The organism is Stappia sp. (assembly GCF_048268045.1).
Classification (GTDB): Bacteria; Pseudomonadota; Alphaproteobacteria; order Rhizobiales; family Stappiaceae; genus Stappia.
Genome location: NZ_JBLWWG010000007.1, coordinates 114,863 through 227,967 on the forward strand (window position 1 = coordinate 114,863; position 113,105 = coordinate 227,967).

The 113,105-nt window shown below is 66.3% G+C and carries 100 protein-coding genes and 1 tRNA gene (2 of these 101 running past the window's edge); 67 read left to right on the forward strand and 34 right to left on the reverse strand.

Annotated features, from left to right (window positions below):
• Nucleotides 1–2,624: the 3' portion of a ComEC/Rec2 family competence protein gene (locus ACN0WF_RS12875; RefSeq protein ID WP_417773229.1), read on the forward strand. 22 nt of this gene lie to the left of the window's left edge; 2,624 of the gene's 2,646 nt are visible here — the last part of the coding sequence; its start codon lies beyond the left edge, outside the window; it ends in the stop codon at nt 2,622–2,624.
• Here ACN0WF_RS12875 and lexA read toward each other — a convergent pair.
• The 6 genes from lexA to ACN0WF_RS12905 all read right to left on the reverse strand — a co-directional run bounded on the left by lexA (nt 2,618) and on the right by ACN0WF_RS12905 (nt 8,985).
• A complete protein-coding gene (gene lexA / locus ACN0WF_RS12880) occupies nt 2,618–3,328 on the reverse strand; it encodes a transcriptional repressor LexA (protein WP_417773230.1) in 711 nt (236 codons plus the stop codon). The genes ACN0WF_RS12875 and lexA overlap by 7 nt on opposite strands.
• A 117-nt stretch (nt 3,329–3,445) precedes the next feature.
• Complete coding sequence (glp, locus tag ACN0WF_RS12885; RefSeq protein WP_417773231.1) at nt 3,446–4,663, reverse strand: gephyrin-like molybdotransferase Glp; 1,218 nt, start codon at nt 4,661–4,663, stop codon at nt 3,446–3,448.
• Nucleotides 4,660–5,175 carry a cyclic pyranopterin monophosphate synthase MoaC gene (gene moaC, locus ACN0WF_RS12890; protein WP_417773232.1) on the reverse strand — a complete coding sequence of 172 codons (516 nt, stop codon included), beginning with the start codon at nt 5,173–5,175 and terminating at the stop codon, nt 4,660–4,662. The genes glp and moaC overlap by 4 nt, the downstream gene beginning before the upstream one ends.
• 31 nt (nt 5,176–5,206) lie before the next feature.
• Nucleotides 5,207–6,019: an indole-3-glycerol phosphate synthase TrpC gene (trpC, locus tag ACN0WF_RS12895; protein WP_417773233.1), complete on the reverse strand. Its 813-nt coding sequence runs from the start codon at nt 6,017–6,019 to the stop codon at nt 5,207–5,209.
• Nucleotides 6,012–7,040, reverse strand: coding sequence for an anthranilate phosphoribosyltransferase (trpD, locus tag ACN0WF_RS12900; protein ID WP_417773234.1), 1,029 nt, complete (start codon nt 7,038–7,040; stop codon nt 6,012–6,014). Before trpD ends, trpC begins: the two co-directional genes overlap by 8 nt.
• 55 nt (nt 7,041–7,095) lie before the next feature.
• Entirely contained in the window at nt 7,096–8,985 is a 1,890-nt protein-coding gene (locus ACN0WF_RS12905) for a SurA N-terminal domain-containing protein (RefSeq protein ID WP_417773235.1), read from the reverse strand.
• A gap of 231 nt (nt 8,986–9,216) precedes the next feature.
• On the opposite strand from ACN0WF_RS12905, the gene tpiA reads away from it, so the two are divergent.
• From tpiA to ACN0WF_RS12945, 8 genes are all read left to right on the forward strand, one after another.
• Nucleotides 9,217–9,966 (forward strand): triose-phosphate isomerase, encoded by a 750-nt coding sequence (tpiA, locus tag ACN0WF_RS12910; protein WP_417773236.1) that lies wholly within the window; start codon nt 9,217–9,219, stop codon nt 9,964–9,966.
• 158 nt (nt 9,967–10,124) lie between these two features.
• Nucleotides 10,125–10,502 carry a preprotein translocase subunit SecG gene (gene secG, locus ACN0WF_RS12915; protein ID WP_417773237.1) on the forward strand — a complete coding sequence of 126 codons (378 nt, stop codon included), beginning with the start codon at nt 10,125–10,127 and terminating at the stop codon, nt 10,500–10,502.
• 134 nt (nt 10,503–10,636) lie between these two features.
• Nucleotides 10,637–12,265, forward strand: a complete 1,629-nt coding sequence (locus tag ACN0WF_RS12920; protein ID WP_417773238.1) for a CTP synthase — start codon at nt 10,637–10,639, stop codon at nt 12,263–12,265.
• 52 nt (nt 12,266–12,317) lie between these two features.
• On the forward strand, nt 12,318–13,181 hold the full coding sequence (locus tag ACN0WF_RS12925; protein WP_417773239.1) for a VOC family protein: 864 nt from the start codon (nt 12,318–12,320) through the stop codon (nt 13,179–13,181).
• 104 nt (nt 13,182–13,285) lie between these two features.
• Nucleotides 13,286–14,431, forward strand: coding sequence for an efflux RND transporter periplasmic adaptor subunit (locus tag ACN0WF_RS12930; RefSeq protein WP_417773240.1), 1,146 nt, complete (start codon nt 13,286–13,288; stop codon nt 14,429–14,431).
• A 6-nt stretch (nt 14,432–14,437) separates the two neighbouring features.
• On the forward strand, nt 14,438–17,608 hold the full coding sequence (locus tag ACN0WF_RS12935; protein WP_417773241.1) for an efflux RND transporter permease subunit: 3,171 nt from the start codon (nt 14,438–14,440) through the stop codon (nt 17,606–17,608).
• A 184-nt stretch (nt 17,609–17,792) separates the two neighbouring features.
• Nucleotides 17,793–17,868: transfer RNA gene (locus tag ACN0WF_RS12940), tRNA-Lys, on the forward strand.
• Between the two features lie 307 nt (nt 17,869–18,175).
• Nucleotides 18,176–18,472 carry a hypothetical protein gene (locus ACN0WF_RS12945; RefSeq protein WP_417773242.1) on the forward strand — a complete coding sequence of 99 codons (297 nt, stop codon included), beginning with the start codon at nt 18,176–18,178 and terminating at the stop codon, nt 18,470–18,472.
• Between the two features lie 68 nt (nt 18,473–18,540).
• Here ACN0WF_RS12945 and ACN0WF_RS12950 read toward each other — a convergent pair whose 3' ends face one another.
• The 3 genes from ACN0WF_RS12950 to ACN0WF_RS12960 form a co-directional block, all read right to left on the reverse strand.
• Nucleotides 18,541–19,635, reverse strand: a complete 1,095-nt coding sequence (locus ACN0WF_RS12950; RefSeq protein ID WP_417773243.1) for a YeeE/YedE family protein — start codon at nt 19,633–19,635, stop codon at nt 18,541–18,543.
• Between the two features lie 73 nt (nt 19,636–19,708).
• Nucleotides 19,709–20,041 carry an ArsR/SmtB family transcription factor gene (locus ACN0WF_RS12955; protein ID WP_417773244.1) on the reverse strand — a complete coding sequence of 111 codons (333 nt, stop codon included), beginning with the start codon at nt 20,039–20,041 and terminating at the stop codon, nt 19,709–19,711.
• A gap of 100 nt (nt 20,042–20,141) precedes the next feature.
• Entirely contained in the window at nt 20,142–20,537 is a 396-nt protein-coding gene (locus ACN0WF_RS12960; RefSeq protein WP_417773245.1) for a transcriptional regulator, read from the reverse strand.
• 220 nt (nt 20,538–20,757) lie between these two features.
• Between ACN0WF_RS12960 and ACN0WF_RS12965 the strand changes: the two genes are divergently transcribed.
• The 8 genes from ACN0WF_RS12965 to ACN0WF_RS13000 all read left to right on the forward strand — a co-directional run bounded on the left by ACN0WF_RS12965 (nt 20,758) and on the right by ACN0WF_RS13000 (nt 28,048).
• On the forward strand, nt 20,758–21,495 hold the full coding sequence (locus ACN0WF_RS12965) for a cytochrome c biogenesis CcdA family protein (RefSeq protein ID WP_417773246.1): 738 nt from the start codon (nt 20,758–20,760) through the stop codon (nt 21,493–21,495).
• A 197-nt stretch (nt 21,496–21,692) separates the two neighbouring features.
• Nucleotides 21,693–22,148 (forward strand): sulfur oxidation c-type cytochrome SoxX, encoded by a 456-nt coding sequence (soxX, locus tag ACN0WF_RS12970; protein ID WP_417773247.1) that lies wholly within the window; start codon nt 21,693–21,695, stop codon nt 22,146–22,148.
• A 55-nt stretch (nt 22,149–22,203) separates the two neighbouring features.
• Nucleotides 22,204–22,656: a thiosulfate oxidation carrier protein SoxY gene (gene soxY, locus ACN0WF_RS12975; protein WP_417773248.1), complete on the forward strand. Its 453-nt coding sequence runs from the start codon at nt 22,204–22,206 to the stop codon at nt 22,654–22,656.
• A gap of 46 nt (nt 22,657–22,702) precedes the next feature.
• Nucleotides 22,703–23,029, forward strand: a complete 327-nt coding sequence (gene soxZ, locus ACN0WF_RS12980; protein WP_417773249.1) for a thiosulfate oxidation carrier complex protein SoxZ — start codon at nt 22,703–22,705, stop codon at nt 23,027–23,029.
• 114 nt (nt 23,030–23,143) lie between these two features.
• Nucleotides 23,144–23,998, forward strand: a complete 855-nt coding sequence (gene soxA / locus ACN0WF_RS12985; RefSeq protein ID WP_417773250.1) for a sulfur oxidation c-type cytochrome SoxA — start codon at nt 23,144–23,146, stop codon at nt 23,996–23,998.
• A gap of 323 nt (nt 23,999–24,321) precedes the next feature.
• A complete protein-coding gene (soxB, locus tag ACN0WF_RS12990; RefSeq protein WP_417773251.1) occupies nt 24,322–26,016 on the forward strand; it encodes a thiosulfohydrolase SoxB in 1,695 nt (564 codons plus the stop codon).
• Nucleotides 26,017–26,103: 87 nt separating this feature from the next.
• Entirely contained in the window at nt 26,104–27,393 is a 1,290-nt protein-coding gene (soxC, locus tag ACN0WF_RS12995) for a sulfite dehydrogenase (RefSeq protein WP_417773252.1), read from the forward strand.
• The gene (locus ACN0WF_RS13000) at nt 27,377–28,048 is read left to right on the forward strand and encodes a c-type cytochrome (RefSeq protein WP_417773253.1); all 672 of its coding nucleotides are present in this window, start codon (nt 27,377–27,379) and stop codon (nt 28,046–28,048) included. Before soxC ends, ACN0WF_RS13000 begins: the two co-directional genes overlap by 17 nt.
• Before the next feature lie 113 nt (nt 28,049–28,161).
• Here ACN0WF_RS13000 and ACN0WF_RS13005 read toward each other — a convergent pair whose 3' ends face one another.
• Complete coding sequence (locus tag ACN0WF_RS13005) at nt 28,162–29,139, reverse strand: DMT family transporter (protein WP_417773254.1); 978 nt, start codon at nt 29,137–29,139, stop codon at nt 28,162–28,164.
• A gap of 116 nt (nt 29,140–29,255) precedes the next feature.
• On the reverse strand, nt 29,256–30,671 hold the full coding sequence (locus ACN0WF_RS13010; protein WP_417773255.1) for an SPOR domain-containing protein: 1,416 nt from the start codon (nt 30,669–30,671) through the stop codon (nt 29,256–29,258).
• 267 nt (nt 30,672–30,938) lie between these two features.
• Here ACN0WF_RS13010 and glmS point away from each other — a divergent pair, with 267 nt between their 5' ends.
• From glmS to ACN0WF_RS13060, 10 genes are all read left to right on the forward strand, one after another.
• Complete coding sequence (glmS, locus tag ACN0WF_RS13015; protein ID WP_417773256.1) at nt 30,939–32,765, forward strand: glutamine--fructose-6-phosphate transaminase (isomerizing); 1,827 nt, start codon at nt 30,939–30,941, stop codon at nt 32,763–32,765.
• 857 nt (nt 32,766–33,622) lie between these two features.
• Nucleotides 33,623–33,955 (forward strand): FtsB family cell division protein, encoded by a 333-nt coding sequence (locus ACN0WF_RS13020; protein ID WP_417773257.1) that lies wholly within the window; start codon nt 33,623–33,625, stop codon nt 33,953–33,955.
• Nucleotides 33,956–34,157: 202 nt separating this feature from the next.
• Entirely contained in the window at nt 34,158–35,210 is a 1,053-nt protein-coding gene (pdhA, locus tag ACN0WF_RS13025; protein ID WP_417773258.1) for a pyruvate dehydrogenase (acetyl-transferring) E1 component subunit alpha, read from the forward strand.
• Nucleotides 35,211–35,225: 15 nt separating this feature from the next.
• The gene (locus ACN0WF_RS13030) at nt 35,226–36,608 is read left to right on the forward strand and encodes a pyruvate dehydrogenase complex E1 component subunit beta (protein WP_417773259.1); all 1,383 of its coding nucleotides are present in this window, start codon (nt 35,226–35,228) and stop codon (nt 36,606–36,608) included.
• A gap of 13 nt (nt 36,609–36,621) precedes the next feature.
• Nucleotides 36,622–38,010, forward strand: a complete 1,389-nt coding sequence (locus ACN0WF_RS13035) for a pyruvate dehydrogenase complex dihydrolipoamide acetyltransferase (protein WP_417773260.1) — start codon at nt 36,622–36,624, stop codon at nt 38,008–38,010.
• A gap of 121 nt (nt 38,011–38,131) precedes the next feature.
• Nucleotides 38,132–39,580, forward strand: a complete 1,449-nt coding sequence (gene lpdA, locus ACN0WF_RS13040; RefSeq protein ID WP_417773261.1) for a dihydrolipoyl dehydrogenase — start codon at nt 38,132–38,134, stop codon at nt 39,578–39,580.
• Between the two features lie 124 nt (nt 39,581–39,704).
• Nucleotides 39,705–39,953 (forward strand): GlsB/YeaQ/YmgE family stress response membrane protein, encoded by a 249-nt coding sequence (locus ACN0WF_RS13045; RefSeq protein WP_417773262.1) that lies wholly within the window; start codon nt 39,705–39,707, stop codon nt 39,951–39,953.
• Nucleotides 39,954–39,993: 40 nt separating this feature from the next.
• The gene (locus ACN0WF_RS13050) at nt 39,994–40,236 is read left to right on the forward strand and encodes a GlsB/YeaQ/YmgE family stress response membrane protein (RefSeq protein ID WP_417773263.1); all 243 of its coding nucleotides are present in this window, start codon (nt 39,994–39,996) and stop codon (nt 40,234–40,236) included.
• Between the two features lie 105 nt (nt 40,237–40,341).
• Nucleotides 40,342–41,322, forward strand: a complete 981-nt coding sequence (gene lipA, locus ACN0WF_RS13055) for a lipoyl synthase (RefSeq protein ID WP_417773264.1) — start codon at nt 40,342–40,344, stop codon at nt 41,320–41,322.
• Between the two features lie 97 nt (nt 41,323–41,419).
• Nucleotides 41,420–41,875 carry a type II toxin-antitoxin system RatA family toxin gene (locus tag ACN0WF_RS13060; protein ID WP_417773265.1) on the forward strand — a complete coding sequence of 152 codons (456 nt, stop codon included), beginning with the start codon at nt 41,420–41,422 and terminating at the stop codon, nt 41,873–41,875.
• A gap of 76 nt (nt 41,876–41,951) precedes the next feature.
• Here ACN0WF_RS13060 and ACN0WF_RS13065 read toward each other — a convergent pair whose 3' ends face one another.
• The 3 genes from ACN0WF_RS13065 to ACN0WF_RS13075 form a co-directional block, all read right to left on the reverse strand.
• A complete protein-coding gene (locus ACN0WF_RS13065; protein ID WP_417773266.1) occupies nt 41,952–42,407 on the reverse strand; it encodes a hypothetical protein in 456 nt (151 codons plus the stop codon).
• 93 nt (nt 42,408–42,500) lie between these two features.
• Complete coding sequence (locus ACN0WF_RS13070) at nt 42,501–43,001, reverse strand: CinA family protein (RefSeq protein ID WP_417773267.1); 501 nt, start codon at nt 42,999–43,001, stop codon at nt 42,501–42,503.
• Entirely contained in the window at nt 42,998–44,284 is a 1,287-nt protein-coding gene (locus ACN0WF_RS13075) for a bifunctional 2-C-methyl-D-erythritol 4-phosphate cytidylyltransferase/2-C-methyl-D-erythritol 2,4-cyclodiphosphate synthase (RefSeq protein ID WP_417773268.1), read from the reverse strand. Before ACN0WF_RS13075 ends, ACN0WF_RS13070 begins: the two co-directional genes overlap by 4 nt.
• A gap of 169 nt (nt 44,285–44,453) precedes the next feature.
• Here ACN0WF_RS13075 and dusB point away from each other — a divergent pair, with 169 nt between their 5' ends.
• From dusB to hflX, 9 genes are all read left to right on the forward strand, one after another.
• Entirely contained in the window at nt 44,454–45,476 is a 1,023-nt protein-coding gene (gene dusB, locus ACN0WF_RS13080) for a tRNA dihydrouridine synthase DusB (protein ID WP_417773269.1), read from the forward strand.
• Nucleotides 45,473–46,591, forward strand: a complete 1,119-nt coding sequence (locus ACN0WF_RS13085; protein ID WP_417773270.1) for a two-component system sensor histidine kinase NtrB — start codon at nt 45,473–45,475, stop codon at nt 46,589–46,591. The genes dusB and ACN0WF_RS13085 overlap by 4 nt, the downstream gene beginning before the upstream one ends.
• 20 nt (nt 46,592–46,611) lie before the next feature.
• Nucleotides 46,612–48,048 carry a nitrogen regulation protein NR(I) gene (ntrC, locus tag ACN0WF_RS13090; protein WP_417773271.1) on the forward strand — a complete coding sequence of 479 codons (1,437 nt, stop codon included), beginning with the start codon at nt 46,612–46,614 and terminating at the stop codon, nt 48,046–48,048.
• 179 nt (nt 48,049–48,227) lie between these two features.
• Nucleotides 48,228–50,516 carry an ATP-binding protein gene (locus ACN0WF_RS13095; RefSeq protein ID WP_417773364.1) on the forward strand — a complete coding sequence of 763 codons (2,289 nt, stop codon included), beginning with the start codon at nt 48,228–48,230 and terminating at the stop codon, nt 50,514–50,516.
• Nucleotides 50,506–51,873: a sigma-54-dependent transcriptional regulator gene (locus ACN0WF_RS13100; RefSeq protein ID WP_417773272.1), complete on the forward strand. Its 1,368-nt coding sequence runs from the start codon at nt 50,506–50,508 to the stop codon at nt 51,871–51,873. The genes ACN0WF_RS13095 and ACN0WF_RS13100 overlap by 11 nt, the downstream gene beginning before the upstream one ends.
• 55 nt (nt 51,874–51,928) lie before the next feature.
• Nucleotides 51,929–53,305, forward strand: a complete 1,377-nt coding sequence (gene trkA, locus ACN0WF_RS13105; RefSeq protein ID WP_417773273.1) for a Trk system potassium transporter TrkA — start codon at nt 51,929–51,931, stop codon at nt 53,303–53,305.
• 88 nt (nt 53,306–53,393) lie between these two features.
• A complete protein-coding gene (locus ACN0WF_RS13110; RefSeq protein ID WP_417773274.1) occupies nt 53,394–54,257 on the forward strand; it encodes a D-amino-acid transaminase in 864 nt (287 codons plus the stop codon).
• Nucleotides 54,258–54,453: 196 nt separating this feature from the next.
• Nucleotides 54,454–54,711, forward strand: coding sequence for an RNA chaperone Hfq (gene hfq, locus ACN0WF_RS13115; protein WP_306027403.1), 258 nt, complete (start codon nt 54,454–54,456; stop codon nt 54,709–54,711).
• Between the two features lie 117 nt (nt 54,712–54,828).
• Nucleotides 54,829–56,109: a GTPase HflX gene (gene hflX, locus ACN0WF_RS13120; protein WP_417773275.1), complete on the forward strand. Its 1,281-nt coding sequence runs from the start codon at nt 54,829–54,831 to the stop codon at nt 56,107–56,109.
• A 36-nt stretch (nt 56,110–56,145) separates the two neighbouring features.
• On the opposite strand, the gene mazG is transcribed toward hflX, so the two are convergent.
• Nucleotides 56,146–56,985 carry a nucleoside triphosphate pyrophosphohydrolase gene (gene mazG / locus ACN0WF_RS13125; protein WP_417773276.1) on the reverse strand — a complete coding sequence of 280 codons (840 nt, stop codon included), beginning with the start codon at nt 56,983–56,985 and terminating at the stop codon, nt 56,146–56,148.
• Nucleotides 56,986–57,131: 146 nt separating this feature from the next.
• Between mazG and arfB the strand changes: the two genes are divergently transcribed.
• The 3 genes from arfB (at nt 57,132) to xylA (ending at nt 60,458) form a co-directional block, all read left to right on the forward strand.
• Entirely contained in the window at nt 57,132–57,569 is a 438-nt protein-coding gene (gene arfB / locus ACN0WF_RS13130) for an alternative ribosome rescue aminoacyl-tRNA hydrolase ArfB (protein ID WP_417773277.1), read from the forward strand.
• 121 nt (nt 57,570–57,690) lie between these two features.
• Nucleotides 57,691–59,154, forward strand: coding sequence for a xylulokinase (gene xylB, locus ACN0WF_RS13135; RefSeq protein WP_417773278.1), 1,464 nt, complete (start codon nt 57,691–57,693; stop codon nt 59,152–59,154).
• Nucleotides 59,151–60,458: a xylose isomerase gene (gene xylA, locus ACN0WF_RS13140; protein WP_417773279.1), complete on the forward strand. Its 1,308-nt coding sequence runs from the start codon at nt 59,151–59,153 to the stop codon at nt 60,456–60,458. Before xylB ends, xylA begins: the two co-directional genes overlap by 4 nt.
• A 105-nt stretch (nt 60,459–60,563) precedes the next feature.
• On the opposite strand, the gene ACN0WF_RS13145 is transcribed toward xylA, so the two are convergent.
• On the reverse strand, nt 60,564–60,767 hold the full coding sequence (locus ACN0WF_RS13145) for a hypothetical protein (protein ID WP_417773280.1): 204 nt from the start codon (nt 60,765–60,767) through the stop codon (nt 60,564–60,566).
• Nucleotides 60,768–60,927: 160 nt separating this feature from the next.
• Between ACN0WF_RS13145 and ACN0WF_RS13150 the strand changes: the two genes are divergently transcribed.
• On the forward strand, nt 60,928–61,830 hold the full coding sequence (locus ACN0WF_RS13150; protein ID WP_417773281.1) for a LysR family transcriptional regulator: 903 nt from the start codon (nt 60,928–60,930) through the stop codon (nt 61,828–61,830).
• A gap of 70 nt (nt 61,831–61,900) precedes the next feature.
• On the opposite strand, the gene ACN0WF_RS13155 is transcribed toward ACN0WF_RS13150, so the two are convergent.
• Nucleotides 61,901–64,336 (reverse strand): GcvT family protein, encoded by a 2,436-nt coding sequence (locus tag ACN0WF_RS13155; RefSeq protein ID WP_417773282.1) that lies wholly within the window; start codon nt 64,334–64,336, stop codon nt 61,901–61,903.
• Nucleotides 64,337–64,439: 103 nt separating this feature from the next.
• Nucleotides 64,440–66,011 carry a trimethylamine methyltransferase family protein gene (locus ACN0WF_RS13160; protein WP_417773283.1) on the reverse strand — a complete coding sequence of 524 codons (1,572 nt, stop codon included), beginning with the start codon at nt 66,009–66,011 and terminating at the stop codon, nt 64,440–64,442.
• A gap of 503 nt (nt 66,012–66,514) precedes the next feature.
• On the opposite strand from ACN0WF_RS13160, the gene ACN0WF_RS13165 reads away from it, so the two are divergent.
• The 5 genes from ACN0WF_RS13165 (at nt 66,515) to ACN0WF_RS13185 (ending at nt 73,150) form a co-directional block, all read left to right on the forward strand.
• Entirely contained in the window at nt 66,515–68,206 is a 1,692-nt protein-coding gene (locus ACN0WF_RS13165; RefSeq protein WP_417773284.1) for an ABC transporter substrate-binding protein, read from the forward strand.
• Nucleotides 68,207–68,353: 147 nt separating this feature from the next.
• Nucleotides 68,354–69,304, forward strand: coding sequence for an ABC transporter permease (locus tag ACN0WF_RS13170; RefSeq protein WP_417773285.1), 951 nt, complete (start codon nt 68,354–68,356; stop codon nt 69,302–69,304).
• A gap of 13 nt (nt 69,305–69,317) precedes the next feature.
• Nucleotides 69,318–70,340 (forward strand): ABC transporter permease, encoded by a 1,023-nt coding sequence (locus ACN0WF_RS13175; RefSeq protein ID WP_417773286.1) that lies wholly within the window; start codon nt 69,318–69,320, stop codon nt 70,338–70,340.
• 13 nt (nt 70,341–70,353) lie between these two features.
• Nucleotides 70,354–72,432: a dipeptide ABC transporter ATP-binding protein gene (locus ACN0WF_RS13180; protein WP_417773287.1), complete on the forward strand. Its 2,079-nt coding sequence runs from the start codon at nt 70,354–70,356 to the stop codon at nt 72,430–72,432.
• 106 nt (nt 72,433–72,538) lie between these two features.
• Entirely contained in the window at nt 72,539–73,150 is a 612-nt protein-coding gene (locus ACN0WF_RS13185) for a pyridoxamine 5'-phosphate oxidase family protein (RefSeq protein WP_417773288.1), read from the forward strand.
• Between the two features lie 28 nt (nt 73,151–73,178).
• Here the strand turns inward: ACN0WF_RS13185 and ACN0WF_RS13190 are convergent, their stop codons facing one another.
• The gene (locus ACN0WF_RS13190) at nt 73,179–74,174 is read right to left on the reverse strand and encodes an SLAC1 anion channel family protein (RefSeq protein ID WP_417773289.1); all 996 of its coding nucleotides are present in this window, start codon (nt 74,172–74,174) and stop codon (nt 73,179–73,181) included.
• Between the two features lie 175 nt (nt 74,175–74,349).
• Here ACN0WF_RS13190 and glmU point away from each other — a divergent pair, with 175 nt between their 5' ends.
• Nucleotides 74,350–75,720, forward strand: coding sequence for a bifunctional UDP-N-acetylglucosamine diphosphorylase/glucosamine-1-phosphate N-acetyltransferase GlmU (gene glmU, locus ACN0WF_RS13195; RefSeq protein WP_417773290.1), 1,371 nt, complete (start codon nt 74,350–74,352; stop codon nt 75,718–75,720).
• Between the two features lie 96 nt (nt 75,721–75,816).
• Here glmU and ACN0WF_RS13200 read toward each other — a convergent pair whose 3' ends face one another.
• Together ACN0WF_RS13200 and galU are read right to left on the reverse strand one after the other, a co-directional pair.
• Nucleotides 75,817–76,830: an NAD-dependent epimerase gene (locus ACN0WF_RS13200; RefSeq protein WP_417773291.1), complete on the reverse strand. Its 1,014-nt coding sequence runs from the start codon at nt 76,828–76,830 to the stop codon at nt 75,817–75,819.
• A 93-nt stretch (nt 76,831–76,923) separates the two neighbouring features.
• Complete coding sequence (galU, locus tag ACN0WF_RS13205) at nt 76,924–77,805, reverse strand: UTP--glucose-1-phosphate uridylyltransferase GalU (protein WP_417773292.1); 882 nt, start codon at nt 77,803–77,805, stop codon at nt 76,924–76,926.
• Between the two features lie 220 nt (nt 77,806–78,025).
• Between galU and kdsA the strand changes: the two genes are divergently transcribed.
• The gene (gene kdsA / locus ACN0WF_RS13210; RefSeq protein ID WP_417773293.1) at nt 78,026–78,874 is read left to right on the forward strand and encodes a 3-deoxy-8-phosphooctulonate synthase; all 849 of its coding nucleotides are present in this window, start codon (nt 78,026–78,028) and stop codon (nt 78,872–78,874) included.
• A gap of 143 nt (nt 78,875–79,017) precedes the next feature.
• Entirely contained in the window at nt 79,018–80,292 is a 1,275-nt protein-coding gene (gene eno / locus ACN0WF_RS13215; protein WP_417773294.1) for a phosphopyruvate hydratase, read from the forward strand.
• 228 nt (nt 80,293–80,520) lie between these two features.
• On the opposite strand, the gene ACN0WF_RS13220 is transcribed toward eno, so the two are convergent.
• From ACN0WF_RS13220 to ACN0WF_RS13235, 4 genes are read right to left on the reverse strand one after another with little or no spacing between them, the layout of a single operon-like run.
• On the reverse strand, nt 80,521–81,183 hold the full coding sequence (locus ACN0WF_RS13220; protein ID WP_417773295.1) for a DsbA family oxidoreductase: 663 nt from the start codon (nt 81,181–81,183) through the stop codon (nt 80,521–80,523).
• Nucleotides 81,184–81,225: 42 nt separating this feature from the next.
• Nucleotides 81,226–82,395, reverse strand: coding sequence for a hypothetical protein (locus tag ACN0WF_RS13225; RefSeq protein WP_417773296.1), 1,170 nt, complete (start codon nt 82,393–82,395; stop codon nt 81,226–81,228).
• 38 nt (nt 82,396–82,433) lie between these two features.
• Nucleotides 82,434–84,062 carry an AMP-binding protein gene (locus ACN0WF_RS13230; protein ID WP_417773297.1) on the reverse strand — a complete coding sequence of 543 codons (1,629 nt, stop codon included), beginning with the start codon at nt 84,060–84,062 and terminating at the stop codon, nt 82,434–82,436.
• A gap of 19 nt (nt 84,063–84,081) precedes the next feature.
• Nucleotides 84,082–85,953, reverse strand: coding sequence for an extracellular solute-binding protein (locus tag ACN0WF_RS13235; protein WP_417773298.1), 1,872 nt, complete (start codon nt 85,951–85,953; stop codon nt 84,082–84,084).
• Nucleotides 85,954–86,285: 332 nt separating this feature from the next.
• On the opposite strand from ACN0WF_RS13235, the gene ACN0WF_RS13240 reads away from it, so the two are divergent.
• Nucleotides 86,286–86,918 (forward strand): invasion associated locus B family protein, encoded by a 633-nt coding sequence (locus tag ACN0WF_RS13240; RefSeq protein WP_417773299.1) that lies wholly within the window; start codon nt 86,286–86,288, stop codon nt 86,916–86,918.
• A gap of 118 nt (nt 86,919–87,036) precedes the next feature.
• Here the strand turns inward: ACN0WF_RS13240 and hspQ are convergent, their stop codons facing one another.
• The 3 genes from hspQ to ACN0WF_RS13255 form a co-directional block, all read right to left on the reverse strand.
• Complete coding sequence (gene hspQ / locus ACN0WF_RS13245; protein WP_417773300.1) at nt 87,037–87,360, reverse strand: heat shock protein HspQ; 324 nt, start codon at nt 87,358–87,360, stop codon at nt 87,037–87,039.
• A 127-nt stretch (nt 87,361–87,487) separates the two neighbouring features.
• Complete coding sequence (locus tag ACN0WF_RS13250) at nt 87,488–88,531, reverse strand: HpcH/HpaI aldolase/citrate lyase family protein (protein WP_417773301.1); 1,044 nt, start codon at nt 88,529–88,531, stop codon at nt 87,488–87,490.
• Between the two features lie 152 nt (nt 88,532–88,683).
• Nucleotides 88,684–89,589: a lysophospholipid acyltransferase family protein gene (locus ACN0WF_RS13255; RefSeq protein ID WP_417773302.1), complete on the reverse strand. Its 906-nt coding sequence runs from the start codon at nt 89,587–89,589 to the stop codon at nt 88,684–88,686.
• A 198-nt stretch (nt 89,590–89,787) separates the two neighbouring features.
• Between ACN0WF_RS13255 and ACN0WF_RS13260 the strand changes: the two genes are divergently transcribed.
• A complete protein-coding gene (locus ACN0WF_RS13260; protein WP_417773303.1) occupies nt 89,788–90,741 on the forward strand; it encodes an AEC family transporter in 954 nt (317 codons plus the stop codon).
• Nucleotides 90,742–90,783: 42 nt separating this feature from the next.
• A complete protein-coding gene (locus tag ACN0WF_RS13265) occupies nt 90,784–91,869 on the forward strand; it encodes a CaiB/BaiF CoA transferase family protein (protein WP_417773304.1) in 1,086 nt (361 codons plus the stop codon).
• 6 nt (nt 91,870–91,875) lie between these two features.
• Here ACN0WF_RS13265 and ACN0WF_RS13270 read toward each other — a convergent pair whose 3' ends face one another.
• Nucleotides 91,876–93,105: a UbiH/UbiF family hydroxylase gene (locus ACN0WF_RS13270; protein WP_417773305.1), complete on the reverse strand. Its 1,230-nt coding sequence runs from the start codon at nt 93,103–93,105 to the stop codon at nt 91,876–91,878.
• Nucleotides 93,106–93,332: 227 nt separating this feature from the next.
• Here ACN0WF_RS13270 and ACN0WF_RS13275 point away from each other — a divergent pair, with 227 nt between their 5' ends.
• The 14 genes from ACN0WF_RS13275 (at nt 93,333) to ACN0WF_RS13340 (ending at nt 108,884) form a co-directional block, all read left to right on the forward strand.
• Nucleotides 93,333–94,265 carry a DUF2182 domain-containing protein gene (locus ACN0WF_RS13275; protein WP_417773306.1) on the forward strand — a complete coding sequence of 311 codons (933 nt, stop codon included), beginning with the start codon at nt 93,333–93,335 and terminating at the stop codon, nt 94,263–94,265.
• A gap of 134 nt (nt 94,266–94,399) precedes the next feature.
• Entirely contained in the window at nt 94,400–95,140 is a 741-nt protein-coding gene (locus tag ACN0WF_RS13280) for a CDP-alcohol phosphatidyltransferase family protein (protein WP_417773307.1), read from the forward strand.
• A 42-nt stretch (nt 95,141–95,182) separates the two neighbouring features.
• Nucleotides 95,183–95,905 carry a TerC family protein gene (locus ACN0WF_RS13285; RefSeq protein WP_417773308.1) on the forward strand — a complete coding sequence of 241 codons (723 nt, stop codon included), beginning with the start codon at nt 95,183–95,185 and terminating at the stop codon, nt 95,903–95,905.
• A gap of 91 nt (nt 95,906–95,996) precedes the next feature.
• Nucleotides 95,997–96,974, forward strand: coding sequence for a quinone oxidoreductase family protein (locus ACN0WF_RS13290; RefSeq protein WP_417773309.1), 978 nt, complete (start codon nt 95,997–95,999; stop codon nt 96,972–96,974).
• 60 nt (nt 96,975–97,034) lie between these two features.
• A complete protein-coding gene (locus tag ACN0WF_RS13295; RefSeq protein ID WP_417773310.1) occupies nt 97,035–97,976 on the forward strand; it encodes a LysR family transcriptional regulator in 942 nt (313 codons plus the stop codon).
• Between the two features lie 163 nt (nt 97,977–98,139).
• Nucleotides 98,140–98,502, forward strand: coding sequence for a hydroxyisourate hydrolase (gene uraH, locus ACN0WF_RS13300; protein ID WP_417773311.1), 363 nt, complete (start codon nt 98,140–98,142; stop codon nt 98,500–98,502).
• A 3-nt stretch (nt 98,503–98,505) separates the two neighbouring features.
• Nucleotides 98,506–100,017, forward strand: a complete 1,512-nt coding sequence (gene xdhA, locus ACN0WF_RS13305; protein ID WP_417773312.1) for a xanthine dehydrogenase small subunit — start codon at nt 98,506–98,508, stop codon at nt 100,015–100,017.
• The gene (xdhB, locus tag ACN0WF_RS13310; RefSeq protein ID WP_417773313.1) at nt 100,007–102,349 is read left to right on the forward strand and encodes a xanthine dehydrogenase molybdopterin binding subunit; all 2,343 of its coding nucleotides are present in this window, start codon (nt 100,007–100,009) and stop codon (nt 102,347–102,349) included. The genes xdhA and xdhB overlap by 11 nt, the downstream gene beginning before the upstream one ends.
• Nucleotides 102,346–103,386, forward strand: coding sequence for a xanthine dehydrogenase accessory protein XdhC (xdhC, locus tag ACN0WF_RS13315; protein ID WP_417773314.1), 1,041 nt, complete (start codon nt 102,346–102,348; stop codon nt 103,384–103,386). The genes xdhB and xdhC overlap by 4 nt, the downstream gene beginning before the upstream one ends.
• A 20-nt stretch (nt 103,387–103,406) precedes the next feature.
• Nucleotides 103,407–104,990, forward strand: a complete 1,584-nt coding sequence (locus tag ACN0WF_RS13320) for an ABC transporter ATP-binding protein (RefSeq protein WP_417773315.1) — start codon at nt 103,407–103,409, stop codon at nt 104,988–104,990.
• Nucleotides 104,980–106,059: an ABC transporter permease gene (locus tag ACN0WF_RS13325; protein ID WP_417773316.1), complete on the forward strand. Its 1,080-nt coding sequence runs from the start codon at nt 104,980–104,982 to the stop codon at nt 106,057–106,059. Before ACN0WF_RS13320 ends, ACN0WF_RS13325 begins: the two co-directional genes overlap by 11 nt.
• Nucleotide 106,060: 1 nt before the next feature.
• The gene (locus ACN0WF_RS13330; protein ID WP_417773317.1) at nt 106,061–106,981 is read left to right on the forward strand and encodes an ABC transporter permease; all 921 of its coding nucleotides are present in this window, start codon (nt 106,061–106,063) and stop codon (nt 106,979–106,981) included.
• Between the two features lie 108 nt (nt 106,982–107,089).
• Nucleotides 107,090–108,157, forward strand: coding sequence for a BMP family ABC transporter substrate-binding protein (locus ACN0WF_RS13335; protein WP_417773318.1), 1,068 nt, complete (start codon nt 107,090–107,092; stop codon nt 108,155–108,157).
• 274 nt (nt 108,158–108,431) lie between these two features.
• Nucleotides 108,432–108,884: a GNAT family N-acetyltransferase gene (locus ACN0WF_RS13340; protein WP_417773319.1), complete on the forward strand. Its 453-nt coding sequence runs from the start codon at nt 108,432–108,434 to the stop codon at nt 108,882–108,884.
• A gap of 6 nt (nt 108,885–108,890) precedes the next feature.
• Here the strand turns inward: ACN0WF_RS13340 and ACN0WF_RS13345 are convergent, their stop codons facing one another.
• Nucleotides 108,891–109,589 carry an alpha/beta fold hydrolase gene (locus ACN0WF_RS13345; protein WP_417773320.1) on the reverse strand — a complete coding sequence of 233 codons (699 nt, stop codon included), beginning with the start codon at nt 109,587–109,589 and terminating at the stop codon, nt 108,891–108,893.
• On the opposite strand from ACN0WF_RS13345, the gene ACN0WF_RS13350 reads away from it, so the two are divergent.
• Entirely contained in the window at nt 109,576–110,274 is a 699-nt protein-coding gene (locus ACN0WF_RS13350; protein ID WP_417773321.1) for a chloramphenicol phosphotransferase CPT family protein, read from the forward strand. The genes ACN0WF_RS13345 and ACN0WF_RS13350 overlap by 14 nt on opposite strands.
• Nucleotides 110,275–110,582: 308 nt before the next feature.
• On the opposite strand, the gene ACN0WF_RS13355 is transcribed toward ACN0WF_RS13350, so the two are convergent.
• Together ACN0WF_RS13355 and ACN0WF_RS13360 are read right to left on the reverse strand one after the other, a co-directional pair.
• Complete coding sequence (locus tag ACN0WF_RS13355; protein WP_417773322.1) at nt 110,583–110,843, reverse strand: hypothetical protein; 261 nt, start codon at nt 110,841–110,843, stop codon at nt 110,583–110,585.
• Nucleotides 110,844–110,847: 4 nt separating this feature from the next.
• Nucleotides 110,848–111,900 carry a hypothetical protein gene (locus ACN0WF_RS13360; RefSeq protein WP_417773323.1) on the reverse strand — a complete coding sequence of 351 codons (1,053 nt, stop codon included), beginning with the start codon at nt 111,898–111,900 and terminating at the stop codon, nt 110,848–110,850.
• Between the two features lie 54 nt (nt 111,901–111,954).
• Between ACN0WF_RS13360 and ACN0WF_RS13365 the strand changes: the two genes are divergently transcribed.
• Nucleotides 111,955–112,263: a Dabb family protein gene (locus tag ACN0WF_RS13365; RefSeq protein ID WP_417773324.1), complete on the forward strand. Its 309-nt coding sequence runs from the start codon at nt 111,955–111,957 to the stop codon at nt 112,261–112,263.
• Nucleotides 112,264–112,298: 35 nt separating this feature from the next.
• Here ACN0WF_RS13365 and ACN0WF_RS13370 read toward each other — a convergent pair whose 3' ends face one another.
• Entirely contained in the window at nt 112,299–112,853 is a 555-nt protein-coding gene (locus ACN0WF_RS13370) for a regulatory protein RecX (protein ID WP_417773325.1), read from the reverse strand.
• A 2-nt stretch (nt 112,854–112,855) separates the two neighbouring features.
• Nucleotides 112,856–113,105: the 3' end of an MBL fold metallo-hydrolase gene (locus ACN0WF_RS13375; protein ID WP_417773326.1), read on the reverse strand. It continues 572 nt past the right edge of the window; only the last 250 of its 822 coding nucleotides appear in the window; the start codon falls outside the window, past its right edge; it ends in the stop codon at nt 112,856–112,858.

A 113,105-nucleotide genomic window follows, 5' to 3' on the forward strand; every position in this document is an offset into this window, starting at 1 on the left:
TCTCGGGCGCTGGATACGGCGACGCGAGGTGGCAGGGGCTTGGCGACGCGGTTGTCGAGGCGCTGGCCGCCGGGCGCGGGCTCCCCTGGGCGAGCCTTGCCTTCATTCTCGGCATTGCCGGCTATTTCGCGCTTCCAGCCGAGCCGTCCGCCGGCTTTCTGATTGCCCTTTCGGGCGGGCTCGGCGTTCTCGTCTTGCGGGGGCGGCGCAGGGGCGAGGCCGCACTGCTGCTCTTGCTGGGCGCTCTGGTCGTCTCCGGGCTTGCAACCGGGGCGCTGCGCACGGTGCTGGTGGCCGCACCGGTGCTCGAGCGGGCGCGAACGGTGACGCTTGAGGGCTTTGTCGCCACGGTGGAGGAGACCGAAAGCGGTGTCCGTCTCGAGGTCGCGGTCGTCGCCGCCAAGGGACTTCGGGCGGATGTCATGCCGGAACGTGTGCGGGTCACGGTGCGCTCGCGTCTCGATGCGCCCTTGCGCGTCGCGGATGGCGTGCGGGTGCGTGCCCGGCTGATGCCGCCGCCCGGGGCGGTGATGCCGGGAAGCTATGACTATTCCTTCCGCGCCTTTTTCGACGGGATCGGGGCGACCGGCTTCGCATTCGGCGCTCCGCAGCGGGTTGATCTTGGAACCGCCCCGCTGCTCCTGCGCCTCAAGGCGGGGCTCGGGGCGTTGCGCATGACGATCGCCGGCCGCGTCCAGGCGGCACTCGGGGAGACGGTCGCAGGCGCGCTGGCCGTCGCGCTCATCGTCGGCGACCGAACGGCCATTCCGCCAGATGTCACCGAGGTACTGCGGACGGCGGGCCTGGCCCACATCCTGGCGATCTCCGGCCTTCACATGGCGCTCTTTTCGGGGGCGGTGTTTTTCGTCGCACGCGCTGGTCTGGCGCTTTCGCGCAAGCTGGCGGACGAACAGCCCATAGACATCTGGGCGTCGGGCGCGGCACTGGCGGCGGCGACCTTCTATCTGCTCGTCTCGGGAACCTCGGTCGCCACCCAACGCGCCTTCGCGATGACCGTTCTGGTGTTGCTGGGCAGGCTGGTCGGCCGGCGGGCGCTCACCTTGCGCAATGCCGCGCTTGCAGCGCTCGTGATCCTTGTGGCGACGCCGGAGGCGCTGCTCGATCCGGGGTTCCAGATGTCGTTTGCCGCGGTCGTCGCGTTGATCGCCGCCTATGAGGAACTGCTGGCCCGCAGGACCCCGGCGCGGCGCGAGCCCGACGGTGGCGGCGCGGGCGTTACGGCGGTGGCGGTGAGCGGCTTGCGCGTCTCCACCCGCTGGCTCGGTGCGATCCTGCTGACCTCGCTGATCGCCGGCACCGCGACAGGCGCCATCGGCGCCTATCATTTCCACCGGGTCGCGCCGCTCGGTCCTCTCGTCAATCTCCTGGCGATGCCGGTGGTGACGCTCATCGTCATGCCTTTCGCGGTGCTGTCTCTGGCACTGATGCCGCTGGGGCTCGAACTGTTGCCGCTGGCCGCGATGGGGGCCGGACTCGATCTCGTCGTCGCCATGTCGCGATGGGCGGCAGAGCGGACGCCGGGGGACGGCATCGTTGGCGCGCCGTCGCTCATCGCCACGCTGCTGGTGGTGACGACGGGCGCGCTCCTTTGCCTGGCCCCGCGTGGCACACGCAAGCTTGCCGGGATTCCATTGGCGCTGGCGATCTGGCTGCAGTCGGTCGATCGGCATCCGGACATGCTGATTGCGGAGAACGGTCGCCATGTCGCGCTGCGCGATCCGGCGGGGCGGCTGATGGTGACGGCAAGGCCGACAGGCTTTGCCGGCGAAATGTGGCTGCGCGCCGACGGGGTGGGGCCGAAGTCCTTTGCCGAACGCCACCTGACGCGCGGGCGCATGAATTGCGATGCTCTCGGGTGCGTGGCAACCGCCCATGCGGCAACGTCCGGCTCGCCGCTTGTCGTGGCGCTGACGCGCGCGCCGGAGGGGCTTGCCGAGGATTGCGAGCGCGCCGACATTCTCGTCACGCCGCTGCAGGCGCCGACCGATTGCGCGGCGCGCTGGATCTTCGACGGCCCGCGCCTTGCGCGTGACGGCGCCACGGCGCTCTATTTTGACGTCGACGAGACCGCAGCGGAACCTGGTCGCGAAGAGGCCGCCGCCCTGTCGGTCGGCACTGAGGAACCTGCGAGGCCGGCCCGGCAGGGCAGTGCGGCCGAACCGGGGCAGCGGAGAATCGGCCCGCCGGCCCGCGTCGGTGTTTCGCTCGGGAATGCCAGCGATGACGACCTGGACGAAAAACCTCCGGGTCTGGCCGGCAGCCTCGCTGCGATCTCCGTCGAGAAGAGGGCAGGTCGCCCTCGCGCGCGGCAAGGAGAAGGCGGACAGACAGAGGGAGAGCAGGCAGAGGCAGAGCAACTGGGGGGAAAGCAGACCGGGGGGATGCAGATAGAGGAGAGTGAGGCGCAAGATACGCGGCAGCGGCAGGTGCGGGCAGATGCAACTGCAACGCCGATGCGCGCGATGCAAGCGCCAGGCGTGCCCTCCGCCTCCTTGTCTGGATCGGGGGCAAAGGGGCAAGGCCACCCGGCGTTGCGGGTGACGGCAGTGCCTTCCTATCGCTGGCGACGTCCGTGGACGCCATCGGTTCCCGTCGCTCAGTAGCGACGGAAGAGCGAGACGAGCTTGCCCTGAACCTTCACCCGGCCGGGACCGAAGATGCGCGTTTCATAGGCAGGGTTCGCCGCCTCCAGCGCGATCGACGCGCCTTTCTTGCGCAACCGCTTCAGCGTCGCTTCCTCGTCGTCGACAAGGGCCACGACGATGTCACCGCTGTCGGCACTGTCGGAACGGCGGATCACCACCGTGTCGCCGTCGAGAATGCCGGCCTCGATCATCGAATCGCCGCGCACCTCGAGTGCGTAATGCTCGCCGTTTCCGAGAAGGTCGGCCGGCATGGAGATCGTGTGGCTGTGGGTCTGGATCGCCTCGATTGGCACGCCGGCGGCAATTCGCCCCATCACGGGAATGGAAATATTCTCCGATTCGGTGACAGGCGCGGGCGGGGCGGTCTCGCGCGGCCGGCCGAGCGAGCCTTCGATGACGGAAGGCGAAAACCCCTGACTGCGCGGCGCGGCCAGACCGGGGGAAACGGATTCGGGCAACTTGATGATTTCGAGCGCGCGCGCGCGATTCGGCAGCCGGCGAATGAAGCCGCGCTCCTCCAGCGCGGTGATCAGGCGATGAATGCCGGACTTCGAGCGAAGGTCGAGCGCATCCTTCATCTCGTCGAAGGAGGGCGGCACGCCGGCTTCCTTGAGCCTCTCATGGATGAAGAGAAGCAATTCGTGCTGCTTGCGCGTCAACATTCTGCGGCATCCCCCATCGGCGCTCCGCGCGCCGGCGACTCATGTTCCCGGACAAATCATGAACATAGTCTAGCCGTTCCCGGCTTGTTCCACAACCGCCGTTTCGCGGCGAGGTCGTCAGCGGCGGTCGAGGCGGAGGACGGGGACGCGGGTTTCAGCGGCGAGCGCGGCGCCGTGGGGCGGGCGGACCACCAGCGCCTCGGCCAGTGCGAACGTGGCGAGCATCGAGGAATCCTGTCGCGGGAAGGGGAGAACCCGCTCGATCCCATCCTCGCCGATGACAAGGCTGGCGCGCAGGTAGTCCTCGCGCCGGTCGTTTTCGCCGACCGCCGCCGCCAGCGGCAGCATTTCCGCGCCGCGCTTGCCGGCTTCCGGCAGCCCCGAGAGCGCGTCGATCAGCGGACGCAGGAAGAGCAGGGCGCAGACGAGGCTGGAGACCGGATTGCCAGGCAGCCCCAGCACGCGCATGTCACCGATGGCACCAGCCATCAGCGGCTTGCCGGGGCGCATGGCGATACGCCAGAAGGCGAGCTCCATTCCCGCAAACCCGAGGGCATCCTGCACGAGATCGTGGTCGCCGACCGACGCGCCGCCCAACGTCACGAGAATGTCGGCACGGGCCGACCGTGCCGCCTGGATGCGCTCGGCCAGCGCGTGCTGCGTGTCGCGGGCGATGCCGAGGCGGATGGCCTCGCCGCCGCAATCCTCGACGAAGGCGGCAAGGCCCGTGTCGTTGGAAGCGATGATCTGGTCGTCAGCCGGATTGCCGCCGGGCTCGACCAGTTCGTCGCCGGTCGCCAGGATCGCCACGCGCGGCCGGCGGCGCACCGCGAGATGAGCGTGGTTCATCGCCGCGGCGAGCGCCAGGTCGCGAAAGCCGAGCCTGGTTCCGGCGCAAAGCAGCACATCTCCCTCGGCAAAGTCGAGGCCGGCGGCGCGCACGTAACGCCCTTCGGGCTCGCTCTCCAACGCGGTCACAATGTCGCCGTCGCGCGTCGCATTCTCCTGGATGAGGATCGTATCGGAGCCCTCGGGCAGCGGCGCACCGGTGAAGATGCGCACGGTCTCTCCCGGACCCACCCGTCCGGCGAAGGCATGGCCGGCGGGGGCCTCGCCGATTAGCCGCAGGGTCGCCGGCGTCGCGGCGATGTCGGCGGCGCGCACGGCGTAGCCGTCCATGGCGGAGGCGGCGAATGGCGGCTGCGTGCGGCGGGCGGCGAGATCGGCGGCGAGGACGCGGCCATTCGCCTCGGCGAGCGCGACGGTTTCCACCGCCAGCGGCTCGACGCCGCCGACAAGCCGTGCAAGCGCCTCCTCGACGGAAATCAGGCTCATGGCGTGTCGGGCTCCAGGTCGTCGCCGTCGAGCACCCAGTCGCCGGACTTGCCGCCCGACTTGGCGGTGACGCGAATGTCGCCGATGACCATGCCCCGGTCGACGGCCTTGGCCATGTCGTAGATCGTCAGGCAGGCGATGCTGGCCGCCGTCAGCGCCTCCATCTCGACGCCCGTCTGACCGGCGAGACGCACCGTGGCGCTGACCCTGAGGCCTGGCAGCGCGTCGTCCGGCTCGATGTCGACGGAGACCCGGGACAGGGCGAGGGGATGGCAGAGCGGCACGAGTTCATGGGTGCGCTTGGCTGCCATGATGCCGGCGATGCGCGCGGTGCCCAGAACGTCGCCCTTCCTGGCGTTGCCCGAGCGGATCATCTCCAGCGTCTCGGGCTTCATGCGCACATGCCCCCTGGCCGTCGCCTCCCGCGTGGTCACGGCCTTGCCGGACACATCGACCATGTTGGCCGCGCCGCTGTCGTCGAGATGGGTGAGCTTCGGGGTGTCGGCGGTCATGTGCTCATGCGTCCCTTGCACGGGCGAAAGGTCACTCGGCCGCGGCGGCGTCGTCGCGCGCCAGCAGCCGGCGGGTGGCGCCGGTGACGTCGTCCTGGCGCATCAGGCTTTCGCCGATGAGGAAGGTGGAAATGCCGGAGTTGCCCATGCGGGCAAGATCGTGCGGCGTGAAGAGGCCGGATTCGCCCACCACCAGCCGGTCGGAGGGTACCATCGGCGCAAGCGCCTCGCTGGTCGCCAGATCGGTCTCGAAGGTGCGCAGATTGCGGTTGTTGATGCCGACGAGCGGAGAGGAGAGCAGCAGCGCCCGTTCCATCTCCACCGCGTCGTGCACCTCGATCAGCACGTCCATGCCGAGGTCGAGCGCGGTGTTCTCGAGCATCGCTGCGGTTTTGTCGTCGACGGCGGAGAGAATGATCAGGATGCAGTCGGCGCCCCAGGCACGCGCCTCGTAGACCTGATAGGTGTCGAAGAGAAAGTCCTTGCGCAGCGCCGGCAGGGAAGTCGCGCCGCGCGCGGCGGCGAGGAACTCCGGTGCGCCCTGGAACGAAGGTCCATCGGTCAGCACCGAAAGACAGGCCGCTCCGCCCTCTTCATAGGCGCGGGCAAGTGCGGGCGGGTCGAAATCGGGGCGGATCAGCCCCTTGGAAGGGCTTGCCTTCTTGATCTCCGCAATAAGACCGTATTCGCCGGCGCGGCGCCGCGTGACAAGCGCGTCGTAAAAGCCGCGCGGAGCGTCGGCGGCGGCCGCGCGCCGTTCGATCTCCGCCTGCGGCACACTGGCCTTCGCGGCGGCGATCTCCTCGCGCTTGTAGGCCTCGATCCGCTTGAGGATGTCAGTCATTGCCGCTCTCCCGGTTGGACACGGCGACAAGGCGCTTCAGCCGGTCGAGCGCGGCGCCATCGTCGATCGAGCGGGCGGCCATGGCCACGCCCTGGGCGAGCGTGCCCGCCTTGCCGGCGACCACCAGGGTCGCGCCGGCGTTCATCAGAACGGTGTCGCGATAGGCGCTCTTTTCGCCGTCGAGCACGCCCTTGAGCGCGACGGCGTTGTCCGCTGCCTCTCCGCCCTTCAGGTCCTCCGGCCGGCAGGTCGGCAGGCCGACGTCGGCTGGCGAGATCTCGAAACTGCGGATCTCTCCGCCCTTCAGCTCGGCGACGCTCGTGGTGCCGGTTCCGGTGATCTCGTCGAGGCCATCGGAGCCGTGCACCACCCAGGCGGCTTCGGAGCCGAGCGCATGCAGCACCTCGGCGATCGGCTCGACCCAGCGGCGCGCGAAGACACCGACCATCTGGCGCTTCACGCCGGCCGGATTGGAAAGAGGGCCGAGCAGGTTGAAGATCGTGCGCGTGCCGAGTTCGGCGCGGGCGGGGCCGACATGCTTCATCGCCGAATGGTGGTTCGGCGCGAACATGAAGCCGAGGCCCGTCTCGCGGATGCAGGTGGAGATCTGCGCCGGCGAGACCTCGATGTTGACGCCGAGCGCCATCAGGACGTCGGCAGCGCCCGATTTGGACGACAGCGAGCGGTTGCCGTGCTTGGCGACGGGCACGCCGCAGCCGGCGACGACGAAGGCCGAGCATGTGGAGATGTTGTAGCTGCCGGAGGCGTCGCCGCCGGTGCCCACCACGTCGACGGCATCTTCGGGAGCCGTGACCGGAAGCATCTTCGCCCGCATCGTCGCCACCGCGCCGGCGATCTCGTCGACGGTCTCGCCGCGAACCCGCAACGCCATCAGGAAACCGCCGATCTGGGACGGTGTGGCTGCGCCCGACATGATCACGTCGAATGCCTGGCGTGCTTCGGCGCGTGTCAGCGCGTTGCCGTCGGCCACCTTGGCGATCAGGGCCTTGAGGTTGCTCATCGTCTTTCCCCTCGCGCGTGCGCGCGCCCCGCGACTGGTGCGGGGCGCGGTCGCGTCAGCCCCCCTGGCCGATGACGCGGTTGATGTTGGCCTGGTTGAAGCTGACGCCGAGGCGCTTCTCGCGCTCCTGCACGTACTGGCCAATGACCGAGGTCTGGAGCGCCTGCGCGAGCCGCTGGTCGAGGGCGGCGATCTCGCCTGCCTCGCGGAAGAACGCAGGGACGCTCGTATCGGTCACGACGTAGACGTAGCGGGTGCCGTCAGGACCCGTGGCGGCGCCGGAGACGCCGACAGGGCCGGTGAAGGCACCGGAAACGGCAGCCTGGGGCAGCGGCGTGTCGGTCGAGGCGCGCTTGACGCCCTGCGCGGTCTTGACCTCCAGCCCCTTGCCGGCGGCGATCTGATCGAACGCACCGCCATCCTTGAGAGCGGTCTCGATCTCGGCGGCCATGGCGTCGAGCTTCTTGCCGCGCTCCTGCTCCTTCCAGGCGGCGACGACATCGGCGCGAACCTCGTCGAGCGTACGGTCGCGGGCCGGCGTCACCTTGGTGACCTCGAACCACATGAAGCCGTCGCGGCCGAGCTGCAGAACATCGGCCTCGACGCCGATGTCGCTCTCGAACACATCTCCCACCAGCTCGGGAACGTCCGGGAGCTCGACGGCCTGGCCGTTCTCGCCCTTGCCGTCGCTGTCGAAGGCGGCGGGCGTCTCGAGCTTCAGCTTGAAGCGCTCGGCGACCTCGGCGAGCGTGGCGCCACCGGCGCGGGCATCCTCGATCTCGTCGTGCAGGTCGAGAATCTCGCGCTCGGCCTTGCGCAGCGCGACTTGCGTGCGAAGCTCGTCGGAGACATCGGCAAGCGGCGTCTTGTGGGCCGGCGTCACCTCGACGATGCGCAGCAGGACAGGAGCGAAACGGCCCTCGACAAGGCCGGAAACCTCACCCTCGCCAAGCGCGAAGGCGGCCTCGGCGATGGCCGGGTCGACCAGTTCAGCGCGGGTCAGCGAACCAAGGTCGATCTGGTCCGCAGTGGTGCCGAACTCGGTCAGGATCTCGTCGAAGCTCTTGCCCTCGGCAAGCAGCGCCTCGGCCTTTTTCCTGGCATCGGGTCCGGACAGGGTGAGCTGCAGGATGTGGCGGCGCTCCGGCTCTCCAAAGCGGTCGCCCGAGGCTTCGTATTCCTGCTTGATCTCGTCTTCCGTCACCTCATCGGGACGGGAGATCTCCTGCGGCGTCAGCTTCAGCAGCGAGACCGCGCGGTATTCGGGAGCTGCGAAGCGGGCCTTGTTGGCGTCGAAATAGGCCGACAGCGCCGCCTCGTCCGGATCGGCGATCTCGCCGGCCGATGACTTCGGCAGCACGACATAGGCGATCTTGCGCTCCTCGTTGGCGTGCCGGTTGAAGGCCTCCAGCATCGGTGAGGGCGTGGTGATGCCGCCGCTGATCGAATCGGCGATCTGCCTGCGTTCCTCGAAGCGGCGGCGCTCGGCGATGAACTCGTCCTCGCTCATGCCGTTAGCCTGAAGCACGCGGGCCAGCAGGGCGCGGTCGAAGCCGCCGGCGTCGGGCCGCTGGAACGACGGTGCGCTCTGGATCAGCCTGACGAGTTCCTCGTTGGAGACGCCGAGATTGAGATCCGCCGCCGTCTGGTCGAGCGCGGCTTCCGCCACGAGCTGGCCAAGCACCTGGCCCGGCAGCCCGAAGGATGCGCCTTCCACGGTCGAAAGCGGTCGGCCGATGCTGCGGCCGATGCGCTGGAGCTCGCGCCGATAGGACAGGTCGAACTGCTCCAGCGATACGCTTTCGTCGCCGACAGTGGCCACCTTGTCGCTGCCGATCGTCAGCATGTTGCCTGAGATGCCCCAGACGGCGAAGCTCATCACGAGCAGCAGCATGAGGAGTTTTGAAATCCAGGACTTTGCGCCATTGCGCAGAGCATCGAGCATTGCGGCTTCCGTCGTTCTCGGGCGATAAAAAGGGTGCCGGTTCCGCAGGACGGTACCGAGGAGGGCGGATCATAGAGAGGCGCGGCTGCCGGGGCAAGGCGCTGCGAGGGCCGAAATCCACCCGCTTCGGCTTGATCGGATGGGAATTTCTGGTAGGCCACCCTTGGCCGTTCGCCCGCATCCGGCCGCGAGGGATCCGACGACGGGTCCGACCCCTGGGAGACACGACACATGACCACCGCGCTTCGTCCGCTGATCGCCGGAAACTGGAAGATGAACGGCCTTGCGGCCTCGCTCGCCGAGCTGGAGGCCGTTGCCGCGGGCATCGCCGGCGCCACGGTCGATGTGGCGATCTGCCCGCCGGCAACGCTCGTCGCGCGTGCTGCCGAGGCGGCAGGGGGCACGCCCCTGCTGGTCGGCGGCCAGGATTGTCACGCCGCCGAAAACGGCGCGCATACCGGCGATATCTCGGCGGAAATGCTCAAGGACGCGGGCGCATCGCTGGTCATCGTCGGCCATTCGGAGCGCCGCGCCGACCACGGCGAGGGTGACGCAGCGGTAAAGGCCAAGGCCGAGGCGGTCTGGCGGGCCGGGCTCGTCGCCATCGTCTGCGTTGGCGAGAGCGAGGCCGAGCGCCGCGCGGGCGATGCGGAGGCTGTCGTCGGTCGCCAGCTCGCCGGGTCGCTGCCCGAGGGCGGTAATGGCGACAATCTCGTCGTCGCCTACGAGCCGATCTGGGCGATCGGCACCGGGTTGACGCCGACGGTCGAGGATGTCGCAGCGATGCACGCCTTTATGCGCCGCGAACTGATCGGGCGCTTCGGGGAGGCCGGTTCCGCGATCCGTCTGCTCTACGGCGGGTCGGTGAAGCCGGCGAATGCCGCGGAACTTCTTTCCGTTGCCGACGTCAATGGCGCGCTGGTGGGCGGTGCAAGCCTGAAGGCGGCGGATTTCCTCGGTATCGTTGCCGCGCTCGGTTGATTTTCGCGCCTCTTGCCTGGAGCCTTTGCCGTGTCTGCGGCGAGGGCGCGGTACGGGGTATTCGAGATGGTGCCCCTTTCGGGGACGAACAAGGGTGGAAAGACGCTCGGGCTTGGTGTAGAACCCGGCGCAATCCCCAATTCAAAGACTGGTTGTCGATGGAAACCGTTCTCATCGTTGTTCACCTGATGGTGGTGCTTTCACTGGTGCTCGTCGTTCTGCTGCAGCGCTCGGAAGGCGGCGCGCTCGGCATTGGCGGAGGCGGCGGCGGCATGATGTCCGCGCGCGGCAGCGCCAACGTGCTCACCCGTGCGACCGCGGTTCTCGCGGCTGTCTTCTTCGCCACGTCGCTGGCGCTTGCGATCGTTGCCCGCATGGGTGACCGCCCGGCCTCGATCCTCGATGCCGCGCCCGGAGCCCCCGTGGCGCCGGCCGCAGGCACGACGGGCACGGGCAACGGCGTCCTTGACCAGCTCAAGCCGCCGGCTCCGGCCGAGCCGCAGCCGAGCGGACCTCAGGTCCCCGCAGCCCAGTAAGGGCCGGCTGCCGGTCCTGCCGGCGACAAGCTTCTCGACGAATGCCCCGCGATGCGGTTCGCGGGGCATTTTCTTGTGTGTTAACTCAGTGTCGGGCGGACGAATCACTGCCCGCAGCGATATGGTATTTGTCCATGGCGCGTTACATCTTCATCACTGGCGGCGTGGTGTCTTCGCTCGGCAAGGGGCTTGCGTCTGCGGCCCTTGGAGCGCTTCTTCAGGCTCGCGGATACAGGGTCCGGCTGCGCAAGCTCGACCCCTACCTCAATGTCGATCCGGGCACGATGAGTCCGTATCAGCACGGCGAGTGCTTCGTAACCGACGACGGGGCGGAAACCGACCTCGATCTCGGCCATTACGAGCGCTTCACCGGTCGTCCCGCAAACAAGCAGGACAACATCACCACCGGGCGGATCTATCAGGAGATCATCGCCAAGGAGCGCCGCGGCGACTACCTCGGCGGCACGGTGCAGGTGATTCCCCACGTCACCGATGCGATCAAGGCCTTCGTGCTCGATGGCAACGAGGACTTCGACTTCGTGCTCTGCGAGATCGGCGGCACGGTTGGCGACATCGAGGGGCTTCCGTTCTTCGAGGCGATCCGCCAGCTCGGCAACGAGCTGCCGCGCGGCCATGCCGTCTATATCCACCTGACGCTGATGCCCTTCATCGCCACGGCGGGTGAGCTCAAGACCAAGCCGACGCAGCATTCGGTCAAGGAGCTGCGCTCCATCGGCATTCAGCCCGACATCCTGATGGTGCGCTGCGACCGCAAGATCCCGGACGGGGAGCGGCGCAAGCTGTCGCTGTTCTGCAATGTGCGCGAGAGCGCCATCGTGCCGGCGTATGACGTCAAGTCGATCTACGACGTGCCGATCGCCTATCACGAGGAAGGCCTCGACGAAGAGGTGCTTTCGGCCTTCGGAATCACCGGCGCGCCGGCGCTGGACCTGACCCGCTGGACCGAGATTTCCGAAAACCTCGCCAATCCCGAGGGCGAGGTGACCATCGCCATCGTCGGCAAGTACACGGTGCTCAAGGACGCCTACAAGTCGCTGATCGAGGCGCTTGTGCACGGCGGCATCGCCAATGGCGCGCGGGTGCGGACCGAGTGGATCGATTCCGAGATCTTCGAGAAGGAAGATCCGACGCCCTGGCTTGAGAACGTGCACGGCATCCTGGTGCCTGGCGGATTCGGCGAGCGCGGCGCGGAAGGCAAGATCGCCGCGGCGCGATTCGCACGCACCCACAAGGTTCCGTATTTCGGCATTTGCTTCGGCATGCAGATGGCGGTCATCGAGGCGGCGCGCAATCTCGCCGGCATCAAGGACGCCAACTCGACGGAGTTCGGCGAGACGCCGGAGCCCGTCGTCGGCCTGATGACGGAATGGTCGCGCGGCAACACGATGGAAGTGCGCAGCTCCGACGGCGAGATGGGCGGCACCATGCGCCTCGGCGCCTATCCGGCGCGGCTCGAGGCCGGTTCGCGGATTGCCGAGATCTATGGCAGCGAGCTGATTTCCGAGCGCCACCGTCATCGTTACGAAGTCAACATCGGCTATCGCCAGCGGCTGGAGGAGGCGGGCCTGCGCTTCGCGGGCACCTCTCCGGACGGGGAGCTGCCGGAGACCGTCGAGATCGACGATCATCCCTGGTATATCGGCGTGCAGTATCACCCCGAGCTGAAATCGCGGCCGTTCGAGCCGCATCCGCTGTTCGCCTCGTTCATCGCGGCGGCCATGGAGCAGAGCCGGCTGGTCTGACGGCCTTCCCGCGCCGGTCCCGGCGCGGGCACTTCTTGACCTGGAGGAGCCCATGCGGGCGCGTGGACTCGATCATCTCGTCTGGCCGGTGCGCGATCTTGATGCGGCAGCCAGCCGCCTTGAGCGCGTCGGCTTCACCGTGACGCCGCGCGCGCGCCACCCCTGGGGCACGGAAAACCGTCTGGTCCAGCTCGACGGTTTCTTCATCGAGCTGCTGTCGGTGGGCGAGGGGGCAATGATCCCCGAGACCTCCGAGCGGGTCTTCTCCTTCGGCGCGTTCAACCGCGATTTCCTCGCGCACGGCGAGGGCGGATCGATGATCGTGCTGGAGAGCGGTGATCCGCAGGCCGACCGGGATGATTTCCTTCGTGCCGGGCTCAAGGTGTTCGAGCCCTTTTCCTTCGGCCGGACGCAGGAACTGGAGACGGGCGAGAAGCGCGAGGTCGGCTTTGATCTCACCTTCGTCGAGAACCCGTTTGACGCGGAGCTTGGTTATTTCACCTGCCGCAACCGCTTCCCCGCGAGTTTCTGGTCCAGGGCCTACATGACCCACGCCAATGGCGCGCAGGGTCTGGCAAGCCTCGTCCTGACCTGCGACGAACCGGCCTCCCAACACGAGTTTCTTTCTGCCTTCACGGGTGTGCGCGAGATGCGCGCGACGAGCCTCGGGCTTTCGGTCGAGACGCCGCGCGGCGAGATCCGCGTGCTGACGCCGGCGGCCTACGCGGCGCTTTTCGGCGACAGCGCTCCGGCACCGAAGGACGGACTGCGTATCGCGGCGCTGGTGATCGAGGGGGCGGACCGCCGCGCTCTTGGCGAACGCCTCGCGGATCAGGGCATTGCCCATGGCGAAACACCGGAGGGTCTTCGGATCCCCGCAAGCGACGGCAATGGCGTCGCGCTTGTTTTTGTCTGACGCCCGCGTGTAGGCTTTCCTCTGCGGGAACCGGCTGGGGGATCGGGCGCAAGGCGTCCGCGCCCGAGGCCTTGCCGGCGAATTGAAAAGGGACGGATCGATACATGTCTGCCATGCCTAAGCTGTCGGTGCCCGCGGCCGCGACGGGGCTCGCGCTCCTGCTGCTCTCCGCGTGCAGCCCTTCCGACGACACCGCCGCGCCCAAGGCGCAGCCGCCGACGGTCTCCGTCGCCGCCGCCGTCGAGCAGGACGTGCGTCAGTCGGTCGAGTTCGTCGGACAGATCCAGGCGATCGACGACGTGCAGATCCTCGCCCGCGTTTCGGGCTTTCTCGAGACAAAGAACGTCGCTGACGGCGCGATGGTGAAAAAGGGCGAGCTTCTCTTCACCATCGAGAAGACCTCCTATGAGGCGGCCGTCGCGTCCGCCGAGGCGGATCTCGCCAACACCAAGGCCAGCGCGGCGCTGCAGGCCGCCGACCTCGAGCGCGATACGGACCTCTACCAGAAGGGCCATATCTCCAAGGCTAAGTTCGATGCGACCAATGCCTCCAAGGAGCAGGCGGACGCCAATGTCGACGCCTCCCAGGCGCGGCTGAAGACCGCCGAGCTCAACCTTAGCTACACCAAGATCTCCGCGCCCTTCGACGGCCAGATCAGCAAGACCGCCTTCAGCGTCGGCGACGTCGTCGGCCCCACTTCGGGCCCGATCACCCGCCTGGTCAGCAAGGCGCCGGTCTATGTGAATTTCGCCATCAGCGAGAAGGACTATCTCGACACGATGCAGGGCGGAGGCAAGGCCGGCGACATGGTCGCCGAGAATGTTCCGGACGTGCATCTGGTGCTGCCCAACGGCGAAAAATACGGCGAAAACGGTGAAATCGTCTTCATCGACAACGCGGTCGATTCGAGGACCGGCACGATCTCGATCCGCGCCCGCTTCGTGAACAAGAACCTGCTGCTGGTTCCCGGCACCTTCGTCACGGTGGTGATCGAGGCCGCCAAGGGCCAGAAGGCGCTTGTGATTCCGCAGGCGGCGATCCAGCGCGACCAGCGCGGCGCCTTCGTGCTCGCGGTCAACGACAAGAACCTTGTCGAGCAGCGTTACGTCGAGCTTGGCCAGCAGGTGGACACGAATTTCGTCGTCACCAAGGGGCTCCAGCAGGGCGAGCGGGTCATCACCCTCGGGCTGCAGAAGGTCCGTCCTGGCGTGCCGGTGCAGACCGCCCCCGACGCCAAGCCGGTGGAGTAGACCCCGATGTTCTCGCGGACCTTCATCTACCGGCCGAAATTCGCGCTGGTCATCTCGATCGTCATCACCATCGCGGGTGTGCTCGGCTACATCTCGCTGCCGGTCGAGCAGTTTCCGAACATCACCCCGCCGGTGGTAAGCGTCTCCGCGACCTATTCGGGCGCCAGCGCCCAGGTGGTCGAGGAAACCGTGGCGGCGCCGCTCGAGGAGCAGGTCAACGGCGTCGACAACATGATCTACATGTCGTCGAACAGCACCGACAACGGCAGCTATTCGCTCAACGTCACCTTCGAGGTCGGGACGGATCCGGACATCGCCACGGTGAACGTGCAGAACCGCGTCGCGCAGGCAACCAGCATGCTGCCGCAGGACGTGACCAAGAACGGCGTGACGGTGCAGAAAGCCTCCACCAACATGCTGCTCGTGGTCACGCTCTATTCGCCGAACAACACCTATGACGAGGTGTTCATGGCGAACTATGCGTCGATCAACCTGAAGGACGCGCTCGCCCGTATTCCGGGCGTCGGCAAGGCCGACGTGCTGACCGACTTCGCCTATGGCATGCGCATCTGGCTCGACCCGGATCGCCTGTCGAGCCTGAAGATGACGCCCGGCGACTTCATCTCGGCCATCAGCGAACAGAACGTGCAGGTCGCCGCCGGCCAGATCGGCGCGCCGCCGGTGCCCGAGGGGCAGCAGTTCCAGTACACGGTGAAGGCCAAGGGACGTCTGTCGACGCCCGAGGAGTTCAAGCAGATCATCCTGCGCACGGGCGCGGATGGTGCGCTGGTGCGCGTCGGCGATGTGGCACGGGTCGATCTGGGCTCCCAGTTCTATTCCGCCAACGGTCGTTTCGACGGCCGTCCCTCCACGGTTCTGGCCGTTTACCAGGCGCCTGGCGCAAACGCGCTGGACGTCGCCGATGGCGTGCGTGCCAAGCTCGAGGAACTGTCGAAGTCGTTCCCGGACGATCTCTCCTACGCCATTCCCTTCGACACGACCGAATTCGTGCAGCGTTCGCTCGACGACGTGGTGATGACGCTTGCCATCACCTTCGCGCTCGTCGTCGCCGTCGTCTTCATCTTCCTGGGCAACTGGCGTGCGACGATCATCCCGACCATCGCCATTCCGGTGTCGCTGATCGGCACCTTCGCGGTGCTTCTGGCGGCGGGAATGTCGCTCAACACCATCAGCCTGTTCGCGTTGGTGCTGGCCATCGGCATCGTCGTCGACGATGCCATCATCGTGGTCGAGAATGTCGAGCGCATCATCAACGACGAGGGTCTCTCGCCGCGCGAGGCGACCGTCAAGGCGATGACGCAGATCACCACGCCGGTGATCGCGACGACGCTGGTGCTGCTTGCCGTCTTCGTTCCGACGATCTTCATGCCCGGCATTACCGGGCGTCTCTACTCCCAGTTCGCGATCACCATCTCGGTGTCGGTGTTGATCTCCTCGATCAACGCGCTGACGCTTTCGCCGGCGCTCTGCGGCCTCATCCTGCGCGCCCGCAAGGGCCCGTCGACGGGCATCTTCGCTCTCTTCGACAAGGTGATCGGGGCGGCGCGTGATGGCTACGTGGGCGTTGTCTCGCGCCTTCTGCCGCGCTCCTTCATCGGGCTTCTGGCGGTTGCCTTCGCCGTCGGCGGCATCGTGTTCCTCAACGGCAAGCTGCCCAAGGGCTTCCTGCCGCTCGAGGATCAGGGCTACCTGATGGTCGATGTGCAACTGCCCGATGGCGCGGCGCTGCCGCGGACCGGCGTCATCACCGCCGACATGGAAGACAGGCTCAAGAAGGTCGACGGCGTCCAGCATGTGATCACCGTCAACGGCTTCTCGATCCTCAACTCCGGCCTGTCGACCAACACCGCGATGGTGATCGTCAAGCTCACCAACTGGAACCAGCGCGAGGCGCCCTCGCTCAGTGCGAATGCGATCCTGGCCGAGCTCTGGCGGGATTTCTCGACCATTTCGGGGGCCAACATCATCGCCTTCAACGCCCCGCCGATCCCGGGTCTGGGAACGACCGCGGGCGTGGAGATGAAGGTGCAGCAGACCGGCGGCGGCACGCCGCAGGACCTGGCATCGGCCATCGGCTCGATGGTCTATTCGTCCAACCAAATGCCGTCCGTCGCGCAGGCCTACTCGACCTTCCGGGCCAATGTGCCGCAGCTCTTCGTTGACCTTGATCGGTCCCGGGCGAAGCTGCTGGGCGTGGCGATCACGGATGTGTTCAGCACGCTGCAGTCCTACCTCGGATCCTACTACGTCAACGATTTCAACCTCTTCGGACGTGTTTACAAGGTCATGATTCAGGCCGAGGGCCGGTTCCGTGACCGTCCGGAGGACATCGGCCGGCTCTATGTGCGCTCGCAGGCGGGCGACATGGTGCCGCTGCGCGCGCTGGTCCAGGTCGATACGGTGCTCGGGCCGCAGATCCTGAACCGCTACAACATGTTCCGCGCAGCGTCGGTGAATGCTTCGCCCACGGCGGGTGCTTCGACCGGCTCGGTCATGACGGAAATGGCGACGACGGCGCAGGAAGCGCTTCCCTCCGGCTACACCTTCGAGTGGACCGGAACGGCGCTGCAACAGCAGGGTTCGGGCGCGATTGTCGTCTTCGTGCTGCTGTTGTCGGTGCTCTTCGCCTATCTCTTCCTTGTCGCCCAGTACGAGAGCTGGACGATGCCGGTGGCGATCCTGCTGACGGTGTCGATCGCGGTTCTCGGTGCCTTCGTGGCGGTGATGGTGACCGGTCGCGATGTGAACCTCTACACGCAGATCGGCATCATCATGCTCGTCGGCCTTGGCGCCAAGAACGCCATTCTGATCGTCGAGTTCGCCATGGAGGAGCGCGCCGCCGGCCGTTCCATCCGCGAGGCGGCGCGCAAGGCGGCGCATCTGCGGTTCCGCGCGGTGATGATGACGGCTCTGGCCTTCCTGCTCGGCGTTGTCCCGCTGCTGACGGCGAACGGAGCGGGTGCGGCCAGCCAGCAGGCCATCGGCTTCGCCGTCTTCGGCGGCATGGCCTTTGCCACCCTGTTTGGCGTCGTCTTCGTGCCGGTGCTCTATGTGGTCATGCAGATCCTGCGCGAGCGGGCCAAGGGCATCTACAAGGGCATCGACGCCGAGAGCGAGCCGGAAAGCCCGGAAGCGGCGAAAGCCGCGCCGGCCTGATCGGGCCGGCGCCTCGCGGTTTCCCAGGATTCGAACGGGCAGGGGGCTTGCGCTTCCTGCCCGTTTCGCGTTCCGGGGTGGCGCATTTTCCTGTCCCGATCCGCGGCCGGGGTGCCGGATTTGTGGGAAGCGGCCGATACCCCCTTGTCTTGGCCCGCGCGCGTTGTTACAGGAAACGCGTCGTGAGCCTGTAGCTCAGTTGGTAGAGCAACTGACTTTTAATCAGTAGGTCCAGGGTTCGAGCCCCTGCGGGCTCACCACTCCCTCCTTTTCGAAGCACCGTCGGCCAGAGCGTGCGTGCCGCACCGCCCTGGCGCGTGGTCGCTGCTGTTTTCCTGTGTTTTCCGCTGTTTATCGCTCCGGTAGCGATCTGACGTTGCCTGCAACCGATTTAACTATTTATAATCGTCGCCCGTCTACAATGGCTCTCGTGGAGGAGAGCGAGCCGTTGGTGGCGGGAGGATCGACAGGAGCCGGGCCAGACCCGTCTTGCGTCTCCAGATGCCAGTGCGTGCCCGTCGCAACGCGGCGAACATGCCGACCTTTCGGACGGAATTGGAGCCGGCAATGACCGACGGATCGGACGGAAATACGCCGAGCGGCGCGGAGTTCGAGTTCCTCAAGGGACACATCGCCGCGACCATGGCGCTGATTCACGGGCTGATCGCGCAGGGCGCGCTCGACCGGCTGGCGCTCGATGATTTCTTCACCGACTATCTCAGCCAGCTTCCGCATACGCGCGAGACACTGGCGTTGCGGCTTGTGATCGATCAGTGGCGTCAGGGGTTGCGCGAGGGGCAGGACGAGGCCGTTCTGCGTCGGCATTTCCTTGAGGTCATCCAGGGCGGACGCAAGCCGGAGTGACGGTCGGCTGACGCCCGACTGACGGCGTCGCCCTCAATTCGATGTCGCAGTCGCTCTTGCCACAACGCTCAGCCACGCCCTCCGCGCCATGACAGGCCCATACGTTCCGCCAGGCCGGTGAGCGATCCCTCGATCAGCCATTGCAGTCCCAGGCGGCTGCCGAGCGCGATTGCAGCGATGGTCACCGGTGCGGAGACAGAGAGCGTCGAGGCGGCGGTGAGGCCCTGGCCGACCGTGCAGCCGAAGGCGAGAATGCCCCCCGTTCCCATCAGGAAGGCGCCGACCATATGGCGGCGCAGCTCACGCACGTCGTCGCAGGCCTCCCAGCGGAATTCACGCCGGATCTGTGCGCCGGCGAAAGCGCCGGCGACAACGCCGAAGACCGAGCCGATGCCGAAATCGAGCGTCGCCCCGGAGAAGGTCATCAGATAGACAAGGGTCTCGCCAAGCGGGCGGACGAAGGTGAAGGAGACGGGGCGCTGCGGGGCAAAGGGATCAGCCCCCAGAACGCAGGTCGCAAGCCATCCGCCGGTGATCGCAAGACCGACCGCAAGTCCGCTCATCCAATAGCGTTTCCGGCCCAGGACGGCGCCGCCGCGCAGGGCCCAGACCGCCAGCGCCGCGGCAATCAGAAGTCCGATGACGGGGCCGGTGTCGATGCCCAGCAGCTGGTCGACGATGTCGTCGAGGGCGGGGCCGGTTTCGCGCGCGACCGTGAGCGGCTCGACGAATCGCAGCCGCAGCATTCCGGTGATTCCGCCCATCGCCATATAGGCGGAAATGCCCATCACCAAAAAGCTGACCAGGGCGCGCAGGTCACCGCCGCCGATGCGTGCCAGCGTGCCGAAACCGCAGGTTCCGACCAGTGCCATGCCGATGCCGAACATCAGTCCGCCGAGGATGGCGCCGAACCAGGGAAAGCCGCGCGACAGATAGATCGAGTTGCGGAGGTCAAGGATGCCGGCGTGGGCGAGAACCTGGGTAAGGGCGAGGGCAACCGCGATGGCGAGCGCCCAGCTCTTGAGACGGCGCGTGTCGTGCCCGAGGAAAGCGTCCTCCAGCGCGCCCATCGCGCAGAAGCGGCCGGCGCGGGCGGCAAGCCCGAGGACAGCGCCGCCGGCAAAGCCGCAGGCCGCCATCACCTGTGGTGTCGTGAAATCCATCGCCGCGCCTCCCCACGCAACACCGGATACGGTCAGGCCATTGATTTGTATGAGTTCTGTTGGCCTTCTCGCATCAATCCCTGCAGAAAACGTCGTAGACGGTCTCGATCACCTTGCGGGCGTCCTCGTTGGCGAGGCTGTAGTATACCGTCTTTCCCTCGCGCCGCGTGGTCACGAGCTTGTCCATGCGCAGGCGTGCGAGCTGCTGCGAAACGGTCGGCTGGCGAAGCGACAGGAGCGCCTCAAGCTCGGTGACCGATTTCTCGCCCTCGGAGAGGATACACAGGATCAGCAGCCGGCTTTCATGGGCGATCGCCTTGAGGAAATCGCTCGCCTTGCGGGCGTTGTCGATGATCTTGTCGAGTTCGGAGGAGCATTCCAGATCCTCCACGCGCGGAAGTGCCACGCAGTTCTCCTTCATTCGATCAATGGCCTCGGGAGGCCTGAAACCTTGTCTGAACAAGGTCTTGGGCGTATTCGCTCAAGATCTGATTCCGCTTGCCGGGCTAGCCTGCCGGAGCCGCGCCGGCCGGCTTTCGTGCCTGAAACCGCGCGACCATCTCGCCGAGCAGGCCCCAGAAGAAATCCTCTCCCGGATACCCGCGGATCCGCCCGTATTCGACCCCTTCATGCACCAGCGCGAAGCTGGGCGTGAAGCGCTCGCCGCGCATCCAGGCGAGATCTTCCGGCATTGGCGCGTGAATGTCGACGCGGCGAAGCGGCGCAAGGTGCCCTTCGTCGGACTTCGGATAGATCGGTCCGATCTCGGCGTTCCAGCGCGCGCACCATTCGCAGCCGCGCTGTTCGAACATGATCAGTTCGGCAGCCGTCGCGGCGCCAATTCGCGGCAATTCCAGCAAGATCAGAGCCAGAATTACGAAAATCTGTCGTGTTCTCGTCACGGGTGTCCATCGCTCGCGCAAAGTTGAGGCGGGTTCGTGTTCCCGCTTGCTTATAACAGGGTACGCGATTCATATGCAAAAGTCAGAATACGAAATGGCGACTCGCTGTCACATTGTCGCGGGGTGCCGGACATGCGAGGACGCTGCGGGCGCGCCGGCTGGAATGAGATCTTCCGGTTGCCGACGCACCGGACGCCGTCCGTGAAACAGGAGCGCATGAATGTTTGACGACGTGACCATCGCCGGCGCCTTTCTGGCCGGGCTCCTGTCCTTCGTGTCGCCCTGTGTACTGCCGCTGGTGCCCCCCTATCTTGGCTTCCTGGCCGGCGTCTCGCTGGACGAACTGACCGGGGAGGGCGAGAAGAAGGCCGATCCGCGCCGCATTTTCTTCGCCTCGCTGGCCTTCGTCCTCGGCTTCTCGACCGTCTTCGTCGCCCTGGGAGCGAGCGCCTCCTTCATCGGCCAGTTCGTGACCCAGCACATGCAGGTGCTGGGCTACATCGCCGGCGTGGCGATCATCGCCATGGGGCTGCACTTCCTCGGCGTCTTTCGCATCGCGTTTCTCTACCGGGAGGCCCGCGTTCAGGTGGACCGCAAGCCCGCCGGCCTGATCGGCGCCTATGTGATCGGCCTTGCCTTTGCCTTCGGCTGGACACCCTGCGTCGGTCCGATCCTGGCTTCGATCCTGTTCGTCGCCGGCAGCGAGGCCTCGGTGCTGCACGGCGCGGTGCTGCTGGCCGCCTATGCGCTGGGAATCGGTGTGCCGTTTCTGGTCGCCAGTCTTTTCGCCGGTCCGTTCATGCGCTTCATGGGGCGCTTCCGTCGGCACATGTCGACAGTGGAGAAGGTGATGGGCGTGTTCCTGATTCTCACCGGTCTCGCTTTCATGACCGGTCAGATGGCGCGTGTCTCGTTCTGGCTTCTTGATACCTTTCCGGCACTTGCCGTCATCGGCTGAGCGGCCGCAGCCCGTTTTCGCGGCGGCGAGGAGACGCGCGCGCCGACGCATGTTCATATCCGATGACGCATTCTCATAATTGAATATGTGAATTGATCGCCCTTCGCATTGCTGCTAGGCTTCCCTCATGCCGTGGCACAACGGCGGGAGAGAGAGATAATGACCGGTTCAACCGGCAGAGGGAAGGAACAACGCCTATGAGCCTCATTCGTCGGGGTATGGGGATCGCCTGCGCGCTTGTACTCAGCGCTGCCGCGGCCTCCGCCGAAGAGCTGGTCTCCTATGACATCGTCGACGGAACGATCCCGAAGTCGCTGACCGGCGTGGCGGGTGATCCGGATGCCGGGCGCGCGGCGATGATCGACCGCAAGCTCGGCAACTGCATCGCCTGCCATACGGCGGAAGCGCTGGCGGACCAGCCGTTCCACGGCGATGTCGGGCCTCCGCTCGACGGCGTCGCCGACCGCTGGGACCAGGCGGCGCTGCGGCTGATCATCGTCAACGCCAAGAACGTCTACGACGGCACGATCATGCCGGCCTTCTACCGCAACGAAGGCTTCGTCCGCGTGGGGTCGGAGTTCAAGGGCAAGTCGATCCTGACCGCGCAACAGGTCGAGGACGTGGTCGCCTATCTGATGACGCTGAAGGACTGACGTCCGGCGCGCCGGAGCGGCCATCCGCTTCGGGCAAACCCGTGAGGAAACGCAAATGACATTGACACGACGCCAGGCACTCGCGCTGGGTGCCGGAGCCGCAGTGCTGACCGTCGCCGGACTTCCGGCGTTCGCCTTGGCGGACGATGCCAAGGTGCAGGCGGCGATCGACGCCTTTACCGGCGGCACGGCCCCCGAGGAGGGAACGGTCTCGCTGACGGCCCCCGAGATCGCCGAGAACGGCAATACGGTCCCGGTCGGCGTGAGCGTCGACAGCCCGATGACCGATGAGGACCATGTCACGGACGTGATCCTGCTCGCCGCCGGCAACCCGGCTCCGGGCGTCGCCACGTTCCACTTCACGCCGATGTCGGGCGCGGCCGAGGCCACCACCCGCATGCGGCTCGCCAAGACGCAGGACGTGATCGCGCTGGCGAAGACGTCGACTGGCAAGGTCTATGTGGATCGCAAGACGGTCAAGGTGACGATCGGCGGCTGCGGCGGCTGAGCGCTGCCCCTGCTTTCGTGAAATTCAACGCTGCAAGGAGCGTGACATGGCGAATTCCAAGCCCCGCGTGAAGGTGCCCAAGAAGGCATCGAAGGACGAGGTTATCCAGATCAAGACGCTGATCTCGCACAAGATGGAGTCGGGCCAGCGCAAGGACGCCGACGGCAAGATCATCCCGCGCCAGATCATCAACAAGTTCACCTGCGAGTTCAACGGCAAGCCCGTGTTCTCGTGCGATCTCGATCCGGCGATCTCGGCCAACCCCTATCTGGAGTTCAACGCGAAGGTGCCGGAGAGCGGCACGTTCAAGTTCACCTGGGTGGATGACGACGGATCGATCTACGAGACGGAATCGAAGATCGCCGTCGAGTGATTGCAAGACGGCCGGTGTCGGGAGCACCGGCCGTGCCCGCCTCGGGCAGGCGGGCAGAAGGCCGAAGAGCAACAAGACGAGCCAGAGACCGGTTCGCGCTGGAGGGAAAGCCACATGAGGAAGCTTCCGGGGATCATCCTGGCGGGATGCGCGAGCGCCGCCATGATCGCGGCCGGTCCTGCCATGGCCGAGGACGCGGCGATGCCGGAGATCGATGGCGTCACCATCGTCACGCGGGCGAAGGCGCCGGAGGGGCACCCGCTCGATGAAGTCGTTTCCGGATTCGAGTTCCGGACCGAGGAGACCAAGGAACTCGAACTCGATGACTTCACCAATCCAGGTTTCCTGATGGTCGAGGTCGGTGAGGGCGAATGGTCCAATGTCGACGGCACGGCGGGAAAATCCTGCCAGAGCTGTCACGATGACGCTTCGGAAAGCATGAAGGGCGTGCGCGCCGCCATGCCGAAGTGGAGCGACGCCGCGGGCAAGCCGCTCACCCTCGAGCAGACGATCAATGCCTGCCGCACCGAGCGCATGGGCGCCGAGGCCTGGAAGTGGGAATCGGACAAGATGCTCGGCATGACGGCCTATGTGGGCCTGCAGTCGCGCGGCATGCCGGTGCAGCTCGACCTGGCCGCCGGCGACATGCAGAGCTGGTGGGATCGCGGCAAGGAACTCTATTACACCCGCACCGGCCAGCTCGATCTGGCCTGTTCCAACTGCCACGAAGACAACAACGGCAAGTACATCCGCGCCGACCACCTGAGCCAGGGTCAGTCGAATGGCTTCCCGACCTATCGGCTCAAGTGGCAGAAGCTCGGCTCGCTGCACCGCCGCCTGAAGGGCTGTATCAAGGACACGCGCGCCAAGCCCTATGACGTCGGCTCTGACGAACTGGTGGCGCTGGAGACCTATCTCGCCTGGCGCGGCACGGGGCTTTCGGTGGAAACGCCCGCGGTGCGCAACTGACGCGCTGACCGGACCGGGCTCAAGCCCGGGCCGGTCGCTTCAGGGTCGAACGATCCGTCAGGGCCCTTGCCGCTGCCGGCGCGCGGCCCGAGGGAAGGCGTCCCGCCTTCGACCGCACAAGATCAACCCGGCAAGACCGGTCGGGCGTCCTCGCGACGCAACGGCCTTGCCTTGCCCGAACCGCAACGCCCGGGCTCGCGTGCCGCGAGCCACACCCGCTCCCGACGGGTGCCTCGAACGATGGGCGCCTCGAACGACAGAAAATCGGCGACCCAGCCCGCAACGGGCCTGGCGGAGCGGACCAGAAGACCGGAAAGACGACGATGATCTCGAGACGCGAATTCCTGATGGCCGCGGTTGCCACCGGCGCCCTGACCGCCGGGTCGGGCTTTGGCAACTGGGCCCGGCTTGCGGCGCAGCAGGCGCTTTCCCAGGACGACATTCTCGGCTTCCGCCCGCTTGGCAATGTCACGCTGGTGCATCTGACCGATATCCACGCCCAGCTCATGCCGATCTGGTTCCGCGAACCCTCCACCAATCTCGGTGTCGGCGAGGTCAAGGGACTGCCGCCGCATGTGACCGGCGACGACTTCCTCAAGCTCTACAACCTCAAGCCCGGCTCGCCGGAAGCCTATGCGCTGACCTCGACCGACTTCGACGCGCTGTCGCGGGCCTATGGCCGCATGGGCGGCGTCGACCGGATCGCCACGGTGCTCAAGTCGATCCGCGCCGAGCGCGAGGCCAACACGCTGTTCCTCGACGGCGGCGACACGTGGCAGGGCAGCTATACCTCGCTCAAGACCGGTGGCGAGGACATGATCAAGGTGATGAACGCGCTGGCGCCGGATGCGATGACCGGCCACTGGGAGTTCACCTATGGCGCCGACCGGGTGAAGGAACTGGTCGATGCCTTGCCCTATCCCTTCCTTGGCGGCAACGTGCGCGACACCGAGTGGGACGAGGCGGTCTTCGAGGCCTACCGGCTCTACGAACGCGGCGGCGTGCGCATCGCCGTCATCGGCCAGGCCTTTCCCTACACGCCGGTTGCCAATCCGCGCTGGATGATCCCGACCTGGTCCTTCGGCATTCGCGAGGAGGACGTGCAGGCTAATGTGGACGCGGCGCGCGAAGAGGGGGCCGATGTGGTGGTTCTGCTCTCCCACAACGGCTTCGACGTGGACCGCAAGCTGGCGTCGCGGGTGACCGGCATCGACGTCATCCTGACCGGTCACACCCATGACGCGCTGCCCGAGCCCGTGCTGGTCGGCAAGACGCTGCTGGTTGCCTCCGGCTCCAACGGCAAGTTCCTTTCCCGCCTCGATCTGGATGTGCGGGATGGAGAGGTGAAGGATTACCGCTACAAGCTGATCCCGATCTTTTCCGACGTGATCGCACCGGACGCGGAGATTTCCGCGCTGGTGGAGAAGGTGCGCGCGCCCTATGCGGACGAACTCGCCCGCGAGCTGGCCACCACCGACACGCTGCTTTACCGGCGCGGCAATTTCAACGGAACCTTCGACGACCTGATCTGCGAGGCGCTGCTGGAGCAGCGCGAGGCCGAGATCGCCCTGTCGCCGGGATTCCGCTGGGGCACCAGCGTGCCCTCGGGCGAGGCGATCCGGGTGGAGGACCTGCACAACGCGGTCTCCATGACCTATCCGGCCGTCTACCGCAACGAGATGACCGGCGCGACGCTGAAGGACATCCTCGAGGATGTGGCCGACAATCTCTTCAACGCCGACCCCTACTACCAGCAGGGTGGCGACATGGTGCGCGTCGGCGGCATGGGCTATGCGATCGACCCGACCAGGGAGATCGGCAGCCGCATCTCGGACATGACGCTGCTGGCCGACGGCACCCCCATCGACGCCTCGCGCAGCTATGTCGTCGCCGGCTGGGCCAGCGTCAATGAAGGCACCGAGGGGCCGGCGATCTGGGATGTGGTCGAGGCCCATCTCAAGGATCGCAGCACCGTCACGCTCGAACCCAACAGGTCGGTGAAGGTCACCGGTATCTGAAATCCGCGCCCGAAGGGGTGCGGATTCCGTCTTTAATGTTCACGTATCTGAAATTGTAAATCTGAAACGCGAGAGCCGGAGTGGAACATGTCCAGATCGCGAAATTCCGGGGAGACGCCCGCCGATCCGTCGCGCCGCCTGCTGCTGAAGGCGGGGCTTGCCGCCGGCGGGCTGGCGGCAACGGGCGGCATCGCCCGGGCGAATGAGGCCAACCCCGACAATCTTCCGCCGAATGTGGCCGACTGGAGCCGTTATCTCGGCGCCGGCGTCGACGCGGCGCCTTACGGTGTGCCTTCCGAGCACGAGGCGCATGTGGTGCGCCGCAGCGTCGAATGGCTGACGGCCTCGCGCGAGAGCTCGGTGAACTTCACGCCGCTGCACGAGCTCGATGGCATCCTCACGCCGAACGGCCTGTGCTTCGAGCGCCATCATGGCGGCGTCGCCGACATGAATCCGACCGACTATCGGTTGATGATCAACGGCCTGGTCGACACGCCGCTGATCTTCACGCTGGAGGACCTGAAGCGCTTCCCGCGCGAAAACCGCATCTACTTCCTGGAATGCGCGGCGAACTCGGGCATGGAATGGCGCGGCGCCCAGCTCAACGGCTGCCAGTTCACCCACGGCATGGTCCATTGCGTGATGTATACCGGCGTGCCGCTGCGCTATCTGCTGGAGGAGGCGGGGCTGAAGACCAATGCCCGCTGGATCATGCCGGAGGGCGGCGATTCCTCCGCCATGAACCGCTCGATCCCGATGGAAAAGGCGCTCGATGACTGCATGGTCGCCTTCAAGATGAACGGCGAGGCGCTGCGGCCCGAGCAGGGCTATCCCGCCCGCCTCGTGGTGCCTGGCTGGGAAGGCAACATGTGGGTGAAGTGGCTGCGCCGCATCGAGGTGGGCGACGAGCCGTGGCATGCCCGCGAGGAGACCTCCAAGTACACCGACCTGATGGCCGACGGCCGGGCGCGCCGCTTCACCTGGCTGATGGACGCCAAGTCGGTGATCACCAGTCCGAGCCCGCAGGCGCCCATCGTCCATGGCAAGGGCCAGACGGTGCTCACCGGTCTGGCCTGGTCGGGGCGCGGCAGCATCACCCGCGTCGATGTCACGCTCGATGGCGGCAAGAACTGGCATCGCGCACGCATCGACGGACCGAGCCTGCCCAAGGCGCTGCACCGCTTCTATCTCGAGTTCGACTGGGACGGATCCGACCTGCTGCTGCAGTCGCGCGCCTATGATGACACCGGCTATGTGCAGCCGACCAAGAACGAGCTGCGCGCGGTGCGTGGAACCAACTCGATCTACCACAACAACGGCATCCAGACCTGGCATGTGGCGGAGAACGGGAGTGTTGAAAATGTCGAGATTTCGTAAGGCATTCGCCGCCTCGGCGCTGACGCTGGCGGTTGCCGCCGCCGGGCCGGTCGCGGCCGGAAAGCTCGGCCTCGGCACCAGGGCGAGCGAGGCGGAGATCGCCGGCTGGGACATTGATGTGCGCCCCGACGGCCAGGGGTTGCCGGAGGGCCGCGGCACGGTGAGCGAGGGCGATGCGCTCTTCGCCGAGCGTTGCGCGGCCTGCCACGGCGACTTCGCGGAAGGAGCAGGGCGCTGGCCGGTGCTGGCGGGCGGACAGGGGACGCTGAAGAGCGACAACCCGGTCAAGACCATCGGCTCCTACTGGCCGTATCTCTCCACGGTCTACGACTACATCCACCGCGCCATGCCCTTTGGCGATGCCCAGAGCCTGACACCGGACGAGACCTACGCCATCGTCGCCTATCTGCTCTACATGAATGACGTGGTGACGGATGAGGAGTTCGAGCTGTCGAAGGAGAACTTCTCCACGATCCGCATGCCGAACGAGGGTGGCTTCACCGACGACGACCGGCCCGACACACCGCTGGCGACGAAGGCCGAGCCCTGCATGAGCGACTGCAAGGCGGAGGTGAAGATCACCAAGCGCGCGCGCATCATCGACGTGACGCCGGACGCCGGCGACGACGAGACGGCTGGCGTCAACGTCGATTGACGCAGATGTTTCACGGCGCGCCTTGGAAACAAATTAGCCGGTAAAGTTCTATCGGCTGCTTTTGAAAGCCTTCAGGCCGGCGGTGTATCACCGCCGGCCTTTTTGCATGGATTTCAATCCGCTCCAGCCTGCTGTGCACGCTTGTCACGCGCCGGGATTTCCGGCAGAAGCGCGCGCATCCGATCAATCAAGCGGCGCGGAGCGGTGGCCAGGATCAGGCCCGCCATGATGAATGCGAAGCCGGCAAAGTGATAGAGGTGCAGCTCCTCGCCGAGGAAGACGACCGACATCAGCACGCCATAGGGCGGCAGCAGGTACATGAAGAGCCCGGTGGTTGAGGGGCCGACGACCTTCACTCCGTACTGGAACGTCGAGAAGGCGAGGACCGAGGCGCCGAGCGCGAGGCCGAGGATGGAGATCCAGGCATCGGCGTGAACCGGGAAACGGCCGGTTTCGGCGATCTCGACGACCGTGAAGGGCAGCAGCGTCAGCGCGCCGGCGGCGGCGAGCGTGGCAAAGAGCGACAGCGTCGGCACTTCGGCGAAGGCCGGCCGCTTCAACAGCACCGAATAGCCCGCCCAGGCCATGGCGGCGAGCGCCATCAGCACATCGCCTGCGTTGAGCTCGAGCGCCAGCAGCGTCGCCAGGGAGCCCTTGACCACGATCAGCACCACCCCGGCGATGGCGAGCAGGATGCCGAGCCCTTCGCGCGTGCCGATTCTCCGCCCCCGGAACAGCCATTCCAGCAGTAGGATGAGAACCGGCGAAGACGTGTAGATCAGCGTCGCATTGGAGGCCGTCGTGTAGTTCAGTGCGAAATAGACGCCGGCCCCGCAGATCCACATGCCGAGAATGCCCATGATCCCGAGCGTCGTCCACTCGCGCTGGAGCGTCTTGCGGTGGGCGCGCATGCCGGCGAGCGCGAAGGGCAGCAGCATCGCGAAGGCGAGGATCCAGCGCAGGAACGCCAGCGTCCAGGGCTCCACCGTGGAGATGGCGGCGCGGCCGATGACCAGGTTGGAAGAGAAGAAGACCGGCATGACGATAAGCAGGGCATAGGCCCTGTGCCGAGGGTCCTTGAGGTCGATCATGCTGTCCTGACGGTTTGCACGAGAAGGAGAGGACGCGGCGCGCGCGTCGGGAGAGCGCAGACGCTAACGGTTTTCGGGGAGGCTTTAAAGACCACCGCGCGAGAGGCGGCATGCGCTCAGCGCACGGCTGCGAGGCTCTCCGGTCTCGGATCGGCAACGGGGCGGCAGGGGAGATCGGGCGCGGCGAGGAAGGCGCAGGCGGTCGCGGCGTCGGCGGCATTGGGGAAGGGGCCGGCGAGCAGACGGGCGCCGCCGGTTTCCGTCTCGACCAGACGATGGGCCAGCTCGCCCGGGATCTTCGTCGCGCCGGAGATCAGCTTCTTCCAGGCCGCATCCGCATCGGCGGCGCTGTCGAAACGGCCAAGCTCGATGGCGAAATCCGTGCGGGCGATGCGCCCGCTCTCGGCGCCGGAAATGCGGCCGGCGGCGCGTCCGACCGTCAGCGCCGGGGCCGGACCGGCCACCGGCAAGACTGCGGCGGCGTCTGTCGCGGTCGCGACCGGCTTTTCAAGCGGGCGGGGAATCGAGCCGACCGCGTCCGACCCGGAAGCTCCGGGCAGCGCGACGATGCGCACCGGCTTGCGCATGGTCTCCGGCAGCGCCTTTTCAACGAGGCGGGTGTCCTTCTCCGGCGCGGGGCGTGACATTTCCGTCGCTTCGGGATTTTCGTGGACAAAGCGGAACGCGGTGGTGTCGCCGTCTCCCGTGGGCCCGTCGGCGTCGATGCGCCGGGCGTTTCTTTCGGCGCGCGGCGCCGGGATCGTCTCGACCGGCGTCGGGCTGCCGACGGCCGCCACCACGGCGCGGTCGAGCCTGTCCTGAAAGTTTTCCTGAACCGGCTCCGCCGTGGTGGCGGACGCCTTGGCGTCGCGGGCGATGGATCCTGTGGTGGCGGGTCCGTCGGTGCTGCCTGGATGGGGCGAGGCGCGATCGGCAACCGCCTTGCCGGCGCTGGTCGTCGTCCGGTCGGCATCGGCCGTCGGGGAGGGGACCTTGCTCGCAGGCTTTGCCGAGACGGCGGCGGCCTTCGCGGCGGTCTCTTTCGCGGGCTCCTTGATCTGCGAGCGCTTTTCCGGCGTCTTGCCGTCGCCGGTGCGCGCCTTGTCACCCTCGCGCGGGATCTTGTCACCTTCGCGCGGGATGTCAGGGAAGCGCGCGCCCTCGCGCAGCACCGCCATCGTGCGGCGCAGTTCGGCGACCTCCCGGCGCAGGGCATCGACCTCCGCAGTCAGTCGGCGGCGCGCCTGCTCGCCCTCGACCCCACCGGAGGAGGGATAGACCTCGATGCGTGTGCCGTCGGCGGACCTGCGGCCGATCGAGGCGGTTGACGTGACATCGCCTGGCGGCGGCAGCAGCACGGCGGCCGTGCGCGTGCCCTCGCGGCGGTGCTCGATGTTCTGGCCGAAGTACAGGGAGGACAGACCGATGACGGCCGACAACGCGGCCGCGGAGCCCCACAGGGCCACCCAGCCGGCATCGCTTCTACCGCCCTTGCGCGGAGAGTTGTCGTCGCCGTGGTCTTGCCGTTTCACGAAAACCCGCCCCGGGCCTGATCCAAGTCGAACCTAGAAGAGGCTCAACAAGGTTAACAAGCCTTAAATCCGGCGGCATGGGGGTGCGAAAGTCGCCTCGCGTTGCGCTCTTGCCGCATCCCGCCGCGGCGTTGCCTCTTTCTTTGCAATTGGCTGTCACGAAGTGAAACAGGTTTTGATTGTGCGTCGGCCCGCCGTCTTCGCTATGGCTGTCCGCGAAGGTTGAGTTGTGGCGCGACGGGCGCCCGAACGCGGAGACGAACATTCATGTGCGGAATTGTCGGCATTCTGGGGAAGGGCGCTGTTGCGGGGCAGATCGTCGATGCGCTGAAGCGTCTCGAATACCGGGGGTATGATTCGGCCGGCGTCGCCACCTTGTGCGACGGCAAGCTGGCGCGGTGCCGTGCGCCGGGCAAGCTGCGCAACCTGCAGGAAAAGCTCGAGCGGGCGCCACTGGCCGGTGAGGCCGGCATCGGTCACACCCGCTGGGCGACCCATGGCGCGGCGACGGAGGCCAATGCCCATCCGCATTCCGCCCCCGGCGTTTCCGTCGTGCACAACGGCATTATCGAGAATTACCTGTCCCTGCGCGGCGCCCTCCTGTCCGCCGGCGCGGTGCTTTCCAGCGACACCGACACGGAGGTGGTCGCCCATCTGGTTTCGCGCGAGATCGCCGCCGGCTCCAGCCCGCAGCAGGCCGTCGCCGCCGTGCTGCCGCGCCTGCAGGGCGCTTTCGCGCTCGCCTTCCTCTTCGAAGACCATCCCGATCTGCTGATCGGCGCGCGGCGCGGCTCGCCGCTTGCCATCGGCCACGGAGATGGCGAGATGTTCCTGGGCTCCGACGCCATCGCTCTGTCGCCCTTCACCGACCGCATCACCTATCTGGAAGAAGGCGACTGGGTCGTGCTGACGCGCGCCGGGGCAACGATCCGCGATGCCTCCGACGCCGTGGTCGAGCGCCCGATGGTTTCCTCGCAGGCCGTGTCGCTTGCGGTCGACAAGGGCAACTACCGCCACTTCATGGCCAAGGAGATCCATGAGCAGCCGGAAGTCATCGGTCACACGTTGTCACGCTACCTCGACCTGACGAAGATGGAGACCGTGCTGGAAGGGGCGGGCACTCTCGATTTCACCGGAATCAACCGGCTGATCATCTCCGCCTGCGGCACGGCCTATTACGCCGGCCTCGTCGCCAAATACTGGTTCGAGAAGGTGGCACGCCTGCCGGTCGACATCGATGTCGCCTCGGAATTCCGTTACCGCGAGGCACCTGTCGGGCCGGGCGATCTGGCGCTCTTCGTCTCCCAGTCGGGCGAGACCGCCGACACGCTCGCCTCGCTGCGCTACTGCAAGGCCAATGGCGTCACCACGGCAGCCATCGTCAATGTGCCCGAATCGACCATCGCCCGCGAGGCGGACCTCATCTTTCCGACCATCGCCGGGCGCGAGATCGGCGTCGCCTCGACCAAGGCCTTCACCTGTCAGCTCGCCGTGCTTGCCTCGCTGGCGATCCATGCCGGCCGCCAGCGAGGCACGATCGACGCCGCCGAAGCCTTCCGTCTGGTGCGTCAGCTCGCGGAAGTGCCGGCCGCGCTGAACCGGGCGCTGGCCTGCGAGGCGGAGGTCGAGCAGCTCGCCCAGCCGCTGTCGCGCGCCCGCGACGTGCTCTACCTCGGACGCGGAACCAGCTTCGCGCTGGCCATGGAAGGGGCGCTGAAGCTCAAGGAGATCTCCTACATCCACGCCGAGGGCTATGCGGCGGGCGAGCTGAAGCACGGGCCCATCGCGCTAATCGACGAGGACGTGCCTGTGGTCGTCATCGCGCCCTTCGACGCGGTGTTCGAGAAGACCGTGTCGAACATGGAAGAAGTCGCCGCGCGCGGCGGCAAGGTGGTGCTCATCACCGACGAGAAGGGCCGCGAAGCCTGCGGCGCGCCGACCTGGAAGACCATCGTGCTGCCAGACGCGCCCGATTTCACGGCACCGATCATCTTTGCCCTGCCGGTGCAGCTGCTCGCCTATCACACGGCCGTCTTCATGGGCACCGACGTGGACCAGCCGCGCAACCTGGCGAAATCCGTCACCGTGGAGTGACGGGCGGGGAACCGATTGGGCTCCCGCATGTCCGAGGTGACGGCGGTGCGGGGGCCGCGGCCGGCGATGTGGGCGGTGACGGCGATGCAGGCGAGCACTGTGCAGTCGCACGGTGGGCTGCGGCGCGGTGGGCGGCGGCCGATCTCACAGACGTCATCCCGGGCTTGACCCGGGACCCACTCCACTTTGTGGCGATCGAGGCGGCGGCTGGTCTGCCCGGGGCGTTCCGCAGGTTCCGGAGCCCGTACTGCGGGCGATGCGGGAACCAATAGGCCCCGGGTCAAGCCCGGGGTGACGGTGGTGCGGGCGCGCGGCCGGCGATGCGATGGCCGGCGATGCGGGGGGCAGCGATGAGGACGGTGGCCGGCGATGTGGCGGTCGGCGATGTGGACGGTGACGGCGATGCGGGCGAGCCGTGTGCGGTCGCATGGGGGGCTGCGGTGCGGTGGGCGGCGGCAGATCTCACAGACGTCATCCCGGGCTTGATCCGGGACCCAATCCAATTTGTTGCGGGCGATGCAGCGGCTGGTTCGCCCGGTGCGTTCCGCAGGTTCCGGAGCCCGTACTACGGGCGCTGTGGGAGCCAATAGGCCCCGGGTCAAGCCCGGGGTGACGGTGGTGCGGGGGGCGCGGCCGGCGATGCGATGGCTGGCTATGTGGGGGGCAGAGATGAGGACGGTGGCCGGCGATGTGGCAACCGGCGGTGTAGGCGAGCAGCGGCGGGTCGGCTGCTGTGGACGTTGGGGGGGCAGGTGGCGTGCGTGGCGTGCGTTTCGCGAAACGGAAACCAACCATTAAGCCTGTTGGGCGACACTGGCGGGAGAGAACGGTTCGTATTCAGTCAGGTCTCGTCCAAAGTGCCCTTCAGTGCCACCCGCTACCGTCGCAAGACCTTCCGCCAGCGCCTCACGGCTCCGGTCTTCGCGCTTGCCCTCGTCGGATATTTCGGATTCCATGCCCTTAACGGTGAGCTTGGTCTCGTCGGCAAGGCGCGGATCGAGCACCGCTATGCGGAGCTCGAGAAGGAGCTCACCCACCTTACGGCCGAGCGCGAGGAGTTGCAGCGCCGGGTCATGCTGCTTCGGCCGGAAAGCCTCGATCCGGACATGATCGACGAGCGCGCGCGAGAGAGTCTGAACCTCGTGCAGCCCCAGGAACTGGCGATCTTGCGCCCCCGGCCTCGCAACTGATTTTACTCGATTTCAGTTCAAAAGGTCGACTTAACGGATTTTCTGTTAATCTCTGAATTCGTTATTTTTGACAATCGCTTAGTGTGTGTTTGACATACCCGCGAGCCCGCCCCATTTCACTTCCACAAGCGCTCGGCTTCCGCTAGCCTAGCGTCGGGGAAACGCCGTTCCGAAACAGGAACGCCAATGTGAGGCGAGGGATATGGCAGCATCGTCAGCAAAGAGCGCCGGCGCGCGCGCGAAAGGCGCCGGCGGATCGCGCGGGGGGGCGGCCAAGTCCGCTCCGGAGATCGAGAAATTCACGAAGGAACAGGAGCTCGAGGCCTATCGGCACATGCTCCTCATCCGCCGCTTCGAGGAAAAGGCCGGCCAGCTCTACGGCATGGGCCTGATCGGCGGCTTCTGTCACCTCTACATCGGCCAGGAGGCCGTCGTCGTCGGGATGCGCATGGCATCGAAGGACGGCGACCAGATGATCACGGGCTACCGCGATCACGGCCACATGCTCGCCATGGACATGGACCCGAAGGGCGTCATGGCTGAGCTGACCGGACGCCGGGGCGGCTATTCCAAGGGGAAGGGCGGCTCCATGCACATGTTCTCCAAGGAAAAGCAGTTCTACGGCGGCCACGGCATCGTCGGCGGGCAGGTCTCGCTCGGCACCGGCCTCGCCTTCGCCAACCGCTACCGCGAGAACGGCGCCGTCTCGATGACCTATTTCGGCGACGGCGCGAGCAACCAGGGGCAGGTCTACGAGAGCTTCAACATGGCGGAGCTCTGGAAGCTTCCCGTGGTCTATGTGATCGAGAACAACAAATACGGCATGGGCACCAGCGTCGAGCGCGCCTCGGCGACGACGGACCTTTCGCATCGCGGCGCCTCCTTCGGCATTCCCGGCGAGCAGGTCGACGGCATGGACGTACGCGCGGTCAAGGCGGCCAGCGAAAAGGCGCTTGAGCACTGCCGTTCGGGCAAGGGGCCCTACATCCTGGAGATGATCACCTATCGCTACCGCGGCCACTCCATGTCGGATCCGGCGAAATACCGGTCCAAGGAGGAGGTGCAGAAGATGCGCACCGAGCACGACCCGATCGAGCAGGTGCGCAAGCGTCTTCTGGACGAGGGCTGGGCAAGCGAGGACGACCTCAAGGCGATCGACAAGAAGGTTCGCGAGATCGTCGCCGAGGCGGCGGAATTCGCACAGACCGATCCCGAGCCGGATGCGTCCGAGCTTTACACCGACATTCTCCTCTAAGGGTGGGGCGCAAAGATGCCGATTGATATTCTGATGCCGGCCCTCTCGCCGACGATGGAAGAGGGCACCCTGGCGAAATGGGTGAAGAAGGAAGGTGACTCCGTATCGGCCGGCGATGTGATCGCCGAAATCGAGACGGACAAGGCGACGATGGAAGTCGAGGCGGTCGACGAGGGCACGCTCGGCAAGATCCTGATCGCCGAGGGCACCGAGAACGTCAAGGTCAATACGCCGATCGCGCTGCTGCTCGAGGAAGGCGAGGACGCCTCCGCCCTCGACGCGGCACCGAAGAAGACCGCCGAAGCGCCCAAGGCGCAGGGCAAGGCGGAGGAGGCTTCGGCCAGCGCTCCCGCGGCGCCTGCCGCCCCGGCGGCGCCCGCGGCCAGCGAGCCCGACGTCCCCGAAGGCACGCCGATGGTCCAGTCGACCGTTCGCGAGGCCCTGCGCGATGCCATGGCCGAGGAAATGCGCCGCGACGGCGATGTGTTCCTGATGGGCGAGGAAGTCGCCGAATACCAGGGCGCCTACAAGATCTCGCAAGGGCTGCTCGACGAGTTCGGCGCGCGCCGTGTGATCGACACGCCGATCACCGAGCACGGGTTCGCCGGTCTCGGCGTTGGCGCGGCGATGGCGGGCCTGCGTCCGATCGTCGAGTTCATGACCTTCAACTTCGCCATGCAGGCGATCGACCAGATCATCAACTCGGCCGCCAAGACGCTCTACATGTCGGGCGGCCAGATGGGCGCGCCGATCGTGTTTCGCGGGCCGAACGGCGCGGCGGCGCGTGTCGGCGCGCAGCACAGCCAGGACTATGCCGCCTGGTATGCCCATGTTCCGGGCCTCAAGGTTGTGCAGCCCTGGTCGGCGGCCGATGCCAAGGGTCTGCTCAAGGCGGCGATCCGCGATCCGAACCCGGTGATCTTCCTCGAGAATGAGATCCTCTACGGTCAGACCTTCGATCTGCCGGACGTCGAGGATTTCGTCCTACCGATCGGCAAGGCCAAGGTGGAGCGCGCCGGTACGGATGTGACCATCGTTTCCTGGGGCATCGGCATGACCTACGTCATGAAGGCGCTCGAGGAGCTGGAGGCGCAGGGCATCTCGGCCGAGGTCGTAAACCTGCGCAGCATTCGCCCGCTCGACATCGACACGGTGCTCGCCTCGGTGAAGAAGACCGGCCGTCTGGTGACGGTCGAGGAAGCCTTCCCGATGTGCTCCGTCTCGGCCGAGATCGGCTATCAGGTGCAGGAGAAGGCCTTCGACTGGCTCGACGCGCCGATCCTGCGCGTGACCGGCAAGGACGTTCCGATGCCCTATGCCGCCAATCTCGAGAAGCTGGCGCTGCCGTCGGTGAAGGAAGTCATCGACGCGGTGAAAGCCGTCACCTACACGGCCTGAGGGGGACCAAGCCATGCCGATCAAGATTTTGATGCCGGCCCTCTCGCCGACGATGGAAGAGGGCAACCTGGCCAAGTGGCTGGTGAAGGAAGGCGACAGCGTTTCCTCCGGTGACGTGATCGCCGAGATCGAGACCGACAAGGCGACCATGGAAGTGGAAGCCGTCGATGAGGGAACCGTCGGCAAGATCCTCGTGGAGGCCGGCGCCCAGGGCGTGAAGGTCAACGAGGTGATCGCGCTGCTGCTGGAAGAGGGTGAGGACGCCTCGGCGCTCGACGGCGTCGGCAACGACAACGGCGGGCCCAAGGCTTCCGGGAGCGAGGCGCCGTCCGGCAAGGACGAGGCCCCCGCGACGGCGTCCGAGGACAAGCCGGCCGCCGATCGGGGACCGGTCGCCTCCGGCGAGGAGCCGGCCAAGGCCCCGCCGCCGCCGAGCGCGCAGGATGGCGGGCGCATCTTCGCCTCGCCGCTCGCGCGCCGTCTTGCCGCCGAGGGCGGGCTGGACCTTGCCGCGATGACGGGCTCCGGCCCGCACGGACGCATCGTCAAGCGCGATGTTGACGAGGCGCTGAAGTCGGGCACCGCGCGCAAGGGCGCGGAGGCTCCGAAGGCGGACAAGGCTACCGCCGCCGAGGCGCCGAAGGCGACGGCCCCGGCCGGGATGGCCGACAGCCAGATCCTCAAGCTCTTCGAGGAAGGCTCCTACGAGGTCGTGCCGCATGACAACATGCGCAAGACCATCGCCAAGCGGCTGACGGAATCGAAGCAGACCGTGCCGCATTTCTACCTGACGGTGGATTGCGAGCTCGACGCGCTGCTGGCGCTGCGCGCCCAGCTCAACGACGCCGCGCCGAAGGACAAGGACGGCAAGCCGGCCTACAAGCTTTCGGTCAACGACATGGTGATCAAGGCGCATGCGCTGGCGCTCAAGGCCGTTCCGATGGCCAACGCCAGCTGGACCGACGGCGGCATGCTTGTTCACAAGCACGCGGACGTCGGCGTTGCGGTCGCCATCGACGGGGGGCTGATCACGCCGATCATCCGCCGCGCCGAGGAAAAGCCCCTGTCGCTCATCTCCAACGAGATGAAGGACCTGGCCGCGCGTGCCCGCACGCGCAAGCTTCAGCCGCAGGAGTACCAGGGTGGAACCACCTCGGTCTCCAACCTCGGCATGTTCGGCATCAAGGACTTCGCCGCCGTGATCAACCCGCCGCATGCCACCATCCTGGCGGTCGGCGCGGGCGAGAAGCGGGCCGTGGTGAAGAACGACGAGCTGGCCATCGCCACGGTGATGTCGGTGACGCTGTCGACCGACCACCGCGCGGTCGACGGCGCGCTCGGCGCCGAACTGGTCAAGGCGTTCAAGCAGTTCATCGAAAACCCGATGTCGATGCTGGTATGACCGTTGGCGGCGGCCGGGAGATCCCCCGGTCGCCGCCGGTCCTTTTAGCCCTTTGCCATATCCGGGCGGCAGCCGGCGCGCTCCAATCTTGCGCCCCGCCGTCCGAGCTGGAGGATTTTTCATGAGCGGCACGTCCTACGACGTCATCATCATCGGCTCCGGCCCGGGCGGCTACGTGACCGCGATCCGTGCGGCCCAGCTTGGCCTGAAGACGGCCATCGTCGAGCGCGAGCATCTGGGCGGCATCTGCCTGAACTGGGGCTGCATCCCGACCAAGGCGCTGCTGCGCTCGGCCGAGATCCTCGACAATGCCAACCACGCCAAGAGCTTCGGCCTGAAGCTCGAGGGTAAGATGACGGCGGACGTGAAGGACGTGGTCGCCCGCTCGCGCGGCGTCTCGGCGCGCCTCAACGGCGGCGTCGCCTACCTGATGAAGAAGAACAAGATCGACGTGATCTGGGGCGAGGCGAAGCTGACGAAGCCCGGCGAGATCAAGGTGGCGAAATCGTCGAAGCCGGTCGTCGAGCCGCAGAACCCGGTTCCCAAGGGCGTCAAGGGCGAGGGCACCTACACCGCGAAGCATATCATCGTCGCGACCGGCGCACGCCCGCGCGCGCTGCCCGGCATCGAGCCGGACGGCAAGCTGATCTGGACCTATTTCGAGGCGATGAAGCCGGACTTCATGCCGAAGTCGCTGGTCGTCATGGGCTCGGGCGCCATCGGCATCGAGTTTGCCTCCTTCTACCGCTCCATGGGCGTCGACGTGACCGTCGTCGAGGTGATGTCGCAAGTGATGCCGGTGGAAGACGCCGAAATCTCGGCGCTCGCGCGCAAGCAACTCGAAAAGCGCGGCCTGAAGATCATGACCGAGGCCAAGGTTGCCAAGGTCGAGAAGGGCGCCAACTCGATCACCGCCCATGTCGAGACGAAGGACGGCAAGGTGAAGAAGATCACCGCCGACCGCCTGATCTCCGCCGTCGGCGTGCAGGGCAACGTCGAGGGCCTCGGCCTTGAGGACCTTGGCGTCAAGACCGACCGTGGCTGCATCGTCATCGACGGCTACGGCAAGACCAACGTGCCCGGCCTCTATGCCATCGGCGACGTCGCCGGCCCGCCGATGCTCGCCCACAAGGCCGAGCACGAGGGCGTCGTGTGCATCGAGAAGATCGCCGGCCTGCCGAACGTCCACGCGATGGACAAGGGCAAGATCCCGGGCTGCACCTACTGCAACCCGCAGGTCGCCTCCGTAGGCCTGACGGAAGCGAAGGCGAAGGAGGCGGGCCGCGAAATCCGCGTCGGCCGCTACAGCTTCAACGCCAACGGCAAGGCCATCGCGCTCGGCGAGGACCAGGGGATGATCAAGACCATCTTCGACAAGAAGACGGGCGAGCTGCTCGGCGCGCATATGGTCGGCGCGGAAGTGACCGAGTTGATCCAGGGTTTCGTCGTCGCCATGAACCTGGAGACGACCGAGGAAGAGCTGATGCACACGATCTTCCCGCATCCGACGCTTTCGGAGATGATGAAGGAAAGCGTGCTCGACGCCTACGGCCGCGTGCTGAACGCCTGACAAGCCTTTCCCGCGCGGCTGCCATGTGCGCGCGGGGTTTGCTGTCGCAGCGCGAAAGGCTAGGCTGAGCCAACAGTTCGGGATCGCGGCAAGGGTGCTGGACCCGCAAGCAGGAGACTAGCGCATGGACGTGAAGAACATCGTGATCTGGTGCGTCATCGGCCTCATCGCCGGCTGGCTGGCAAGTCTCATCATCGGCGGTGGGGGGCTGGTCCGCTATCTGCTGACCGGCCTCATCGGCGCGTTCGTCGGCGGCTTCCTGTTCAACGCCATCGGGATCAACATCAATCTCGGCAATGTCTTCGTGAACCAGATCGTGATCGCCGCCATCGGTGCGATCGTGGTGGTTCTCGCCGCCCGCCTCATCGCCTGAGCGGACGCGGCAAGCCAGCGACGGATACAAGGATCGACAGATGGGTTTTCTCCTCTGGATCGTCATCGGCCTCATCGCGGGCGCGGTGGCGCATCGTGTCTTCGACAGCCGGGGCGGCTTTCTCGGCAGTCTGGTCGTCGGACTGATCGGCGCGCTCGTGGGCGGCAAGCTTGCGGACCTGCTGCGGCTGCATGTCACGGGCGGGATCATCGACCAGCTTCTGCTGGCGACCGTCGGGGCGGTGCTTTTCCTGTTTGTCTGGCGCAAGATCAGGGGGCGGTGACAGGCCGTCCGGTTTCTCGGAAATCCCACAGGCCGACGCGAAACCCCGCGCCCTGGAACCTTCGTCCTGCTTGACGAAGCGCACGAAGAAGGACAAGTGAGGGCCATGGTAACGATCCTCGACACGATCTCGAACAAGCCCGAGGGCGCGGAGCGCCCGCGTCATCCGGAAAAGGCCCACCGCCCGGACAATCCGATCCAGCGCAAGCCCGCCTGGATCCGGGTGAAGGCACCGACGTCCCCGGTCTACCGGGAGACGCAACAGGTGGTGCGCTCCAACAACCTCGTCACCGTGTGCGAGGAAGCCGGCTGCCCGAACATCGGCGAGTGCTGGTCGAAGAAGCACGCGAGCTTCATGATCCTCGGCGATACCTGCACGCGCGCCTGCGCCTTTTGCAATGTGCGCACGGGCATGCCGGGACCGGTGGACGAGAACGAGCCGACGGGCGTCGCCGAGGCGGTGGCGACCATGGGGCTGGAGCATGTGGTGATCACCTCGGTCGACCGCGACGATCTCGACGACGGCGGGGCCACCCATTTCGCCAATGTCATCCGTGAGATCCGCAAGCGCGCGCCGAAGACCACCATCGAGGTGTTGACGCCGGACTTCCTGCGCAAGCCCGGCGCTCTGGAGATCGTGGTCGAGGCGCGACCGGATGTCTTCAACCACAATCTGGAGACGGTGCCGTCCAAATACCTGACCGTGAGGCCGGGCGCGCGCTACTTCCACTCGATCCGCCTGCTGCAGCGGGTGAAGGAACTCGACCCGACCATGTTCACCAAGTCCGGCATCATGGTCGGTCTCGGCGAGGAGCGGAACGAGGTTCTCCAGCTCATGGACGATCTTAGGACGGCGGATGTCGACTTCCTGACCATCGGCCAGTACCTGCAGCCGAGCTCCAAGCACCACGCCGTGGCACGCTTCGTGACGCCCGACGAGTTCAAGGCCTTCGAGAAGATCGCCTATGCCAAGGGCTTCCTGAAGGTTTCGGCAAGCCCGCTGACGCGTTCGTCGCATCACGCGGGCGAGGATTTCGCCGATCTCGTGAAGGCGCGCGCGGCGAAGCTCGGAGCCGCCGTCATCTAGTCGAATGGCCCGCGCCGCGCTCCGGCAGGAGACGCGGCGCGCTGCCTTTTCGCGCGCTGATGCGTGACCCATCGACCCGCAAAGCCGTCGAGAAAGAATGCCTTCGTTCCAGACCGTTCACAAGGTGGCGCATTCCGCCCAGGACATGTTCGCGCTCGTTGCGGATGTGGAGAAATACCCGGAATTTGTACCGCTCTGCGAGGGGCTTTCGGTGCGCGGCCGTCGCGACAACGAGGATGGGACATCGCTTCTCGTCGCCGACATGACGGTTGCCTACAAGCTCTTCCGCGAAACCTTCACAAGCCGGGTGACGCTGTTTCCGCAAAAGGGCGAGATCCTGGTGGAGTATCTCGACGGCCCCTTTCGCCATCTCGAGAACCGCTGGACCTTCGTGCCGGTGACCGACGACAGCAGCGAGATCGGCTTCTTCATCACCTATGAATTCAAGAGCCGCACGCTGAGCGCGCTGATGTCGGCGATGTTCGATCGGGCGTTCCGCAAGTTCTCGGATGCTTTCGAGGCGCGCGCCGACCGGGTTTACGGCCCGGCCTGAAGTCCGGACCTCGCACACGAAAGAAGGCCGCTCCTTCCGGGACGCGGCCTTTTTTATAGGGCGGATGCGCCGGCGCTCAGCGCGCGTGGTAGGACGAACTGACGTTGCCGGAATTCTTGAAGCCGGAGAAGGCGCGGCTGATGTGGCGGAAGCGGTCGCGCCGGTTCAGCGCCTCGTCACTGGCATACATCACGTCGACATTGTCTTCGTCGATGCCGATATCGGCGAGTTTGACCTGATCGGCCGGGTCCTTGCACACATGCACCCAGCCCTTGCCGACGTTGAACTCAAGGCCGACCACGCGCCCTTCATCCGCCTCGTAATTCATCCAGGCGACGGTCTTGGCGCGCACGAAATAGGGGCGCCCGCAGAAGGTCACCTTGTGCAGGTTGCTGCCGGTGCGGTCGTACAGGCGATGGCCGGAATGGAACGAGCCATCCGGCAACCGTGAAACGATGAACATGTCTTCCGCGGCCAGAGATGTCGCCGGACAGACGAACATCAGGAGGGCCGCGAGTGCGGAAATACGCATGAACTGGTCCTCTTCCCCGCCATATGCTCGCCGTTTCGCCTCAAAATATCAACTGCCCGACCAACAACCCCTCGGTGTGCTGAACGCGTGGTGTCAGGGGTCGATAAAATTGGACAGAGCGGCAAGGGCCCGTCGTACGGTGGCGAGGCGGATTGCGCCACGGCTTTCCTCCGGTCCGAACCGCTCCTCAACATGTTGCGTCGGCTGGCCTTTTCTCGCAATCCCGAAATGTACCAAGCCAACGGGCTTGTCCGGTGAGCCGCCGCCAGGGCCGGCAATGCCGGTGACCGCGACGGCAAGATCGGCCCGGGATGCGGCCAGCGCCCCCTCGGCCATCGCCAGCGCGACCTCGCGGCTGACCGCGCCGTGCGTCTCGATCAGCGCCCCGGGCACGCCGATCATCTCCATCTTGGCTTCGTTCGAATAGGTGACGAAGCCGCGGTCGAGCACGGCGGAGGATCCCGGCACCTCGGTCAGCACGCCGGCGATCAGTCCGCCGGTGCAGGATTCGGCCGTGGCGATCATCAGGCCGCGCTGCGCGCAGCGCGTCACCAGGGCGGCGGCATCGTCGAAAAGCGGGGCGAGGTCGGTCATGCGGGCTCCTTGCCGTCGTCCCCGGTGGCCGGGTCGGGGAGGGCGAGCGGCAGCTTGACGGTCGCCGTGGCGAGCGCCGCGATGCCTTCCGAGCGGCCGGTGAAGCCGAGCTTCTCCGAGGTCGTCGCCTTCACCGATACCCGGTCGAGGGCGAGCCCGCAAATCTCCGCGATGCGCGCGCGCATGGCCTCGCGATGCGGGCCGATCTTGGGGTGTTCGCAGACGATCGTCGCGTCGAGGTGCTGGATGCGGCCATTCCGCCCGGCGATCCTTTCGGCCGCGAAGCGCAGGAAGATATCCGAGGAGGCCTTGTGCCACTCCGCCTCGCTCGGCGGGAAGTGGTGGCCGATGTCGCCATCGCAGATGGTCGCGAGCAGCGCGTCGGTCAGCGCGTGCAGCACCACGTCGGCGTCCGAATGTCCCTTGAGGCCCATGTCGTGCGGAATGGCGATGCCGCCGAGCATGACATGGTCGCCCGGCTCGAAGGCGTGAACATCATAGGCGGTGGCGACGCGCGTCTCGCCCAATTCGGCGAGAAGGTCGGCCATCCTGAACTGGCGGTCTGCCTGCATGAGGTCCTCCGAGGTGGTGATCTTGACGTTGGCCGGGTCGCCCGGAACGATGGCAACATCGAGCCCGGCCCACTGGGCGACGGCGGCATCGTCGGTGAGGTGGGTGACGCCGGCGGAGGCGGCCGCCTCATGGGCGTTGAGGATGGCGTCATAATCGAAGGTCTGCGGCGTCTGCGCCGCGTAGAGGCCGCTGCGCTCGACCGTGTCGGCAACGGAAGCGCCGACCGCGTCGGCCCGCTTCAGCGTGTCGGACACGGCGATGGCGGCAAGCGTCGCCTTGTGGCCGCGCATCAGCGCGTTGACCGAGGCGGCGATCACCGCCGGGCTGACAAAAGGCCTGGCCGCGTCGTGGACAAGCACGCGGGAGATGCTGTGCTCGGCAAGGGCGCGCAGGCCGAACAGCACCGACTGCTGCCGCGTGCTGCCGCCGGAGGCGGGAGGCAGCAGGCGGTAGGGCGCCTCCAGTCCTGCAACGGCCTGCCGGTAATGGTCGCCGTCGTCGGGGTGGATCACCACCATCACCTTGCCGATCTGGGGAGCGGCCGCGAGCGCCTGCAACGTGCGGCGCAGCACGGTCTGTCCGCCGATGGCGCGGTACTGCTTGGGCGCGCCGTCGGCGCCGACGCGCGAGCCGCGTCCGGCGGCGACGACCAGGACGGCCGTGCCATCGGCAGCGGCTGTATCCTGGTCCTGTCTCCTGGCGGCGGGCATTCGATCACTCCTCGGCGATTGGCGAGCTGTGCGGTTGCGGCATGTTTCGCATGCGGGTTTTGTCGGTTTCCTCCCGTCCCGACAAGAGTTAAGTGCAATGCGGAAAATTGGCCCTTGCGACAAGATAGCCAATGACTATTATCTAGGCACAATGGGAAGTGCACATCATATGAGCAAGATGCTTCAGGATCCGGCGAATGACGCCCTGACCGTCGGGGGGCATGTTCTCGCGAACCGCGCGTTCCTCGCCCCGATGTCGGGCGTGACGGATGTGCCCTTCCGCCGGCTTGCCCACCGCTTTGGCGCGGGGCTGGTGGTGTCCGAGATGGTTGCCTGCGAACAACTGGCAGAGGGCGACGCCGATACGAAGCTGCGCAGCGAGGGAATCGACGGCGCGATCCACGTCGTGCAGCTCGCCGGCCGCGAGGCGCACTGGATGGCGGAAGGCGCGCGCATCGCCGTCGATGCCGGCGCGGACATCATCGATATCAACATGGGCTGCCCGGCGAAGCGCGTGACGACCGGCTATTCGGGGTCGGCGCTGATGCGCGATCTCGACCACGCGGTGACGCTGATCGAGGCCACGATCGCCGCCTCCAGCGTTCCCGTGACGGTGAAGATGCGCCTTGGCTGGGACAGCGACAGCCTCAACGCCCCGGAACTCGCGGCACGCGCCGAGGCGGCGGGCGTGGCGATGGTGACCGTTCACGGCCGCACCCGTTGCCAGTTCTACAAGGGCACGGCCGATTGGGATGCAATTGGCGCGGTGCGCGCGCGCATCGGCATTCCGCTGGTGGCCAACGGCGATTGCGCCAGCGCTGCGGACGCTCGCGACATGCGGGTGCGCTGTGGCGCGGACGCGGTGATGATCGGGCGCTCCTGTTACGGCCGGCCCTGGCTTGCCGGACAGATCGGGGCGGAGCTTGCCGGGCGCGAGCCGGTGGCGACGCCCGCCGGTGAGACGCTGGCCGATCTCGTGTGCGAGCACGTCGGGATGATGCTTGATCACTACGGAACGGCGCGGGGGCTGATGCTCGCGCGCAAGCACATCGCCTGGTATCTGGACGCGGCCGACGGCGACATGCCCGGCGAGGCGCGCAAGGCGCTCCTGACCTCGACGGACCCGCGCTTCGTCCTGGCGACGCTGGCGCGCTGGTTTTCATCCGCAACACGCCTTGGGGAGGCGGCATGACAGACGTTCATCACATCGCGACGCCGCACTCGCTCAACGGGGCCATGGCACAGGTGCTCGACGCTCTTCCGCATCCGGTCATCCTGGTCGACCCGCAGGGGCGCATCGCCGAGGCGAACATGGCCGCGGAAAGCTTCTTCCGCGCCAGCGCCCCGGTCATGCGCCGGCATCCGATCTCCCATTTCGTGCCGTTCGGCAGCCCGCTGCTGCTGCTGATCTCGCAGGTGCGCGAGCGCGGCGCGCCGGTCAACGAATACAAAGTCGACATCAGCTCGCCGCGCATCGGCGCGGAGAAGATCATCGACATCATCGCCGCGCCGGTCAACGACCGGCCGGGCGCCGTGGTCTTGATGCTGCAGGAACGCGGCATGGCGGAGAAGATCGACCGCCAGCTGACCTCGCGCGGCGCGGCGCGCACGGTCTCGGGTCTGGCGACCATGCTCGCGCATGAGATCAAGAACCCGCTCTCGGGTATTCGCGGCGCGGCCCAGCTCCTGGAGGGATCGGCGGCCGAGGAAGACCGTCCGCTGACCCGGCTGATCATGGACGAGACCGACCGGATCGTGAAACTCGTCGACCGCATGGAAGTCTTCTCCGACGAACGGCCGATCGAGCGCGAGCCGGTCAACATCCACGTGGTGCTCGATCACGTCCAGCGCCTCGCACAGTCTGGCTTCGCCCGCAACGTGCCGATCAGCGTCGAATACGACCCCTCGCTGCCGCGGGTCTATGCCAACCGCGACCAGCTCGTGCAGGTGTTCCTGAACCTGGTGAAGAACGCCTGCGAGGCGATTTCCGAACATCAGGGCGGCGAGATCACGCTGACGACGGCCTACCGGCCGGGGATCCGGCTTTCCGTGCCGGGTTCCTCGGAGAGGGTCAGTCTGCCGCTCGAGTTCTGCGTTCGCGACAACGGTCCGGGCGTGCCGGAGGACCTGCTCCCGCATCTCTTCGACCCTTTCGTTACCACCAAGGCCAATGGCTCCGGCCTCGGCCTCGCGCTTGTCGCCAAGATCATCGGAGATCATGGCGGCGTGATCGAGTGCGACAGCCAGCCCGGCCGAACCTCATTTCGCATCCTGATGCCCGCCTACGCGGAGCATGACGAGACCTGAACCCCGGGGAACCCGACCATATGCCAACCGGTACAATCCTCGTCGCCGACGACGACGCCGCCATCCGCACGGTGCTGAACCAGGCACTGTCGCGGGCCGGCTACACCGTCCGACTCACCTCCAACGCGACGACGCTCTGGCGCTGGGTGTCGTCCGGCGACGGCGATCTGGTGATCACCGACGTGATGATGCCGGACGAGAACGCCTTCGACGTGCTGCCGCGCATCAAGAAGATGCGGCCCGACCTTCCGGTCATCGTCATGAGCGCGCAGAACACGTTCATGACGGCGATCCGCGCCTCGGAGAAGGGCGCGTATGAATATCTGCCCAAGCCCTTCGACCTGAAGGAACTGACGACCATCGTCGGGCGGGCGCTTTCCGAGCCGAAGCGCCAGCGCATCGAGCATGTGGAAGAGCCGGGCGAGAACATCCCGCTGGTCGGCCGCTCGCCGGCGATGCAGGAAATCTACCGGGTTCTTGCGCGGCTGATGCAGACGGACCTGTCAGTCATGATCAATGGCGAGTCGGGCACCGGCAAGGAGCTGGTGGCACGCGCGCTCCACGACTACGGCAAGCGGCGCAACGGTCCGTTCGTCGCCATCAACATGGCGGCGATCCCGCGCGACCTGATCGAGGCCGAGCTCTTCGGTCACGAGAAGGGGGCCTTCACCGGCGCGCAACAGCGCTCCGCCGGCCGTTTCGAGCAGGCCGACGGCGGCACGCTCTTCCTCGACGAGATCGGCGACATGCCGATGGAGGCGCAGACCCGCCTCCTGCGGGTGCTCCAGCAAGGCGAATACACCACCGTCGGCGGTCGCGTGCCGATCCGCACCGACGTACGGATCGTCGCGGCGACCAACAAGGATCTGCGCCAGCTCATCAACCAGGGGCTCTTCCGCGAGGATCTCTATTACCGGCTGAACGTGGTGCCGATCCGCCTGCCGCCGCTGCGCGAGCGCACGGAGGACATTCCCGATCTGGTGCGCCACTTCTTCGCGCTTGCCGAGAAGGAAGGGCTGCCGGTCAAGCAGATCGAGGCGGCTGCCGTCGACCGGCTGCGCCGCTACCGCTGGCCGGGCAATGTGCGCGAACTGGAAAACCTGGTGCGTCGCCTCACCGCGCTCTACCCCCAGGACGTGATCTCCGCCGCGCTCATCGACACGGAGCTGAGCCAGCCGACGGCCCCGGCCGAGGAGGAGGAGAACGCGCAGGTCGATCTCTCGGGGTCGGTCGAGCGATACCTCAATGCCTATTTCCAGGCCTTCGGCGACGCGCTGCCGCCTCCCGGCCTCTATCACCGCATCCTGCGGGAAGTGGAATATCCGCTGATCGGGGCGGCTCTGGCGGCAACGCGGGGCAACCAGATCAAGGCGGCGGAACTGCTCGGGGTGAACCGCAACACGCTGCGCAAGAAGATCCGCGACCTTGACGTGCAGGTGATCCGCTCGACGCGCTGATGCCCGGTCGCGGGCGGGGGGGAGGCACGCCGCGGCGGGCCACCGCCCGCGGCCGACGCTCCGGTGCGCGGGCGTTTGAATTGACCGCAAACCTGTCGTATTTTGGCAACATTGTGTGTTAAGGGTGCCGCATCCGCGTGCAGAAACAGCGCGTGCCGATTCCAGACAATGGTAGTCTTATCGTGCTTGCCGACAAAACGAGCGACACTTCCTCAGATGGCGACCGTGGCCGCAAGGGCCTGCGGGTTCGCCATATCGGGCTCGTGCTCGTCATCGTTTCCCTGATCTCGATCACGCTCACGTTCTTCGTTCTGACCGGGCTGACACCGATCTCGCCCGACGGGCCGGTCGCCCAGGTGGCGATGGTCACCAACGGCGTTCTGGTGACGATCCTGCTGGTGCTGATCGGGCTGGAATTCCATTCGCTGTTGCAGGCGCGACGGCGGGGCAGGGCGGCGGCGCGACTGCATGTGCGCATTGTCACCCTGTTCAGCGTGGTGGCCGCGGTTCCGGCGATCCTTGTCGCGATTCTCGCCACCATCACCCTCGACAGGGGCCTTGATCGCTGGTTCGAGGACCGTACGCGGCTCATCATCGACAACGCCCTGACCGTTGCGCAGGCCTATCTGCAGGAACACGCAAGGGTGCTGCGCGGCGACCTCATCGCCATGTCGAGCGACATCGACCGGGCGAAGTCGATCTATGATTTCGAGCCGACGCGCTTCGACAGTTTCTTCCAGACCCAGACGAATCTGCGGGCGCTGCTGGCTGCGTTCCTGATGTCTTCCGACGGGACGGTGATCACCCGTGTGGTGTCGAACCCGGATGTGGATGTCCTGCTGCCGCCGGAGGAGGCGTTCGCGCAGGCGAAGGCCGGCGAACCGGTGCTGATCGCGCCCGGCGTCTCCAATCTGGTCGGCGGGGTGATGAAGCTTTCCGCCTATGATGACATGTATCTCTATGTCACCCGCGCGATGGACAAGCGGGTGGTCGACTACATGCGCCTGGCCGAGGACGGAGCGGACCAGTACAACCGCATGGAGCAAAGCCGTTTCGGCGTGCAGGTGGCCTTCGCGCTCGTCTATACGGGCGTGACGCTGGTGCTGCTGCTGTCGTCGATCTGGATCGGTTTCGGCTTCGCCAACATGCTGGTCTCGCCGATCCGCCGCCTCATCGGCGCCGCCGACCAGGTGTCGAAGGGCAATCTCTATGTGCAGGTCGAAACGGACAAGTCCGCCGGCGACCTGGCCAACCTCGGATCGACCTTCAATAACATGACGGCGCAGTTGCGCGGCCAGCGCGACGCGCTGCTGGCGGCCAACGACCAGATCGACCGTCGCCGGCGCTTCACCGAGGCCGTGCTGTCCGGCGTCACGGCCGGCGTCATCGGCATCGACGACACCGGGCGGATCACCCTCGTCAACCGTGAGGCGCTGGCGTTGCTCGACATGAGCGAGAGCGCGCTTCTCGACGAACCGCTGTCGCAGGTGATCCCGGAGCTGGCGGAGGTTGTCGACGAGGCGCTGTCGCGCGCCGACAACCGCATGAGCGAGCGGCAGGTGTCGCTGCACCGTCACGGGCGGGAGCGTTCGGTCAACGTGCGCGTGACCAGCGAGCAGTCGACCCGCAGCGAGCACGGATTCGTCGTCACCCTCGACGACATCACCGACCTCGTCACCGCGCAGCGCACCAGCGCCTGGGCCGATGTCGCCCGGCGTATCGCCCACGAGATCAAGAACCCGCTGACCCCGATTCAGCTCTCGGCCGAGCGGATCCGCCGCCGGTACGGCAAGAACATCTCCGAGGACCGGACCGTTTTCGATCAGTGCATCGACACGATCATTCGCCAGGTGGGCGATATCGGGCGTATGGTCGACGAGTTCTCGTCCTTCGCGCGGATGCCCAAGCCGACCATGTCGGACAGCGACCTGCGGACGACGGTGCGCGAGGCGGCATTCCTGCAGAGCGTGGCGAACCCGGACATCTCGATCCGCACGGAACTGCCCGAGGACGCGGTCAGGATGTCCTTCGACCAGCGGCTTGTCGGGCAGGCGCTCACCAATGTGATCAAGAATGCCACCGAATCCGTCGCCGCCCTGCCGCCCGAAGAAGCGGCTGGCGGGGCGATCTGCGTGACGCTGTTGACCGGTGAGGGAAACGTCGTGATCGAGGTGGTGGACAATGGCATCGGCCTGCCGATGGAAAACCGGCAGCGGCTGCTCGAGCCCTACATGACGACGCGCGAGAAGGGCACGGGGCTCGGCCTCGCCATCGTCAAGAAGATCATGGAAGAACACGGCGGCGGCATCGAGCTTCTCGATGCGCCGTCGACGGGGACGGATGACGAAACGCGCGGCGGTAGGGGCGCCATGGTCCGCTTGACCATGGCGACCACGAGCAGAACCGCCGCCACGGAGGAGGGCGACACGCCCCATCCAACGGGAACGGTTGCGACAGATGGCGTATGATATTCTGATTGTCGACGACGAAACGGACATTCGCGATCTGATCGCGGGCATCCTGGATGACGAGGGCTTCGACACCCGCACCGCCGGAGACAGCGATGCCGCCCTTGCCGCGATCCAGGAGCGGCGTCCCTCGCTCGTCGTGCTCGACATCTGGCTCCAGGGCAGCAAGCTCGACGGCCTCGGCCTTCTCGATGTGATCAAGGAGCATGACCCGGACCTTCCGGTCGTCATCATCTCCGGCCATGGCAACATCGAGACGGCGGTTTCCGCCATCAAGCGCGGCGCCTACGACTACATCGAGAAGCCGTTCAAGGCGGACCGGCTGGTGCTGATCACCGAAAGGGCGCTGGAGGCGAGCGCGCTGAAGCGCGAGATCAAGCAGCTCAAGCAGCGCAGCGGCGACGCACCGGAGCTCCTGGGCGAAAGCAGCGCCCTCAACCAGCTCCGCAACGTCATCGACCGGGTCGCGCCGACGAACAGCCGCGTGCTGATCACCGGCCCCTCCGGCTCGGGCAAGGAGCTGACCGCGCGCTCGATCCACGCCATGTCGCAGCGCGCGCGCAATCCCTTCGTCGTCATCAACGCCGCCACCATCACGCCGGAGCGGATGGAGGAGGAGCTCTTCGGCATCGAGGATCAGGACGGACGCATCCGCAAGCTCGGCGCGATGGAGGAGGCCCACGGCGGCACGCTCTACATCGACGAGGTCGCCGACATGCCCTCCGAGACGCAGGGCAAGATCCTGCGGGTGCTGGTCGACCAGACCTTCACGCGGGTGGGCGGGGCCGGCAAGGTCAACGTCGACATCCGCATCCTGTCGTCGAGCGCGCGCAATCTCGAGCAGGAAATCTCCGAGCACCGGTTCCGCGAGGATCTGTTCCACCGGCTTGGCGTGGTGCCGCTGCAGGTGCCGCCGCTCGCCGAAAGGCGCGACGATATCCCGCTGCTCGTGCAGGCGTTCATGGAGCAGATCTCGCTTGCCTCCGGCCTGCCGATGCGCAAGATCGGCGAGGATGCGATGGCGGTGCTGCAGGCCCATGACTGGCCGGGCAACGTGCGTCAGCTTCGCAACAACGTGGAGCGACTTATGATTCTCACCCGCGGCGACCCGGAGGCGGTGATTACCGCGGACCTGCTGCCTGGAGAGATCGGCGCGGATGCGCCGAGCCTGCCGACCAACGGCGGCGGCGAGCACCTGATGGCGCTGCCGCTTCGCGATGCGCGCGAGCTGTTCGAGCGCGACTATCTTCAGGCGCAGATCAAGCGCTTCGGCGGAAACGTGTCGCGCACCGCCGAGTTTGTCGGCATGGAGCGTTCCGCGCTGCACCGCAAGCTCAAGTCGCTGGGACTATCCTGACCGCGCGCGAGGCAGTAACCGGCCGGCGCGGCGTCGAACGAGGACGAGGCATTTCATGAGAGTGGTGATCTGCGGGGCCGGACAGGTCGGCTACGGCATTGCCGAGAAGCTGGCCGCCGAGCAGAACGACGTTTCCGTGATCGATTCCTCGCCGAGGCTGATCAACGCGATCCGCGACACGCTCGACGTGCGCGGTTTCGTCGGGCACGGCGCGCACCCCGACGTGCTTGCCCAGGCCGGCGCCGATCAGGCTGACATGCTGATCGCCGTCACGCTTTACGACGAGGTCAATATGGTCGCCTGCCAGGTGGCCCATTCGCTGTTCAACGTTCCGACGAAGGTCGCGCGCGTGCGGGCGCAGAGCTATCTGAAGCCGCATTGGAGCGACCTGTTCTCGCGCGATCACATGCCGATCGATGTGATCATCTCGCCCGAGATCGAAGTCGGCGAGATGGTGCTGCGCCGTCTCGCGCTGCCGGGCGCGGTGGAGACGGTGCGCTTCGCCGACGACCAGGTGGTCGTGGTCGGCGTGATGTGCCGCGAGGACTGCCCGGTGGTGAACACGCCGCTGCGCCAGCTTACGGAACTCTTCCCCGATCTCGGCGCCGTCGTCACCGGCGTCTTCCGCGGCAACCACCTGTTCGTGCCGAAGAGCTCGGACTCGCTGATGGTCAACGATCTCGTCTATGTGGTGGCGCGACGCGACCGGGTGCGCCGGACGCTGGCGATCTTCGGCCACGAGGAGCCCGAGGCCAACCGCGTCGTCATCGCGGGCGGCGGCAACATCGGCCACTATGTGGCGCGGATGCTGGAGGAGCGGCAGTCGACGGCCAAGGTCAAGATCATCGAGCACTCGCGCGAGCGCGCCCTCGGCATCGCGGATTCGCTCAAGCGCTCGGTCATCCTGCACGGCAGCGCCCTCGACCAGACGATCCTGCTCGAGGCCGATATCCAGGACGCCGACACGCTGATCGCGGTGACCAACGAGGACGAGGTCAACATCCTGTCCTGTGTCATGGCCAAGAAGCTCGGCTGCAAGCGCAACCTGTCGCTGATCAACAACCCGAGCTATCCCGCCTTCACCCATGCGCTCGGCATCGACGCCTTCGTCAATCCGCGCCAGGTGACCATCTCCAAGATCCTGCAGCACGTCCGCCGCGGCCGCATCCGGGGCGTTCACGCGCTGCAGAACGGAGCGGCCGAGGTGATCGAGGCGGAGGCGCTGGAAACCTCGCCGCTGGTCGGCAAGCCGCTGCGCGACATCGAGCTTCCCGACGGGATCCGCGTCGGTGCCATCTTCCGGGACGGAACCGTCATCACCCCGAACGGCAGCACCATCATTCGCGCCCACGACAGGTGCGTGCTGTTTGCCATCGCCGAGCGGGTGCGGCAGGTTGAGCAGATGTTCCGCGTCAGCCTCGAGTTCTTCTGATCCGATCCCGCCTTCCGCGCGGGATCTCTTCCCAGCTACCTCTCCCGGCGTCGCAAGGCGCCCTCGACCGGAAATCCGGAGTGTGAAAATGAGCCGAATTGCCTATGTGAACGGTCGCTATGTGCGCCATGCGGATGCCGCCATCCACATCGAGGACCGGGGATATCAGTTCGCCGACGGCGTCTACGAGGTCTGCGAGATCTGGGACGGACTGGTGATCGATTCGCGTCGCCATCTGGACCGTCTCGAACGCTCGCTGAGCGAGCTGTCCATCCGCATGCCGATGTCGCGCAAGGCGCTGGAAATGGTCATGCACGAGGTGATTCGAAAGAACGGCGTGCACAATGGCATCGTCTATCTTCAGGTGACGCGCGGCGTTGCCCGCCGTGATCACGTCTTCCCGGGCCCCGACGTTGCGCCGGCGCTCGTCATCACCTCGCGCCCGGTGCGCGCGGAAGCCGGGGACAAGGCCGCCGAGGCGGGCGTCGCGGTCATCACCGTGCCGGAGAACCGCTGGGAGCGCGTCGATATCAAGACCGTCGGCCTGCTGCCCAACGTTCTCGCCAAGCAGAAGGCGAAGGAGGCGGGCGCCAAGGAAGCCTGGTTCGTCGACAGCGACGGTCTTGTCACCGAAGGCGGCTCGACCAACGCCTGGATCGTGACCAAGGACAATTGCCTTGTCACCCGTCCGGCGACGCCGGGCATTCTCAAGGGAATCACGCGGCAGGTCGTGCTCGACATGATCGAGCGCAAGGGGCTGAAGCTCGAGGAGCGGGCCTTCTCGGTGGAAGAAGCGAAGGCGGCGAAGGAAGCCTTCATCACCGCAGCGACGACGCTGGTCATGCCGGTCGTGCGCATTGACGGTGCGTCCGTTGGCAATGGCCATCCGGGCGAGATCTCGCGCGAGCTCAGGGCGGCGTTCCACGAGACGAGCGAGGCGGAGCCGGTCTGAAACCTTTGCGGGTGCAGTGCAAAGAATCGGGCAGAAATGCAGCCCTGAATGCGCTAGAATTGCAACGTGCGCCCGCGAACGTTCGTCGCGCTCTTGACGATGGGGCTCGCGTCGGAGACCGTCGTTTCAACGGACTGCGCGACGACGGTGTGCGTGCACCAAATAAAGACAAAGCGATAGCAGGATAAAATAAAACATGGCTGACCGCGCTCAGAACCTTCAGGATACATTTCTCAATCATGTCCGCAAACAGAAGACGCCGCTGACCATTTTCCTGATCAACGGTGTGAAGCTGCAGGGCGTGGTGACCTGGTTTGACAACTTTTGTGTGTTGCTGCGCCGCGATGGGCACTCGCAGCTCGTCTACAAGCATGCGATTTCCACCGTGATGCCGAATGCGCCGGTGCAGCTGTTCGATCCTGCCGACGAGGCGGGCGAGAAGGCGGCGGACTGATTGGCCACACAGGATTCAGGTAGAAAGAACCGGCGCGCCGGCCCGCGACCCGACGAAAAGCCCGACGATCCGTTCGAGGGGGCGTCGGGAGCAGCTGGAGCGCGGACGGCCGTTGTCGTGCCTGTTCTGTCCGGGCGTTACCGCACGGAAACGGCGGGCGACCAGGCCGGGCGCAGCAACGAGGCGCGTCTCGAGGAAGCGGTCGGGCTCGCGGCCGCGATCAATCTTGATGTCATCTCCTCCGGCCTCGTCACGGTTGCCAATCCGAAGCCCGGCACGCTGCTCGGCTCGGGCAAGGTCGAGGAACTCGGCGCGATTGTGAAGGCCGAGGAGATCGAGCTTGTCATCGTCGATCATCCGCTGACGCCGATCCAGCAGAGAAACCTGGAAAAGGCCCTTCATTGCAAGGTGCTGGACCGGACGGGTCTCATCCTGGAGATCTTCGGCGAACGGGCGAGCACGGCCGAAGGCCGGCTGCAGGTGGAGCTTGCCCATCTCAAGTGGCAGAAGAGCCGGCTGGTGCGGTCATGGACCCACCTTGAGCGCCAGCGTGGCGGTCTCGGCTTTGTCGGCGGTCCGGGCGAAACCCAGATCGAGGCCGACCGGCGGCTCATTCAGGATCGCATCAACAAGCTGGAGAAGGACCTCGAGCAGGTCACCCGCACCCGCGAACTGCACAGGCAGAAGCGCAAGAAAGTGCCCCAGCCGATCGTCGCGCTGGTGGGCTACACCAACGCCGGCAAGTCGACGCTGTTCAACCTGCTGACCCGCTCCGACGTTTTCGCGAAGAACCTGCTGTTCGCGACGCTCGATCCGACCCTGCGGCGGGTCGAACTGCCCCACGGCGGCGAGATCATCCTGTCCGACACGGTGGGGTTCATCTCCGATCTTCCCACCCATCTGATCGCCGCCTTCCGGGCGACGCTGGAGGAAGTGACGGAAGCAAACCTGATCCTGCATGTGCGCGACATCGCCCATGAGGACACGGAAGCGCAGGCCGCCGACGTTGCCGCGACGCTCGACATCCTCGGGCTCGACGAGGACCGCGACGCGCGCGTCATCGAGGTGTGGAACAAGGTCGACCTGCTGGCGGAGGATCACCGTACGACGCTGCTCGCCGCCAATGCGAGCGGGGAGGGGCCGGTCGCCGTCTCTGCGTACACGGGCGCCGGCATGGAGACGTTGCTCACGCGCATCGAGACCGTGCTGTCCGCCGGAAGCCTCGTCTACGAGGTGCTGCTTCCCTCGCAGGACGGCGAGCGCATCGCCTGGCTCTACCGCCATGCGGATGTGATGGAGCGACGCGAGGAAGACGAGAACACGCGCATAGACGTGCGCGTCGGCGAGCGCCACCGCGGCCAGTTCATCGAGCGCTACAAGGACGTCATCGTCCCCTGACGAAAGGCGCGGCGGCGCTGAAGCCGGCCGAGGGCGTCAGTCCTCGGCCGGCCTTTCCGTTCGTTTCGCCGCCTGCCAGGCTTCCTCCATCTCGTCGAGCGTCAACGCCTCAAGCTCGCGGTTCTGTCGCTTTGCCTCCGCCTCGATGGCGCCGAAGCGACGGCGGAACTTCCTGTTGGTGCGCTTCAGCGCCTCTTCCGGGTCGATGTCGAGGTGGCGGGAGAGGTTGGCAAGCGCGAAGATGAGATCGCCGATCTCGCCGGCGATCCTGTCCTTGTCTGGCGTTTGCGCGTGAACCTCGGCCGCAAGCTCGTCCGTTTCCTCGCGGATCTTGTCGAGGACCGGCCCCGGCGCGCCCCAGTCGAAGCCGACACGGGAGGCGCGGCGCTGCAGTTTTTCCGCTTCCGTGAGGGCGGGAAAGAGCGGCGGCACGTCATCGAGATAGGCCGTCGGGCGCTCGCTGATGCCGGCCCTTGCCCGTGCGTCCGCCTTGTCGCGCTTTTCCTGCTGCTTGATCTTCTCCCACATGCCCTTGGCCATGCCGGCACCTCGGGCCTCGGCGTCACCGAAGACATGGGGGTGGCGGCGGATCATCTTGGCGGTGATCGCCTCGACCACATCGGGGAAGGCGAAGGCTTGCTCTTCCTCGGCCATGCGGGCGTGATAGACGACCTGGAGCAGCAGATCGCCGAGCTCTTCCTTCAGGTCGACCCGGTCGCCGCGCTGGATGGCGTCCGCGACCTCATAGGCTTCCTCGATCGTATAGGGGGCGATCGTCTCGAAATCCTGCTCCAGGTCCCAGGGACAGCCGGAGCCGGGGGTCCTCAGGGCTGCCATGATCTCGATGAGGCGGCGGATATCGCTGGATGGGGTCACGGGAGAGCCTCGATGTGTCGGGCGGGGGGGAAGGTGCCTTCTGATAGCATCGCATGCCGGGTGGACCAAGGACGGCGGAGGCGGGGGTCTTGCAGTGCCCTTGCCATAGGCGCTATCGGAGGGGGGAACGCAAGACGAGTGGGACAATGGACACGCGGCGACAGGACGACATCGAGGTAAAGCCGGGATACGTCATTCCGGCACAGGACTTTTCCGAGACCTTCGTCCGCGCCTCCGGCCCCGGCGGGCAGAACGTCAACAAGGTCGCGACCGCCGTGCAGCTTCGCTTCCACCTCGAGCGCAACACCAGCCTTCCCGAGGACGTGAAGGCGCGGCTCGCCCGGCTTGCCGGCAGCCGGCTGACGCTTTCCGGCGACATCCTCATCCAGGCCGACCGCTTCCGCACCCAGGAGCGCAACCGCGAGGACGCGCTGGAGCGTCTGGTGGCGCTCGTGCGGCGCGCCTTCGAGCGCCCCAAGCCGCGCAAGCCGACCCGGCCCACCCGCGCCTCCAAGGAGCGGCGGATCACCGCAAAGAAGCAGCGCGGCGCGGTCAAGCGGTTGCGCGGGCGCGACTTCGACTAGGAACGGTTGCGCCCGGCAATTGCCCGGCCGCCGTCACCCCCCCTTTATTTCTTCGCCGCTTGGTATATTTTGGTGTCGAAAATAAATGCGATCCCCGGATGCGCCGGGGGCGGGAGGAGACGTGTTTCTAGGGCTCGATATCGGCACGTCCGGCGTCAAGGGCGTGCTCATGAACGACGCCGGACAGGGCATCGCCAGCGCCACCAGCGCGCTGGACGTCAGCCGTCCGCATCCCGGCTGGTCGGAGCAGGATCCGCTCGACTGGTGGTCGGCCGTCTGCGACACCGTCGACAGGCTCAAGGCATCCCATCCGAAGGAACTGGCCGCTGTCGACGGCATCGGCCTCAGCGGCCAGATGCACGGCGCGACACTGCTTGACGATGCCGGCAAGGTGCTGCGACCGGCGATCCTGTGGAACGATGGCCGTGCCTTCGAGGAATGCCGGACACTCGAGGCGCGCGCCGATGTACATGCCATCGCCGGCAATCTGGCGATGCCGGGCTTCACCGCGCCCAAGCTCGAATGGGTTCGCCGCCACGAGCCGGATATCTTTGCCGCGACGCGGCTGGTTCTCCTGCCCAAGGACTATGTGCGGCTGCGCCTCTCCGGCGAGGCGGTTTCCGAAATGTCGGATGCGGCGGGAACGCTGTGGCTCGACGTGGCCCGGCGCGACTGGTCGGACGCCCTGCTGGCCGCGACCGGGCTGACGCGCGCGCAGATGCCCCGCCTTGTCGAGGGAACAGAGGTTTCCGCGCGGCTGCTGCCGGAGCTTTGCGCGCGCTGGGGCATGTCGAAGGCGCCGGTGATCGCCGGCGGTGCGGGCGACAATGCGGCGAGCGCCTGCGGCATCGGCGCGGTGCGGCCGGGCGATGCCTTCCTGTCGCTGGGGACCTCGGGCGTGCTTTTCGTCTCGACCGACCGGTTCCGGCCGAACACGGCCGGCGCGGTCCATGCCTTTTGCCACGCGCTTCCCGGCGTCTGGCACCAGATGGGCGTGATCCTGTCGGCGACCGACAGCCTCAACTGGCTTTCGGAAATCACCGGCGCGGATGTGCCGACACTGGAAGCGGAGGCCGGCAGGGTGTTGGCGGCGCGCGCCGGGCCGTCGCCGGTCACCTTCCTGCCGTATCTTTCCGGCGAGCGCACGCCGCACAACGACGCTGGCGCGCGCGGCAGCTTCACCGGCATTGCCCGGGCGAACGGGCGCGGCGATCTGGCGCTGGCGGTGCTGGAGGGCGTGGCCTTTGCCTTTCGCGACTGCCTCGACGCTCTGGCGGCCGCCGGCACCAGCGTCAACCGGGCGACCGCAGTCGGCGGCGGCGCGCGCTCCGACCTTTGGCTCGGCATTCTCGCAGACGTGCTTGCGACCCCGATCGACGTGCCCGCGCAGGGCGACTATGGCGCGGCCTTCGGGGCGGCGCGGCTCGGCCGAGCCGCGACATCCGGCACGTCCGACTTCTCCCTGTTCGAGCGCCCGCCAATGGCGCGCGCAATCGAGCCCGACCCGGCGCGCGCTGCAGCCTATGCCGATGCGCTTGCCCGCTACCGAGCCCTCTATCCGGCTCTGAAGGAGGTCCAGTCATGACCGCGTTTTTCGATGGAATCCCGCATGTTCGCTACGAGGGCCCGCAGAGCGACAACGACTATGCCTATCGCTGGTACGATCCCGAGCGGATGGTGCTCGGCAAGCGCATGGAGGAGCACCTGCGCTTTGCCGTGTGCTACTGGCATTCGTTCTGCTGGCCGGGCGGAGATCCGTTTGGCGGACCGACCTTCGAGCGCGCCTGGTTCGGCGATGGAATGGCGGCGGCGAAGCTGAAGGCCGACGTCGCCTTCGAGATGTTCGACCGGCTCGGCGTTCCCTTCTTCTGCTTCCATGATCGGGACGCGGCGCCGGAGGGCGCAAGCCTTGCCGAGAGCAACCGCAACCTGCGCGAGATCGCCGAGGTCTTCGCCAGGAAGATGGAAACGTCGAGGACGCAGCTTCTGTGGGGTACGGCCAATCTCTTCTCCCACCGCCGCTACATGGCTGGCGCTGCGACCAATCCGGATCCGGATATCTTCGCCTATGCGGCCGGGCAGGTGAAGACGGCGCTTGATGTGACGCGCGAACTCGGCGGACAGAACTACGTGCTGTGGGGCGGGCGCGAAGGCTATGAAACGCTGCTCAACACCGACGTGAAACGCGAGCTCGACCAGCTCGGTCGCTTCCTCAATCTTGTCGTCGAGTACAAGCACAAGACGGGCTTCCAGGGCGCCATCCTGATCGAGCCGAAGCCGCAGGAGCCGACCAAGCACCAGTACGACTATGACGTCGCCAGCGTCTACGGTTTCCTCAAGGCCTACGGGCTGGAGAAGGAGGTGAAGGTCAACATTGAGGTGGGCCACGCGGTGCTTGCCGGCCATTCCTTCGAGCATGAGGTGGCACTGGCCAACGCGCTCGGCATCTTCGGATCGGTCGACATGAACCGGAACGACTATCAGTCCGGCTGGGACACCGACCAGTTCCCGATGAACGTGCAGGAAGTGGCCCTGGCGCTCTACCACATTCTCCAGGGCGGTGGCTTCACCACCGGCGGCATGAATTTCGACGCCAAGCTGCGCCGCCAGTCGCTCGATGCCTCCGACCTGATCCTCGCCCATGTCGGCGGCATGGACACCTGCGCCCGCGGCCTGCTGTCGGCGGCCGAGATGATCGAGAAGGGAGATCTTTCCACCCCGCTTGCCGAGCGCTATGCGGGCTGGGAGGGGGCCGAGGCGAAGGCGATTCTCGCCGGCGAACGCTCGCTTGCCGACATCGCGGCGCGTGTCGAGCGCGAGGGGCTGGATCCACAGCCGGTCTCGGGACGGCAGGAGGTTCTGGAGAACCGACTCAACCGCCGCTTCTGAAATCTCATACAAGTATCTGTATCAAAAAAGAAAACCCCGCCGGGATATCTCCCGGCGGGGTTTTCGTTTGGAACCACTTGCGGGGCACCAGCCCCGCGTTCGGTCTCAGCGGCCGTTGAGGCCGAGGCGGGCGGCGTTGGACGCACCAGGCTCACCGACGCGGAACGCTGCGAAGCGGGCACGGCTGGCGTCATTTCCGGCAATGCCGAGATCGGACAGCGTGCGCGGGTCGGAGTCCGCGACATGCAGCGAGGTAAAACGGGAGGCGACACCGAGGGTGTTGCCGAGGACCTTCGTCAGATAGGACATGACGCTCTCCTGGTGCGACAGTGTTTCAAGGGAGTAGGGAAACCCCTGCGGTTTCCCTGGCTCATGAGCGGGATATGGTCGTATTCGGTTCATCAGGCAATCGAAAAGAACTTATGCTATGGGTCAATAAATTTGATCAATTGAGCGAAGGCTGAAACGGATGGATCTTGTTCCCGGCAAAGGAACGCCGCTGATCGAGACGGACCTCTACAGGACCTTCCTGGTCATTGCCGAAACGGGAAGCTTTTCAAAGGCTTCCGAGGCGATAGGGCGAACGCCCTCGGCGGTGTCGATGCAGATCAAGAAACTCGAGGGATTGCTGGGGGTCGCCGTCTTCGCAAGGGAGGGGCGCGGCATACGCATGACTCCGGAAGGCGAGGCGCTGATGGGATACGCGCGGCGCATCCTGATGTTGAACGAGGAAGCGGTGGCACTGTTCCGCTCTCCGGAGATCGAGGGCGAGGTGCGCTTTGGCGCGCCGTCCGACTTCGGCACGCGCTTCCTGCCCAACATCCTGACGCGCTTCGCCCGCTCGCATCCGGGTGTGAATGTCGACGTTCATCTCGACGGCAGCCCGCAGCTTCTTCAAAAGCTCCGCGATCGCCAGCTCGACCTGATCCTCTACACCGCGCGTCCCGACAGCGATCTCGCGCGGGGGGGCGAGATCGTCTACACCGAACCGCTCGCCTGGGCAGGGCTGGAGAATGGCGTCGCCTATTCGCGCGACCCGCTGCCGCTGGCGCTGTCCGTCTCCGGCTGTCCCTGGCGCAAGGCCGCCCGGCTGGCCCTCGACAAGGCCGAGCATCCTTACCGCATCGCCTATCAGAGCTTCCACAGCGCCGGGCAGGAGGCGGCCCTTCTCGCGGACCTCGCCGTCGCGCCGTTCCCGGTCAGCGTCATCGGCGCCCCGTTGCAGCGCCTTGACGACCGGCATGGGTTGCCGGAGATCGGCAACTACCATCTCATTCTCAAGGAAGCGGGCAACGCGGGCAAGGCAACGGATGCGTTCGCCAGCCATGTGGTCGCCTGTTTCGACGAGCTGAAGGCGAGCGCCATGAATTGAAGTGAGATATATCACTTTAATTCAATTAGATAATCAATTTTCATGATTCTTCAAATGAACGTCTTCACGTTCACATCCGCATGCGGTTGGCGGTCGGGTCGAAGAGGGGTTCGGCAATCACCGTCGCCGGGCGCAGCTCTCCGATGATCTCGACATGAAAGGCGCCGCTGGCGAGGTCCCCGGCCAGGTCCTTCGGCACGTATCCCTGTGCGAGCGAAGCTCCGACATGGTGGCCGTAGCCGCCGGAGGTGACCCAGCCGACGACCTTGCCATCGTGCCAGATCGGCTCGTCGCCGATCACATCGGCGTCTTCCGTCTCGACCGTCATGCAGATGCGGCGAAGCCTGCCGCCGCCGTCCTTTTCCACGCGCGCCGCCTCCCGGCCGATGAAGTCGCCCTTCTTCAGCGAGACGAAACGCCCGAGGCCAGCCTCGTACGGCCCGTAGATCGGACGGAACTCGCGGAACCAGGTGCCGAAGTTCTTCTCCAGCCGCAGCGACAGCAGGGCGCGCATCCCGAAGTCCCGCAGCCCCAGATCCGCGCCGGCGTCCTTCAGCGCGTCATAGACGCGACGTTCGTATTCAGGGGCCATCCAGATCTCGTAGCCGAGATCGCCGGTGTAGCTGATGCGGCTCACATGGCAGGGGGCGGCGGCGACATCCATCGCCCGGCTGGCCATGAAGGGGAAGGCGGCATTTGAGACGTCCTCGCCCACGACCCGCGACAGCAGCGCGCGCGCGTTCGGCCCGGCGATGGAAAGCCCGACCCAGCCAAGGCCGATCGGGCGGATGATGACGGAGCCGTCCGCCGGCAGATGCCTTTCGAACCAGCGCATGTGATAGATCTCGGCCTGGCTCGAGCCCCACATCAGGAAACGCTGGCCGCTCACGCGAGCAATTGTGAAATCGCCGATGATCCGGCCGTCCTCGTTGAGCATCGGCGTCAACGCCATGCGGCCCTCCGCGGGAAGGCGGTTCGCCATCATCCTATCGAGAAAGGCCTCCGCGCCCGCGCCCGAGATCTCGTACTTGGCGAAATTGGCGATTTCGGTGATGCCTACGGCTTCGCGCACGGCCCGACATTCGGCGCCGACATGGGCAAAGTCGTTGGAGCGGCGAAAGGAAACGACGTCCTTCGCCTCAACGCCTTCGGGGGCGAACCACAATGGCGTTTCCAGCGCCCAGCTGTCGCCCATGACAGCACCTTGCGCCTTCAGGCGGTCGTGGAGCGGGGTTGTCTGGTGGGGGCGGGCGGCCGGCAGCTCCTCGTTGGGATAGCGGATGCGGAAGCGGCGGGAGTAGTTCTCGCGAACCTTGGCGTTGGTGTAGGCAAGCGTCGCCCAGGGGCCGTAGCGGGCCACATCCATGCCCCAGACATCGAAGCCCGGATCGCCGTCGACCATCCAGTTGGAGAGCGCAAGACCGACCCCGCCGCCCTGGCTGAAGCCGGCCATGACCGCGCAGGCGCACCAGAAGTTGGTGAGGCCGCGCACCGGGCCGACGAGCGGATTGCCATCGGGCGCGAAGGTGAAGGGCCCGTTGATGAACTGCTTGATGCCGGTGTGCTTCAGCGCGGGGAAATGCTCGAAGCCGATCTCCAGCGAGGGGGCGATGCGCTCCAGGTCCGGCTCGAGCAGTTCCTGTCCGAAGGTCCAGGGGGTCTGGCGCGGGCTCCACGGCGTTGCCGCGCGCTCATAGGTGCCGAGCAGCATGCCGCCGCGCTCCTGGCGGGTGTAGATCTCGCCGGAAAAGTCGATGGCGTGCACCATCTCCTTGCCGCTTGCGGCGACGATCTCGGCAATCTCCGGCATGTCCTCGGTCAACAGGTAGTGGTGCTCCATGGCCAGCACCGGAAGCTCGAGCCCGACCATGCGCCCGACCTCGCGCGCCCACAGGCCGCCGGCGTTGACGACGTGTTCGGCCAGCACTGTGCCTTGCTCCGTCACGACCTCCCATGTGCCGTCCGGGCGCTGGTTGAGCTCGGTGACGCGGTTGCGCAGCGAGATCTCGGCTCCACCGATGCGCGCGGCCTTGGCGTAGGCATGGGTGGTGCCGGAGGGATCGAGATGGCCCTCGATCGGATCCCACATGGCGCCGACGAAATGGCGCTCGTCGATGAGCGGCAGGATCTCCTTGGCCTCGCGCGCGGAGATGATCTCGGTCTCCATGCCGAGGTAGCGCCCGCGCGCATGGGCCATCTTCAGCCAGTCGAGCCGCTCGGGCGTGTCGGCAAGCTGCAGGCCGCCGGTCAGATGGAGCCCGCACGACTGGCCCGACAGCTCCTCGATCTCCTTGTAGAGCGAGACCGTGTAGGCCTGCAGGCGGGCGACGTTGGGGTCGCCGTTCAGCGTGTGGAAGCCTCCCGCGGCATGCCATGTCGAACCGGAGGTGAGTTCCGAACGCTCGATCAACAGCACGTCGTTCCAGCCGCGCTTCGTCAGGTGGTAGAGCACGCTGCACCCGACGACACCGCCGCCGATGACGACCACGCGGGCATGGCTTTTCATGTTGCTACCTCTTCGGATTGGCGTGAGCGGGGGCCTTGCTTCGCAAGTCCGGGTTCCGCAAGTCTGACGGGGATCGGCCGGAATTTCATCCCGAATCCGACCTCTAGAAGTCGGTGGGAGCGCCGCCCTCTGCCTTGCGGCGGGCAACGAAGTCGGCAAGCTCCTCGGCAATGGCCGGATCGAGGGCAGGGGCCTCGTACTCATCCAGGGCACTGCTGAGCACTGTTCGCGCCTTGTCGAAGGCGGTCGGACTGCCGGCCTCCTGCCAGGTCTCGAAGTTGCGCCAGTCGGAGATGATCGGCGCGTAGAAGGCGGTCTTGTAGCGGGCCTGGGTGTGGGCAGTGCCGAAGAAATGGCCGCCCGGTCCGACATCGCGGATGGCCTCGAGCGCCAGCGCGTCAGGCGAGGTGTCGAGCGGCTCGAGGAAGGTGTCGAGCATCTGCAGAAGATCGATGTCCATGATGAATTTCTCGAAGCCGGCCGTCAGCCCGCCTTCCAGCCACCCGGCCGCATGCTTGATGTAGTTGGCGCCGCCGGAAAGCGCGCCCCAGAAGGAGAACACGGTCTCCCATGCCGCCTGCGCGTCCGGGCTGTTGGCGGCGCAGACGGCGGACGAGCGGTAGGGCAGGCGATAGCGGCGGGCGAGCTGGCCGCCGACGAGGGCGGCCTGCATGTATTCCGGCGTGCCGAAGGCAGGAGCACCGGACTTCATGTCGACATTTGAGGTGAAGCCGCCGTAGACGACCGGTGCGCCGGGCCGCACGAGCTGGGCGAAGGCGAGACCGGCCAGCGCCTCTGCGTTCTGTTGCACCAGCGCGCCGGCGATGGTGACGGGCGCCATGGCTCCGGCGAGGGTGAAGGGGGTGAGGACGATGGGCTGTCCGCGCCGCGCCATCTCGATGATGCCCTGAAGCATCGGTGTGTCGAGGCGCAGTGGCGATGAGGAATTGATGATCGAGATCGTGCAGGGCGTCGCGTCGAACTCCGCCTCGCTCAGGCCCAGCGCGATGCGGGCCAGCTCCATGCCGTCGAGATTGCGCTCGCGCCCGAGCGAATAGATGTGGAACGCCTTGTCGGTGAGCGTGATGAAGTCATGGATGCAATCAAGATGGCGCACCGAGGGATGCAGGTCGACCGGCTCGACCGGGTAGCCGCCATTGAGATCGATGACGTTGAAGACCTGGCTGAGGCGGACGAAATTGCGAAAGTCGGCCTGGTTCCCCGGCCTTCGCCCATGCTCCGCGTCCGAGCAGTTGGGGGCGCTGGCGACCCCGCTCCAGACAATGGAATCGCCGCCCATGCGCAGATTGTGTGCCGGATTGCGAGCATGAAGCGTGAACTCGGCCGGCGCGGTGGCGAGCGCCTGCATGACCAGACCCCGGTCGAGGCGGACACGCTTCGTACCCGGCTCTGCCGGCGCGCCGGCGGCCTTCAGGATCGCCAGCGCCTCGTCGTTGATGAAATCGATGCCAACCGTCTCGAGCACTTCGAGAGAAGCAAGATGAATGGCCTCGAGCTGATCCTGTGAAACCGCCTCCACCGGGCGGTAGGGATTGCGCCGGGCGCGGAACGGACGCTGCTCTATACGGCGGTTTCTCGGGGCCGAACGGCGCCCGCTTCTCCCGCGCGGCGCGGCGTCGCCGTCCGCCGGCATTGGATCACCAGTGTCGGGCATGGCATGCAAAGCTCCGCCATTCGCCAAGAAATACTTTCCCGGCGTAGTGTCTAGTGAAGATGAGATCCCGAAAATACGCGTATCAACCGCGCTTTTTCGCGATGGCGGCATGTGAAGTTGTCGCCAAAAGGGATCGTAGCTCGCATCCCGAGTGTCCGGCGATATCCACAAACCGACGCCAAGTGGCGCGATAACGACATGCTGTTCTGGGAAAAGGAAAAAAATCACAGGGATATTTTGCAAAACCCACTGACTTGCATGTTAATCTCGACGCGACCCGCCGAGCGACGCGCAAGCAGCCCGCCGGATGACATGCGCGCTCCGTCTGGCGGGATGCGCAAGTAGAACCAACGCGTTTCCGTATTTCGTCGCCTGTTTCCGGCGCCGGGACGGATGCCGCAGAAGGAAGCAGAAGCAAGCGCGCGGAACCGGCATCAGGGGCATGCCGGGCGCGACATCAACGCAGATACAAGAACACAAAGAGCCTGGAGGTAGACGGGGCTATGTCGACCAAACACACTTCGAACAGGGTGCACCCGAAGGTGCGCGAGGCGCAGGAACAGATGGATGGCGGCCGCATGAGCCGTCGCGAGTTCGTCCGCTTCGCGGCACTTCTCGGCGTCGGGGCCGGTACGGCCTATGCGATGGCGGGGCTTCCCGGACCGGCCTTCGCGGCGGATGGCGGCACCATGCCGTTCCCGGCCGATGATGCCGCGGCCAAGACCGGCGGCATCCTCAAGGTCGCGATGCAGGTGCAGAAAATCGACGACCCGGCGACCTTCTCCTGGACGCAGGCCTCCAACCAGACCCGGCACATGCTCGAGTATCTGGCGATGACCGGCCCGGACAACGTGACCCGTCCGATGCTGGCGGAGAGCTGGGAAGCCTCCGACGACCTCAAGTCGTGGACGTTCCACCTGCGCAAGGGCGTGAAGTGGCACAACGGCGATGACTTCACCGCCGAGGACGTGAAGTTCAACTTCGAGCGCTGGACCGATCCCGACCTCGGCTCGTCCAACATCGGCCTGTCCTCGGTCTCGGCCATGGTCGAGGACAAGGACGGCAAGAAGCAGCTCATCGACGGCGCCATCGAGATTGTCGACGATCACACGATCCGCTTCAACCTGACGAAGCCGGTCCTGTCCTTCCCCGAGGACATGTACAACTATCCGACGGCAATCGTTCATCGCGGCTTCAAGCCGCCGCTCGACACGTCGATGAACGGCACGGGCGCCTATGCCATCGCCGAGAATGTCGTCGGCGACCGCTGCATCTTGAAGCGCGTCACCGAGGTCGACGGCCAGCCGTTCGAATACTGGGGCGGCAAGGTCTACCTCGACGAGATCCACTATTACAATTTCGACGCCGACAACCAGCTCACGGCCTTCGCGGGCCAGAGCGTCGACGCGATCTACGATTTCGGCGTCGAGCAGATGGAACTGGCCAAGGCGATCGAGGGCCAGATCATCGCAGCGCGCACGGCGCAGACGCTGTGCTGCCGCATGCGTGTCGATGCCAAGCCGTTCGACGACGTGCGGGTTCGCAAGGCCATCGCCATGGCCATCGACAACGCGACGATCAAGCCGCTTGTCTACCCCGAGGGCGGCGACATCGGCGAGAACTACCACGTCGCTCCGGTGCATCCGGACTATGAGGCGCTGCCGCCGATCAGCCGCGATGTCGAGGGTGCGAAGAAGCTGCTCGCCGATGCCGGCTATCCCGACGGCATCGAGGTGACCATCGATGTCGGCAACACCGACGGCCCCTGGCACCAGACCGTCGCCGAAGCGATGCGCGACCAGCTCAAGGACGCGGGCATCACCCTGAACATCAACGTCATTCCGGCGTCGAAGTACTGGGAGATCTGGACGAAGACACCGTTCGGCGCCACCGCCTGGACCCACCGTCCGCTCGGCACCATGGTGATGTCCCTCGGCTACCGCACGGGTGTGCCGTGGAACGAGTCCGGCTTTGCCTCGCCCGAGTTCGACGCGGCAATCGATGCCGCGGAGGCGACGCTCGACGTGGAGAAGCGCAAGGGTCTTCTCGCCAAGGCATCGAAGATCCTGCAGGACGCGGCCGTCGTCGTGCTTCCGATCTGGCGCCCGGTCTACTGCATGGCCTCCGACCAGGTGCACGGCTACCCCGCCCACCCGACCCAGTACCACCAGTTCAACAAGGTCTGGATGGGCTGACACGCGACCATCGGGACGCGCGGGGCGGACGGGCACATGCCGCCCCGCGCGCGCCTGTAAGGAACGTTGGCCGGCATCGTCGGCGAGAGGGGGCGCGTTTGACCGGGGCTGGAACCACGGGGCGCGCGCCGGAAACGGTGGGCACCCATGATTAAACTTATCCTGCGCCGCCTTGTTCAGATGATCCTGATCATGGCGGTGTCATCGCTGTTGCTCTTTGCGATTTTCGATACGCCGGAATTCAAGAAGCGGCTCGCGGTGCAGGAACTCGGCGGCTTCGCCGTGTCCGCGCTGAGCGAGGAAAGCTACAAGAGCTGGCTCGCCGCGCGCGGCCTCGACGTGCCCTTCCACCAGCGTTACCTGAACTGGGTCGGCAACATCGTCACCGGCGATCTCGGCTTCTCCTACGAGAAGAACCGCCCCGTCGGCCCGCTGCTGGCCGACCGGCTCGCCAACACCGGCATCCTCGCCTTCTTCGTGTTCGCTCTGATGATCCCGCTGTCGCTGGTTCTCGGCGTTCTGGCGGGCATGAAGGAGGGCTCGCCGCAAGACAGGGTGATTTCCTTCGTATCCGTGTTCACCACCAGCATTCCCGAGATCGCCAGCGCGATCCTGCTGACAATCATCTTCGCACTCGGGCTCGGCTGGCTTCCGGTCAAGTCGGCGATGATCGGTGGCTTCTCGTTCCGCGAGCTGGTGCTGCCGGTGCTGACCCTCGTTCTCTACGACTTCGGCTATGTGGCGCGGATGACGCGGGCATCGATGGCCGAGGTGATGACCTCCCAGTACATCCGCACCGCCATCCTCAAGGGGCTGCCCTATCGCCGGGTGGTGATGAAGCACGCGCTGCGCAACGCGCTGATCGCGCCCTTCACGCTGATCGTGCTGCAGCTCAACTGGTTGCTCTCGGGCGTCGTCGTGGTCGAGGTGTTCTTCGAGTACGACGGCTTCGGCAAGCTCCTGCTCGAAGCCGCGCTCTTCCCCGACGTGGAGGTCGTCCAGGCCTGTACGCTCGTCGCCGTCGCCGTCGCCGTCCTGTCGCAGATCATTTCCGACATCGGCTACACCTTCCTCAATCCGCGCATCCGCTTCGCCTGAGGGGAGGGAGACAATGACCGCGACCGACCTTGATGACAGGACCAGCCTCCTCGACAGGCTCGCACATCCGAAACCCGTGATCGTGCTCATCGCGCTCATGTGGCTGCCGCTGATGGCCTATGTGATGCTCGGCAGGGGTGTCTTCGGAGAGAATGTGGAGATGGTGCTGCTGCCGGCCATTCCGGCAACGCTGCTGCTCTACGTGCTCGGCATCCGCACCTTCCGGGAAAGCCGGGTGGCGGTGATCGGGCTGACGCTCGTCTTCTTCTGGCTGCTGATGGCGGTGAGTGCCCCCTTCCTGCCGCTCATCGATCCGAACAAGCCAATCGCTCCCTTCGTCACGCCGCTGTCGGAAAAGCGCGACCTGTTCTTCTGGCTCGGCACCGACTTCAAGGGCAGGGACATGCTGTCGCGGGTGATCTGGGGATGCCAGCGCGTGATCGTCTGGGGCGTGACGGCAACCACTGTCGCCTATGTGATCGGGGCGATGTTCGGCCTGATCTCCGGTTATCTCAGCGGCTGGTGGGACGAGGTGATCTCCTTCGTCGCCAACGTCTTCCTGTCGTTCCCGGTGATGGTGCTGTTCATCGTCATCCTCAACTACCTGGGCCCGTCGGGCTTCAACATCGTCGTCGCGGTGACTTTCGCCTCGGCGCCGGCGATCATGCGCATCGTTCGCGGTCTGACGCTCGACATCAAGACGCGCGACTATGTCTTCGCCGCCCAGACGCGGGGCGAGCACCCGCTCTACATCATGGTCGTGGAACTTCTGCCCAACGTGCGTGGCCCGATCATCGTCGATGCCTGCCTGCGCCTTGGCTACACCACGGTGGCGATCACCACGCTGACGTTCCTCGGGCTCGGCCTGCAGCCGCCCGACCCGGACTGGGGCCTGATGATCCGCGAGAGCGCCAAGACGGCGATGCTGTGGAAGTTCTCCTACATGCTGCTCGTGCCGGCGCTGGCCGTGTCGAGCCTTATCCTGGGCTTCAACCTTCTGGCCGACGGCCTGAGGGAAATGAGCCTGCGCGACTGAAAAGGGGCTGGCCATGACCGATCAGACACCGGTTCTGGAATGCCGGAACCTCTGCATCTCCTATTACACCCGCTCCGGCGAGGTTCCGGCGGTGGTCGACTTCAACCTGAAGCTCATGCCGGGCGAGGCCCATGGCATCGTCGGCGAGAGCGGCTGCGGCAAGTCGACCGTGGCGCTCGCCATCATGCAGTACATGGGCAGCAACGGGGCGATCACCGGCGGCGAGATCCTGTTCGAGGGGCGCGACATGCGCACCATGAGCGACGAGGAACTGCGCCAGCTTCGCGGCTCGAAGATCGCCATGGTCTATCAGGAGCCGATGGCCTCGCTGAACCCGGCCATGCGCATCGGCGACCAGCTCGCCGAAGTGCCGATGTTCCATGATGGGCTCTCGCGCGAGGCGGCGCTGGCCTGTGCCGAGGAGATGCTCGCCAAGGTCCGCCTGCCTGATCCCCAGCGCATCCTCAACTCCTTCCCGCACCAGATCTCCGGTGGCCAGCAGCAGCGCGTCGTCATTGCCATGGCGCTGCTGTCGAACCCGCGCCTTCTGCTTCTCGACGAGCCGACCACGGCGCTTGATGTCACGGTCGAGGCGGGCATCGTCGAGCTCATCAAGGAGATCGCCGAGGAGTTCGGCACCTCGATGATCTACATCTCCCACAATCTCGGCCTCATCCTGGAGACCTGCGACAGGCTGACGGTGATGTATTCCGGCGAGGCGGTGGAAGTCGGCGACATTCACGATGTCTTCGAGGAGATGCGCCACCCCTATACGCGCGGCCTGTTCGGCTCGATCCCGCTGCCGGGCGCCGACAAGAACGCCCATCCGCTCGTCGCCATCCCCGGCCAGTTGCCGCTGCCGCACGAGCGGCCCGAGGGGTGCAACTTCGGACCGCGCTGCACCTTCTTCCGTGACGGGCTTTGCAATGTCGGCCGGCTGCGGATGCATGGCGTGCCTGGCGACGACGACCACCGGGTGCGCTGCGAGCGCTTCGGCGAGATCGACTGGGACCGCGACCTGCCCAAGGGCGACGTCCGCCCGCCGGTGGAGGCCGGCGAGGTGGTGCTCTCCGTCGAGGAGATGACCAAGCATTACATCATCGACGACGGCGGCTTCCTTGTCCTTGGCGGCGAGCAGCGGGTGGTGAAGGCCAACGAGAAACTGACGTTCTCGGCCCGCGAGGCGGAGACGGTGGCGATCGTCGGCGAGAGCGGCTGTGGCAAGTCGACCTTCGCCAAGGTTCTGATGGGACTGGAGGACGCGACCGAGGGCAAGGTCATGCTCGGCGATGTCGAACTCGGCGGCCTGCCGGTCGACAAGCGTGATGCCGCCACCATCTCTCGGCTGCAGATGGTGTTTCAGAATCCGTTCGACACGCTCAACCCCTCGCATACGGTCGGCAGCCAGATTGCCCGCGTCATTCGCAAGTTCGGCGTCGCGCGCGAGGAGAAGGCGGTCGAGGAGATCGTCAACCGGCTGCTCGACACGGTGAAGCTGCCGCGCGAATTCGCCCGCCGCAAGCCGCGCCAGCTTTCGGGCGGCCAGAAGCAGCGCGTCGGCATCGCCCGCGCCTTCGCCGGCAATCCCAAGGTGGTGATCGCCGATGAGCCGGTTTCGGCGCTCGACGTCTCGGTGCAGGCGGCCGTCACCGAGCTGCTGATGGACATCCAGCGCGAAAACCGCACCACCATGCTCTTCATCAGTCACGACCTCTCCGTCGTGCGCTATCTGGCCGACCGTGTCGTCGTCATGTATCTCGGCCGGATCATGGAGCAGGGGACGACGGAAGAGATCTTCGCGCCGCCCTACCATCCCTACACGGAGGCGCTGCTTGCCGCGGTGCCTATCGCCGACACGCGGGTGGAGAAGCGTCACATCGTGCTCAAGGGCGAGATCCCGTCGCCGTCGAACCCGCCGAAGGGCTGTCCGTTCCAGACCCGTTGTCCCTACATGATGCCGGGAACCTGCGACGTGGAGCTTCCGCCGCAGCGCGCGTTCGGCTCGGGCCACAGGATCGCGTGTCATCTCGATCCGCTTGAACTCGAGCGCATGGAGCCGGTCATCAAGCCGCGCACGCAGGCCGCGGAATAGGGGGAACCTGCGGCAAGACCGGATGTTTGCGCCATGCGGCGGTGCCCTTGGTCCGTCCGATGGGCTAATGTGCGCCGCGCGAGGATTCACGCGGAGGTAAGCGCCCATGACGACCATCCGGACTGTTGAGCAGCTTGAAGAGATCTATGGCACGCCCGTCGAGGCATCGACGGCCAAGGAAATCGACTGGATCAACGACCAGTACGCGGCCCTGATGGCCGCCTCTCCCTTCGTGGCGCTGGCGACCGCCGGGCCGGAGGGGCTGGATTGCTCCCCGCGCGGCGACCGGGGCCAGGTCGTGGAGATCCTGGATCCGCGAACGGTGGCGATCCCCGACCGGCGCGGCAACAATCGCATCGACTCGCTGCGCAACATCGTCCGCGACCCGCGCGTCGCGCTGCTCTTTCTCATTCCAGGAAGCGGCACCACCTTGCGCATCAACGGCAAGGCGGTGGTGAGCGTCGACCCGCAACTGCTGGAGCGTTTCGCCGTAGACGGCAAGGCACCGCGCTCGGTGATCCTCGTCAGTGTGGAGAGCGTTTACTTCCAGTGCGCGCGTGCCATCGTGCGGGCCGAGCTGTGGACGCAAGCGGCCTGGCCGGAGATTTCCGGGCTTCCGACACCGGGGCAGATCCTGGCGCGCCTCAGCGAGGAGCGGGTCGGCGGCGAAAGCTACGACAAGGCCTGGCCAGAGCGCGCCGCCGCCTCGCTGTGGTAGGCGGGGCGGCCGCGTTCGTCGCCTGCTCTCATCCCTCGGGGCGGCAGATTTCGTCGCGGCGCATCGCCGCGATGGTCTTGAGCACCAGCAGCAGGATGATCGCGCAAAGCACGGCGTAGGAGACCAGGGTCAGGGCCTTCGGCACCAGCGTTCCGGTCGCCTCGCCAAATCGCGACGACGCGATGGTGAAGCCGGCGACGGGGAAGGAATAGGCCCACCACGACATGGTGAAGGGCAGGGAGACCAGCCGGCCGACCTGGGTCAGCGTGATCAGCGCGAACATCAGTGCCGAGTAGTAGAGAATGCGGGCGAAGGCATCGATCTCGCCGCCGTTCAGCTCTTGCCAGGCGACGAAGCCGACGGACGGCGGCGCGATGACAATGACCAGCGTCGGCAGCAGGCGCTCGGGCAGCGGGTTGTGAAAGATCAGCCGGTTGAAGACCAGCGTCAGGAACACGAGCCAGAACAGCATCCCGACCGAGAAGAAAAACCACGACACCTCGATGTAGCCCAGCTTCACGCCCGCCATCGGCACGAGCACGTTGCCGACGGCGGGAATGAACCAGGCGGGCGTCAGATGCACGGTCTCGAAGGGGCGGTGGCTCAGCCAGGCGGCGACAACGCCCAGGATCACGCCGAGATGGGCAACGGCGGCGGCCAGCCAAAGCCCGTGCGCAAGCGGCCGGTTCCACGGCAGGATCGCGGCGGCGATGAGAAGCGCGCCGATGGTGATGGCCGGAAAGAAGGCGATGCGGATCGGATGGTTCCATTCGTCGCGGACCGACGCCGGATAGCGAAGGGCCTTGGCGAGGAAGACCGTGGAGATCGCGAGAAACACCAGCGTCGTGATCGCGGTAAGCGCCAGGCTCGCCGTGTGGGAAACGGCGAATTTCAGCTCGATGCGATGTGTCGCCAGCGTCAGGCCGGAAAGCCCCATGACGACGGCGAAGAAGGTCACCGGGAAATGCGCAAGCCAGGACTCGTTTCCCTCGGCCTCGCCCTGCGAGACGTCACGCGTGGTCATCATTCCCCCCGGATATTATATTCGACATCGTGAAACTTAAGGCAGATGCAAGCCATAGCCCAAATCGGAGCATGGCGATAGATCCGGAAAATTGGCCGGTCCGCCGCCTCGGGACTTGACGCTGGGACGCGGGGTGCCGAAGACAGTCCCGACGTTCCACCAGCGCGAGGTTTTCATGTCCGCACCGACCCGTCTTGCCATCGTTCTGGCCGCCGGCCTCGGCACCCGCATGAAGTCCGCGCGGCCGAAGGTGATGCACGAGGTCGCAAACCTCTCGCTCGTCGGTCATGTGATGAAGGCGCTGGCAGCGGCCGAGGCGACGCGGATCGCGGTCGTTGTCGGTCCGGACATGGCGGAGCTGCGCCAGGAGGTGGCGCGCCTTGCGCCTGCCGCCACCTGCCACGAACAGACCGACCGGCTCGGCACCGCCCATGCCGCTCTTGCCGCGCGCCCCGCCTACGAGCCCCTGCCGGAGCAGATTTTCGTGCTCTTCGGCGATACGCCGCTGGTGCGCCCGCAGACGATCGCCCGTATCGGCGCCCGGCTCGAGGAAGGCGCCGATCTCGTGGTGCTCGGCTTTCGCGCGCGCAATCCGACCGGCTACGGCCGGCTCCTGGAGAAGGACGGCGCGCTCGTCGCGATCCGCGAGGAGAAGGACGCGAGTGACGCCGAGCGGCGGGTCGACTTCTGCAATTCCGGCATCATGGCGTTCCGCGGCGCGCGTTTCGCCGAGATCCTGGACAGCGTGCGCAACGACAACGCCAACGGCGAATATTATCTCACGGACGCGGTCGAAATTGCCCGAGGTCTCGGCCTTTCCGTCGCCAGCGAGACGGCGGAGGAGGCGGAGGTGCAGGGCATCAACACCCGTGCGCAGCTCGCCGACGTCGAGGCCGACTTCCAGACCCGCGCCCGGCGCGCGGCGATGGACGACGGCGCGACACTGATTGCCCCTCAAACCGTGTTCTTCTCCCATGACACGGTCCTCGGCAAGGATGTGACGGTGGAGCCGAATGTGGTCTTCGGCCCCGGCGTCACGGTGGCCGACGGGGTGACCATTCGCGCCTTTTCGCATCTGGAGCAGGCCAGCGTCGGCGCGGGCACGACGATGGGGCCCTACGCCCGCCTTCGTCCGGGAGCAGTCATCGGCGCGGGCGCGCATATCGGCAATTTCGTCGAGATCAAGAACGCCACTGTCGAGGATGGCGCCAAGGTCAACCACCTGAGCTACATCGGCGATGCGCGGGTGGGAGCGAACGCCAACATCGGCGCAGGCACGATCACCTGCAACTATGACGGCTTCCTCAAGCATCACACCGACATCGGCGCTGGCGTCTTCGTCGGGTCCAATTCGACGCTGGTGGCGCCGCTGGTCATCGGCGACGGCGCCTACCTGGCGGCCGGAGGAACCGTGACGCAGGACGTGCCGGCCGACGCGCTCGTCATCGGCCGCGCGCGGCAAACGACCAAGGAAGGTCGCGGCGCATCCCTCAAGGCCCGCTTCCAGCGCGCCAAGGAGGAAAAGTCCTCCAAGGGCAAGGGTTGAAGTGCGCAGGCAGCAGCGGGACGCGGGCAGGCCAAACGACAAAGGCGGGCAACTGGGCCCGCCTTTTTGCGTGTTTTCGTCCGCGGGAGAAGCGCTTCAGACCTTGTAGAAATCCCGATACCAGTCGACGAAGGCCTGCACGCCGTCCTCGACGCTGGTCTTTGGCCGGAAGCCGGTTGCCTCGGCCAGATCGTCGACATCTGCCCAGGTGGCCAGCACATCGCCCGGCTGCAGCGGCATGTAGTTGCGGACGGCTTCCACGCCGCAGGCCTTCTCGATGGCATCGACATAGCGCAGCAGCTCGACCGGCTCCGAATTGCCAATGTTGAAGATTCGGTAGGGCGCGCCGCCGCTCGATGCCGGGTCGGGCACGTCCGGGTTCCAGTCCGCGTTCACCGCCGCCGGGCGGTCGGCGATCCTGACGATGCCTTCGACGATGTCGTCGACATAGGTGAAGTCGCGCACCATCTGGCCGTTGTTGTAGATGTCGAGCGGCTCGCCGGAAAGGATCGCCCGGGTGAACTTGTAGAGCGCCATGTCCGGCCGCGCCCAGGGGCCATAGACGGTGAAGAAGCGCAGGCCGGTCAGCGGAATGCCGAAGAGGTGGGCATAGGAATGGGCCATCGCCTCATTCGCCTTCTTCGTCGCGGCATAGAGGGAGATCGGGTGGTTGCCGCCACGGTGGGCGGACAGCGGCATCGCCCCGTCCAGACCGTAGACGGAGGAGGTCGAGGCGAAGACCACATGGTCGACCGTGTATCGGCGGGCCGCCTCGAGGATGGTCAGGAAGCCGGTGACATTGGCGTCCACATAGGCCTGCGGCTCGTCGAGCGAATAGCGCACGCCCGGCTGCGCGGCGAGATGGATGATGCGTTCCGGCTTCTCGCGCGCCATCAGCTCCATGACCGCGTCACGGTCTTCCAGCGAGATCCGTGCCTCGCTGAAATGGTTGTTGGCGTTGAGGATCGCGAGCCGGGCTTCCTTCAGGGCCGGGTCGTAATAGGGGCTCACGCAATCGAGCCCGATCACGTGCCAGCCGTCCCGCAAGAGCCTCTGGCAGAGGTGGAAACCGATAAATCCGGCCGAACCGGTCACAAGCAGCTTGCGCATCTCTTATCCTGTCGGTCCGCCGACGGGGCATCCGCCGGCGGCAATCGGTGGCTCTGTGTCTCCGATCGGGGAGGGAGGTGCAAGCCCTGTTCGTCAGGCGTCGAGCAAGGCTTTGAGCAGTGGACGCAGTTCGCTCGCCAGTTCCTCGTTCTCCAGCGCGAAGGCGATGTTGGCGGCGAGAAAGCCGGACTTGGAGCCGCAATCGTAGGTCTCGCCCTGGAAGCGGAAACCGGTGAAGGTCTGCTTTCCCATCAGCGCGAGCATCGCATCGGTGAGCTGGATCTCGCCGCCGGCGCCCGTCTCCTGATTCTCCAGCAGCTCGAAGATCTCCGGCTGCAGGATGTAGCGTCCGTTGATGAAGAGGTTCGTCGGTGCGGCGCCCGGCGCGGGCTTCTCGACCATGCCGGTGATGGAGAAGGTCCTGTCGGTCTGGGAGCCCTTGATGTCGACAATGCCGTAATTGTGGGTCTGGTCCTCGGGCACGGCCTCGACCGAGATCACGTTGCCGCCGTTGGCGTTGTAGACCTCAACCATTTCCGACAAGCACCCCGGCGCGGATTTCATCAGCATGTCCGGCAAGAGGATGGCGAAGGGTTCGTCGCCGATGATGTCGCGCGCGCACCAGATCGCGTGGCCGAGGCCGAGCGGCTCCTGCTGGCGCGTGAAACTGGTGGTGCCCGGCATCGGGCGGATCGCCTCCAGAAGCTTCAGCGCGCCGGCCTTGTTGCGCGCCTTCAGCGTATCCTCGAGCTCATAGGCAATGTCGAAATGGTCCTCGATGACGTGCTTGTTGCGTCCGGTGACGAAGACGATGTGCTCGATGCCGGCCGCCCGTGCCTCGTCGACCACATACTGGATGATCGGACGATCGACGATGGTGAGCATTTCCTTCGGCAGTGCCTTCGTCGCCGGGAGAAAGCGCGTTCCAAGCCCGGCGACGGGGAGAACAGCCTTTCGAATACGCTTCTTCTGCATGAATTATCTCTTCCGGTCCGTTGAGTGCCAACGTTCTTGGGTGGGCGCCGACAGGCAACTCTGTCTAGCCTGAATAGAACGCGGAACCAAGCTGACGGTTGCATTGCGGCACGCGCAGGGCGGTCAGCGCTTGCACCTCGCGGCGCGGGGGACTACTCAACGAACGGGGAAAGTCAGGGTGCCGCGCCCCCGCGCGGCAAGACACGGAGCGCCAGCCGCAATGGCCACAAGCTGCAATTCGACCGTCACCGTCGGCAATGTCACGTTCTCGCAGACCGCGCCTTTCGCGCTGATCGCCGGACCCTGCCAGATGGAAAGCCGCGCGCATGCGCTCGAGATGGCCGAGGCGGTGCACGCCATCGCCACCGAACTCGGTCTCGGTCTCGTCTTCAAGGCGTCCTTCGACAAGGCGAATCGCACCAGCCTCTCCGGGCGGCGCGGCGTCGGCCTGGCCGATGCGCTGCCTGTCTTCGCCGAGATCCGCGAGAAGTTCTCGGTGCCGGTGCTGACCGATGTGCACGCGCCCGAGCAATGCGGCATCGCGGCGGAAGTGGTCGACATCCTCCAGATCCCGGCCTTCCTGTGCCGGCAGACCGACCTTCTCGTCGCCGCGGCGGAGACCGGGCGCACGGTCAACGTCAAGAAGGGCCAGTTCCTGGCGCCCTGGGACATGAAGAACGTCGTCGACAAGGTCGTGCAGTCGGGTAATTCCAACGTGCTCCTGACTGAGCGTGGCGCCTCCTTCGGCTACAATACGCTGGTGTCCGACATGCGTGGCCTGCCGGTGATGGCGCAGACCGGCGCGCCGGTGATCTTCGACGCGACCCACTCCGTGCAGCAGCCGGGTGGGCAGGGCGGCTCGACCGGCGGCCAGCGCGAGTTCGTGCCGGTGCTGGCGCGCGCGGCCGTGGCGGTCGGCATCGCCGGCCTCTTCCTGGAGACGCACGACGACCCGGATAACGCCCCTAGCGATGGCCCGAACATGATTCATCTCAAGAACTTGAAGGATCTTCTTCAGGATCTGATTGAATTCGACAAGGTGGCAAAGTCGCGTTCACGCGCGCTCTGAGCACCTTTCCCTTTCCCACCGCCTCGGCTAAAAGCGCGGTCGTCGACTTTCGACACCGCTTCCAGCTGCAACGACGCAGGACCGTTCCGGTCCGCTCCAGCCACCGCCGCCAGTCAGCCAGCCTGTTTGCAGGAGAGACGAGAATGACCGCAATTGTCGATATCAAAGCCCGGGAAATCCTGGATAGTCGCGGCAATCCGACCGTCGAGGTCGACGTGCTTCTCGAGGACGGTGGCTTCGGCCGCGCGGCCGTTCCCTCTGGTGCCTCCACCGGCGCGCATGAGGCGGTCGAGCTGCGCGACGGCGGCTCCCGCTATCTGGGCAAGGGCGTCCGCAACGCGGTGGACGCGGTCAACGGCGAGATCTTCGACGTCATCGGCGGTCTCGATGCCGAGGAGCAGATCCAGATCGACGAGGCGATGATCCTCCTCGACGGAACCGAGAACAAGGCGCGCCTCGGCGCCAACGCCATCCTCGGCGTGTCGCTCGCCGTCGCCAAGGCGGCGGCCAATTCCTCCGGCCTGCCGCTCTACCGCTATGTCGGGGGCACCGGCGCCCGTGTGCTGCCGGTTCCGATGATGAACATCATCAACGGCGGCGCCCATGCCGACAATCCGATCGACGTGCAGGAATTCATGATCATGCCCGTCGGTGCCGAGACCATCGGCGAGGCCGTGCGGATGGGCGCGGAGGTGTTCCACACGCTGAAGAAGGCGCTCAAGGACGCCGGCCACAACACCAACGTCGGGGACGAGGGCGGCTTCGCCCCGAACATCGGCTCCACCGACGAGGCCATCGGCTTCGTGATGAAGGCCATCGAGAAGGCCGGCTACCGTCCGGGCGAGGACATGTTCCTTGCGCTCGACGCCGCCTCGACCGAGTTCTTCAAGGACGGCAAGTACAACCTAGCCGGCGAGAACAAGCTGCTCGGCCCGGACGAGATGGCCGCCTATCTGGCGGACTTCGTCAACCGCTACCCGATCATCTCGATCGAGGACGGCATGGCCGAGGACGACTGGGCCGGCTGGAAGGCGCTGACGGATCTCGTCGGCAGCAAGTGCCAGCTTGTCGGCGACGATCTCTTCGTCACCAATTCGACGCGTCTGCGCGAGGGTATCGCCAAGGGCGTCGCCAACTCGATCCTGGTCAAGGTCAACCAGATCGGCACGCTGACGGAAACGCTCGACGCGGTCGATACGGCGCACAAGGCCGCCTACACGGCCGTCATGTCTCACCGCTCGGGCGAGACGGAAGACAGCACCATCGCGGATCTGGCGGTCGCCACCAACTGCGGGCAGATCAAGACCGGCTCGCTTGCGCGCTCCGACCGGCTCGCCAAGTACAACCAGCTCATCCGCATCGAGGAAGAGCTCGGCACGCAGGCCCGCTACGCGGGGCGCAGCATCCTGAAGGGGTGAGGGGGAGGCGCATCGCGCCCCTTGCGACATCTTCACGAACGTCACGAAGCCGCCGGAGCGATCCGGCGGCTTTTGTCTTGGGCTTTTCCGTTTTTTGAACTGAGGTCGATCCGGGGCGCGGCACTGGTCAGCCGCGGTCAAAGGCCGTCAGAAACGGCGGCGGCGCGGTTCGTCGCCGGCACCATCCGCCACGTTGCAGGAGTGGAAGAGCCGCTTTGAGCCCTTCACTCACCCCGTCTTCGTCTCATACGCATGCTTGATCGCGGCGGCCAGCGTCTCGGGCTTTTCCGCGCCGGCGACCATGAAGCGCTCGTCGATGATGAAGCAGGGCACGCCGGTCACGCCGATGGCCTGGGCCTTTTCGAGGTCCCGCGCGATCTTCTCGTGATCGGCGTCCGTGCCGAGCAACTCGGCGACGAGATCCGACATCAGTCCCGCGTCATCCGCCGCCTTCACCAGCGTTTCGGGGCGGGTGAGGTCGGCGCCTTCAATGAAATAGAGCTGGAACAGCCGCTCGACCATCGCCGACTGCGCGTTCTCCGCCCGCGCCCAGAGGATGAGCCGGTGACAGTCCAGCGTGTTGGGCGAGGAGGTGATCTTTTCGAAGGCGAAGGGGATGCCCTCGCGCAGGCCGGCCTCGCGAAGCGGCGCATGGAGAGCCTCGATGCGCTCGGGGCTGCCGAATTTCTCCATCAGATAGACCTGCCGGTCCTTGCCCTCGCGCGGGATCGTCGGGTCGAGCTGGAACGGCTGCCAGCGCACGGCGACAGGAATGTCGGGCAGGCTCTGCAGCGCCTTGTCCAGCCGACGCTTGCCTATGAAGCACCAGGGGCAGACCACGTCCGAAATGACGTCGATCGGCATCGGATCCGGCGTGGGGGCTGCGTCCATGCGGGCGGTCTCCATGATGGCTCGCCCGCCGGGTGCGGGCATTCAGGTGAAACTGGTTCGTTCGACAATGCCAGCGACCCTGCGGCGGAACGCGGCAAGCGCTTCCTCGTCGCGCAGCACCGCGAGCTCGCCCATTTGCTCCACCCTAGCAATAAAATCCTCGTCGCGCGATGCGGCAAGCGCGGTGGAGAGCACCGGGCTTTGCGGCACCCGCTCGAAGGCATCGTCATTGGCCAGGGCGAGATGGCGCGGTCCGGCGTGCACGTCCTTAAGGCGAACAACGACGGGTCTGCGCCCGCGCACCGCGAGCGCGCGGCTCAGTCGCTTGAGATAGTCCGCGTAGCAGGTCGCGTCGAGTTCGGCGTCACGCACGAGAACGGCCTCGCGGAACCGCTCGAGCCGGGCGGAGGAGAGGCTGCGCCGAACGCCGGAACGCAGCAACAGCGACAGGCGCGCGGCGATCGCGGCGGCCGGAGCGGCACGGGAGAGAACGTCGCTCGCCCCGGCGCGGTGGATCTCCTGCGCCTCCTCGCCCGGCGTGGCAAGAGCGAGGATCGCAAGCGAGACATGGCGTGGGTCGCGACGCAGCGCTGCGACGAGATCAATCGTCCGCGCGCATGGCGCATCGATCAGCAGCGCGCAGACGCCACCTTGGGCAAGCTGCTCATGCACCTGTGCGACGCTGAAGGCCCCCTGCGTCGCAACCCGGCTGCCGTGTTCGGCGAGCGCGAGGCCGAGGCGCTGGCCGTCGCCATGGATAAGAACCGTCGCTCCGGCGTGCGACACGCAGGGATGACGGGGGCCTGCAAAACCACTGCCGAAGGCGATCCGGCGAAGCAGGGCCTCTTCCAGGCGCACGGAAAGCCGCAGTGTTTCCCCGATCCGCCAGGCAAGCCGCTCCGGTGGGCAGTCGGGATCCACCGCTGTATCGATGTGCGGCTGGCACACGGGGAGCGCGCCGGCCTGTGCGACGGCAATGACCGGGAGCATGGACCCGGCCGCCCGAGCATGACGCACGAGCACGGACATCGGCGCGTCGGCCGTTTGCGGCGCGGTTGTGACCACCGCGTCGGGCACCACGCCCAGATCGCGAAAGCGCGCCAGCGCGCCGTTTGTGTCGAGAAGGAGCCCCTGGGGCAGGGCTGCCTGCAAGAGCGTGCGCAGTGCATCGCCCGCGCCACCGCCGTCGACCGCGATCGCCGGTGCGCTCACGCTTGCAACTGCATCTCTCGTCCCCTCCGCCATCGGCATCATGCCACGGCGGAGCGTAACGGGTTGACCAGCCGGTCGGCGAGGCTCTCGCGGTCGACCTTGCCCGTCTCGGTGCGCGGCAACGAGCGCAGCGCCAGCACCCGGTGCGGGATTTCGGCAAGGCCGGCATGCTCCGCCTCGAGGAAGGCGAAAAAGCCCTCGACATCCAGGATGAGACCGGGCTGGGGAACGAGCGCGGCATAAAGTCTCGCGCCGAGGATCCCGTCCTCGACGAGAAAGGCGGCCGCCTCGCGGACGCCCGGGAAGGCCGAATAGAGCGCATCGACGGCGGGGAGCGAGCCGATGCCCGGCGCGCTGCTTCCCGGGATGCCGAGGCCGCAAATGCCGTTTTCGTTCTGGCGCACGGGCAGCAGGGTGTCGACGAAGCCGGCCTTGTCCGTGGGAATGCGGACCTTGCAGGCCGGCCAGGCGGAATCGGCAACCATGGCGCCGCGCACCTTCAGTGTCGAAGGCGCGGTTTCCGTGTCGAGATCGATCTCGAGAAGTGCTGGCCCCTGCGGCGCGGTCGAGGGGGAGCCGATGCGCCCGGGCAGGATGGGCCGCGGCAGCGAACTGCCCTCGCGCCGTCGCGCGATCATGGCAAATTCGTCGATGACGTGAAGATCGACCAGGTCGCGGTTGGTGTTGTGCGGCACGGGCGAGGCCGAATTCGGACCCCAGACCGCGACGATGCGGCACGATCCGCTGTCGAGCCGGCGCTCGAAGGCCGGCACCAGCGCGCCGGGACAGAGCACGAGATCGGCCTTGACCGCATCGGCATGGGCCGCAAGCCGACGCAGGGAGCCCGGGTGATGCAGATGCAAGGTGCCGCCGCTCAGCAGCCAGGGGACGAGGCCCGCACCGAGGCCGGCCATGCCGGTCAGCGCATAGGGCTGCACGATCACCGGGGCTTGCGGCAGCGACAGCTCGAGGAAGGGCATCAGCCCGGCGGCGATCCACTGGTTGTGGCTGCGGGCGATGGGCAGGGGCTCGCCACTGGTCGAGCGCGTCCAGGTCAGCGTGGCGACATGGTCGGCCGCGTCCGTGCCGCGCCGGCCCTGGACCTCGCCGATGTCGCCGGGAAGCTCGTCAAGCACGTTGCCGAGTTCCATCAGGCCGTCCGCGACATTGCTGCCCAGTCCGAAAACGAAGCGCAGGGCAAAGAGCTCGGCGGCCGCGTCGCGGGCCTCATGCCCGAGGCTGCGTCCGCCGAAGCTGTCGCCGGCGATCAGCGCACGCGCGCCGGCGCGGGTCAGCGCCTCCAGCACGTTCTTCTGACGCCAGTACAGTGGCAGCGGCGCGACGACGAGCCCGGCGCGGACTGCGGCAAGAAGCGCGATCACCGCATCGACCGAATTGGCGCTCTGCAGCCCGACGACACTGTCCGGCGACATCCCCACGGCGCCGAAGAAGGCGGCGAGCCGCGAAATCTCGGCATCGGCCTCGGCATAGGTCAGCTTGCGGCCGGGGCTCGCGGTGGCGCGCATCCCCGGGCCCTCGGGATCGCACAACGCGAGCCTGTCCGGGTGGCCGGCAGCGGTCTTGCGGAACAGGGTGTCGAGCGTGACGCGCCCCCAGATACCGCTCTGCTGGTGGGCCTCGATCGTCTTCAGGGGCGTGAGGATCATGTCATTACATCCACAACGTTCAACCGCTCTTGGCGGACCACCAGGTTTCAAAACGCGGCCCGGACAGCGACTGCGCATCGGGACGCATGATGTCTTTCCATCGTGCCACCCACTTTTCGGGCAGATGGAACAGAGGCACCACATAGGCGCCGGAGATCAGCGCGCGGTCGAAGGCGCGCACCGCATCGGTGAAGCCTTCCGCGTCGCGCGCGGCAAGCAGCGCGTCGATCATGGCATCGACCGCCGGACTTTTCGCACCCGCATAGTTGAAGGACCCGTCCTGGCCGGCGGCATCGCTGCTCCAGCGGTAGCGCTGCTCGTTGCCCGGCGACAGCGACACGAGCCAGACGTTCATCACCATGTCGAAGTCGAACGTCTGGCGGCGACGCTGATACTGGGCGCCGTCGACGGAGCGGATCGATGCCTGCACGCCAACGAGGCGCAGCGTGCGCTGGTAGGCGAGGGCCAGCCGCTCCTGGTCCGGCGTCGCGGTCAGGATCTCGAAGGCAAGCGGCGTGCCGTCGGCCCCGCGCATGGTCTTGCCGTCGATGGTGTAGCCGGCCTCCGCGAGCAGCGACACGGCGGCGCGCAGCACCTTTCGGTCGCGTCCTGAACCGTCCGCCTGCGTCGGCTTCCAGGTTCCCGCCAGCACGTCTGGATCGATCTCCTCGATGTGCTTGCCAAGCAGCATGCGCTCACCCTCGCTTGCCGGGCGGCCGAGCGAGGAGAGCACCGAATTGTCGAAATAGCCGCCGGTGCGCTGATAGAGCCCGTAGTAGAGGTTGCGGTTCACCCACTCGAAATCGAAGAGCATGGCGAGCGCCCGGCGCACGCGCACGTCGGCAAAGATCGGGCGGCGGGTGTTGAAGACGAAGCCCTGCATTCCAGCCGGCGTGCCGAGCTTGAAGCCTTCCTTGATCACATCGCCACTGGCGACGGCGGGAAAGTCGAGCGCCGTCATCCAGCGCGCGGGATCAGGGACCGGCAGCAGCGACACGATCCCCTTCTTGAAGGCTTCGAACAGGCTGTTCTCGTCGCGGAAATACTCGATCCGGACCTGGTCGAAATTGTAGAGGCCCTTGCGGATCGGCAGGTCCCTGGCCCAGTAGTCGGGATTGCGGCGGTAGGTGATGGCGTTGCCGACGTCGACTTTCTCGATCACATAGGGGCCCGAACCGACCGGCGGCGTCAGAGTGCTGCGGTCGAACGTCTCGGGATCAATGGTGTGCTTCGCCAGGATCGGCGACAGGCCGACGAGAAGCGGCAGCTCGCGGTCGTCACCGTTCACGAAGGTGAAGCGGATGCTGCGGGGGCCGGTCTTCTCCATCTTCGTGATTCGCGCATAGCGGGAGCGGAAATGCGGTCGGCCCTTGTCGCGCAGGATCTCGAAGGAAAAGATCACGTCCTCTACGGTGACCGGCGTGCCGTCGGAGAAGCGGGCCTTCTCGTTCAGCGTGAATTCGATCCAGTCGCGCGAATCCGGCATGCGCACGCTTTCGGCGAGCAGCCCGTAGAGCGAGAAAGCCTCGTCCTTGTTGCGATCGAGCAGGCTCTCGATGACGAGCGCGCCATAGTCGTCGTCGCGAATTCCGCGCCCCGACGACGTGCCACCCTGGACGATGAACTGGTTGAGGCTGTCAAAGGTGCCCTGGACGCCATAGGTCACGGAACCGCCTTTGGGCGCGTCGGGATCGGCATAGGGCAGATAGGAGAAATCGGCGGGCAGGGCCGGTTCGCCGTGCATGGCGATGCCGTGGCGCGCGGGTACGTCTTCCTCGGCGCGCACGGCCGATGCGTCGGCGATGGCGGCAAGGCACAGTGCCGCGACAGCCGCCTTGCGCAGGCCACGGGCGAGGGGAGTGAGAATCGGTTTCGGCATCTTCGCAGTCATGTGACCATTCTTAGCGCGCAATTGCTTTGCTATGGTTAACACACCCTCAACATCCCGGATGCACGAAGGTGATACATTTGCGCAACAGGGTGAGGCTGTCGCATCCGGTCGGATCGACGACTGCAAGGATAGTGTGGCTCTTTCTGGATATTTGCGCAGCAACGCTGTAAAGATGCCGCCCGGGACCGCACGGGCCTAGGTGTCGCCGCATTCCGCCCTCACAGGGGAGAGCGACGGTGGCCTGTGGGTCGAGCGGGAGAGCCGCGACAGAATTCCGGCGTGCCGGCTACGGCCGGCGCCGAACCGAGATCATGGACGTAGGGACGCATTGTATGGCTGACATTTTCAAGAATGGCCTCGTCGGGGTGTCGCTTGCCGCGGCCGCCGTGCTGGCTGCCGTGACCGGTGCCAGCGCGCAGACCACGGTCGAGCCGCCGGCGGATACGCCGTGGGTGAAGATCTGCAATACGGATCCGCAGTCCAAGAAGGAAATCTGCGTCGTGACGCAGGAGCTGCGCACCGACACCGGGCAGTTCCTCGCTTCCGTCGCCGTGCGCGAGATCGCCGGCGAGGCCCGCAAGACGCTGCTGATCGCGGTGCCGCCGGGAATGCTGATCCAGCCGGGCCTGCGCGTGCAGATCGACACCGGCAAGCAGAGCGAAGCCAAGTACGGCATCTGCTTCCCGAACGCCTGCTATTCCGAGCTTGTGATCGAGGATGAGTTCATCGCCTCGCTCAAGAAGGGCGGCAACCTGATCCTGACCACGCTGAACCAGCAGGCCAAGCAGGTTCCCTTCCAGCTCACGCTGACCGGCTTCACCAAGGTCTATGACGGGGCGCCGATCGACGCGGCCGCGCTGCAGCAGAAGCAGCAGCAGCTCCAGTCGGAGCTTCAGAAGCGGGCCGAGGAAGCGCGCCAGAAGCTTATCGACAAGCAGAAGGAAGCGACCGACGCGGGCAAATAAGCGCCCAACGTCGTCCGCGAACGAAAGAAGCCGCCGGAGCGATCCGGCGGCTTCTTTGTTTTGGCGTTTGGCAAAGCGTGACGCCTGGGCCCGATGGCTGCGCCGCATGGCAGGCGCTTCAGTGAAGCTCCACGTCGCGGGGAAGGTAGGAGCCATCGGCCTGCTGCTCGAAGATCTCGTCGACCTGCGGATGGCGCACCGGTTCGCCGGTATCGTCCTCGACGAGGTTCTGTTCGGAGACATAGGCGACGTATTCCGTCTCCGCGTTCTCGGCGAGCAGGTGATAGAAGGGCTGGTCGCGGTCGGGACGCACGTCAGACGGGATCGCGTCCCACCATTCCTCGGTGTTCGAGAAGGTGGGATCGACGTCGAAGATGATCCCGCGGAACGGAAAGACCCGGTGCCGGACAATCTGGCCGATCATGAATTTCGCGGTACGCATTGCGTGTAAAACCCGTTCGGGTGGCGGCGAGTTCGTCCCGCCGACGCCCCTTTGTCAGTGAAAAACGAGCCTAGCGCATACGCTTTCAACAGATGGTTTACAAGCCCGCAGCGCCAGGCGCGCCGTCTCACAACCCGTAGGCGGCTGCCATGTCCGGATCGCGTTCGGCCACGGTCCTGGCCAGATCGACGATCACTTTCGCCTGCTTCCAGGTCGCGTCGTCCTGCATCTTGCCATCGATCATCACCGCGCCGCTGCCGTCGGGCATCGCCTCCAGGATGCGCAGCGCGAAGGCGACTTCCGCCGGCTCCGGGCTGAAGACGCGCTTGGCGATGGCGATCTGGCTGGGATGCAGCGACCAGGCGCCGACGCAGCCCATCAGGAACGCATTGCGGAACTGGGCCTCGCACGCATCCGAATCGGAGAAATCCCCGAACGGGCCGTAGAAGGCCTTGATGCCCGCCGACATGCAGGCATCGACCATGCGCGCCACCGTGTAGTGCCACAGGTCCTGCTGGAACATCGGCCGCGCGGTGTCCGTGGAGCCTGCGTCGGCCAGCACCGCATAGTCGGGATGCCCGCCGCCGACGCGGGTCGTCTTCATGCCGCGCGAGGCGGCGAGATCGGCCGGGCCGAGGCTCATGCCGTGCATGCGCGGGCTCGCGGTGGCGATCGCCTCGACGTTCTTCACCCCCTCCGCCGTCTCGAGGATCGCATGCACGAGGATCGGTTTCGTCACGCCGGAGCGTGCCTCGAGCTGGGCCAGCAACTGGTCGATGTAGTGGATGTCCCAGGGGCCCTCGACCTTCGGCAACATCACCACGTCCAGCTTGTCGCCGACCTCGCCGACGATCTCGACCAGATCGTCAAGCACCCAGGGGCTGTTCAGGCAGTTGATCCTGGTCCACAGGCCGGTGGAGCCGAAATCGTTTTGCTGTGCCATCTCGATGAAGCCGCGCCGCGCGGCCGTCTTCTGGTCGGCCGGGATGGCATCCTCGAGATTGCCCAGCACCACGTCCACCGTCGGGATCAGGCCCGCGACCTTGGCGCGCATCTTCTCGATATGCGGGGGGACGAAATGGATCATGCGCTCCAGGCGGACCGGAAGGTCGCGAAGCGGGGCGGGCGCGCCGATGGCGAGCGGCTGGTAGAACGCGCGTGGTGTCTTCAATCTGTCCTCCCGTGCGGATCGCGAGCCGGGGCGGCTCCGCTCCCGGAGGAACCGCCGATGCGATCATGCTGCACTGCATATAAGCCCGGACAGGTGCCTGCGTTCAAGTCATCCTTTGGCCAAGGGAGGCCGCCTGTGGGCCTGCCGCGGGCTCAGACCCACTTGCGCATGATCCACATCCACTGGGCGGGGGTCTCACGGATCCAGCCCTCGAAGATCTCGTGGTAACGGCGGGTCAGCGCCAGCGCGTCGGCCTTGCGCGCGCCGGTCAGCGGCACGTCCACCACTTCCGCCGTGATGCGGAAGCGGTTGCCGGGAAGCCGCAGCACCCGGCAGGCAACGAGCGGCACCCCGGCGGCGCAGGCGATGGAGGCGGGGTAGGTGGTGGCGAAAGCATCATGGCCGAAGAAGGGGAAGACCGCGCCGCGCCGGTCGCGCAGGTCGGCAAGCATGGCGGCGCGCCCGCCGCGGCGCACCATCGAGAGCAACCGGCGCGCGGCCTCGTGTCCCTTGGGCAGCAGTCCACCCGGATAGATCGGCTCGCGCAGGCCACGCAGCAGCGCCTCGGAGCGCGGATTGTTGAGCTGCTTGTAGAGACCGATGGTCTCCCATCCGGCCGCAAGCCCGCCGAGCGTCGCGATCTCCCAATTGCCCGAATGCATGGAGACGACGACCGCGCCACGGTCGCCGACATGGGCGCGCACCGCTTCCACGTCGATGTCGAAGCGGGCAGGGTCGGCCACGAGCCGGTCAAGACTCAGTGTCTCGGCGGCGATGCGCCCGAGATTGTCCCACATGTCGCGGGCAATCGCCTCCCGCTCGGCGTCGGTCTTTTCCGGGAAGGCGCGGGCGAGGTTCTGCAGGGCCCGGCGATGACGCTTGTTGAGCGGTCCGAACAGGCGCCACGCCCGCCCCATGAAACCTGTCATGACGGAGAGCGGAACCACACGCACCAGCGCGAGCGCACCGGCGAGAGCCAGCCACTCCGCGCCATGACGCAGGCGCAGATGGAGCGGAAGCCGCTCTGCCGCGACCGTGTTGCCGTCGCCGTTCGTCATTTCAGCCGATGTCCTCGACCCATCTCATGGGGTGCCGCAGTTTTTCCCGACGCCGTTGACCGGTTCCGACGAACCGGATAGGCCTGCGGTGCTTACCCAAGCACCGGCACCTTGGCAACATGCGGGGCGAGCCGCTTCCATTTCGCGGCTGGTGGCCGTTCGGGCCTCATACGGGCTTTTTGATCTCCGGAGAACCAGATGGAAAATGTCGTTTCGCTGGCGTTGCCCTTCTTCGGCCTGATCTTTCTGGGCATCGCCGCGGGCAAGTTGAAGAAGCTGCCGGCCGAAGGCATGGCCTGGATGCAGTTCTTCATTGTCTACATCGCGCTTCCGGCGCTTTTTTTTCGCCTGCTGGCAAAGACGCCGGTCGAGGAGCTCACCAACCTCGGTTATGTCGCGGCGACGACCTTCTCGACCTATTCCGCCTTTGCCATCGCCTTCTGCTTCGGCGTGATCGCCTCGCAGGGCAACATCCCCGAGGCGACCATCCAGGCGCTCGTCGGCTCCTATTCGAACATCGGCTACATGGGACCGGGGCTGACGCTTGCCGTGCTCGGGCCGGCGGCGGCGGTGCCAACCGCGCTGATCTTCTGTTTCGACAACATGCTGCTGTTCACGCTGGCGCCCCTGATGATGGCGCTGGCCGGCACGGACAACGAACCGCCGCTCAAGACCGCGCTGACCGTGCTGCGGCGGATCTTCACCCATCCGTTCATCCTGGCGACCATCGCCGGCGTGCTGGCGGCTGCGGTGCGCTTCGAGCCGCCGCAGGCGCTCGACACGCTGTTGACCTTCCTCAGCAACGCCGCCGCGCCCTGCGCGCTTTTCGCGATGGGCGTCACCGTCGTGCAGCGTCCGCTCGGGCGCGTGCCGGTGGAGCTGCCCGTCGTGCTGCTGGTCAAGCTGGTGATCCACCCGGTGATCGTGCTGCTGCTGCTCAACTGGGTCGGCGGCTTCGATCCGGCCTGGGTGGCGACCGCGGTGCTGATGGCCTGTCTGCCGCCGGCGGCGAATGTCTTCGTCATCGCGCAACAGTACGGCGTCTACGTCGAGCGCGCCTCCAGCGCCATCCTGATCGGCACCATCGTGTCGACGCTCACCGTCTCCGCATTCATTTACCTGATCACCGAGGGCATGCTTCCGATAGGATGATCCGCAAGGCCCCGCGAAGGGGCGCGGCATCCTGGGGGGGCAATGACCGACAGACCGCTTGAGGGAATCACCGTTCTCGATTTCAGCACGTTGCTGCCGGGGCCGCTGGCGACGCTCATGCTGGCCGAGGCCGGCGCGCGGGTGATCAAGATCGAACGTCCAGGCGGCGAGGACATGCGCTTCTTCGCGCCGCGCCTGTCCGGCAAGGGCGTGCTCTATGCCATGCTCAACCGCGGCAAGGAGCGGATCGAGCTGGATCTCAAGACACCGGCGGCCCGGAATCGTGTGCTGGAGCTGGCGCGGTCCGCCGATGTCGTCGTCGAGCAGTTCCGCCCCGGGGTGATGGCGCGGCTCGGTCTCGACGCGGCAGCGCTTCGGTCTGCCAATCCCCGTCTCGTGCATTGCTCGATCACCGGTTTCGGCCAGAGTGGGCCGCGTGCCGGGGAGGCCGGGCACGATCTCACCTACATGGCCCTGACGGGGCTTCTGGCGTTGTCCTGCGGCAGCGCGGACGCGCCGGTTCTGCCGCCGGTGCAGGTCGCCGACATCGCCGGCGGCAGCTTTCCGGCGGTGATCAACATCCTGCTGGCGCTTCTGCAACGGCAAAGGACCGGGCAGGGGACCTCTCTCGATATCGCCATGTGCGATGCGATGTTCACCTTCGCGCTCTTCGCGCAAGCCCAGCTCGTCGCCAGGGGGAAGGCACCGGGGAACGGCGCGGACCTGCTCACCGGCGGATCGCCCCGCTACCGGCTCTATGCCGCCGGGGACAGCGGCATGATCGCGGTCGGCGCGCTTGAGGACAAGTTCTGGCGGGCGCTGTGCGAGGCAATCGACCTGCCTGAAGCGCTGCGCGACGACCGGGCCGATCCGGCGGCGACGATCGCCGGTGTCGGCGCGCGGTTTCGCACCCGTTGCGCCGACGACTGGGCGCCGCTGCTTGCAGCGGCCGACTGCTGCGCCTGCCCGGTGGCAACGCTGGAGCAGGCCTTCACCGACCCGCATTTCGTCGAGCGCGGGCTTTTCGACCGTGTCGCCCTTGCGGGAGAGGTCGAAATGCCGGCGCTCAGCCTGCCGATCTCGCCGGCATTCCGGGGTGGACGGTCGGTGGCGTCGCCGGACGGCTGAGGCCGATCAGCCGAGCGACAGGCCGCGCATCAGTTTCGGCCGGGCGAGCATCGGCGCGATGCCTTCGCGCATCATCATCCGTCGCAGCGGCGGCACCCGGCTTGCGACATAAAGGCCGAAGCTGCGCAGCGCCTGCACCGGCACCATGTCGCTCAGCAGCGAGCGGTTCAGCAGGTCGACGGCGGCGGTGCGCGAGGCGATGTCGGGCCGACGCGCCTTCTCATAGCGCGCAAGCACGGCATCGGCCCCGAGGTCTTCGCCGCGCAGGCGGGCAGCGACGAGGATCTCGCCCAGCGCCGCCACGTCGCGCAGGCCGAGATTGAGCCCCTGTGCGCCAATGGGCGGGAAGACATGGGCGGCCTCGCCGACGAGCGCGCAGCGCGCCTGGCCCATCCGCTCCGCGCTCAGCCCACCCAGCGGATAGACCTGCCGCGCGCCGGACACGCGCATCTTGCCGAGGATGGAGCGGGCACGCCGCTCAAGCTCGGCCGACAGCGCGGCGTCGTCCAGCTCCTTCAGCCGTTCAACGCCCTCCGGGCTTTCCACGCACACGAGAGAGGAGGACCGGCCGGGAAGGGGCACCAGTGTGAAGGGGCCGGTCGGCGTGTGGAATTCGTTGGAGTGCGAATTGTGCGGCAGGTCGTGGTCGAGATTGAGGATGAGGGCGGCCTGCGGGTAGCGCCAGTCGCGCGCCTTGATCCCGGCCGCCGCGCGCACCGGCGAGCCGCGCCCGTCGGCGCCGATGACCAGGGAGGCCGTCAGCGTCTCTCCCGTGTCGAGGCGGACCTGCGCGGCAGCGCCTTCCAGCGTCATGCCGACAAAGCGCGCGTTCCTGCGCTGCAGCCCCTCATGCTGCGCCGCGGCGGCGGCGAGCTCCCGGTTGAGATCGCGGTTGCGTATGTTGAAGCCAAAGGCCTCGAGCTTCAGCTCGGAGGCGTCGAACACGACCTCCGGCGCGCGGATCAGCCGGTTGGTGCCGTCGATGATGCGCATGTGGCGCAGGCCGGCGGTGAAGGGGGCGATCCGGTCCCAGAGCTCGAGCGCGCGCAGCATCTCGACCGACGACTCCAGCAGCGCGGTGGTGCGGTCGTCGTCCGCCGGCATGTCCGGGGCAACGAGCGCGGTAGAGAAGCCGTGTCGCGCCAGAAGCAGCGCCATCGCCAGCCCCGACGGCCCGGCGCCCACGACAACCGCGTCGAAGACGGTCTCATTTCCGCTCGCGTTGCGTTCAGTCATCTTCGGCTCCGGCGTCTCGGCCTCGCGGGAGGCCTCATGGGCATATGTGAGACCAAGATGGCCAGACGGCTCCGATTTGCAAGTGGCGGCCGGGCGCATATGGTCGCATCTGTATGAAAACCGATCCGTATTTCCGGGGTTTGCGCTATCTCCAGCCGTGCAGGCGGGGATGATGGTACCGCAAACCGCGAGATGGACGGGGGATCGGCCAAGTGATCGGAAGCGACATGACGCAGGATGGCGGTCCTCGGGGCGATACGCTGATGCGGCGGGAAACGCGCCGGCCGCGCCTTGTGGTCTTCGCCGCCATCGGTGTCGCGGCACTTGCCGGCTGGGCCTATCTCGCCGGAATGATCGCCGCCATGGTTCCGGTGATGGACATGGGCGAACTCGGGCCCGGCATGGAGGCGTTCAACCGCTTCAACCTGTTCCACGGCCTTCCCGCCGACATGCGTGCCGCCCTTGCCGTGCTGTGCCTGCCGGAGGGCGCGACCACCTTCGGAATGCCGGCGGCAAGCGCCTATTCCCTTGCCGACGCCGGCCTCGTCTTCCTGATGTGGGTGATGATGTCGCTGGCGATGATGCTGCCGAGCGCGGCGCCGATGATTGCCCGTTTCGCCGAGATGCCGCAGCCGATGCGCGCAAGCCGGGCGCGGGTGCTGCCGACGGTGACGCTGGCGCTCGGTTATCTGTCCATGTGGATCGCCTATTCGGTCGTGGCGACGGTGGCGCAGGGCGGGCTCACCGCCTTTCGCCTGATGACGCCGATGATGGCGCCGGCGACGCTGGTGCTCGCCGGTACGACGCTGGTTGCCGCGGGCATCTACCAGTTCACGCCGGCGAAGCTTGCCTGTCTCGCCCGCTGCCAGCGGCCGATCCTGTTTCCCATGGACCGGCGCTACGAAAGCCTTGGCGAGGTGTTCCGGCTCGGCCTCGTGCAGGGGCTGCTGTGCCTCGGGTGCTGCTGGGCGCTGATGACGGTGATGTTCGCCGTCGGGGTGATGAACGTGCTCTGGATCGCGATCCTCGGGCTGATGATGGCGATCGAGAAGACCGTGTTCAACGTCTGGGTGCCGCGCGCCATCGGTGTGGTGCTGATTGTCTGGGGCCTGTCGCTTCTTGCCGTCTCCGAGCCCGGACGGGTGCTTCTTGCCGGATAAGCCTGCGCGCGCGATAATTTCATCTTGCGCAAACTGCCGTGTTGCAGTCCGCCCGGCTTGAAGGCATAGGAAGGGCGTTATTCCTGTAGACACGACCGCTCGTTGCTTGCGACGGGAAAGATGGGGTTGAGCCTGTGGCAAAGGGCAAATCGGCGGATCTGGAATCCGCAGTCGCGGGCCCGCTGAAGAGCGCCCATCCCCTTTTCCTGATTCATGTGCTGACGGCGCTCGGCGCGCCCATTGCACTGCTGGCGCTTCTGGCCGGGGCGCGGGGCGACTGGGCCATGCTGTTCGTCTGGCTCGGCATCGCGCTGGTGGTCGACGGCATCGACGGCCCGCTTGCCCGCCGCTACGACATTGCCCGGCGCATGCCGCAATGGTCGGGCGCGTCGCTCGATTTCGTCATCGACTACGCCACCTATGTCTTCCTCCCCGCCTTCGCGCTTGCCGGCAGCGACATGCTGTCCACGCCCTGGAACTGGATCTGCGGCGGGCTCGTCGTCTTCACCGGCGCGCTGTATTTCGCCGACAACGGCATGAAGCAGCCGGACGGGTCCTTCAAGGGCTTCCCCGCCGGGTGGAACATGGTCGTCTTCGGGCTGATGGTGCTGTCGCCGTCGGAGACATTCTCGGTGATCTTCGTCATCGCGCTGTGCGCGCTGACCTTCGCGCCGATCCGCTTCGTCCATCCGGTGCGCGTTGTCCGCTGGCGGCCCTTCACCCTGCTGGTGACGGCGTTGTGGTTCGTGGCTGCCGGGATCGCCATCGCTGACGGTATGACGGCCGAGGGACCCGTGCTGTGGCTTCTTTCGGCAACGAGCCTATATCTTCTCCTGGTATCCGCCGTTCAGCAGGGGCTCGAGGCACTGCGCTGATCCCGGCCGGATCGACCGGCCGGCGACAGATGGTGCAACCTCATGCTTGAATTGCTGAACGATCCGAAGGCGTGGGCAAGCCTGCTCACGCTGACGGTGATGGAGATCGTGCTCGGCATCGACAACGTGATCTTCATCTCGGTGCTTGTCAGCCGTCTGGACGAGAAACACGCCAGACGCGCGCGCCAGATCGGCCTTGCCCTGGCACTCGTCTTCCGCATCGCGCTGCTGTCGATTCTCACTGTCCTGATCGGGCTGACGGCTCCCGTCTTCACGATTCTCGGCGAGCCCTTCTCATGGCGCGACCTGATCCTTCTCGCCGGCGGGCTGTTCCTGCTGGTCAAGGGCACCCACGAGATCCATCAGGGCATCGAAGGCGACAGCGAGGCGCACGGCGGCGCGGTGACCGCCGGCCTTGCCGCCGTGATCGTCCAGGTCGTGCTCATCGATCTGGTCTTTTCGGTCGATTCCATCGTCACCGCCATCGGCATGGCACAGCACATCGAGGTGATGGTCGCCGCCGTGGTGCTGGCGATGATTGCCATGTACGTCGCCTCCGGCCCCATAGCCGGTTTCGTGCAGAAGCACCCCACGACCAAGATGCTGGCGCTGGCCTTCCTGCTGCTCATCGGCGTGGCGCTGGTCGCCGACGGTCTCGGATTCCATATCCCGCGCGGCTACATCTATTTCGCCATGGCCTTCTCCGCCGGCGTCGAGACGATCAACATTCTTGCCGCCGCCCGGCGCAAGCGGCTGAACGGATAGCGCTTGCCGCATCCCTCTGAGGGCTTGCCGGGGCGCTCCGCCCGCCCCATGATCCGCCCCACACGGAAAGATCATCCTCAGGGAGAGAGACATGGTTCAAGCGATCAGGGTGCATGAGACGGGCGGGCCCGAGGTGATGCGCTTCGAGACGGTCGACGTGCCGGCGCCGGGCCCCGGCGAGGCGCGTATCCGCCACACCGCCGTCGGCCTCAACTTCATCGACACCTATTTCCGCTCCGGCCTCTATCCGGCGCCGGCCGGCCTGCCGTTCATTCCCGGCAACGAGGGCGCCGGCGTCGTCGTCGCCGTGGGCGAGGGCGTCACCCATCTGGCGCCGGGCGACCGGGTCGCCTATGCCGGGCCGCTTGGTGCCTATGCCGAGGAGCGGGTGATGGCGGCCGACCGGCTGGTGAGCATCCCCGAGGGCGTCGACGACAAGACCGCGGCGGCGATGATGCTGAAGGGCATGACCGCCCGCTACCTGCTGCGCCGCACCTACCGGGTGAGCGCGTCGACGACGCTGCTGTTTCACGCGGCCGCCGGCGGCGTCGGCCTCATCGCCGGCCAGTGGGCGGCGAAACTCGGTGCGACGGTGATCGGCACCGTCGGCTCCGAGGAGAAGGCCGAGCTGGCGCGCCGCAACGGCTATACCCATGTGATCAACTACCGCACGGAGAACTTCGTCGAGCGGGTGCGCGAGATCACCGACGGCAAGCTCTGCGACGTGGTCTATGATTCGGTCGGAAAGGACACCTATCCAGGCTCTCTCGACTGTCTGAAGCCGCTCGGCACCTGGGTGTCCTTCGGCCAGTCATCGGGTCCGATCACGGACTTCAGCCTGCCGATCCTGTCGGCCAAGGGCTCGCTCTTCGCCACCCGACCGACGCTCTTCACCTATATCGCCTCGCGCGCCGACCTCGAGGAGACGGCCAACGACCTCTTCGACATGGTTTCCAGCGGCGCGGTGAAGATCGCCGTCAATCAGGAATACGCGCTCGCCGACGCGGTGCGGGCACATCAGGACCTGGAAGGCCGCAAGACCACCGGCGGCACGGTTCTCATCCCCTGACAGACGCCCGCGGCGCGGCGAGACATCGCCGTGCCGCGGCCCGAGCCGGGGGAGGGACCCATGGATCGCGCGCGCCATCTCCACGGCCCGGCATTGCGGTATTTCGCGGCCGTCGCGCGGTCGGGATCGATCCGCTCGGCCGCGCGCGAACTCAACGTCGCCTCCAGTGCCGTCAACCGGCAGATCCTCTGGCTGGAGCAGATGCTCGGGCACGAGCTTTTCGACCGGCTGGCGCGTGGCGTGCGGCTGACGCCAGCCGGCGAGGTGCTGCGCGCCCATGTCCAGCGCACGCTGTCCGACTTCGAGGCCACCGTCGGCGACCTCGACGCACTGACGGGAATGCAGCGCGGCTCGGTGCACGTCACCACGGTCGAAAGTCTGGCGGAAACGCTGGTGCCCTCGGTGATCTCGGCATTCCGCCAGCGGTTTCCGGGCATTCACCTGCACGTCCGGCTCACCGGGGCCGAGGGCGTGGCGCGTGCGCTTTTCGCTGGCGAGACGGATGTCGGCTTCAGCTTCGAGCCGCCGAATGACCCCCGCATCAGCACGGCGTTTCACCGCGATCTCGCCATCGGCGCGATCATGCGTCCAGATCATCCGCTGGCCGGACGCGCCGGCCTGATCCTCGCCGACTGCCTGCGCCACAGGTTCTGCCTGCCCTCGCGCGGGCTGTCGCTGCGCAAGCGTATCGACGCCGCGCTTGGCGAGCGCGATCTTGCCGGAGAGGCCTTCGTCGAGACCAATTCGCTGCGGCTGATGAAGTCGCTGGCGCTCGACGATGGCACCATCGCCTTCCAGACCGTGCTTGGGCTCGAGGGTGAGCTTGCCGCCGGCACGCTGGTCTTTCGCCCGCTCGCGGACGTCGACCTGCGGCGCAACCGCTTCGGTATCCTGACCTCATCCCACCGAGGGCTTGGCCATGCGGCGAAGGCGTTTTTCGACCATGCTGTGAGCGCGATCGGAGAGCGCCTTTCCCAAAGTGATGCCGATCCGGCATCATAGGAGGCGAGATTCTGTTCTGGTCGCGGGCCTGCGAGTGTTGCACACTTTCAAGGCGTGCTTGCCAAACGCTCAGCGAACCGGTCACCTCCGCCAGATCCGGTTCGGCGGCGTGCGGAAACCGAATCCGGGACCGAGGAAGCACGGCGGATCGATGGGACGGATCATGGGACGACTGACCACACATGTGCTCGACACGACGCTGGGCAAGCCGGCCGCGGGACTTGCGCTTTCCCTCTGGCGGGTGACGCCTGGCGCGATGCCGGAAGCGTCCCGGATCCTGAGCGCGACAACCAATGCCGACGGGCGTGTCGATGCACCGCTTCTGGAGGGCGACAACTTTGTGCCGGGCGTCTACGAACTGCGCTTCGAGGCTGGCGACTACCTGCGCGGAACAGGCGCGGCGCTGAGCGAGCCGGCGTTCCTCGACGTGGTTCCGCTGCGCTTCGGCATTGCCGACGCGGACGCGCACTATCACGTCCCGCTTCTGCTCTCGGCCTTCGGCTATTCAACCTACCGGGGGAGCTAGGCCATGCGCGATACGATCCGCTTCCTGCACCAGGGGCGCGTCATCGAGATCGGCGACGCGGGACCGACCGAGACCGTTCTCGACTACCTGCGCCTGCGGCGCGGGCTGACCGGCACCAAGGAAGGCTGCGGCGAGGGCGACTGCGGGGCCTGCACGGTCGCGCTCGGCCGCCTCGTGAACGGCCGGCTTGTCTATTCGGCGGTCAATTCCTGCATCCTCTTCCTCGGCCAGATCGACGGGACCGAACTCGTCACCGTGGAGGATCTCGTGCAGGACGAGCGTCTGCACCCGGTACAGGAGGCGATGGTCGCGCACCACGGCTCGCAATGCGGCTTCTGCACGCCGGGCTTCGTCATGAGCCTGTTCACGCTCTATCACGCGGAGGGCGTTGCGGCCTCGCGCCGGACGGTGACCGACTGGCTCGCCGGGAACCTGTGCCGCTGCACCGGTTACCGTCCCATCGTCGATGCGGCGATGGATGCGTGTTTCGACGCGGCTCAGGACGCCTTTTCGGCGCGCGCGAGCGAGACGGTCGCGCGGCTTCAGGGGCTCGACGACGGGCTTGACGTCATGAGCGGTGCGGACGATCGGTTTTTCGCGGCACCCGCGACGCTCGACGCACTGGCGCGTCTCTATGCGGCCCATCCCGAGGCAACGCTCGTCGGCGGCGGAACCGATGTGGGGCTTTGGGTCACCAAGCAGTTGCGTGATCTGCCGAAGATCATCTGGACCGGCCGCGTCGCCGATTTCGAGGGGGTGGAAGAGGCGGCGGCCGGCGTGCTGATGGGCGCGCGGGCGACCTTCGCCGACACCCATGACGCGATGCGCCGCATCGATCCGGACCTCGGCGAGATCTGGCGGCGGATCGGCTCGCGCCAGGTCCGTGCTTCCGGGACCGTGTGCGGCAACATCGCCAACGGATCGCCCATCGGCGACAGCCCGCCGGCGCTGATCGCGCTCGGAGCGACGCTCGAGCTGCGCCTCGGCTCGCAGGCGCGTACCCTGCCGCTCGAAAACTACTTCCTCGATTACGGCAAGCAGGACCGGGCCGCGGGCGAGTTCGTCACCGGGCTCTACGTGCCAAGGCTCGACCCCAATCATGCCTTCCGCGCCTACAAGATCTCCAAGCGCTTTGACCAGGACATCAGCGCGGTGCTTTGCGCCGTGCGGCTGACCCTTGCCGACGGGACCGTGACCGACGCCCGCGTCGCCTTCGGCGGCATGGCGGCGACGCCGAAACGCGCCGCCAAGACCGAGCTGGCGCTGGTCGGCGCGCGTCCGGACGCCCCCTCCACATGGGCCGCCGCGCTCAAGGCGCTGCTCGACGATTTCGATCCGCTGACGGACATGCGGGCGAGCGCGGACTATCGCCGCGAGGTGGCACGGGCGTTGCTTGCAAAGGCTCTGGTCGAGATCGGCGGAACGCCTGACGAAAGGACGCGGGTGAGCGGGGCAAGACATCAGGAACGGAGCGCGGCGGGCGCCGACGAGGCGGGAGCGAGCCATGCAGCGTGAAAACGCCCCGTTGGCGGCGGACGAAACGCGGACCGTCGCCGTTCGTCGCTCGAGCCCGCACGACAGCGCACCGGCCCATGTCACAGGCAGCGCCACCTATGTCGACGACATTCGCGAGCCGGCAGGAACGCTGCATGTGGCGCCAGGTTGGGCACGTGACACGACAAGAGGCAGCCTTTTGGGGCTCGACCTCGCGGCGGTGCGTTCCGCGCCGGGCGTCGTCGCCGTGCTGACGGCGGCCGATGTTCCCGGCAGCAACGATGTATCTCCGGCACATGGCGACGAACCGATGTTCGCCGACCGGGAAATCGTCTTCTGGGGGCAACCGCTGTTTGCCGTCGTGGCGGAAACCCGCGACCAGGCGCGGCGCGCCGCCACGCTGGCGCGGATCGACGTCGATCCGCTGCCGCCCGTCCTCACCATCGAGGACGCGCTCGGCGTCGACGACACCGTGCTGCCCGACTATCAGTTCCGCAAGGGATCGCCGGAAACCGGCCTTGCCACCGCAACGATGCGCATGACCGGCCGCATGGAGATCGGCGGGCAGGAGCATTTCTATCTCGAGGGCCAGGTCTCGCTTGCCGTTCCGGGCGAGGCGGGGGAAGTCTTCGTCCACACCTCGTCGCAGCACCCGAGCGAGACGCAACACATCATCGCGCGCGTGCTCGGCGTCCCAGAGGCATCGGTCACCGTCGAGGTCCGGCGCATGGGTGGCGGCTTCGGCGGCAAGGAGAGCCAGGCCAACCACTGGGCGGCTATCGCGGCGGTTGCGGCGCGCGTCACCGGACGACCGTGCAAGCTGCGCCTCGACCGCGACGACGACATGATCATGACCGGCAAGCGGCATGACTTCCGCGCCGAATGGACGCTCGGTCACGACGCCGACGGGCTCCTGCGCGCCGTCGACATGCGCTTCTTCGCGCGCTGCGGCTATTCGGCGGACCTGTCGCTGGGGGTCGTCGACCGGACGATGTTCCATGCCGATTCCAGCTATTTCTACCCCGACGCGATGATCCACTCGCGGCGGCTGCGGACCAACACCTGCTCCAACACCGCGTTTCGCGGCTTCGGCGGGCCGCAGGGCATGCTCGCCGCCGAGCGGATGATGGACGAACTGGCGATCCGCCTCGGCCTCGATCCGCTCGATGTGCGCAAGCGCAATTTCTACCGCGAGGGGCGCGACGTCACCCCTTACGGCATGCGCGTCGAGGAGCACGGCACGCTGCACGACCTCGTCGACACGCTGGAGGAAAGCTCCGCCTACCGCGCAAGACGCCAGGAGGTGGCCGCCTTCAACGGCGAAAACCACATCCTAAAGAAGGGGCTGGCGCTGACGCCGGTGAAATTCGGCATCTCCTTCACGCTGAAGCATCTGAACCAGGCCGGCGCGCTGGTGCACCTCTACAAGGACGGCTCGGTGCAGCTCAATCACGGCGGCACCGAGATGGGGCAGGGGCTGTTTCAGAAGGTCGCCCAGATCGTTGCGGACGAGCTCGGCGTTACCCTCGACCGGGTGAAGATCACGGCGACCAACACCGGCAAGGTGCCGAACACCGGGCCGACGGCGGCCTCCTCGGGAACGGATCTCAACGGCATGGCGGCGAAGATCGCGGCGGAGCGGATCAAGGCACGGCTTGTCGCCTTCGCCTCCCGGCGCTTCGATGTCGACCCCGGCGAAGTCGACTTCCTGGAGAACCGGGTGCGCGTCGGCGGCGAGGAAATGCCGCTTGCGGCTTTGGCCCGCGAGGCGCATCTCGCGCGCATCCAGCTTTCGGCGACCGGCTTCTATGCCACACCAGACATCACCTGGGACCGGCCGAGCGCTTCGGGACGTCCGTTCCACTATTTTGCCTATGGCGCCGCCTGCTCGGAAGTGACCATCGACACCATGACCGGAGAAATGCGGGTCGATCGGGTCGATCTTCTGCATGACGTGGGCAAGTCGCTCAATCCGGCGATCGATATCGGCCAGATCGAGGGCGGCTTCGTGCAGGGCATGGGCTGGCTGACGACGGAGGAACTCGTCTGGGACGAGAGCGGGCGGCTGCGCACCCATGCTCCCTCGACATACAAGATCCCGACGGCTTCCGACGTGCCGGAGGATTTCCGCGTCGCGCTTTATGCCTCGTCGGGCAATCCGTCGCCGACGATCCATCGCTCCAAGGCTGTCGGCGAACCGCCGCTGATGCTGGCGATCTCGGTCTATTGCGCCATTCACGATGCGGTGGCAAGCCTCGCGCCGGGGATTCTGCCGGACCTCGACGCGCCGGCCACACCGGAGGCGATCCTGCGGGCCGTGGCCGGCATGAAACGGGCAAGGGCGCGCCGATGACAGCGGGAGCGAGCCTTGCCGCCAACCCGTGGTCGCGGATTGCCGCGCTGATCGAGCGTTTCGGCGCCTGCGCGATGATTTCCGTGCTGTCGGTGGAGGGCTCCGCCCCGCGCGAGGCGGGAACCCGGATGCTGGTCGCTCCCGACGGGTCCTATTCAGGCACCATCGGCGGCGGTACGCTGGAGTTCGAGGCGATCCGCGCCGCGGTCCGCGCGCTCGCCGAAGCGGGGACAGGGCGTCTTCACCTTCGCACCTTCACCCTAGGCCCTGATCTTGGACAATGCTGCGGCGGCCGCGTCACGGTCGCCACGGAAACCTTCGCGGCGGAACGCGCCGCCGAGGTCGGGCGGCTGGCGCGGCTTTGCGAGGCGGGGCCGGTGGCGAGCGAGGCCTCGATTTCGGCGGACGGCGCGGTCGGTGCGCGCCGCGTGCTGCCGCACGAGGGCGGCGACGGCCGGCCGGGGGCGGAGCTGTGCGGCGGCACGCTTCGCGAGACCTTCGCCGACGGGCGGACGCCGCTCTTGCTGTTCGGTGCCGGGCATGTCGGCAAGGCGCTCGTGCTGGCATTGGCGCCGCTTCCCTTTCAGGTCTTTCTTGTCGACGGCAGGCCGGATATTTTTCCGGCTTATCTTCCCGCCAACGCGCGGCCGCTTGCCGTCGCCGATCCGCTTCAGGCCTTTGGAGGCATTCCGCACCAAAGCGAGGTGCTGATCATGACCCACGATCACGGTCTCGATCTCGCCATCGCCGACGCGGCGCTGCGGCTGGAACAGGTCTCGGGCGTCGGCATGATCGGCAGCGAGACCAAGGCGGCGCGGATGCGCACGCGCCTGAGGGCGGCCGGGCACGGGGAGGAGGCGCTCGCGCGCTTCCGTTGCCCCATCGGGCTTGCCGGGATATCGAGCAAGGCGCCGGCGGTGATAGCCGCCGGGGTGGCGGCCGATCTCCTCGTGCGCAGGGACGTGGCGATGGCGCGGTGGGCCGACGGCACGACGCCCGATGCGGGACGGGGAAACGCGCGGATGCGCGCGGTTTGACAGGACGAGGGCGGGGGACGATGACGGGCACGGACGATGGCGGCAGGAGCGGCGGCGCACGCAGTCGCACCGGCGAGATACTGCTGGAGGCGCATGGCGTCACGAAGCGATTCGGCGACATCCTGGCCAATGACGACGTGTCGCTGAGCCTGCGGGCCGGCGAGATCCACGCACTTCTTGGGGAAAACGGCGCCGGCAAATCAACCCTCGTCAAGATCCTCTACGGCGCTCTCGAGCCCAACGACGGCCGACTCGACTGGCTGGGCGCACCCGTTTCCATCGCCTCGCCGGCAGCCGCGCGCGATCTCGGCATCGGCATGGTGTTCCAGCATTTCTCGCTCTTCGAGGCGCTGACGGTGGCCGAGAACATCGCGCTGGCGCTGCCCGGTTCGGTGTCGATGCGCGCGCTTTCGCAGCGCATCGCGCGCGTCTCGCGCGACTATGGCCTGGCGCTCGAACCCGATGCGGTGGTCGCCGACCTGCCGGTGGGCTTGCGACAGCGCATCGAGATCGTGCGCTGCCTGCTGCAGCAGCCGCGCCTCATCATCATGGACGAACCGACCTCCGTGCTCACCCCGCAGGAGGCCGACCAGCTGTTCCTGACGCTCGAGCGCCTGACGCGCGAGGGCTGCGCCATCCTCTACATCTCGCACCGGCTGGAAGAGGTGCAGCGCATCTGCCATCACGCAACGATCATGCGCCACGGCAAGGTGGTGGCGGAATGCGATCCCTCGCGCGAGACCGCCTCCTCGCTCGCCCGGCTGATGGTTGGAACCGCCCTGCACGACCTGACCCGCAGCGAGGCCAGCGCGGACGGCCAGGCGCGGCTCGCGCTGGAGGGCTTGAATGCGCCGGCTGAAGGGCCGTTCGGCGTCGCGCTACGGGATGTCTCCCTCGACGTATGCGCCGGCGAGGTGGTGGCGATCGCCGGCATCGCCGGAAACGGGCAGGGCGAGCTGTTCGACCTCGTTTCGGGTGAACGTGTGTCGGCGAAGGCGGAGATGGTGCGCATCGACGACACGCCCGTCGGTCGCCTGGGGATCACCCGCCGCCGCCGGGCGGGCGCGGCCTTCGTCCCGGAGGAGCGCCTCGGTCATGGCGCCGTTCCCGGCATGAAGCTGTCGGAAAACCTCGTCCTGACCCGGCATTCGACCGGCGACGGCCTGACCCGCGGCGGTTTCGTCAGCCTTGACGCGGCGGCCGAGATGGAACAGCGCATCAAGGGCAATTACGACGTGCGCATGTCGCGCGACGACCCGGAGGCGCGCGCGCTGTCGGGCGGCAATCTCCAGAAATTCGTCATCGGCCGCGAGCTGGACCGCAAACCCGGCCTGCTGGTCGTCAACCAGCCGACGTGGGGCGTCGATGCGGGGGCGGCGGCGCTCATCCGCCAGGAGCTGATTGACCTGTCGCGCCAGGGGGCGGCGGTGCTCGTCATCAGCCAGGATCTGGACGAGATCTTCGAGATTGCCGACCGGGTGGCCGTGATCTCGCGGGGGCAGCTCTCACCGGCCGAGCCCGTGAAGGCGATGACACGTGAACGGATCGGACTGCTGATGGGCGGCGCCGGGGAAGCTTCGGGGGACGGTCAGCATGCAGCTTGAACTGGAAAAACGGGCCGAGCATTCGCGCCTGATGGCGCTGATGTCGCCGGTGCTCGCCATCGCGCTGACACTCGTCTCGGGCGCGGTGCTGTTCGCGGCGCTGGGGCAGAACCCGGCCGTCGCGCTGCACATGTTCTTCATCGAACCGCTGACCGCCTACTGGTCGCTGCAGGAACTGGTGGTCAAGGCGACGCCGCTCATCCTCATTGGCGTCGGGCTGGCGGTCTGCTTCCTGTCCAACACCTGGAACATCGGCGCGGAAGGGCAGTTCACCGCCGGCGCGGTCGCCGGCTCCTTCATCCCGATCCTCTTTCCCGGCTTCGAGACGGCGCTGACACTGCCGCTGATGCTGCTGATGGGCATCGCCGGCGGCATGGCCTGGGCGGCGATCCCGGCCTTCCTCAAGGTCCGCTTCGGCACCAACGAGATCCTTGTCAGCCTGATGCTGGTCTATATCGCCCAGCTCGGTCTCGACTGGCTGGTACGCGGGCCCTGGCGCGACCCGGACGGTTTCAACTTTCCCGAAAGCCGCATTTTCACCGACGCGGCGACACTGCCGCCGCTGTCCGACGGGCGCATGCACATGGGCGCGATCTTCGCGTTGATCGCCGTCGCCGCGCTGGCTCTGGTGCTTGCCAAATCGCTGAAGGGCTTCGAGATCCGCGTCCTTGGCCAGGCGCCGCGGGCAGGGCGCTTCGCCGGCTTCTCGCAGGGCCGCATGATCTGGTTCGCCTTCCTGCTCTCGGGCGGCCTCGCCGGCCTTGCCGGCATCAGCGAGGTGTCCGGGTCGATCAATCAGCTCACGCCGATCATCTCGCCGGGATACGGCTTCACCGCGATCATTGTCGCCTTCCTCGGGCGGCTCAACCCGATCGGCATCCTGATCTCGGGGTTCCTGCTGGCGCTCTCCTATCTGGGAGGCGAGGCGGCGCAGGTCGGGCTTGGCATCTCCGACAAGACCGCCCGCGTCTTCCAGGGAATGCTGCTCTTCTACGTGCTCGCCTGCGACACGCTGATCCTCTACCGCATTCGCATCGTCCGCCCGTCGGCGCCGGGCAAGGGGGCCTGACATGGGCGCTTTCGAAGCCATTCTGCTTACGGTCATGACGGCGGCGACGCCGCTGCTCCTGGCGGCCATCGGCGAGCTTGTCGTCGAGCGTTCCGGCGTCCTCAACCTCGGTGTCGAGGGCATGATGATCGTCGGCGCCGTGGTCGGTTTCGCCGGCGCGCATGCCACCGGATCACCCTATGTCGGCGTCCTCTGCGCGCTTCTCGCCGGCATGGGCATGTCGTTGCTCTTCGGCTTCCTGACCATTCACCTGGTCGCCAACCAGGTCGCCACCGGTCTTGCCCTGACGCTCCTCGGCCTCGGGCTTTCGGGCATGATCGGCGAGGCCTTCGTCGGCCAGCCGGGCGTCCGCCTCGAGGCGATCCACATTCCCGGCCTCACCGACCTTCCGGTGATCGGGCGTGTCGTCTTCGGCCAGGATGTCGTCGTCTATCTGGCGCTCGCCCTTGTCGCCGTCGTGGCGTGGGTGCTGTTTCGCACACGCGCCGGCCTCGTCATCCGCGCCGTCGGCGACAACCACGCCTCGGCCCATGCGCTCGGCGTCTCCGTGCGCAAGGTGCGCTACTGCGCGGTGCTCTTCGGCGGCGCCTGCGCCGGGCTTGCCGGCGGCTACCTGTCGCTTGCCTATACGCCGCAATGGGTGGAGGGCATGACCGCCGGGCGCGGCTGGATCGCGCTGGCGCTCGTCGTCTTCGCCACATGGCGGCCGCTCAGGGTTCTGGCCGGGGCCTATCTCTTCGCCGCGGTCAGCATCCTGCAGTTCCATGCCCAGGCGATCGGGGTGTCAGTGCCGTCTCAATTGCTCACCGCCTTGCCCTATCTTGCGACTATTGCGGTGCTTGTCATCATCTCGCGAAACCGGGTACTGACCAAGGTGAACACCCCGGCCTGTCTCGGCCGGCCGTTCGTTCCGGACCGGTAGCGCGCGACGACGGCGCGGCGAGGGCGTCACCGACGGAAGGCCCGTCCGCAGCACTTCTCGCCCGCTTATTTCGGCAGTCGGACTTAACAGGGGAACCAGGAGACAGATATGAAAAAACTGCTCAGCGTCGCAGCCGCGGCCTTGCTCGGCCTTGGCATCGTCAGTGCCCAGGCGGCCGACAAGCTCAAGGTCGGCTTCATCTACGTGGGGCCGATCGGCGATCACGGCTGGTCCTACCAGCACAACCAGGGCCGCCTCGCCATCGAGAAGGAATTCGGCGACAAGATCGAAACGGTCTACATCGAAAACGTCTCCGAGGGCCCGGACGCGGAGCGCGCCATCGAGCGTCTCGCCCGCGAGGGTGCCGGCCTCATCTTCACCACCTCGTTCGGTTTCATGAACCCGACGCTCAAGGTGGCGAAGAAGTTCCCGAACGTGAAGTTCGAGCACGCGACCGGCTACAAGCGCGCCGACAATGTCTCGACCTATTCGGCCCGCTTCTACGAGGGCCGCTATATCATCGGCCAGATCGCGGCGAAGATGTCCAAGACCGGCACCGCCGGCTACATCGCCTCCGTGCCGATCCCCGAGGTGGTGCGCGGCATCAACTCCTTCATGCTCGGCGCCCAGTCCGTGAACCCGGACTTCAAGGTCAAGATCGTGTGGGTGAACTCCTGGTACGATCCGGGCAAGGAAGCCGAGGCCGCCAAGGCCCTGCTTGATCAGGGCGCGGACGTGCTGGCCCAGCACACCGACAGCCCGGCTCCGCTGCAGGTCGCCGAGGAGCGTGGCGCCATCGGCTTTGGCCAGGCTTCCGACATGATCAAGTTCGCGCCGAAGGCGCAGCTCACCGCCATTGTCGACGACTGGAGCGCCTATTACACCCGTCGCGTCCAGGCCGTTCTCGACGGCACCTGGAAGAGCGAGGACATCTGGGGCGGCCTTGATGCCAAGATGGTCGGCATCGCTCCCTTCACCAACATGTCGGACGATCTCGTCAGGATGGCGAGCGAGACGGAAGAGCAGATCCGCACCGGCAAGCTGCACCCGTTCACCGGCCCGATCTACAAGCAGAACGGCGAGGAAGCCGTGGGTGAGGGCATCTTGCTTGATGACGGCGCGCTGCTCGGCATGAACTGGTACGTCAAGGGCATCGACGACAAGCTGCCGGAGTGATCCGGTCCCTCGCGCATCCTTGCGCCTGAACGACTGACAGGCCGCGTCGGCGCAACCGCCGATGCGGCCTTTTCTTTGCCAGATCAAGGGGTTGGGGCAGGGGTGCCGCCTGTGTGATTGACAGCGCGCCGGGCTCCCGACTATCTGTTGCCGGGACGAACGGCCCGAAGGAGATCCATGCGCTGAAGCCAAGTCGAGAACCCTGGGGGGCAAGCCAGGGAGCGTTTCTGAGAACGCTGCCTTCACGCATTCGATTTGAATTCCGGATTTTCACATGACATCGACACCACTTGAGATCCGCGCCTACACCGCTGCGGATAATGCCGTTCTGTCCGACATCTGGTACCGGGCCTCACTTGCCGCGCATCCGTTTCTCGGCGAGGACCTGCTCGGCGAACAGCGCAAGCTGATCGAGGAGGTCTATCTGCCCGAGGCCGAGACCTTTGTCGCCTGCATCGACGGCGCACCCGTCGGTTTCCTCGGGCTGCTTGGCACCTTTGTCGGCGGCCTGTTCGTCGATCCGCACCGCCAGGGGCAGGGCATCGGCCGGGCGCTCATGGCACACGGGCTCCAGTTGCGCAAGGAACTGACGCTCGAGGTCTATGCGCTCAACACCGGCGCCTGCGCCTTCTACAGGCACCTCGGATTCCGCGAGACCGGACGCCGGCCGCGGGACGACAACGGCCTACCGCTGGAAAACCTCCGCATGCATTGCGCCGCCGACTGAAACCACTCAGCCGGCGGCGCGATGCCGCGAGGCGTCGAAATCGGCGAGCGCCGCGGCGCAGTCAAGCGGACGGGTCTGGAACAGGAAGTGCGGGGCGGGGATGTCGCGCAGCGTGAAGTCGCTGGAAATGGCGGCAACGGCTTTCGCGGCGGAAGCCCGCATCAGCCTGTCGCGCGACGCACGCAGATAGAGCAGGGGCTGTGCCAGCCGGCGGTCGCCGGTCGCAGCGTCGACCCGCAAGGCCTCCTTCGCCCGCAGCGCCAGCACCTTCGGATCGACCGAACGCAGGACCTCTCCCAGCAGAACCCGCTCGGCGTCGCTTGCCCGTCCGTTCAGCAACAGCGCGTTCAAAAGGGCAAGCGGCACCGCGCGGGCGGGAACGAGGTCGACCAGCGTCGCGACGACAGTCTTGAACGGCAGATCCAGTCGCGCGAAGGAGGCGCCGAGAACGACGGCCCGGAGAAAGGGATGGCCTTCGCGCGCCAGACGGATTGCCAGCGGCCCGGAGAAGGATTCCCCGACGAGCAGAAAGTCCTGCGATGGCAAGCGCTGCCGCACATGGCCGAGCAGGGCCTCGTATCCGAGCATCTCATCGGGCGGATAGGTGATGATGTCGACGTCGTAGTTCAGCGCCTTCAGCGCACCTACGAAGGGCCTCAGCAAAAGGCCCGTGCCGTCGAGGCCGGGCAGAATGACAATTCTCATGCCGCTTGCCATGGCGTCATCCCTAGAGGACAGGCGCGTTTCTGCAAAGAGGGAAAAGCGGGATGATGTCACAACACATTCATATCACAAGGTTTTCTGCTTCAGGGAGTTGAGACCAGAACCGCGAACAATCGGACACGAGATGGCACATGTTATTTTCCTCCACGGAGCATCGAGCAGCGGAAAGTCCACCATTGCCAAAGCACTCCAGGACCGTATCGAGCAACCTTTCTGGCATATCTCGATAGATCATCTGCGGGATTCCGGCGTGCTTCCGCTAAAGCGTTTCAAAAGCGGAGAGTTCCGGTGGACCGACGCCCGCGAGGCTTTCTTCGGCGGCTTTCACGCCTCGCTTCGCGCCTATGCAGACGCCGGCAACAATCTGATCCTCGAGCATATTCTGGACACCGACGGCTGGATGGAAACGCTCGCGGGCCTGTTGGCGCATCATGATGTGTTTTTCGTCGCGGTGCATTGTCCGCTTGAGCTTCTGATCGAGCGGGAGGCCGCGCGGGGCGACAGGCCGATAGGCAGTGCCAGGCGCGACTACGAGATCATTCATGTCGGCAAGACCTACGACCTTGAACTGGACGCGCTGGACGGGACGACCGCCAACGTCGAAAAACTCCTGGCGCATTGGCGACGCGGTCATCGCTCGTCGAGCTTCACGCGGTCCGACACCTGAACCCGGCGGCGTTTTCATACCGGCGGAGATCTCGCGCCGTCGATGCTGACCTCATGGCGCGCGTGCTCAAGCCGTCTGAGGATGCAGCCGGCTCGACCTGCAAGCTTGTCACGGGTCGACGCATCCGACCGGCGTATCGAGAGGCAAGAGGCGAGGACGTCACTGTCCAGCCGGCAGACATATACCGAGCCGCCATCCACTCCCACATATCTAATTCGCATAAGATATATTATGGAATAAAAATAGACATGCGGAAACAACGATATGGCCGGATGCGGTGTGTTTCCGGCGTGGTTTGTCGGCGGCGCTCAGGGCTGTTTGCGCCTTGAAAGCACGACAGCGAGCCCAACTGCGAGCATGAGAAAAGCGACCGCCAGTCCACCCCAGATCGGTCCGGCCTGCTCGAGCATGACGCCCTCGACAGGGTCGTAGCAGCGGCCTTCGGCGTTGAAGCACAAGCGCCATTTCCAGTAGCGCTCGTGGAACGCAAATCCGCAAAGTCCGGCAAGAGCCAGGGGCAGCACCAGAGCGCCTGCGAGCGGAATGTCGCGTTTCCCCAGCCGTCTCAAGGCACTACCGACAGGCCTTTTGGAGCTGGCCGAGCGCCTTCGACGAGCCCTTGAGCGTGTAGGACATCTCGTGCTCGAGCGAGTCGCCATGGTGAAAGACGATGGCACGGCCACGCTTCATGTCGGCCACGAGATCGCCGTCAACGGGCACAAGCTCGGAAACAAGTTCCCTTGCGGTCTCATCGATGCGGAAACGGATCTCCGTTTCGCGGCCGCCCGCATCGACCTGGGCAGCGATTGCGCCCTTGTCCTTCTGCCGGTCCGCGACCTCGCGGCTCACCGTTCCGTCGGCCTCGCGCAGCCAGTGCGGCACGTAATGCAAGCGCAAGGAAGCGCCGTCGCAGGCGATCCGGAGCGTGCTGCCTTTGCCGTTGTCGAGCAAGACGGCCGGCTCCGGCGCCGCTCGGTAGACCCAGCGGCCGACCGGCAGTGGCACAAGCTCGGCGACCCTGTTCCCGGCAATCGCATAGCGTTTCACGCAGGTTTGGGCTCCCGCACGATTACAGGCCCCGCCGTGCATAACGGCCAGGAAGCTGGCGTCTTGCGGGCGGTCGAACTCGAATTTGTAGGCAAGAAACTCGGCTACGCGGATGAAATCCCCGCCAGCGCGCTGAACATATATCCTCTGCGTGCAGCCGCCCGATCCGCAGAACATCATCTGCGTGCCGTTGCACGAGAGCTGGCTGTAGTCGACCGCGATATCCGCAAGCCCGTCGCCATTGGCGTCAACCTCGCGGGCAAAGCCGTCGAGGAATTTCATCTCGTCGCAAAACCCGGAAAGCTCCTTGCGCTCGCTGTCGACAACGGGATCCGCCGTGGCGGCGATGACCGGCGGCGCGAAAACCGCCAGAACCCCGGCGCAAATCGCGCCGTGCGCAACAATGCGGGTGAAGAAATTCATGTTGCCCCCAACAACCGAACAGGCCACCAAACCTAGCCGCAGCCGGGAGAGCAGACAAGGCGCAACGCGCCAGGCGCGGGGCCCGATTTGGTATTCTCTTTGATATAACGACTTGAAATATATCGCAATTCTCTTATTGTTCGGCTCGATCGTCAAAGGGTGGCTCCCCTTTCATCCGCCCTCTCCTGTCCCCCAACCAGGTTTCGCTCCGTGATCCGCCACATCGTCTTCTTCACCGCGCGGCGTCCCGAGGACCGGGAGGCCGTCTTTCAGGGACTCAGTCTCCTGAACGGCATTCCGCACTGCGCGTTCTTCGAGATCGGTCGCAACTTCGACACGGATCCGATCAGTCCGCGAGGTCCCGATTTCATCGTCTATGGCGAGTTCCGCGACGAGGAACAGCTTGCCGCCTACAAGGCGCATCCGCTCTATCGCCAGTCCATCGACGTGGTGCGCCCGCTGCGCGACATGCGCATCGCCGCCGACTTCCTTTCGGAGGCCGAAACGCCCGCCGATTAGGACAATCTGGACAATTTCGCGCACGAAATTTCGAATTATTGTTCTGAAATTGTCTCTTCAAGCCAGGCTTCGAGGCTCTCGACGCCATCGGCCTCGACGATGCGCCGGATGAGGCGGATCTGGAAGCCCTGGCGGGCGAGCACGGCGATCTCGCGACGCAGGATGTCGGGATCGACATCGCCCTTTCGCCAGGGGCCGAACCGGCGCTTGCGCGCCGCCGTCATCGCCGCGCGCAGTTCGGTGGCGGCGTCCTCATCGTTGAGCATGGCCTGCGCCAGATCCGGGTCTATCCCCTTCGCCTGAAGCGTCATGCCGATCCGCCGGGCCGAACGGCCACGGCGCCTTTCGGAGGCGATCTTCGCCTCGGCAAAGGCGGTGTCGTTGACCAGGCCGGCGGTGCGGCAGCGCTCGACGACCTTGTCGATCATCTCGGAATAGTCAGCCGGATCGAGGTCCAGCTCGTCGGTGGCGCGGCGCAGCTTGCGCGTCAGGACCCGGCGGAGGTTCTCGACGCTCGAGCCGTAGCGGTCGAGATAGTGCAACGCCTGTCGGGTCAACCGCTCCTCGCTCGGCGGTTTCGCCTTGCGCATGGTCAGCCCGCCGGCAGCCGGCTGGTGAAGACCATGCCGTCGAAGGCCGGCACCACCGGCTCCGGCAGCTCCTTCTCGAGCGTCCGGTAGTCGAGGTCGATGTGCATGTTGGTGACAATCGCCCGCTTCGGCTTCATCCGGGCGATCCACTCGAGCGACTCAGACAGCGAGAAGTGGCTGGGGTGCGGCGTGCGGCGCAGGGCATCGAGGACCCACATGTCGAGCCCGGCGAAATGTTCCAGCGCCGTTTCG

What these genes read in the sequence shown, in the direction of transcription:
- lexA (WP_417773230.1), bottom strand. Translation starts at nt 3,328, where the DNA reads ATGTTGACGCGCAAGCAGCACGAATTGCTTCTCTTCATCCATGAGAGG.
- glp (WP_417773231.1), bottom strand. Translation starts at nt 4,663, where the DNA reads ATGAGCCTGATTTCCGTCGAGGAGGCGCTTGCACGGCTTGTCGGCGGC.
- moaC (WP_417773232.1), bottom strand. Translation starts at nt 5,175, where the DNA reads ATGACCGCCGACACCCCGAAGCTCACCCATCTCGACGACAGCGGCGCG.
- trpC (WP_417773233.1), bottom strand. Translation starts at nt 6,019, where the DNA reads ATGACTGACATCCTCAAGCGGATCGAGGCCTACAAGCGCGAGGAGATC.
- trpD (WP_417773234.1), bottom strand. Translation starts at nt 7,040, where the DNA reads ATGAGCAACCTCAAGGCCCTGATCGCCAAGGTGGCCGACGGCAACGCG.
- ACN0WF_RS12905 (WP_417773235.1), bottom strand. Translation starts at nt 8,985, where the DNA reads ATGCTCGATGCTCTGCGCAATGGCGCAAAGTCCTGGATTTCAAAACTC.
- tpiA (WP_417773236.1), top strand. Translation starts at nt 9,217, where the DNA reads ATGACCACCGCGCTTCGTCCGCTGATCGCCGGAAACTGGAAGATGAAC.
- secG (WP_417773237.1), top strand. Translation starts at nt 10,125, where the DNA reads ATGGAAACCGTTCTCATCGTTGTTCACCTGATGGTGGTGCTTTCACTG.
- ACN0WF_RS12920 (WP_417773238.1), top strand. Translation starts at nt 10,637, where the DNA reads ATGGCGCGTTACATCTTCATCACTGGCGGCGTGGTGTCTTCGCTCGGC.
- ACN0WF_RS12925 (WP_417773239.1), top strand. Translation starts at nt 12,318, where the DNA reads ATGCGGGCGCGTGGACTCGATCATCTCGTCTGGCCGGTGCGCGATCTT.
- ACN0WF_RS12930 (WP_417773240.1), top strand. Translation starts at nt 13,286, where the DNA reads ATGTCTGCCATGCCTAAGCTGTCGGTGCCCGCGGCCGCGACGGGGCTC.
- ACN0WF_RS12935 (WP_417773241.1), top strand. Translation starts at nt 14,438, where the DNA reads ATGTTCTCGCGGACCTTCATCTACCGGCCGAAATTCGCGCTGGTCATC.
- ACN0WF_RS12945 (WP_417773242.1), top strand. Translation starts at nt 18,176, where the DNA reads ATGACCGACGGATCGGACGGAAATACGCCGAGCGGCGCGGAGTTCGAG.
- ACN0WF_RS12950 (WP_417773243.1), bottom strand. Translation starts at nt 19,635, where the DNA reads ATGGATTTCACGACACCACAGGTGATGGCGGCCTGCGGCTTTGCCGGC.
- ACN0WF_RS12965 (WP_417773246.1), top strand. Translation starts at nt 20,758, where the DNA reads ATGTTTGACGACGTGACCATCGCCGGCGCCTTTCTGGCCGGGCTCCTG.
- soxX (WP_417773247.1), top strand. Translation starts at nt 21,693, where the DNA reads ATGAGCCTCATTCGTCGGGGTATGGGGATCGCCTGCGCGCTTGTACTC.
- soxY (WP_417773248.1), top strand. Translation starts at nt 22,204, where the DNA reads ATGACATTGACACGACGCCAGGCACTCGCGCTGGGTGCCGGAGCCGCA.
- soxZ (WP_417773249.1), top strand. Translation starts at nt 22,703, where the DNA reads ATGGCGAATTCCAAGCCCCGCGTGAAGGTGCCCAAGAAGGCATCGAAG.
- soxA (WP_417773250.1), top strand. Translation starts at nt 23,144, where the DNA reads ATGAGGAAGCTTCCGGGGATCATCCTGGCGGGATGCGCGAGCGCCGCC.
- soxB (WP_417773251.1), top strand. Translation starts at nt 24,322, where the DNA reads ATGATCTCGAGACGCGAATTCCTGATGGCCGCGGTTGCCACCGGCGCC.
- soxC (WP_417773252.1), top strand. Translation starts at nt 26,104, where the DNA reads ATGTCCAGATCGCGAAATTCCGGGGAGACGCCCGCCGATCCGTCGCGC.
- ACN0WF_RS13000 (WP_417773253.1), top strand. Translation starts at nt 27,377, where the DNA reads ATGTCGAGATTTCGTAAGGCATTCGCCGCCTCGGCGCTGACGCTGGCG.
- ACN0WF_RS13005 (WP_417773254.1), bottom strand. Translation starts at nt 29,139, where the DNA reads ATGATCGACCTCAAGGACCCTCGGCACAGGGCCTATGCCCTGCTTATC.
- glmS (WP_417773256.1), top strand. Translation starts at nt 30,939, where the DNA reads ATGTGCGGAATTGTCGGCATTCTGGGGAAGGGCGCTGTTGCGGGGCAG.
- pdhA (WP_417773258.1), top strand. Translation starts at nt 34,158, where the DNA reads ATGGCAGCATCGTCAGCAAAGAGCGCCGGCGCGCGCGCGAAAGGCGCC.
- ACN0WF_RS13030 (WP_417773259.1), top strand. Translation starts at nt 35,226, where the DNA reads ATGCCGATTGATATTCTGATGCCGGCCCTCTCGCCGACGATGGAAGAG.
- ACN0WF_RS13035 (WP_417773260.1), top strand. Translation starts at nt 36,622, where the DNA reads ATGCCGATCAAGATTTTGATGCCGGCCCTCTCGCCGACGATGGAAGAG.
- lpdA (WP_417773261.1), top strand. Translation starts at nt 38,132, where the DNA reads ATGAGCGGCACGTCCTACGACGTCATCATCATCGGCTCCGGCCCGGGC.
- ACN0WF_RS13045 (WP_417773262.1), top strand. Translation starts at nt 39,705, where the DNA reads ATGGACGTGAAGAACATCGTGATCTGGTGCGTCATCGGCCTCATCGCC.
- ACN0WF_RS13050 (WP_417773263.1), top strand. Translation starts at nt 39,994, where the DNA reads ATGGGTTTTCTCCTCTGGATCGTCATCGGCCTCATCGCGGGCGCGGTG.
- lipA (WP_417773264.1), top strand. Translation starts at nt 40,342, where the DNA reads ATGGTAACGATCCTCGACACGATCTCGAACAAGCCCGAGGGCGCGGAG.
- ACN0WF_RS13060 (WP_417773265.1), top strand. Translation starts at nt 41,420, where the DNA reads ATGCCTTCGTTCCAGACCGTTCACAAGGTGGCGCATTCCGCCCAGGAC.
- ACN0WF_RS13065 (WP_417773266.1), bottom strand. Translation starts at nt 42,407, where the DNA reads ATGCGTATTTCCGCACTCGCGGCCCTCCTGATGTTCGTCTGTCCGGCG.
- ACN0WF_RS13070 (WP_417773267.1), bottom strand. Translation starts at nt 43,001, where the DNA reads ATGACCGACCTCGCCCCGCTTTTCGACGATGCCGCCGCCCTGGTGACG.
- ACN0WF_RS13075 (WP_417773268.1), bottom strand. Translation starts at nt 44,284, where the DNA reads ATGCCCGCCGCCAGGAGACAGGACCAGGATACAGCCGCTGCCGATGGC.
- dusB (WP_417773269.1), top strand. Translation starts at nt 44,454, where the DNA reads ATGAGCAAGATGCTTCAGGATCCGGCGAATGACGCCCTGACCGTCGGG.
- ACN0WF_RS13085 (WP_417773270.1), top strand. Translation starts at nt 45,473, where the DNA reads ATGACAGACGTTCATCACATCGCGACGCCGCACTCGCTCAACGGGGCC.
- ntrC (WP_417773271.1), top strand. Translation starts at nt 46,612, where the DNA reads ATGCCAACCGGTACAATCCTCGTCGCCGACGACGACGCCGCCATCCGC.
- ACN0WF_RS13100 (WP_417773272.1), top strand. Translation starts at nt 50,506, where the DNA reads ATGGCGTATGATATTCTGATTGTCGACGACGAAACGGACATTCGCGAT.
- trkA (WP_417773273.1), top strand. Translation starts at nt 51,929, where the DNA reads ATGAGAGTGGTGATCTGCGGGGCCGGACAGGTCGGCTACGGCATTGCC.
- ACN0WF_RS13110 (WP_417773274.1), top strand. Translation starts at nt 53,394, where the DNA reads ATGAGCCGAATTGCCTATGTGAACGGTCGCTATGTGCGCCATGCGGAT.
- hfq (WP_306027403.1), top strand. Translation starts at nt 54,454, where the DNA reads ATGGCTGACCGCGCTCAGAACCTTCAGGATACATTTCTCAATCATGTC.
- arfB (WP_417773277.1), top strand. Translation starts at nt 57,132, where the DNA reads ATGGACACGCGGCGACAGGACGACATCGAGGTAAAGCCGGGATACGTC.
- xylA (WP_417773279.1), top strand. Translation starts at nt 59,151, where the DNA reads ATGACCGCGTTTTTCGATGGAATCCCGCATGTTCGCTACGAGGGCCCG.
- ACN0WF_RS13145 (WP_417773280.1), bottom strand. Translation starts at nt 60,767, where the DNA reads ATGTCCTATCTGACGAAGGTCCTCGGCAACACCCTCGGTGTCGCCTCC.
- ACN0WF_RS13150 (WP_417773281.1), top strand. Translation starts at nt 60,928, where the DNA reads ATGGATCTTGTTCCCGGCAAAGGAACGCCGCTGATCGAGACGGACCTC.
- ACN0WF_RS13155 (WP_417773282.1), bottom strand. Translation starts at nt 64,336, where the DNA reads ATGAAAAGCCATGCCCGCGTGGTCGTCATCGGCGGCGGTGTCGTCGGG.
- ACN0WF_RS13160 (WP_417773283.1), bottom strand. Translation starts at nt 66,011, where the DNA reads ATGCCCGACACTGGTGATCCAATGCCGGCGGACGGCGACGCCGCGCCG.
- ACN0WF_RS13165 (WP_417773284.1), top strand. Translation starts at nt 66,515, where the DNA reads ATGTCGACCAAACACACTTCGAACAGGGTGCACCCGAAGGTGCGCGAG.
- ACN0WF_RS13170 (WP_417773285.1), top strand. Translation starts at nt 68,354, where the DNA reads ATGATTAAACTTATCCTGCGCCGCCTTGTTCAGATGATCCTGATCATG.
- ACN0WF_RS13175 (WP_417773286.1), top strand. Translation starts at nt 69,318, where the DNA reads ATGACCGCGACCGACCTTGATGACAGGACCAGCCTCCTCGACAGGCTC.
- ACN0WF_RS13180 (WP_417773287.1), top strand. Translation starts at nt 70,354, where the DNA reads ATGACCGATCAGACACCGGTTCTGGAATGCCGGAACCTCTGCATCTCC.
- ACN0WF_RS13185 (WP_417773288.1), top strand. Translation starts at nt 72,539, where the DNA reads ATGACGACCATCCGGACTGTTGAGCAGCTTGAAGAGATCTATGGCACG.
- ACN0WF_RS13190 (WP_417773289.1), bottom strand. Translation starts at nt 74,174, where the DNA reads ATGACCACGCGTGACGTCTCGCAGGGCGAGGCCGAGGGAAACGAGTCC.
- glmU (WP_417773290.1), top strand. Translation starts at nt 74,350, where the DNA reads ATGTCCGCACCGACCCGTCTTGCCATCGTTCTGGCCGCCGGCCTCGGC.
- ACN0WF_RS13200 (WP_417773291.1), bottom strand. Translation starts at nt 76,830, where the DNA reads ATGCGCAAGCTGCTTGTGACCGGTTCGGCCGGATTTATCGGTTTCCAC.
- galU (WP_417773292.1), bottom strand. Translation starts at nt 77,805, where the DNA reads ATGCAGAAGAAGCGTATTCGAAAGGCTGTTCTCCCCGTCGCCGGGCTT.
- kdsA (WP_417773293.1), top strand. Translation starts at nt 78,026, where the DNA reads ATGGCCACAAGCTGCAATTCGACCGTCACCGTCGGCAATGTCACGTTC.
- eno (WP_417773294.1), top strand. Translation starts at nt 79,018, where the DNA reads ATGACCGCAATTGTCGATATCAAAGCCCGGGAAATCCTGGATAGTCGC.
- ACN0WF_RS13220 (WP_417773295.1), bottom strand. Translation starts at nt 81,183, where the DNA reads ATGGACGCAGCCCCCACGCCGGATCCGATGCCGATCGACGTCATTTCG.
- ACN0WF_RS13230 (WP_417773297.1), bottom strand. Translation starts at nt 84,062, where the DNA reads ATGATCCTCACGCCCCTGAAGACGATCGAGGCCCACCAGCAGAGCGGT.
- ACN0WF_RS13235 (WP_417773298.1), bottom strand. Translation starts at nt 85,953, where the DNA reads ATGACTGCGAAGATGCCGAAACCGATTCTCACTCCCCTCGCCCGTGGC.
- ACN0WF_RS13240 (WP_417773299.1), top strand. Translation starts at nt 86,286, where the DNA reads ATGGCTGACATTTTCAAGAATGGCCTCGTCGGGGTGTCGCTTGCCGCG.
- hspQ (WP_417773300.1), bottom strand. Translation starts at nt 87,360, where the DNA reads ATGCGTACCGCGAAATTCATGATCGGCCAGATTGTCCGGCACCGGGTC.
- ACN0WF_RS13255 (WP_417773302.1), bottom strand. Translation starts at nt 89,589, where the DNA reads ATGACGAACGGCGACGGCAACACGGTCGCGGCAGAGCGGCTTCCGCTC.
- ACN0WF_RS13260 (WP_417773303.1), top strand. Translation starts at nt 89,788, where the DNA reads ATGGAAAATGTCGTTTCGCTGGCGTTGCCCTTCTTCGGCCTGATCTTT.
- ACN0WF_RS13265 (WP_417773304.1), top strand. Translation starts at nt 90,784, where the DNA reads ATGACCGACAGACCGCTTGAGGGAATCACCGTTCTCGATTTCAGCACG.
- ACN0WF_RS13270 (WP_417773305.1), bottom strand. Translation starts at nt 93,105, where the DNA reads ATGACTGAACGCAACGCGAGCGGAAATGAGACCGTCTTCGACGCGGTT.
- ACN0WF_RS13275 (WP_417773306.1), top strand. Translation starts at nt 93,333, where the DNA reads ATGACGCAGGATGGCGGTCCTCGGGGCGATACGCTGATGCGGCGGGAA.
- ACN0WF_RS13285 (WP_417773308.1), top strand. Translation starts at nt 95,183, where the DNA reads ATGCTTGAATTGCTGAACGATCCGAAGGCGTGGGCAAGCCTGCTCACG.
- ACN0WF_RS13290 (WP_417773309.1), top strand. Translation starts at nt 95,997, where the DNA reads ATGGTTCAAGCGATCAGGGTGCATGAGACGGGCGGGCCCGAGGTGATG.
- ACN0WF_RS13295 (WP_417773310.1), top strand. Translation starts at nt 97,035, where the DNA reads ATGGATCGCGCGCGCCATCTCCACGGCCCGGCATTGCGGTATTTCGCG.
- uraH (WP_417773311.1), top strand. Translation starts at nt 98,140, where the DNA reads ATGGGACGACTGACCACACATGTGCTCGACACGACGCTGGGCAAGCCG.
- xdhA (WP_417773312.1), top strand. Translation starts at nt 98,506, where the DNA reads ATGCGCGATACGATCCGCTTCCTGCACCAGGGGCGCGTCATCGAGATC.
- xdhB (WP_417773313.1), top strand. Translation starts at nt 100,007, where the DNA reads ATGCAGCGTGAAAACGCCCCGTTGGCGGCGGACGAAACGCGGACCGTC.
- xdhC (WP_417773314.1), top strand. Translation starts at nt 102,346, where the DNA reads ATGACAGCGGGAGCGAGCCTTGCCGCCAACCCGTGGTCGCGGATTGCC.
- ACN0WF_RS13320 (WP_417773315.1), top strand. Translation starts at nt 103,407, where the DNA reads ATGACGGGCACGGACGATGGCGGCAGGAGCGGCGGCGCACGCAGTCGC.
- ACN0WF_RS13325 (WP_417773316.1), top strand. Translation starts at nt 104,980, where the DNA reads ATGCAGCTTGAACTGGAAAAACGGGCCGAGCATTCGCGCCTGATGGCG.
- ACN0WF_RS13330 (WP_417773317.1), top strand. Translation starts at nt 106,061, where the DNA reads ATGGGCGCTTTCGAAGCCATTCTGCTTACGGTCATGACGGCGGCGACG.
- ACN0WF_RS13335 (WP_417773318.1), top strand. Translation starts at nt 107,090, where the DNA reads ATGAAAAAACTGCTCAGCGTCGCAGCCGCGGCCTTGCTCGGCCTTGGC.
- ACN0WF_RS13340 (WP_417773319.1), top strand. Translation starts at nt 108,432, where the DNA reads ATGACATCGACACCACTTGAGATCCGCGCCTACACCGCTGCGGATAAT.
- ACN0WF_RS13350 (WP_417773321.1), top strand. Translation starts at nt 109,576, where the DNA reads ATGACAATTCTCATGCCGCTTGCCATGGCGTCATCCCTAGAGGACAGG.
- ACN0WF_RS13345 (WP_417773320.1), bottom strand. Translation starts at nt 109,589, where the DNA reads ATGAGAATTGTCATTCTGCCCGGCCTCGACGGCACGGGCCTTTTGCTG.
- ACN0WF_RS13370 (WP_417773325.1), bottom strand. Translation starts at nt 112,853, where the DNA reads ATGCGCAAGGCGAAACCGCCGAGCGAGGAGCGGTTGACCCGACAGGCG.